The sequence below is a fragment of the Alsobacter ponti genome (assembly GCF_024294805.1).
GTDB classification, from domain to species: Bacteria; Pseudomonadota; Alphaproteobacteria; order Rhizobiales; family Beijerinckiaceae; genus Alsobacter; species Alsobacter ponti.
In genome coordinates this window covers 110,351-223,224 of sequence record NZ_JANCLU010000002.1, presented here as the reverse complement: position 1 = coordinate 223,224, position 112,874 = coordinate 110,351, and the positions used below count along the sequence as shown (strand labels likewise).

107 protein-coding genes and 1 pseudogene (2 of these 108 running past the window's edge) are annotated in these 112,874 nt (G+C 69.8%); 70 read left to right on the top strand and 38 right to left on the bottom strand.

What is annotated here, in order from left to right; all coding sequences use genetic code 11:
- Positions 1–381: the 5' end (the start) of an SGNH/GDSL hydrolase family protein gene (locus tag NK718_RS03385; protein ID WP_254738638.1), read on the bottom strand. 399 nt of this gene lie to the left of the window's left edge; the window shows 381 of its 780 coding nt (coding positions 1–381); its start codon is at positions 379–381; its stop codon lies beyond the left edge, outside the window.
- 168 nt (positions 382–549) lie between these two features.
- Here NK718_RS03385 and NK718_RS03380 point away from each other — a divergent pair, with 168 nt between their 5' ends.
- From NK718_RS03380 to NK718_RS03355, 6 genes are all read left to right on the top strand, one after another.
- Complete coding sequence (locus NK718_RS03380; protein ID WP_254738636.1) at positions 550–1,677, top strand: OpgC family protein; 1,128 nt, start codon at positions 550–552, stop codon at positions 1,675–1,677.
- Positions 1,617–2,369 carry an SGNH/GDSL hydrolase family protein gene (locus tag NK718_RS03375; RefSeq protein ID WP_254738634.1) on the top strand — a complete coding sequence of 251 codons (753 nt, stop codon included), beginning with the start codon at positions 1,617–1,619 and terminating at the stop codon, positions 2,367–2,369. Before NK718_RS03380 ends, NK718_RS03375 begins: the two co-directional genes overlap by 61 nt.
- 191 nt (positions 2,370–2,560) lie before the next feature.
- Positions 2,561–2,920, top strand: a complete 360-nt coding sequence (locus NK718_RS03370; RefSeq protein ID WP_254738632.1) for a type II toxin-antitoxin system RelE/ParE family toxin — start codon at positions 2,561–2,563, stop codon at positions 2,918–2,920.
- Positions 2,917–3,252 (top strand): helix-turn-helix domain-containing protein, encoded by a 336-nt coding sequence (locus NK718_RS03365; protein ID WP_254738630.1) that lies wholly within the window; start codon positions 2,917–2,919, stop codon positions 3,250–3,252. The genes NK718_RS03370 and NK718_RS03365 overlap by 4 nt, the downstream gene beginning before the upstream one ends.
- Before the next feature lie 163 nt (positions 3,253–3,415).
- Entirely contained in the window at positions 3,416–4,498 is a 1,083-nt protein-coding gene (locus tag NK718_RS03360; protein ID WP_254738628.1) for a WD40/YVTN/BNR-like repeat-containing protein, read from the top strand.
- A gap of 13 nt (positions 4,499–4,511) precedes the next feature.
- Positions 4,512–4,784, top strand: coding sequence for a ubiquitin family protein (locus NK718_RS03355; protein ID WP_254738626.1), 273 nt, complete (start codon positions 4,512–4,514; stop codon positions 4,782–4,784).
- 358 nt (positions 4,785–5,142) lie between these two features.
- Here the strand turns inward: NK718_RS03355 and NK718_RS03350 are convergent, their stop codons facing one another.
- Positions 5,143–5,607 (bottom strand): Lrp/AsnC family transcriptional regulator, encoded by a 465-nt coding sequence (locus NK718_RS03350; RefSeq protein ID WP_254738624.1) that lies wholly within the window; start codon positions 5,605–5,607, stop codon positions 5,143–5,145.
- A gap of 119 nt (positions 5,608–5,726) precedes the next feature.
- On the opposite strand from NK718_RS03350, the gene NK718_RS03345 reads away from it, so the two are divergent.
- A complete protein-coding gene (locus tag NK718_RS03345) occupies positions 5,727–6,926 on the top strand; it encodes a diaminopropionate ammonia-lyase (protein ID WP_254738622.1) in 1,200 nt (399 codons plus the stop codon).
- Positions 6,923–8,071, top strand: coding sequence for an ArgE/DapE family deacylase (locus NK718_RS03340; RefSeq protein WP_254738620.1), 1,149 nt, complete (start codon positions 6,923–6,925; stop codon positions 8,069–8,071). Before NK718_RS03345 ends, NK718_RS03340 begins: the two co-directional genes overlap by 4 nt.
- Positions 8,072–8,075: 4 nt before the next feature.
- On the opposite strand, the gene NK718_RS03335 is transcribed toward NK718_RS03340, so the two are convergent.
- On the bottom strand, positions 8,076–11,501 hold the full coding sequence (locus NK718_RS03335; RefSeq protein ID WP_254738618.1) for an acyl-[ACP]--phospholipid O-acyltransferase: 3,426 nt from the start codon (positions 11,499–11,501) through the stop codon (positions 8,076–8,078).
- 193 nt (positions 11,502–11,694) lie between these two features.
- On the opposite strand from NK718_RS03335, the gene NK718_RS21870 reads away from it, so the two are divergent.
- Entirely contained in the window at positions 11,695–11,817 is a 123-nt protein-coding gene (locus NK718_RS21870; RefSeq protein WP_256515290.1) for a hypothetical protein, read from the top strand.
- 15 nt (positions 11,818–11,832) lie between these two features.
- On the opposite strand, the gene NK718_RS03330 is transcribed toward NK718_RS21870, so the two are convergent.
- The 4 genes from NK718_RS03330 to NK718_RS03315 all read right to left on the bottom strand — a co-directional run bounded on the left by NK718_RS03330 (position 11,833) and on the right by NK718_RS03315 (position 17,383).
- Entirely contained in the window at positions 11,833–12,846 is a 1,014-nt protein-coding gene (locus NK718_RS03330; RefSeq protein WP_254738616.1) for an aldo/keto reductase, read from the bottom strand.
- 86 nt (positions 12,847–12,932) lie between these two features.
- Positions 12,933–13,115, bottom strand: a complete 183-nt coding sequence (locus NK718_RS03325; RefSeq protein ID WP_254738614.1) for a DUF3008 family protein — start codon at positions 13,113–13,115, stop codon at positions 12,933–12,935.
- A gap of 65 nt (positions 13,116–13,180) precedes the next feature.
- Positions 13,181–16,711: a family 16 glycosylhydrolase gene (locus NK718_RS03320; protein WP_254738611.1), complete on the bottom strand. Its 3,531-nt coding sequence runs from the start codon at positions 16,709–16,711 to the stop codon at positions 13,181–13,183.
- 261 nt (positions 16,712–16,972) lie between these two features.
- Positions 16,973–17,383 (bottom strand): response regulator, encoded by a 411-nt coding sequence (locus NK718_RS03315; protein ID WP_254738609.1) that lies wholly within the window; start codon positions 17,381–17,383, stop codon positions 16,973–16,975.
- 152 nt (positions 17,384–17,535) lie between these two features.
- Here NK718_RS03315 and NK718_RS03310 point away from each other — a divergent pair, with 152 nt between their 5' ends.
- Complete coding sequence (locus NK718_RS03310; protein ID WP_254738607.1) at positions 17,536–18,132, top strand: sensor histidine kinase; 597 nt, start codon at positions 17,536–17,538, stop codon at positions 18,130–18,132.
- Positions 18,133–18,160: 28 nt separating this feature from the next.
- Here NK718_RS03310 and NK718_RS03305 read toward each other — a convergent pair whose 3' ends face one another.
- A complete protein-coding gene (locus NK718_RS03305; protein WP_254738605.1) occupies positions 18,161–18,922 on the bottom strand; it encodes a Crp/Fnr family transcriptional regulator in 762 nt (253 codons plus the stop codon).
- A 283-nt stretch (positions 18,923–19,205) separates the two neighbouring features.
- Here NK718_RS03305 and NK718_RS03300 point away from each other — a divergent pair, with 283 nt between their 5' ends.
- Genes NK718_RS03300 through NK718_RS03275 form a run of 6 tightly spaced genes read left to right on the top strand, consistent with a single transcriptional unit; the run spans position 19,206 to position 25,202 of the window.
- On the top strand, positions 19,206–20,063 hold the full coding sequence (locus tag NK718_RS03300) for an STAS domain-containing protein (RefSeq protein ID WP_254738603.1): 858 nt from the start codon (positions 19,206–19,208) through the stop codon (positions 20,061–20,063).
- Between the two features lie 7 nt (positions 20,064–20,070).
- Positions 20,071–20,457, top strand: a complete 387-nt coding sequence (locus NK718_RS03295) for an STAS domain-containing protein (protein WP_254738601.1) — start codon at positions 20,071–20,073, stop codon at positions 20,455–20,457.
- Positions 20,435–20,845 (top strand): anti-sigma regulatory factor, encoded by a 411-nt coding sequence (locus NK718_RS03290; protein ID WP_254738599.1) that lies wholly within the window; start codon positions 20,435–20,437, stop codon positions 20,843–20,845. The genes NK718_RS03295 and NK718_RS03290 overlap by 23 nt, the downstream gene beginning before the upstream one ends.
- Before the next feature lie 10 nt (positions 20,846–20,855).
- Entirely contained in the window at positions 20,856–21,872 is a 1,017-nt protein-coding gene (locus NK718_RS03285; protein ID WP_254738597.1) for a SpoIIE family protein phosphatase, read from the top strand.
- Complete coding sequence (locus tag NK718_RS03280) at positions 21,869–23,596, top strand: ATP-binding protein (RefSeq protein ID WP_254738595.1); 1,728 nt, start codon at positions 21,869–21,871, stop codon at positions 23,594–23,596. Before NK718_RS03285 ends, NK718_RS03280 begins: the two co-directional genes overlap by 4 nt.
- 1 nt (position 23,597) lies before the next feature.
- Positions 23,598–25,202, top strand: a complete 1,605-nt coding sequence (locus NK718_RS03275; RefSeq protein ID WP_254738593.1) for a response regulator — start codon at positions 23,598–23,600, stop codon at positions 25,200–25,202.
- A gap of 16 nt (positions 25,203–25,218) precedes the next feature.
- On the opposite strand, the gene NK718_RS03270 is transcribed toward NK718_RS03275, so the two are convergent.
- The 6 genes from NK718_RS03270 to NK718_RS03245 all read right to left on the bottom strand — a co-directional run bounded on the left by NK718_RS03270 (position 25,219) and on the right by NK718_RS03245 (position 32,620).
- Positions 25,219–26,634, bottom strand: a complete 1,416-nt coding sequence (locus NK718_RS03270; protein WP_254738591.1) for a c-type cytochrome — start codon at positions 26,632–26,634, stop codon at positions 25,219–25,221.
- A 66-nt stretch (positions 26,635–26,700) separates the two neighbouring features.
- Positions 26,701–28,032: a PQQ-dependent sugar dehydrogenase gene (locus NK718_RS03265; RefSeq protein WP_254738589.1), complete on the bottom strand. Its 1,332-nt coding sequence runs from the start codon at positions 28,030–28,032 to the stop codon at positions 26,701–26,703.
- Positions 28,029–28,508 (bottom strand): DUF2231 domain-containing protein, encoded by a 480-nt coding sequence (locus tag NK718_RS03260; protein WP_254738587.1) that lies wholly within the window; start codon positions 28,506–28,508, stop codon positions 28,029–28,031. The genes NK718_RS03265 and NK718_RS03260 overlap by 4 nt, the downstream gene beginning before the upstream one ends.
- A gap of 131 nt (positions 28,509–28,639) precedes the next feature.
- The gene (locus tag NK718_RS03255; RefSeq protein WP_254738585.1) at positions 28,640–29,653 is read right to left on the bottom strand and encodes an HlyD family secretion protein; all 1,014 of its coding nucleotides are present in this window, start codon (positions 29,651–29,653) and stop codon (positions 28,640–28,642) included.
- Positions 29,654–29,657: 4 nt separating this feature from the next.
- Complete coding sequence (locus NK718_RS03250) at positions 29,658–30,932, bottom strand: glycosyltransferase family 2 protein (RefSeq protein WP_254738583.1); 1,275 nt, start codon at positions 30,930–30,932, stop codon at positions 29,658–29,660.
- Between the two features lie 2 nt (positions 30,933–30,934).
- A complete protein-coding gene (locus NK718_RS03245; protein WP_254738581.1) occupies positions 30,935–32,620 on the bottom strand; it encodes a TackOD1 domain-containing metal-binding protein in 1,686 nt (561 codons plus the stop codon).
- A gap of 229 nt (positions 32,621–32,849) precedes the next feature.
- Here NK718_RS03245 and NK718_RS03240 point away from each other — a divergent pair, with 229 nt between their 5' ends.
- The gene (locus NK718_RS03240) at positions 32,850–33,404 is read left to right on the top strand and encodes a hypothetical protein (protein ID WP_254738579.1); all 555 of its coding nucleotides are present in this window, start codon (positions 32,850–32,852) and stop codon (positions 33,402–33,404) included.
- A gap of 32 nt (positions 33,405–33,436) precedes the next feature.
- Here NK718_RS03240 and NK718_RS03235 read toward each other — a convergent pair.
- Positions 33,437–33,910: pseudogene (locus tag NK718_RS03235) on the bottom strand (VOC family protein); the annotation flags it as partial.
- Positions 33,911–34,142: 232 nt separating this feature from the next.
- Here NK718_RS03235 and NK718_RS03230 point away from each other — a divergent pair.
- Both NK718_RS03230 and NK718_RS03225 read left to right on the top strand, forming a co-directional pair.
- Positions 34,143–35,954: an MBL fold metallo-hydrolase gene (locus NK718_RS03230; RefSeq protein ID WP_254738812.1), complete on the top strand. Its 1,812-nt coding sequence runs from the start codon at positions 34,143–34,145 to the stop codon at positions 35,952–35,954.
- A 244-nt stretch (positions 35,955–36,198) separates the two neighbouring features.
- The gene (locus NK718_RS03225) at positions 36,199–36,783 is read left to right on the top strand and encodes a hypothetical protein (RefSeq protein ID WP_254738577.1); all 585 of its coding nucleotides are present in this window, start codon (positions 36,199–36,201) and stop codon (positions 36,781–36,783) included.
- On the opposite strand, the gene NK718_RS03220 is transcribed toward NK718_RS03225, so the two are convergent.
- Positions 36,780–37,040, bottom strand: a complete 261-nt coding sequence (locus NK718_RS03220; RefSeq protein WP_254738575.1) for a hypothetical protein — start codon at positions 37,038–37,040, stop codon at positions 36,780–36,782. The two genes, NK718_RS03225 and NK718_RS03220, sit on opposite strands and share 4 nt — an antisense overlap.
- A 281-nt stretch (positions 37,041–37,321) precedes the next feature.
- Here NK718_RS03220 and NK718_RS03215 point away from each other — a divergent pair, with 281 nt between their 5' ends.
- The 10 genes from NK718_RS03215 to NK718_RS03170 all read left to right on the top strand — a co-directional run bounded on the left by NK718_RS03215 (position 37,322) and on the right by NK718_RS03170 (position 47,564).
- The gene (locus NK718_RS03215; protein WP_254738573.1) at positions 37,322–37,723 is read left to right on the top strand and encodes a hypothetical protein; all 402 of its coding nucleotides are present in this window, start codon (positions 37,322–37,324) and stop codon (positions 37,721–37,723) included.
- Positions 37,724–38,156: 433 nt separating this feature from the next.
- Positions 38,157–39,680, top strand: a complete 1,524-nt coding sequence (locus NK718_RS03210) for an ABC transporter substrate-binding protein (protein ID WP_254738571.1) — start codon at positions 38,157–38,159, stop codon at positions 39,678–39,680.
- Positions 39,681–39,696: 16 nt separating this feature from the next.
- On the top strand, positions 39,697–40,704 hold the full coding sequence (locus NK718_RS03205) for an ABC transporter permease (RefSeq protein WP_254738569.1): 1,008 nt from the start codon (positions 39,697–39,699) through the stop codon (positions 40,702–40,704).
- Positions 40,701–41,603: an ABC transporter permease gene (locus NK718_RS03200; protein WP_254738567.1), complete on the top strand. Its 903-nt coding sequence runs from the start codon at positions 40,701–40,703 to the stop codon at positions 41,601–41,603. Before NK718_RS03205 ends, NK718_RS03200 begins: the two co-directional genes overlap by 4 nt.
- The gene (locus NK718_RS03195) at positions 41,596–42,597 is read left to right on the top strand and encodes an ABC transporter ATP-binding protein (protein ID WP_254738565.1); all 1,002 of its coding nucleotides are present in this window, start codon (positions 41,596–41,598) and stop codon (positions 42,595–42,597) included. Before NK718_RS03200 ends, NK718_RS03195 begins: the two co-directional genes overlap by 8 nt.
- The gene (locus NK718_RS03190) at positions 42,594–43,601 is read left to right on the top strand and encodes an ABC transporter ATP-binding protein (protein WP_254738563.1); all 1,008 of its coding nucleotides are present in this window, start codon (positions 42,594–42,596) and stop codon (positions 43,599–43,601) included. Before NK718_RS03195 ends, NK718_RS03190 begins: the two co-directional genes overlap by 4 nt.
- Entirely contained in the window at positions 43,601–44,668 is a 1,068-nt protein-coding gene (locus NK718_RS03185; RefSeq protein WP_254738561.1) for a C45 family autoproteolytic acyltransferase/hydrolase, read from the top strand. The genes NK718_RS03190 and NK718_RS03185 overlap by 1 nt, the downstream gene beginning before the upstream one ends.
- A 75-nt stretch (positions 44,669–44,743) precedes the next feature.
- Entirely contained in the window at positions 44,744–45,712 is a 969-nt protein-coding gene (locus NK718_RS03180) for a sigma-54 interaction domain-containing protein (protein ID WP_254738559.1), read from the top strand.
- A gap of 152 nt (positions 45,713–45,864) precedes the next feature.
- Positions 45,865–47,223 (top strand): acyclic terpene utilization AtuA family protein, encoded by a 1,359-nt coding sequence (locus NK718_RS03175; protein WP_254738557.1) that lies wholly within the window; start codon positions 45,865–45,867, stop codon positions 47,221–47,223.
- 11 nt (positions 47,224–47,234) lie between these two features.
- Complete coding sequence (locus tag NK718_RS03170; RefSeq protein ID WP_254738555.1) at positions 47,235–47,564, top strand: DUF4387 domain-containing protein; 330 nt, start codon at positions 47,235–47,237, stop codon at positions 47,562–47,564.
- 38 nt (positions 47,565–47,602) lie between these two features.
- Here the strand turns inward: NK718_RS03170 and NK718_RS03165 are convergent, their stop codons facing one another.
- Together NK718_RS03165 and NK718_RS03160 are read right to left on the bottom strand one after the other, a co-directional pair.
- Positions 47,603–48,388 (bottom strand): ABC transporter permease, encoded by a 786-nt coding sequence (locus tag NK718_RS03165; protein WP_254738553.1) that lies wholly within the window; start codon positions 48,386–48,388, stop codon positions 47,603–47,605.
- Positions 48,381–49,169: an ABC transporter ATP-binding protein gene (locus NK718_RS03160; protein WP_254738551.1), complete on the bottom strand. Its 789-nt coding sequence runs from the start codon at positions 49,167–49,169 to the stop codon at positions 48,381–48,383. Before NK718_RS03160 ends, NK718_RS03165 begins: the two co-directional genes overlap by 8 nt.
- 264 nt (positions 49,170–49,433) lie before the next feature.
- On the opposite strand from NK718_RS03160, the gene NK718_RS03155 reads away from it, so the two are divergent.
- Genes NK718_RS03155 through NK718_RS03145 form a run of 3 tightly spaced genes read left to right on the top strand, consistent with a single transcriptional unit; the run spans position 49,434 to position 50,545 of the window.
- Positions 49,434–49,685 (top strand): DUF2249 domain-containing protein, encoded by a 252-nt coding sequence (locus NK718_RS03155; RefSeq protein ID WP_254738549.1) that lies wholly within the window; start codon positions 49,434–49,436, stop codon positions 49,683–49,685.
- Between the two features lie 19 nt (positions 49,686–49,704).
- Positions 49,705–50,286, top strand: a complete 582-nt coding sequence (locus NK718_RS03150; RefSeq protein WP_254738547.1) for a cytochrome c oxidase subunit 3 — start codon at positions 49,705–49,707, stop codon at positions 50,284–50,286.
- 4 nt (positions 50,287–50,290) lie between these two features.
- Positions 50,291–50,545, top strand: coding sequence for a cytochrome C oxidase subunit IV family protein (locus tag NK718_RS03145; protein WP_254738545.1), 255 nt, complete (start codon positions 50,291–50,293; stop codon positions 50,543–50,545).
- A 59-nt stretch (positions 50,546–50,604) separates the two neighbouring features.
- Here NK718_RS03145 and NK718_RS03140 read toward each other — a convergent pair whose 3' ends face one another.
- The 3 genes from NK718_RS03140 to NK718_RS03130 form a co-directional block, all read right to left on the bottom strand.
- On the bottom strand, positions 50,605–51,183 hold the full coding sequence (locus NK718_RS03140; protein WP_254738543.1) for a GNAT family N-acetyltransferase: 579 nt from the start codon (positions 51,181–51,183) through the stop codon (positions 50,605–50,607).
- A 126-nt stretch (positions 51,184–51,309) separates the two neighbouring features.
- Positions 51,310–52,479: a hypothetical protein gene (locus tag NK718_RS03135; RefSeq protein ID WP_254738541.1), complete on the bottom strand. Its 1,170-nt coding sequence runs from the start codon at positions 52,477–52,479 to the stop codon at positions 51,310–51,312.
- 137 nt (positions 52,480–52,616) lie between these two features.
- Entirely contained in the window at positions 52,617–52,826 is a 210-nt protein-coding gene (locus NK718_RS03130) for a TOBE domain-containing protein (RefSeq protein ID WP_254738539.1), read from the bottom strand.
- 88 nt (positions 52,827–52,914) lie between these two features.
- Between NK718_RS03130 and NK718_RS03125 the strand changes: the two genes are divergently transcribed.
- The 4 genes from NK718_RS03125 to modC are packed head-to-tail and all read left to right on the top strand — an operon-like array spanning position 52,915 to position 56,275.
- Positions 52,915–53,703 carry a TOBE domain-containing protein gene (locus NK718_RS03125; protein ID WP_254738537.1) on the top strand — a complete coding sequence of 263 codons (789 nt, stop codon included), beginning with the start codon at positions 52,915–52,917 and terminating at the stop codon, positions 53,701–53,703.
- A 17-nt stretch (positions 53,704–53,720) separates the two neighbouring features.
- Complete coding sequence (gene modA / locus NK718_RS03120; protein WP_254738535.1) at positions 53,721–54,479, top strand: molybdate ABC transporter substrate-binding protein; 759 nt, start codon at positions 53,721–53,723, stop codon at positions 54,477–54,479.
- 3 nt (positions 54,480–54,482) lie between these two features.
- Positions 54,483–55,169, top strand: a complete 687-nt coding sequence (gene modB, locus NK718_RS03115) for a molybdate ABC transporter permease subunit (RefSeq protein ID WP_254738533.1) — start codon at positions 54,483–54,485, stop codon at positions 55,167–55,169.
- Positions 55,166–56,275 carry a molybdenum ABC transporter ATP-binding protein gene (gene modC / locus NK718_RS03110; protein WP_254738531.1) on the top strand — a complete coding sequence of 370 codons (1,110 nt, stop codon included), beginning with the start codon at positions 55,166–55,168 and terminating at the stop codon, positions 56,273–56,275. The genes modB and modC overlap by 4 nt, the downstream gene beginning before the upstream one ends.
- Before the next feature lie 3 nt (positions 56,276–56,278).
- Here the strand turns inward: modC and NK718_RS03105 are convergent, their stop codons facing one another.
- A complete protein-coding gene (locus NK718_RS03105; RefSeq protein ID WP_254738529.1) occupies positions 56,279–56,686 on the bottom strand; it encodes a hypothetical protein in 408 nt (135 codons plus the stop codon).
- A gap of 119 nt (positions 56,687–56,805) precedes the next feature.
- The gene (locus NK718_RS03100) at positions 56,806–57,198 is read right to left on the bottom strand and encodes a hypothetical protein (RefSeq protein WP_254738527.1); all 393 of its coding nucleotides are present in this window, start codon (positions 57,196–57,198) and stop codon (positions 56,806–56,808) included.
- Between the two features lie 131 nt (positions 57,199–57,329).
- Here NK718_RS03100 and kce point away from each other — a divergent pair, with 131 nt between their 5' ends.
- The 8 genes from kce (at position 57,330) to NK718_RS03060 (ending at position 65,955) form a co-directional block, all read left to right on the top strand.
- Entirely contained in the window at positions 57,330–58,262 is a 933-nt protein-coding gene (kce, locus tag NK718_RS03095; RefSeq protein WP_254738525.1) for a 3,5-dioxohexanoate:acetyl-CoA acetone transferase, read from the top strand.
- A gap of 105 nt (positions 58,263–58,367) precedes the next feature.
- The gene (locus tag NK718_RS03090) at positions 58,368–59,117 is read left to right on the top strand and encodes an SDR family NAD(P)-dependent oxidoreductase (protein ID WP_254738523.1); all 750 of its coding nucleotides are present in this window, start codon (positions 58,368–58,370) and stop codon (positions 59,115–59,117) included.
- A gap of 16 nt (positions 59,118–59,133) precedes the next feature.
- A complete protein-coding gene (locus tag NK718_RS03085; RefSeq protein WP_254738521.1) occupies positions 59,134–59,985 on the top strand; it encodes a transketolase in 852 nt (283 codons plus the stop codon).
- The gene (locus NK718_RS03080) at positions 59,982–60,989 is read left to right on the top strand and encodes a transketolase family protein (protein ID WP_254738518.1); all 1,008 of its coding nucleotides are present in this window, start codon (positions 59,982–59,984) and stop codon (positions 60,987–60,989) included. The genes NK718_RS03085 and NK718_RS03080 overlap by 4 nt, the downstream gene beginning before the upstream one ends.
- A 144-nt stretch (positions 60,990–61,133) precedes the next feature.
- Positions 61,134–62,561 carry an arylsulfatase B gene (locus NK718_RS03075; RefSeq protein WP_254738516.1) on the top strand — a complete coding sequence of 476 codons (1,428 nt, stop codon included), beginning with the start codon at positions 61,134–61,136 and terminating at the stop codon, positions 62,559–62,561.
- Between the two features lie 94 nt (positions 62,562–62,655).
- Complete coding sequence (locus tag NK718_RS03070) at positions 62,656–63,690, top strand: AraC family transcriptional regulator (RefSeq protein ID WP_254738514.1); 1,035 nt, start codon at positions 62,656–62,658, stop codon at positions 63,688–63,690.
- Positions 63,691–63,858: 168 nt separating this feature from the next.
- A complete protein-coding gene (locus NK718_RS03065) occupies positions 63,859–64,551 on the top strand; it encodes a L,D-transpeptidase (RefSeq protein WP_254738811.1) in 693 nt (230 codons plus the stop codon).
- 204 nt (positions 64,552–64,755) lie between these two features.
- Positions 64,756–65,955: a mandelate racemase/muconate lactonizing enzyme family protein gene (locus NK718_RS03060; protein ID WP_254738512.1), complete on the top strand. Its 1,200-nt coding sequence runs from the start codon at positions 64,756–64,758 to the stop codon at positions 65,953–65,955.
- 22 nt (positions 65,956–65,977) lie between these two features.
- Here the strand turns inward: NK718_RS03060 and NK718_RS03055 are convergent, their stop codons facing one another.
- Complete coding sequence (locus tag NK718_RS03055; protein WP_254738510.1) at positions 65,978–67,147, bottom strand: amidohydrolase/deacetylase family metallohydrolase; 1,170 nt, start codon at positions 67,145–67,147, stop codon at positions 65,978–65,980.
- A gap of 80 nt (positions 67,148–67,227) precedes the next feature.
- On the opposite strand from NK718_RS03055, the gene NK718_RS03050 reads away from it, so the two are divergent.
- Complete coding sequence (locus NK718_RS03050; RefSeq protein ID WP_254738508.1) at positions 67,228–68,223, top strand: succinylglutamate desuccinylase/aspartoacylase family protein; 996 nt, start codon at positions 67,228–67,230, stop codon at positions 68,221–68,223.
- A gap of 426 nt (positions 68,224–68,649) precedes the next feature.
- Here the strand turns inward: NK718_RS03050 and NK718_RS03045 are convergent, their stop codons facing one another.
- From NK718_RS03045 to NK718_RS03010, 8 genes are all read right to left on the bottom strand, one after another.
- Complete coding sequence (locus NK718_RS03045) at positions 68,650–69,981, bottom strand: ABC transporter substrate-binding protein (protein ID WP_254738506.1); 1,332 nt, start codon at positions 69,979–69,981, stop codon at positions 68,650–68,652.
- 43 nt (positions 69,982–70,024) lie between these two features.
- Positions 70,025–70,870 carry a carbohydrate ABC transporter permease gene (locus NK718_RS03040; RefSeq protein WP_254738504.1) on the bottom strand — a complete coding sequence of 282 codons (846 nt, stop codon included), beginning with the start codon at positions 70,868–70,870 and terminating at the stop codon, positions 70,025–70,027.
- 3 nt (positions 70,871–70,873) lie between these two features.
- Positions 70,874–71,812, bottom strand: a complete 939-nt coding sequence (locus NK718_RS03035; protein WP_254738502.1) for a carbohydrate ABC transporter permease — start codon at positions 71,810–71,812, stop codon at positions 70,874–70,876.
- Positions 71,809–73,044: an aminotransferase class V-fold PLP-dependent enzyme gene (locus NK718_RS03030; RefSeq protein ID WP_254738500.1), complete on the bottom strand. Its 1,236-nt coding sequence runs from the start codon at positions 73,042–73,044 to the stop codon at positions 71,809–71,811. The genes NK718_RS03035 and NK718_RS03030 overlap by 4 nt, the downstream gene beginning before the upstream one ends.
- 106 nt (positions 73,045–73,150) lie before the next feature.
- Entirely contained in the window at positions 73,151–74,191 is a 1,041-nt protein-coding gene (locus NK718_RS03025) for a pyridoxal-phosphate dependent enzyme (RefSeq protein ID WP_254738498.1), read from the bottom strand.
- A 37-nt stretch (positions 74,192–74,228) separates the two neighbouring features.
- Positions 74,229–75,740 carry a M81 family metallopeptidase gene (locus tag NK718_RS03020; RefSeq protein WP_254738496.1) on the bottom strand — a complete coding sequence of 504 codons (1,512 nt, stop codon included), beginning with the start codon at positions 75,738–75,740 and terminating at the stop codon, positions 74,229–74,231.
- A gap of 44 nt (positions 75,741–75,784) precedes the next feature.
- Positions 75,785–76,825, bottom strand: a complete 1,041-nt coding sequence (locus tag NK718_RS03015) for a M14 family metallopeptidase (protein WP_254738494.1) — start codon at positions 76,823–76,825, stop codon at positions 75,785–75,787.
- Positions 76,826–76,881: 56 nt separating this feature from the next.
- Positions 76,882–77,982: an ABC transporter ATP-binding protein gene (locus NK718_RS03010; RefSeq protein WP_254738492.1), complete on the bottom strand. Its 1,101-nt coding sequence runs from the start codon at positions 77,980–77,982 to the stop codon at positions 76,882–76,884.
- 506 nt (positions 77,983–78,488) lie between these two features.
- On the opposite strand from NK718_RS03010, the gene NK718_RS03005 reads away from it, so the two are divergent.
- A complete protein-coding gene (locus NK718_RS03005; RefSeq protein WP_254738490.1) occupies positions 78,489–79,223 on the top strand; it encodes a FadR/GntR family transcriptional regulator in 735 nt (244 codons plus the stop codon).
- Between the two features lie 11 nt (positions 79,224–79,234).
- On the opposite strand, the gene NK718_RS03000 is transcribed toward NK718_RS03005, so the two are convergent.
- Positions 79,235–80,809 (bottom strand): N-acyl-D-amino-acid deacylase family protein, encoded by a 1,575-nt coding sequence (locus NK718_RS03000; RefSeq protein ID WP_254738488.1) that lies wholly within the window; start codon positions 80,807–80,809, stop codon positions 79,235–79,237.
- Between the two features lie 592 nt (positions 80,810–81,401).
- Between NK718_RS03000 and NK718_RS02995 the strand changes: the two genes are divergently transcribed.
- The 10 genes from NK718_RS02995 to NK718_RS02950 all read left to right on the top strand — a co-directional run bounded on the left by NK718_RS02995 (position 81,402) and on the right by NK718_RS02950 (position 91,145).
- Positions 81,402–82,019 carry a Crp/Fnr family transcriptional regulator gene (locus tag NK718_RS02995; RefSeq protein ID WP_254738486.1) on the top strand — a complete coding sequence of 206 codons (618 nt, stop codon included), beginning with the start codon at positions 81,402–81,404 and terminating at the stop codon, positions 82,017–82,019.
- A gap of 277 nt (positions 82,020–82,296) precedes the next feature.
- Positions 82,297–82,998 carry a helix-turn-helix transcriptional regulator gene (locus tag NK718_RS02990; protein ID WP_254738484.1) on the top strand — a complete coding sequence of 234 codons (702 nt, stop codon included), beginning with the start codon at positions 82,297–82,299 and terminating at the stop codon, positions 82,996–82,998.
- Positions 82,995–84,302 carry an ABC transporter substrate-binding protein gene (locus tag NK718_RS02985; protein ID WP_254738482.1) on the top strand — a complete coding sequence of 436 codons (1,308 nt, stop codon included), beginning with the start codon at positions 82,995–82,997 and terminating at the stop codon, positions 84,300–84,302. The genes NK718_RS02990 and NK718_RS02985 overlap by 4 nt, the downstream gene beginning before the upstream one ends.
- A 1-nt stretch (position 84,303) precedes the next feature.
- On the top strand, positions 84,304–85,272 hold the full coding sequence (locus NK718_RS02980) for a carbohydrate ABC transporter permease (protein ID WP_254738480.1): 969 nt from the start codon (positions 84,304–84,306) through the stop codon (positions 85,270–85,272).
- Entirely contained in the window at positions 85,269–86,129 is an 861-nt protein-coding gene (locus NK718_RS02975) for a carbohydrate ABC transporter permease (RefSeq protein ID WP_254738478.1), read from the top strand. The genes NK718_RS02980 and NK718_RS02975 overlap by 4 nt, the downstream gene beginning before the upstream one ends.
- A gap of 2 nt (positions 86,130–86,131) precedes the next feature.
- A complete protein-coding gene (locus tag NK718_RS02970; RefSeq protein WP_254738476.1) occupies positions 86,132–87,226 on the top strand; it encodes a serine hydrolase domain-containing protein in 1,095 nt (364 codons plus the stop codon).
- A 14-nt stretch (positions 87,227–87,240) separates the two neighbouring features.
- The gene (locus NK718_RS02965; RefSeq protein ID WP_254738474.1) at positions 87,241–88,338 is read left to right on the top strand and encodes an ABC transporter ATP-binding protein; all 1,098 of its coding nucleotides are present in this window, start codon (positions 87,241–87,243) and stop codon (positions 88,336–88,338) included.
- A 13-nt stretch (positions 88,339–88,351) separates the two neighbouring features.
- Positions 88,352–89,482 (top strand): mandelate racemase/muconate lactonizing enzyme family protein, encoded by a 1,131-nt coding sequence (locus NK718_RS02960; RefSeq protein WP_254738472.1) that lies wholly within the window; start codon positions 88,352–88,354, stop codon positions 89,480–89,482.
- 23 nt (positions 89,483–89,505) lie between these two features.
- Entirely contained in the window at positions 89,506–90,333 is an 828-nt protein-coding gene (locus tag NK718_RS02955) for an alpha/beta fold hydrolase (RefSeq protein WP_254738470.1), read from the top strand.
- Entirely contained in the window at positions 90,330–91,145 is an 816-nt protein-coding gene (locus tag NK718_RS02950; protein ID WP_254738468.1) for an aspartate dehydrogenase, read from the top strand. The genes NK718_RS02955 and NK718_RS02950 overlap by 4 nt, the downstream gene beginning before the upstream one ends.
- Positions 91,146–91,171: 26 nt before the next feature.
- Here NK718_RS02950 and cueR read toward each other — a convergent pair whose 3' ends face one another.
- On the bottom strand, positions 91,172–91,606 hold the full coding sequence (gene cueR / locus NK718_RS02945; protein ID WP_254738810.1) for a Cu(I)-responsive transcriptional regulator: 435 nt from the start codon (positions 91,604–91,606) through the stop codon (positions 91,172–91,174).
- A gap of 158 nt (positions 91,607–91,764) precedes the next feature.
- On the opposite strand from cueR, the gene NK718_RS02940 reads away from it, so the two are divergent.
- The 3 genes from NK718_RS02940 (at position 91,765) to NK718_RS02930 (ending at position 95,944) form a co-directional block, all read left to right on the top strand.
- Complete coding sequence (locus NK718_RS02940) at positions 91,765–94,248, top strand: heavy metal translocating P-type ATPase (protein WP_256515276.1); 2,484 nt, start codon at positions 91,765–91,767, stop codon at positions 94,246–94,248.
- Between the two features lie 159 nt (positions 94,249–94,407).
- On the top strand, positions 94,408–95,004 hold the full coding sequence (locus NK718_RS02935) for a pyridoxamine 5'-phosphate oxidase family protein (RefSeq protein ID WP_254738466.1): 597 nt from the start codon (positions 94,408–94,410) through the stop codon (positions 95,002–95,004).
- A 271-nt stretch (positions 95,005–95,275) separates the two neighbouring features.
- Positions 95,276–95,944 carry a hypothetical protein gene (locus NK718_RS02930; RefSeq protein WP_254738464.1) on the top strand — a complete coding sequence of 223 codons (669 nt, stop codon included), beginning with the start codon at positions 95,276–95,278 and terminating at the stop codon, positions 95,942–95,944.
- 15 nt (positions 95,945–95,959) lie between these two features.
- On the opposite strand, the gene NK718_RS02925 is transcribed toward NK718_RS02930, so the two are convergent.
- Together NK718_RS02925 and NK718_RS02920 are read right to left on the bottom strand one after the other, a co-directional pair.
- Positions 95,960–96,790 (bottom strand): LssY C-terminal domain-containing protein, encoded by an 831-nt coding sequence (locus NK718_RS02925; RefSeq protein WP_254738462.1) that lies wholly within the window; start codon positions 96,788–96,790, stop codon positions 95,960–95,962.
- A gap of 181 nt (positions 96,791–96,971) precedes the next feature.
- On the bottom strand, positions 96,972–97,775 hold the full coding sequence (locus tag NK718_RS02920) for a helix-turn-helix domain-containing protein (RefSeq protein WP_254738460.1): 804 nt from the start codon (positions 97,773–97,775) through the stop codon (positions 96,972–96,974).
- Positions 97,776–97,902: 127 nt separating this feature from the next.
- Here NK718_RS02920 and NK718_RS02915 point away from each other — a divergent pair, with 127 nt between their 5' ends.
- Both NK718_RS02915 and NK718_RS02910 read left to right on the top strand, forming a co-directional pair.
- A complete protein-coding gene (locus NK718_RS02915) occupies positions 97,903–98,307 on the top strand; it encodes a hypothetical protein (RefSeq protein WP_254738458.1) in 405 nt (134 codons plus the stop codon).
- Between the two features lie 355 nt (positions 98,308–98,662).
- A complete protein-coding gene (locus NK718_RS02910) occupies positions 98,663–101,944 on the top strand; it encodes a PAS domain S-box protein (RefSeq protein WP_254738456.1) in 3,282 nt (1,093 codons plus the stop codon).
- A gap of 89 nt (positions 101,945–102,033) precedes the next feature.
- Here NK718_RS02910 and NK718_RS02905 read toward each other — a convergent pair whose 3' ends face one another.
- Positions 102,034–102,504: a cupin domain-containing protein gene (locus NK718_RS02905; protein ID WP_254738454.1), complete on the bottom strand. Its 471-nt coding sequence runs from the start codon at positions 102,502–102,504 to the stop codon at positions 102,034–102,036.
- The gene (locus NK718_RS02900) at positions 102,501–103,169 is read right to left on the bottom strand and encodes a TetR/AcrR family transcriptional regulator (protein ID WP_254738452.1); all 669 of its coding nucleotides are present in this window, start codon (positions 103,167–103,169) and stop codon (positions 102,501–102,503) included. Before NK718_RS02900 ends, NK718_RS02905 begins: the two co-directional genes overlap by 4 nt.
- 138 nt (positions 103,170–103,307) lie before the next feature.
- Here NK718_RS02900 and NK718_RS02895 point away from each other — a divergent pair, with 138 nt between their 5' ends.
- The 9 genes from NK718_RS02895 to NK718_RS02855 form a co-directional block, all read left to right on the top strand.
- The gene (locus tag NK718_RS02895; protein WP_254738450.1) at positions 103,308–104,288 is read left to right on the top strand and encodes a cation diffusion facilitator family transporter; all 981 of its coding nucleotides are present in this window, start codon (positions 103,308–103,310) and stop codon (positions 104,286–104,288) included.
- 190 nt (positions 104,289–104,478) lie between these two features.
- Positions 104,479–105,261: a Crp/Fnr family transcriptional regulator gene (locus tag NK718_RS02890; protein ID WP_254738448.1), complete on the top strand. Its 783-nt coding sequence runs from the start codon at positions 104,479–104,481 to the stop codon at positions 105,259–105,261.
- Positions 105,262–105,375: 114 nt separating this feature from the next.
- A complete protein-coding gene (locus NK718_RS02885; protein WP_371877203.1) occupies positions 105,376–107,244 on the top strand; it encodes a methanol/ethanol family PQQ-dependent dehydrogenase in 1,869 nt (622 codons plus the stop codon).
- 17 nt (positions 107,245–107,261) lie between these two features.
- Entirely contained in the window at positions 107,262–107,957 is a 696-nt protein-coding gene (locus NK718_RS02880) for a c-type cytochrome (RefSeq protein ID WP_254738446.1), read from the top strand.
- A gap of 18 nt (positions 107,958–107,975) precedes the next feature.
- Complete coding sequence (gene coxB / locus NK718_RS02875) at positions 107,976–109,034, top strand: cytochrome c oxidase subunit II (RefSeq protein ID WP_254738444.1); 1,059 nt, start codon at positions 107,976–107,978, stop codon at positions 109,032–109,034.
- 90 nt (positions 109,035–109,124) lie between these two features.
- Positions 109,125–110,996: a cytochrome c oxidase subunit I gene (gene ctaD / locus NK718_RS02870; RefSeq protein WP_254738807.1), complete on the top strand. Its 1,872-nt coding sequence runs from the start codon at positions 109,125–109,127 to the stop codon at positions 110,994–110,996.
- Complete coding sequence (locus NK718_RS02865; protein ID WP_254738442.1) at positions 110,993–111,592, top strand: cytochrome c oxidase subunit 3; 600 nt, start codon at positions 110,993–110,995, stop codon at positions 111,590–111,592. The genes ctaD and NK718_RS02865 overlap by 4 nt, the downstream gene beginning before the upstream one ends.
- 5 nt (positions 111,593–111,597) lie before the next feature.
- On the top strand, positions 111,598–112,044 hold the full coding sequence (locus NK718_RS02860; RefSeq protein ID WP_254738440.1) for a hypothetical protein: 447 nt from the start codon (positions 111,598–111,600) through the stop codon (positions 112,042–112,044).
- A protein-coding gene (locus tag NK718_RS02855) for a cytochrome c oxidase assembly protein (protein WP_254738438.1) crosses the window boundary here: on the top strand, positions 112,032–112,874 show its 5' portion. 402 nt of this gene lie beyond the right edge of the window; only the first 843 of its 1,245 coding nucleotides appear in the window; its start codon is at positions 112,032–112,034; its stop codon lies beyond the right edge, outside the window. The genes NK718_RS02860 and NK718_RS02855 overlap by 13 nt, the downstream gene beginning before the upstream one ends.

The following is a 112,874-nucleotide window of genomic DNA, read 5'->3' as shown; positions in this document are numbered from 1 at the left end:
GGACTGCTCGGCGGTCAGCTTGCGCAGCCGGCGCAGCGTCTCGTCGGCCGTCTCGCCGCCCTTGCCCTCGTTGACGACGCGCACGGCCGCTCCGGGAAACAAAGCGCGCGCCTCGCGCTGAAGGCGGGCGGGATAGGCCAACTGCGGCGACGACGCGCCTACGCCCTCGGTGGAGGACGAGCCGATGGCGAGGATGGCGACGGGCTCGCCGCGCTCGATCTTGCGGCCGATCTCGGCCATGCCGGCCGGAAAGCTCAGCGTCGGACCGACATGGCACTGGAACCCGGTGTCGGGGGCGGGCCCGAAGCCGGACACGGCGAACATGACGCCGAGTGCGAGAGCGGGGACCACCCAGCGTTCGCCGATGCCGAGAAAAGCCATGAGATCGTTCCGAACCTGCAGCCGCGCCATTAAGCCGCGCCCGGCTGAACGGGGGATGAACGGCGCGCTCCCGCGCTTGTGATCGGGACCGGCCGGAAATATGGCCACGCCGCCTTGTTGTCGCCACGCGTCGGGGGCATCGGGTGTGTTCATTAGGGAATCACGACCATGGTGGCAGGCAACCGGCAGAACCGGATCGCCAGCGTCGATTTCTGGCGCGGGGTGGCGCTCGCCACGATCTTCATCAACCACGTCCCGGGCAATCCGCTCGAATCGCTGACTCACAAGAATTTCGGCTTCTCGGATGCCGCCGAGGCGTTCGTGTTCCTGGCCGGCATCGGCGTCGCGTTCGCCTACGCCGCGCGGGTGCAAGTCGACGGCTTCGCCCGCCCGGTCGGCTCCATCCTCCTGCGCATCTGGCAGCTCTACATGGCGCACCTCACGGTGCTGATCGCCTGCGCGGCCGTCGTCAGCTTCGCCGTGCTGTCCACCAACGACATCCGCCTGCTGGAAGCCACGCAGTTCGACCAGATCGTCGAGTCGCCGATGGAGGCGCTGATCGGCATCGCCACGCTGGGGCTGCAACCGGCCTACCTGAACATCCTGCCGCTCTACATCGCCATGATGCTGCTGGCCCCGGCGCTGATCAGCCTGGCGCTGGTCGACGGGCGGCTGGCGCTGTTCGGCGCGGGCCTGCTCTACGTCGCGACGCAGCTGCTGCACCTGAAGCTGCCGAGCTATCCCGGCGCGGACGCCTGGTACTTCAACCCGCTCGCCTGGCAATTGCTGTTCACCATCGGCCTCGTGTGCGGACTGCGGACGCGGCGCGGCCCCGCCCGGACCTCGCGGGTGCTGTTGTGGGGCGCGGCGGCGCTGCTGCTGGGCTCGCTGGTGTGGGTGCGTACCGGCTACAATTTCGACGGCGACCTGTCGCCGCTGCCGCGCTTCATGTGGGACTTCGACAAGGCCCAGCTCACCCTGCCCCGGCTGCTCCACGCGCTGGCGCTCTTCTACGTGGTCTCGCGGCTGTCGATCGAGGGCTGGCTGTCGCGCAGCGCGCTGGCCGCGCCGCTCTTGCTGATGGGCCGCCACTCGCTGCCGGTGTTCTGCGTCGGCACCGTGCTCAGCATCGGCGCGCAGGTGTTCCGCATGGGCGCGGAGCGCGGCGCGGCGGTTGATTTTCTTTTGGTCGCGCTTGGCCTTATGCTCCAGATCGGCTTGGCGACCGGACTCGAATGGCATCGCAACGGACTTGGCACCAGGAAGGCGCGCGAAGAGTCCAGGCAGTCTGCCTGATCCTCGCGTGCGCCCTCGCGCCGGCGGCGTCGCCCGCCCGCGCCGGCGTACCGCCTAACTGCCAGGTTCCCGACAAGCTCCTCTCCCTGCCCGCCGACCTGCCGCGCGTGCGCGCCGCCATCCGCGAGACGCGGCCGGTGAAGATCGCCGTGGTGGGGCCAGGCATCGCCGGCCCCGTGCTCTCGGAACGGCGGCGGGCGCGCCTGCTGCGCGGGCTCGAGGCGCGCCTGCCGAACATCTCCTTCGAGGTGCTGGACGAGGGCCGCAGCGCGGCGCTGGTCGGCGACGCCTTCGCCCGCATCCGCGAGGATGTGGTCCACGAAAGCCCGGACCTGCTGATCTGGCAGGTCGGGACGCCCGACGCCGTGGCCGGCACCGAGCCGGCCGTCTTCGGCGAGACGCTGGCCCGCGCGCTCGACTGGCTGAAGGGCCAGCCCGTCGACGTCATCGTCATGGACCCGCTCTACGTCGCCGGCGTCGACCACGAGAAGGCCTACTGGGACATCGTCGCGGCGATCGGCGACGTCTCCGGCCGCTCGGGCGTCAACTTGTTTCCGCGCTACGCCATCACCCAGGCGCTCGACGGGCGCAAGGCCCCGGACGACCCGGCCGACCCGCTCGCCGCCAAGCGCGGCTGCACGCCCGAACTGCTGGCCGAGGCGATCAGTCGCACGCTGACCCCCGGCCGCTGAGCCGGCGCAGTCTCACTTGAAATATAACACTGTGTGTTATACATAATAGCTATCCATGGAAGAGGCGCGCGGGAAGCGCGATCCTTGAACTCGAAGATGCGGCGACCTTCGATATGGTGGAGATGCCTTTGAGGCATGGGAAGTAAATTTACTGATGACGATTCTTTCACGCACTTATAGTCGGAGTTTTGATGCCGACATTTGCCACGAAACATTGTTTTCGTCTCATTAGGAAGGCGGGCATCAACCCTGAAGACTTGCTCGACGCCGCGCGCCGGGCGAGAGAAGGCAACATCGATGCGAGGCTCGGGGCATTCCTGGTCAAGCAGCGCGTCGCTCGACAGGGACAAGGGAAGGCGACCGGCGCGCGCGCCATCATGTATTTTCGCGACGGCGACGATATCGTCTTCTTGCACGTGTTCCCGAAGAACGAACAGGCGACCATCACGCGCCACGAACGCGACGCCTACAACGACTTCACGAAGCTCCTGGCCGGGCTTTCACCCCGCAAGAAAGAGGCGGCCAGGACAGAATGGATCAAGATCGAATGACTAAGCCCCCTCGTCAGAAGAAGACGTTCCGGAGCGACGCGCTCCGGTCGCTGCATTCCGCCGTCGCGGACCTGCACGCGGCGGGCGTCGTCGACAAGGCCACCATGCGGCATTTCGATGCGGCCTGCCTCACTCCGGTCGCGCCGCTTGCGCCCGATGAGATCAAGCACATCCGCGAAGACGCCAAGATGAGCCAGGCGACCTTCGCCATGGTGCTGAACGTGACCCCGACTCTCATCAGCCAGTGGGAGCGCGGGGAAAAACGGCCGAGCGGCCCCTCGCTGAAGCTGCTCTCGCTCGTCTCCCACAAGGGCATCGACGCCGTGATGTAGGCGTCGCCCCCGGCCGCTGAGCCGGCCTCGCTCGCGGTTGCGACGCCCGCCCCCGCGTGCTGGGATGCGCCCGCGCGCCGGCCGGCCCGCCCACCGGAGTCAACCCCGGTGATGCGACAGGCCGGCGCGTGCGCGGGGGCGCGGCGCGGACGGGAGGACGCGAATGGCGAACACGGTGCTCATCCTGGTGGGGACGCGCAAGGGCGCGTTCGTGCTGGAAAGCGACGCGGCCCGCAAGGAGTGGAGCCTGCGCGGCCCGTTCTGCGAGACATGGCCGATGAACCATGTGGTCGGCGACCCGGCGACGGGCACGATCTACGCCGGCGGGGGCAACGAGTGGTTCGGCCCGGCCGTCTGGCGCTCCGACGACGCCGGCCGTAGCTGGAGCCATTCCAGCCAGGGCCTCGCCTATCCCGAGGGCGAGACGCCGGTGCGCGCCGTGTGGAGCCTCGGCCTGCGCAACGGCTCGCTCTATGCCGGCGTCGAGCCGGCGGGCCTGTTCGAGAGCCGCGACGGCGGCAAGAGCTTCAGCCACGTGGCGGGCCTGCGCGAACACCCCTCGCGGCCGGAGTGGCAGGCCGGCGCGGGCGGGCTGATCCTGCACTCGATGGTGCTGGACCCCGACGACCACGACCGCATCTGGGTGGCGATCTCGGCCGCCGGCGTGTTCCACAGCGCCGACGGCGGGCGAAGCTGGGAGCCGCGCAACAGCGGCACGCGCTGCGACTTCCTGCCCGAGGACCAGCGCTACCCGGAGTTCGGCCAGTGCGTCCACTGCCTGGTGCGGGCGGCGGGCTCCTCCGGCCGGCTCTACCAGCAGAACCATTGCGGCATGTACCGCAGCGACGACGCGGCGCGGAACTGGCGCAGCATCGAGGCGGGCCTGCCCTCCACGTTCGGCTTCCCGGCGGCGGCCCATCCGCGCGACGAGAACACGCTGTTCCTCGCCCCGCTCAACGGCGACACCGCCGGCCGCTTCATGCCGGAGGGCAAGGCCGCCGTGTGGCGCACGCGCGACGGCGGCGAGACGTGGCAGGATTTGCGCGCCGGACTGCCGCAGCACAACGCCTATCTCTCGGTGCTGCGCCAGGCGCTGGCCACCGACACGCTGGAGCCGGCCGGCGTCTACATGGGCACGACTTCCGGCGAGCTTTACGCCAGCGCCGACGAGGGCGAGAGCTGGACGCAGGTGGCGAGCCACCTGCCCGGCATCCTCTCCGTCGAGACGCTGGCGCGCCCCGGCTGACCGGGGGCGCGCCATGACCGGAAGCGTGCAGGTGCGGCTGCCGGCGCTCGTCGCCACCATGTTCCCCGACGCGCCGCGCCTTCTCGCCGTGGAGGCCTCCACTGTGGCGGAGATGATGGACCGGCTCGACGCGCAATGGCCGGGGCTGAAGGACTGCTTCTGCGACTCCCGCCCGGCCATCCGCCGCCACATCAACGTCTTCGTCGCCGGCCGCCGCGTCGGCCTCGACGCCACGCTGCCGCCGGGCGCGGACGTCTACGTCCTGACCGCCATCAGCGGGGGTTAGGTTTCGGGCGACGGTGGCCCAGGTCACGGCCCCGTCCGAGACAGGGCTTCGGAGCGGGCGGACCTGGGTGTGTCGTTTGCAGCGCGTCGCCGGGCAATCCCAGAGCGCGGGCCAACGGCCCGCCCGTCCCCGGCCCGGTGCAGCGCCAGCGGAACCGGAGCCGGGGCCCAGCGCAATATGTCGCGCGCAGCGCGTCCTTATGGCCTTTTCAATGGAGCGCCGCTGCGCGGCAGCATCCATGCGCTGGATCCCGGATGCCCCTCCGCAAACGCTGCGGGGCTCCGGGAACGGGGGCGTGCGAAGCCCGCCCTTTGGGGTGCACGGGCGGACCGAGGTCCGCCCTTTGGGCCGCGCGGCGTCACTCCTCGAGCGGGACGTCGAGGCTGACCTTGGCGCGGTCCATGACGACGAGGGTGCGGAACCGCTTGACGTTGCCCTCGGCGAAGAACAGCTCGCGCGTCAGCGCTTCGTATTCGCCCATGTCGCGGGCGGTCAGGATGACGACGAAGTCGACCTCGCCCGTGACGTAGTAGACCTGGTTGACCGCCGGGCAGGCGACGAGCCGGTCGCGCACGGCGTCGAGATGGTCGAGGCGCTCGCTCTCCACCGTCACCTCGACGATGACGGTGATCGGCCGGCCGACCTTGGCGGGATCGACGATCACGGTCTGCCGGCGCGCCACGCCGGCCTCGAACAAAGCCGCGATGCGGCGGTTCACCGCCGACGAGGACAGGTTCACCTTCTCGGAGATGACGCGCTGCGGCGTCGCCGCGTCGTCCTGCAGGAGGGCGAGGATGCGGCGGTCGAAGCTGTCGAGGGTCATGGGCCGAGGTCCGGATTTCGGCGGGCCCGGCGCAATTTCGGCCCGCGCAGCGCCCCTATATAGCGTCCTTTTCCCGCGGGCGGCGCATTATCGTTGCGCGGTCGATCCGGAGGCCCGTCATGATCCTCGTCCACGATCCCCACGCCGCCCCGCCGCCGCGCGAGCGGCTGCGCGAGGCGCTCGGCCCGGCCGGCCGGGCGCGGGTGCAAGACTATCTCGCCGCCTGCCCGCGCCATCGCCCGACGCCGCTCGTCGCCCTGCCCGGCCTCGCGGCGCGGCTCGGGCTGGGCGCGCTCTTCGTCAAGGACGAGGGCCAGCGGCTCGGGCTCGGCAGCTTCAAGGCGCTGGGCGGCGCCTACGCCGTGATGCGGCTCGTCATCGCCGCCGCCGAGGCGGCCTTGGGCCGCACCCTGCGGCCGGAGGAGCTTCAATCGGAGGCCGTGCGCCTTGTCGCCGCCGGCATGACCATGGCCTGCGCCACTGACGGCAATCACGGCCGCTCGGTGGCGGCCGGCGCAAGGCTCGCCGGGTGCCGCTCGGTGGTGTTCGTCCACCAGGGCGTCAGCCAGGCGCGCGCCGACGCCATCGCCGGCTTCGGCGCGGAGATCCGGCGGGTCGCGGGCTCCTACGACGACTCCGTGGTCGAGGCGGCGCGGCAGGCGGCGGCGCAGGGCTGGACCGTGGTGTCCGACACGTCGTGGGAGGGCTACGAGGACATCCCGCTCGACGTCATGCAGGGCTACACGGTGCTCGCCGGCGAGGCGTTCGACGCGCTGCCGGACGCGCCGACCCACATTGTCCTGCAGGCCGGCGTCGGCGGCCTCGCCGCCGCCGTGGCGATGCACGCGTCCGAAGTGTACGGGCCGCGCGCCCCGCGCATCGTGGTGGTGGAGCCGGCCCGCGCCGCCTGCCTGCTGGCGAGCGCCAGGGCCGGGCGGCCGACCGTCGTGCCGCACGACGAGCCCACCGTGATGGCGATGCTGGAATGCTACGAGCCGTCGCGCCTCGCCTTCGAGATCCTGGCGGCGCGCGCCCACGCCTTCGTCGCCGCGCCGGAGGAGCGCGCCGTCGAGGCGATGCGCGCGCTGGCGCTGCCCCAGGACGGCGACCCCGCCATCGTCGCCGGCGAAAGCGGCGGCGCGGGCCTCGCCGGCCTGCTCGAATGCCTCGCTGACGAGAAGGCCAGCGCGGCGCTCGGGCTGGGCCCGGACGCGCGCGTACTGCTGGTCGTCAGCGAAGGCGCGACCGACCCCGCCCTCTATGCCCGGCTCACCGGGCTCGATCCCCGTTCCGTCGCCACTCCGAAGGTTTCGCCATGACCGATGATCCCGTCGACCTCCTGCGCCAGCTCGTCGCCATCGACAGCGTCAACCCCGACCTCGTGCCGGGCGGCGCGGGCGAGGCCGCCATCGCCGATTTCTGCTCGGGCTGGCTGGCGGCGCGCGGCTTCGAGGTTTTCCGGCTGGAGGCGCGGCCCGGCCGTCCCTCCGTCGTCGGCGTGTCGCGCGGCGCGGGCGGCGGCCGCTCGCTGATGTTCAACGGCCACTACGACACCGTGACCTTGGCCGGCTATGACGGCGACCCGCTCGCCGCCGAGCTGCGCGAAGGCAAGGTCTTCGGGCGCGGCGCGTTCGACATGAAGAGCGGCGTCGCGGCGATGATGGTCGCCGCCGCGCGCGCCCGCGCCGCCGGCGCGGCGGGCGACATCCTGGTCGCCTGCGTCGCCGACGAGGAATACGCCTCGGCCGGGACGGAAGAGGTCGCCGCCCGCTTCACGGCGGACGCCGCCATCGTCACCGAGCCGAGCCATCTCGAGCTGACGGTGGCGCACAAGGGCTTCATCTGGTTCGACGTGACGGTGAAGGGCAAGGCCGCGCACGGCTCGCGGCCGGAGCTGGGCGTCGACGCCATCGTCAAGGCCGGCAAGTTCCTCGCCGCGCTTGAAGGCTACGACCTCTCGCTGCGGGCGCGGCCGACCCATCCGATCCTCGGCTCGGGCTCGGTGCACGCCTCGCTGATCCGGGGCGGCGAGGAGCTGTCGAGCTATCCGGCCGAGTGCGTTGTGTCGATCGAACGGCGCACCGTGCCGGGCGAGACGACCGCCTCCGTGCTCGCCGAATTGCGCGCGCTGCTGGACGGAATCGCCGCCGAGGATGCGCAATTCGTCGCGGAGATCGCGCCCGGGCTGGAGCGCACGCCGTTCGAGGTCGCCGAGAGCGAGCCGATCGTGCGCGCCCTCGACCGCGCGGCGACGCGCGCGCTGGGCGGCCCGCCGAAGCGGCGCGGCGAGCCGTTCTGGACCGATTGCGCCATCCTGCAGGCGGCCGGCATCCCGTGCGTGATGTTCGGGGCGGACGGCGGCGGCGCGCACGCCGCGACCGAGTGGGCCACCGCCGCCTCGGTGCGCCGGCTCGCCGACATCCTGACGGAGACCGCCCTCGCCTTCGGACGGGGCGACGCCTGAGGGCTCAGGCGGTGGCCTGTCGCGACGCCGCCGCCGCGGCGTTCGCGGCCTCGCGCTCGCGCACCAGCCGAGCGACGGCGGCGTAGTCGATCTTGCCGGAGCCGAGCAGCGGCACCTTCGGCACGGGCGCGACCTCCGCCGGCACCATCAGGTCCGCCGCGCCGCGCGCCCTGGCGAACGCCACGAAGGCGGCGCGGTCGGCTCCCGGCATGTCGGTGACGAGCACCAGCCGCTCGCCCTTGCGCGGGTCGGGCGTTGCCGCCACCGCCGACAGCGCGCTCGGCCACAGCTCGGAGGCCAGCGCCTCTACCGCGGCCAGCGACACCATCTCGCCCCCGATCTTGGCGAAGCGCTTGGCGCGGCCCTTGATGGTGACGAAGCCGTCGCGGTCCACCGACACGATGTCGCCGGTGTCGTGCCAGCCGTCCGGCGGCGGCTCCAGCACGCCGGGGTTCTCCGCGCGCACATAGCCGAGCATGACGTTGGGGCCGCGCACGAACAGCCGGCCCGCGTCCGGCACGCCCGGCGTCGGCTCCAGCCGGATCTCCATGCCGGGCAGAAAGCGCCCGACCGTGCCGAAGCGGTTGAACATCGGCGTGTTGAGCGCCAGCGCCGGCGCGGTTTCGGTGATGCCGTAGCCTTCCAGCACGCGCAGCCCGAACTTCTCCATCCAGGCGCGCCGCGTCGGCTCCTTCACCGGCTCGGCCCCGGCCAGCACGTAGCGCAGCGAGCGGAAGTCGTAGGGGTGGGCCGAGCGCGCGTAGCCGGCGAGGAAGGTGTCGGTGCCGAACAGGATGGTGGCGTTGACGCCGTAGGCCAGCTCCGGAACGATGCGGTAGTGCAGCGGGGACGGATAGAGATAGACCCGCACGCCCGACACCAGCGGCAGCACGAGGCCGATGGTCAGCCCGAACGAGTGGAACACCGGCAGCACGTTGAACACGGTGTCGGTGCGGCCGAAATCGATGCGGGCCGCCGCCTGCGCGGCGTTGGCGAGCAGGTTGCGGTTGGACAGCACGACGCCCTTCGGCGAGCCCTCGGTGCCGGAGGTGAACAGCACCACCGCCCGGTCGTCCGCCTTGCGCCGGGCCAGCGGGCGCTTCCAGGCCAGCAGCGCCCTTAGCCGCGCGCCGCGGCCGATCTTGGCGCGCACGTCCTCCAGCCACACCAGACGCACCTGCTCGCCGAGCGCCGCCGCGAGCGGCTCCAGCCGGCCCTTCTCGACGAAGGCGCGCGAGGTGACCACGCTCGTCACCTGCGCCGCCTTGCAGGCCGCCAGCAGGTTGGCGGCGCCGGCGGTGAAGTTGAGCATGGCGGGCACGCGCCCCGCCGACATCAGGCCGAGCAGCGTCACCGCCGCGCCGTTGGAGGTGGGCAGCAGCACGCCGACCGTCTCGCCCTCCCTGGCCAGCCCCGACAGCTCCGCCCCCAGCGCCCGCGCGCCCGCGAGCAGCCGGCGGTAGCTCAGCGGCCCGCTCACCGGGTCGTCGATGGCGACGCGCCCCGGCCCGTGGATGCACGCCGCCTCGACCACCGCCTCGAAGACGCTGCGGTCGGTCGAGGTAGTGCGGAACACGAGATCGGACATCACGCCGTAGAGCGCCGCGCCCGCCGCCTGGCGGCGCGCCCTGCCCTTCAGCTCGGGATCGACGCCGAGCTTCACCGGCTCCAGCACGGTGACGCGGACCTTGGGGAACCAGCGCCGGCGCACCTGCTTGGCCGACAGGCGCGAGAACGGCGTCGCCTCCAGCCCGTCGATGCGCACCGGCACCACCATCGCGCCAGACTTGTCGGCGATCAGCCCCGCCCCGTCATAGACCTTCATCAGGCTGCCGGTGACGGTGATGCGCCCCTCCGGGAAGATGACCAGCGGCTCGCCCGCCTCGACGGTGTGGATCAGCGTGCGCACCGCCATCGGCTTGGTGGGGTCGAGCGGCATGGCGCGCGTCAGCTTGAGGAACGGCTTGACCCACCAGTATTGCGAGGTCGTGTGGTCGATGGCGAACACCGGGTCGCGGTCGGTCAGCGACAAAGCGAGCCCGGCGTCGAGGAAGCTGACGTGGTTGAGCGCGATGATCGGGTTGCGCCCGCCCTTGGCGAAGTTCTCGAGCCCCGTGACCTCCATCCGGTACACGGCGCGGAAGAGGATCGACAGGAAGTCGCGGAACACGCGCACCGGCAGCAGGGTCAGCGTCGCCGCCGCCACCGCGAAGTTGAGAACGCCAAGGCCGAGGATGATGTGCGCCTCGGTCGCGCCGGCCGACTGGAGCGCCGCCACGGCGAGCGCGCCGCAGGTCATCAGCAGCGCCTGGATGACGTTGCCGGCGGCGATCACGCGGGCGCGATGGTCCTCTCCCGCCCAGGACTGCACCGCCGCGAAGGTGGGCACGACGAACAGGCCGCCGGCCAGCGCTAGGCCGGCGACGTCGATGCCGATCCGCACGCCGTTGCCGGTGGCGAAGAAGGCGAACGCGCCGACAAGCTCGGGGCCCGGCCTTGCCGCCCAGGTCGCGAGGCCCAGGTCGACGGCGAAGACGCCCATCAGCACCGCGCCGATCACCGTGGGCAGCAGGATGATGCGGCCGTGCGACATCCACGCGGCGAGCCCGGAGCCGAGCGCGATCGACACCGAGAAGATGGCCATGAAGGCGATGTAGAGGTTCTCGTCGCCGCCCAGCCTGTTGCGCACCAGCGTGCTGATGAGGGGCAGGACGATGGCCCCGACGATCCAGAACCAGCTCACCGCCAGCGTGCCGCGCCACAGGCGCGTGTCATGCCAGACGTCGCGGATCAGCCCGACGGTAGAGGCCATGATGTTGGGATTGACGCGCAGGTTCGGCGCCTTCTCCCCGGCCAGCGGGATCTGCCGCGCCGAGCCCCAGCTGGCCAGCGCGAACACCATCAACAGACCGGCGATCCACAACGGGTCCTCGGCCACCCGGGCCGCCTTGATGCCGGCGATGGTGCCGAGAAGGATGGCGATGAAGGTGGCGCTCTCGACGAGCGCGTTGCCGGCCGGCAGCTCCTCCGTCTTCAGGTGGTCGGGAAGGATGCCGTACTTGATCGGCCCGAACAGCGCCGCGATGATTCCGAACAGGCCCAGCGTCGCCATCAGGATCGGCACCGAGTGCAGCACGAAGCCGGTCGCGCCGACCAGCGCCGCGAAGATCTCCGCGAACTTCAGCCGCCGCGCCATGAGCGCCTTGTCGTAGCGGTCGGCCATCTCGCCGCCGATGCCCGACAGGAAGAAGTACGGCGCGATGAAGATCGCGGTGGCGATCTGGACCAGCTGCTCTCCCTGCTCGAGCACCAGCACGAACACGATCAGCGTGACGAGCGCGTTCTTGAGGAAGTTGTCGTTGAAGGCGGAGAAGAACTGGCACCAGAACAGGGGCGCGAAACGACGCGTGCGCAGAAGACTGTCAGACATGTCCACTCCCGTGCCGGAGCCCTTCGGTCGGCTGGCGACCGTTCCTTACCACCGATACGGGAGAGCGAAAATGTCCGCATCCGGGCGTAAGCGCGACGGAGCGGAGGATCAGCGAATCGCTTAAGCGTTTGTAAATTGACCGAGCGGGGGCCCCGGCTACGCTGAAGCCATCCCCCGGCGAAGGAATCGGACTTTGACAGGACTGGGTTTCTTCACGTTTTTGGATCTGCTGGCGGCGGCGGCCGTCGTCGCCCTGCTGCTCTCCGGCCTCGCCTTTATCCAGTTCCGCGAGCGCCCCGGCCCCAGGCTGCGCTGACCGTCCGGCCTACCCTCACGCCACGCTCGCCCGGCTCGCCGCGATGGCCCGCGCCAGCGGGCTCTCGCCGTCGCGTTCGAGGCCGCCCACCTGCCCAGTCGGCCCCTCGGAGCGCGCCAGCACCGCGTCGAGGCGCGCGCGGTCCGCGTCGTCGAGGCGCAGCGCGAAGATGTCCGCCCATTCCCGCGCCCGCGCCGGGTCGCTGGACCCGACCAGCGCCGCCGCGACGTTCGGCTGGTCCAGCGCCCAGCGGGTCGCGACCGTCGCCACCCGCGCGCCGTGGCGGGCAGCGACGGATGCGAGCGCGGCCAGCAGCTCCTGGTAGAGTCCCCAGCCGCCGAACGCCTCGATGACGGCGCGGTATTCCGCGTGGAAGGGCGTGGCCGCCGTGGGCCGCGCGCCGGGATCGGGCCGGCCCAGCCATCTCTCATGGAGGAAGCCGCCGGCGAGCGTGCCGTAGGCGAGCAGCGACACGCCTTCCGCCCGTGCCGCCTCCGCGAGCCGGGGCAACGCCCGGCGGTCGAGCAGCGAGAGCTGCGCCTGCAGAGTCAGCGGCCGGACGCCGCGCCGCAGCAGGCGCTCCAGCGTGTCCTCGCCGATGTTCATCAGCCCGAAATGACGCAGGCGGCCCGCCGCCGCCTCCTCCCTCAGGCGCAGCGCCGCGCCGGCGAGCGCGTCCTCGTCGAGCGCCCAGCTCTGCAGCTGCACGAGGTCGAGCGTCGGCAGGCCCAGCCGCGCGGCGATGGCCGCTCGCCCGACCGATACGTCGCACGGCAGCGTCAGCCTTGCGTGAACGCGCGGCAAGGGCAGCCCGGCGGCGCGGCGACGGTCCAGCGCCAGCGCCAGCGCCGCGTCGACATGGCGGTAGGTGTCGGAGGTCTCGAAGGCGGTGACGCCGGCCTCAACGAAGCGCAGCGCCTTGGCGGCCTCCGCCTCGATGTCCGGCGTCGCGGCGGCGTGAAGCTGCCAGCCGCCCCGCACGATGCGCGACACGCGGTAGTCGGGGGCAAGCTCGACGGTCTCGATCATCCGGGGCGGCGCTCCTGTGCGCGCCCATTCGACCCGGCGACCGGCGGCCGCGTCAACGCCCGCGGGGGGGAGCGGCGACTTGCCTCCTAGTCTTTCTTGCGCGGCAGGCCCTTGCGGCTTGTGTGGGCGAACTTCTCCAGTTCGCTCTCGCTCATCGACTCGGCCATGCTCTTCGACGCGCCCTTGAGGCTCGACTTCGGCTTCTCGCCGCGCTTGGCCGCCAGCGCGATTCCGGCGGCCATCTGCTGGTTCTTCGACTTGGCGGGCATCCTCGCCTCCCATCTCGTCGGACCGGTACCAACGGGCGCGTGACGCGCCCGTTCCGGCGGGGCCGTCAGAGGATGAAGTCGGACGCCTGGAGCGCCTTGAGGCCGGTCAGCTCCAGGCGGAACTCCACCGTCTGGGCCTTCCCGTCGGTGTCGCCCTGGATGATGGTGACGCCGCCCGACTGGTACCAGGTGATCTTGTTGGCCAGCACCGAGCTGGTCTGCCCGCCGTAGAGCAGATGCTGGAAGCCGCCCGCCGACGAGCCGTCGATGGCGGAGAAGTCGATGTGGTCGAGGCCCCTCTCGAAGTCGACGATCACGTCGCGCGACGACTGGGCCGAGCCGATCTGCGCCGCCGAGGCGAACACGAAGGTGTCCGCGTCCGCGCCGCCGGAGAGGCGGTCCGCGCCGGCGCCGCCGTCCAGCCGGTCGGCGCCCGCCTGCCCGGACAGCGAGTCGTTGCCGCCCATGCCGGCCAAACTATTGGCCCCCGCCGTTCCCGTCAGCGCGTTGGCGAGGTCGTTGCCGGTCGCCCGCCCCGCCCCGCCCGTCAGGGTCAGGTTCTCGACATTGGCCCCGAGCGTGTAGTCGATGGCGCTGAGCACCGTGTCGGTGCCGCCCTTGGCGGCTTCCGACACCTTGTCGCCGGCGGAGTCCACGACATAGCGGTCGTCGCCCGCGCCGCCGATCATGCTGTCGCCGCCGCCGCCGCCGTCGATCGTGTCGTTGCCCCCCAGGCCCGAGATGGTGTCCGCACCGTAGCTCGGCAGGCGCTGGCCGGCGACCGTCGACGTCGGCGTGATGGCGTCGTTTCCGCTCGTGCCGGTGATGCTGACCCCGCTGTAGACGACCGAGATGGCGAAGCTCGCCTGCGTGGTCAGCCCGCCGGAATCCGTGGCGAGCGCCGTGACCGTGTAGGAGGTCTGGTCGAGGGGGGCGGTGGTGACGAGCGACCCGTCGACCACCGCGAACTTTCCGCCGGCGGAGTCGACGAGCGAGTAGGCCAGCACGTCGCCGGCGTCGGGATCGAGCGCCGAGAGCGCGCCGACCACCGCGCCGGCCGGCGCGCCGCCAGCGACGGTGGAGGACGACAGCTTCAGCGCCGAGGGGGCCTCGTTGACGTCGGTGACGCCGACGGCGAGCGTCCATGCGGGCGATACCAGCCCGGAGCCGTCGACCGCTTCCAGCGCCACCGTAAAGCTCTTCTTGGCGGCGGCGTTCTCGAAATCGACGGCCGGCCCGACATAGCTCAACGTGCCATTGGAAACGCTGAACAGCGCGTTGTCGGCCGCGCCTGCCACGAGGCGCAGCGTCGCCGCGTCGCCGGCGTCCGGGTCGGTCGTCGTGAACGTCGCGACGGCGACGCCGGTCGCGTTCTCGGCGAAGCTTCCCGTCGTCGGCCCCTGCACCGCGGGGGCCTCGTTGACGTCGGCCAGCGTCAGCGTCACGCGCTGCGTGCCCGACATCGCGCCCGCCCCGTCGATCGCCTGCACATCCACCACGAAGCTGCGCTGCGCGGCCGGATCCTCGAAGTCCAGCGCCGGGCCGCGATACACCAGCGCGTTGCCGGAGATCGCGAAGAGCGCGTTGTCGTTGGTGCCCGAGACGAACTGGAACGCGCCGTCGAACACGCCCCCCGTGTTGTCTGCGGCGTCCTGGTCCGTGGCGGCGAGGCGCAGCACGGTCTGGCCGGTGGCGTTCTCGGCGAGGCCGCCGGACGCGGCGGCGGTCATGGCGGGCGCGTCATTGGCGTCGAGGATGTTGACGCGCACCGTGCTGAGGCGCGTCGCGCCGCTTTCGTCGGTGACGCGGACGACGACGTCGCGCGTCGCGCCGGCCTCGTAGTCGAGCGGGCCCGTGGCCACGAGCGTGCGCCCGACGACGGCGAAGTTTCCGCCGGCGTCGTCCTCCAGCGTGTAGCTGAGCGCCGCGCCGTGCGAGTTCGCGTCGCCGAGCAGCACGCCGACCAGCGTGCCGCCCGCCTGGTTCTCGGCGAAGTCCGGGTTGCTCACCCGCACGTTGCCGAGCGTCACCGAGTCCGGCGCGCCGAGCACGAAGTCGGCCTCGGTCCACGACTGCAGCGTGATCCAGCGGACCGTGACCGTCTCGTTCATGGCGGAGAAGATGGTGTGGCTGCCGTCGGCGCTGGCCTGCGCGATCGCCATGGCCTGCGCGAAGGTGGTGACGCCCAGCCCCCGCAGGTCGAGACGGTCCGCGCCGCGCGTGAACTCGTTGATGAGGGCGGTGGAGGCCGTCGCTTGGGCGAACACCGCGAAGGTGTCGTTGCCCGAGTAGCCGGTGAGGCTGTCGGCGCCCGCGCCCGCCACCAGCAAGTCGTCGCCGACGTCGCCGTAGAGCGAGTCGTTGCCCGCCCCGCCGTGGATCGTGTCGTTGCCGCCGCCGCCGGTGAGCGTGTCGTTGCCGATGCCGCCCACCATGTTGTTGGAGAGCTGGCTGCCGATGCCGCGGAACGCGCCGACCCCCGTGTAGACGAGCGCGTCGAAATTGGCGGTCAGCGTGTACGCCGCGAGGCCGGTCTGGATGGTGTCGAAACCGGCGTTGGCGAGTTCGGTCGGCGCGTCGCCGGTGTCGATGATGAAGACGTCGTCGCCCATGTTGCCGAACAGGCTGTCGGCCCCCGCCCCGCCTTCCAGCGTGTCCGCGCCGATGCCGCCGAGCATGCGGTCCGCCCCGTCGCCGCCCAGCATGAAGTCGTCGCCGCGATTGCCGTAGAGGCTGTCCGCGCCGCCGAGCCCGCGCACCTCGTCGTTGCCGTCGCCGCCCGACAGCGTCTCGCCGCCTTCCGTGCCGCGCACCGACAGCGGCGCGAGGGCGGAGGCGTCCTGGTAGACGTGGATGTAGTCGATCTTGTACTCGGCCGGCCAGTGCGTGGTGGAGTCCGGCAGGCCCGGCCAGCCGCCCACGGCGAGGTTGGCGACGACATACATGTCGGTCGACATCACCGCCGGGGTCTTCATCTGCCCCATCTGGACGCCGTCGAGGTAGAAGGTGATGGTGTCCGGCGTCCAGTTCATGCCGTAGGTGTGGAACCCGGCCGACAGGTCGGCGACGGTGGCGCGCACCGTCTTGTCCATCTGGTCGCCCGTGCCGTCGTTCCAGTGGACGGTCTGGTAGAGGTAGTTCGGCGTCTGGCCGAGCGCCTCGAAGATGTCGATCTCGGTCGAGCGGCCGCCATCCGCCCAGCGCAGCCAGAAGGCCGGCCACAGCCCCTTGCCGGCCGGGATCTCGGCGCGGATCTCCGCGTAGCCGTAGCGGAACTCGAACTGCGTCGCGGTGTTCACGACGCCCGACGTGTAGGGAAAGTTGCCCGTCGCCGCCAGCAGGTCCGTCGGCGTCGGGTTGGCGGTGATGGTCATCACGTCGCCGTCGAAGGTGAACGGATCGATCGGGATGATCGCGCCGGAATTCAGCGTGGTGCTGTTGTCGTCGAGATAGATCTGCTTCTCGCCGGTGCTGCCGATATTGCGCAGACCGCCGGGCATCGTGGTGTTCCACGACACCGTGCCGCCCGCCAGCTGCAGTCGGTCGAACTCGTCGCCGAGCACGAGGCGGTAGGAATCGGGCAGCACAAATGTCATCGCGAACCTCCGCGCCTGGACGAATTGGGTCGTTTTGTTTCGCGACAATTCTGTCAGGGGAGGACGTCGACGATGCAAGTCGTGGGAATACGGATGCAGCGTAAGATTTGATTTTTGCTTCTTCTTCTACTTACCTTACGGCAAGATGGTTTGAAGCTTGTTCAAAGACGCTCCGCGATAAGGTAGCGCGCACGCCGGAATCGCGGCGCGCGGCATCGGTTGCGCCCGGGGCGCGGGCTGCGAAAGCGGCCGGCGTGTCGATCAGATTGTGCGGGGGCTCGGCCGCAGGCCGGTGGGGAACGGGATGTCGGCGCGGCCGGAGGCGAGGCCGTCGGCATAGGCCAGCGCCTCGCGCAGCCGTGGGGCCTCGATGGGCTTCGCCAGCACGCCCACCACATTGGCCAAGCCCACGGGAATCAACGAGAAATCGCCGGTCACGAACAGCAGCCGGAGCCCGAGATCGCTGGACAGGACGCGCGCGATCTCCGGGCCCGTCAGCCCGTCCTTGAGGCGAAGGTCGAGCAGGACGAGGTCCGGCCGCCGCTCGGTCGCCAGCGCGATGGCGCTCGCGGCGTCCCACGCCCAACCGGCCGACTCATGGCCGGCCTCCTCGACCAGCGCGTCGAGCTCGAAGGCCAGGATGGGCTCGTCCTCGACGATCATCACGCGCATTCAGGCGCCCCTTCCGGCCACCAAGTCTCTGAAAACAATTCACTAACGCGAAGTCAGACGCGAAAGCGACGCGGGTGTAAAGTTGTTTACAGACATGTCGTCGCGCATGCGACAAGTTGTCCAAAGACAGGCCAAGCCGGCCACGGGGGCACATGAGCATCGACGAGTCTGAACAACAGCTGGCCCTGGACGAACTTCGGCATCGATTCGCGAACTCATTTCAGCTGATCACCGCCTTGATCCGGCATCGCCTGGGGTCGACGACGTCCGAGGAGGCGCGGCATCATCTCGAGTGGGTCGCCGACGTCGTCAATTCCCTGGCCCTCCTCCAGCAGAGGCTGGCGGCGGCCGGGACGACGGCGTTCGCCGACTACCTCGCCGAGACCGTCGCGTTCTGGAACCGGCTCGGCGCGACGCGCGGGATCAATGTGTCCCTTTCGGCGGACCCGCATGTCGAGGTGCCCGAGCGGCTGACGGCCATCCTGGCCTTGAGCGTCCACGAGCTGGTCTCCAACGCCATCGAGCACGCCTTCCCCGACGGCAAGGGCGAGGTCACCGTCGGGCTGCTGCGGGTCGGCGGCGAACTGGTGCTGCTGGTGCAGGACGACGGCGACGGCTTCAAGCCTGCCGCCGCGCCGGGGCACGGGTTCGGGCTCGACCTCGTGCGTCGCCTCGTGGCGCAGGTCGGCGGCTCCCTCGAAATCCATGTGGCGAACGGTACCTCCGTGAGAATTCGCGTGGCGGACTGACGCGCCGGCGGGCTAGGGGTTCGAGCCCCTAGGCCTCGGCGGTCTGCCCTTTCCCGGCGGCGCCGATGGGGCCGTGGCCGTTCGCGTTGAGGATGCGGAAGAGGCGGCGTTCGTACTGGGCGCGGATGATCGAGTAGCACTCGCACGAGGACGCCTCGAGGGCCGGCCGGTCGACGATCCGCACGACGCCCCGGTTGTACTGGATGAGCCCGTCCTTCTGGAGCGACCGCGCCACCATGCTGACGGCCGGCCGGCTCACCCCCAGCATCTCGGCGAGGAATTCCTGGGTGAGCACGAACGTGTCCTGCCCGGCGCGGTCGTGCGTCATCAGGAGCCAGCGCGACGCCCTCTCCTCCACCGAATGGACGGCGTTGCACGCCACGGTCTGCAGCGTCTGGGCCAGGAATGCCTGCGTATAGATCAGCAGCGTCTCGCGGAACGAGGGAAACTCCTTCTCCGCCCGCCTGAACTCGGCGTAGTCGATGGCCAGCGCGCAGCCGGGCACCTGGACGAGGCTGCGGTTGATGGCGGTGTCGCTGCTCAGCGCCGCCGCCACGCTCACCATGCCCTCGTTGCCGGTGGTGGCCATCTCCACCTCCGCGCCGTTCTCGAACGTGGCGACCGTGGAGATGACGCCCTTCAGCGGGAAGAGAAGCTGCTCGATCCGCTGGTTGGCCTCGAACAGAACCTTGCCGAGCGTGAGGTCGACGATCCGGAACCGATCCTGAAGGCGCGCCCAGTCGCGCTCGGGAAGGGCCGCCAGCAATCTGTTCGCGACATCGTTCGGCATGTCGACACAACGACGATCCGCAAAATCCGTTGCATGCGCGCCATCGCCGCCGCCTGCCGGAGCGGCGCGGCGGCAATGCGGGTTCCCGAGCCGCGGCGGCTCGCCAGACGGCCCGCGCCGACGCGATAAAATTTTCGAACGGGCGAAACCTTCGCCGTTCCGCCGCATTGTTATGCGGGCCAATCACGAGCCGGACACGCTTTCCCCTTCATCGACATCTGAGCGGATCGCGTCGGCGCGCTCCCCTTGGCGGTTCGTGGAGCCGAAGCGCCAGGAGCGGGCAATGACGAACGAGAAGGACCTGTCACGCATCGTGACGGACAATCTGGGCGAGGTCACGCGCGAGTGGGTGGTCAAGCTCAAGGCGGACGGAACGCTGCAGACCGGGCGGATCAAGGAATCCGAGCTCGAGACCGAGTGCCGCCGCTTCCTCGAGCTGGCCGCCTCGGAGATGTTCAAGCCCGGGGACTCCGCCCAGCTGGGGCCGATCCACGACATGCTCGGCAGTCTGTCGCGCTCGCGCGCGCTGCAGGGGTTCACCCCGAGCGAGACGTCGAACTTCGTGCTCGCGGTGAAGCTGCCGCTGTTCGAGCTGATCGGCCGGCAGCTCGGCCCGGCCGAGCAGGCGCAGACCATGATGGCGCTGACCGCCTTCATCGACCGGCTGGCGCTGTTCACCATCGAGACGTTCCAGCGCAGCCGCGAGGAAGTCATCATCCGCCAGCAGCGCGAGATCGCCGAGCTGTCGACACCGGTGGTGCGGCTGTGGGGCGGCATCCTCGCCCTCCCCCTCATCGGCACGCTCGACAGCGAGCGGACGCAGGTGGTGATGGAGAATTTGCTGCAATCCATCGTCGAGTACTCGGCGGAGATCGCCATCATCGACATCACCGGCGTGCCCACCGTCGACACGCTGGTCGCCCAGCACCTTCTCAAGACCGTGGCGGCGGCCCGCCTGATGGGCGCCGACTGCCTGATCAGCGGCATCCGCCCGCAGATCGCCCAGACGATGGTGCATCTCGGCGTCGAGCTGAACGTCGTCTCGAAGGCGAGCCTCGCCGACGCGCTCGCGCTGGCGTTCCAGCGGGTCGGGCTGCGCGTCATCTCGACCGCGCCCGAACCGCGGGCCGGTCTCGCCTGAGGCTCCCATGGACCGCATTCCGATCCTCAAGATGGGCGACGCGCTGCTCATCACCATCCAGGTCGATATCCACGACCAGATCGCCATCGCCCTCGAAAACGACCTCACCCAGAAGATCGCCACGACCGGCGCGCGCGGCGTGCTCATCGACATCTCGTCGCTCGAGATCGTCGACAGCTTCATCGGGCGCATGCTCGACAACATCGCCGCCGTGTCGCGCATGCTCGACGCCGAGACCGTGGTGGTCGGCATGCAGCCGGCCGTCGCCATCACGCTGGTCGAGCTCGGGCTGGGGCTCACCGGCGTCAAGACCGCGCTCAACGTCGAACGGGGAATGCTCCTGATCCAGAACCGGCTTGGGGCGCTCGGTCGTGACCGTGCCCACCGGCCGTGACGACGTGATGTCGATCCGCACCGCCGACGACGTCGTGCGGGTGCGTCAGGAGGTCAGATCCCGCGCGCTCGAAATCGGACTCGGGCTTGTGGACCAGACCAAGATCGTCACCGCGGCCAGCGAGCTGGCGCGCAACACGCTCGACTATGGCGGCGGAGGCGAGGTGAGGATCGAGATCGTCCAGAATGGCGGCCGGCGCGGCGTCCGGCTGACCTTCGAGGACAACGGCCCCGGCATCGCCGACATCGAGCTGGCCATGAAGGACGGCTACAGCTCCGGCAAGGGCCTGGGGCTCGGGCTCAGCGGCGCGCGCCGGTTGTCCAACGAATTTTCCATCGAATCCACGCCCGGAGTCGGCACTCGCATCGTCATCGCGCGTTGGACCTGAAAGTGAGTGCATGAGCACGACAGTCATTTCCGTCGAGGACGCCAGCCAGGTCGCGGAGGCCCGGCGGAAGGTGGTCGCGCTCGCCGACCGCATCGGCTTCGACGAGACCGCGCGAGGGCACGCCGCCATCGTCGCCACCGAACTCGCCTCGAACCTCGTCAAGCACGGCTCCGGCGGCAGCATCCTGGCGAGCCTCGCCACCCACGGCGACGAGGAGGAGATCGAGCTTCTGGCCGTCGACGCCGGGCGCGGCCTGGCCGATGTCGAAGCCTGCCTGCGCGACGGCTTCTCCACGGCCGGCAGCGCCGGACAGGGCCTCGGCGCGATCCGCCGCCAGTCCCGCGCCATGGACATCGCCTCGTGGCCGGACAAGGGAGCGGTGGTGCTGTCGCGGCTGTCGCGGCAGCCGCCGGGCCCGCCGCCGGCGATCTCCCGCGAGCCGGTGTGGGCGGCGGTGTCGACGCCCAAGCCCGGCGAGGACGTGTGCGGCGACGCCTACGCCGTCGCGGAGGGCCCAGGCGGCGTCACGCGCCTGCTCGTCGCCGACGGCCTCGGCCACGGGCCCGCCGCCGCCGAAGCCTCGACCGCCGCCGTGCGCGTATTCATGGCCCAGGCGGCGCGGGAGACCGACCCGACGGCGCTGGTGGAGCGCCTGCACGCCGGCCTGCGCTCGACGCGCGGCGCGGCCGTCGCAGTGGCGGAGATCGACCGGGCCGGGGGCCGGGTCCGGTATTGCGGCGTGGGCAACATCGCCGGCGCCATCGTCAACGGCGCGTCCGCGCGCCGCCTGCTGTCGCACAACGGCACCGCCGGCGTCGTGGCGCGTCGCATCCAGACCGTCGACTACCCCTATGCGCCGGGCGACTGCGTGATCATGCATTCGGATGGCGTGTCGGCCAGCTGGTCGTTCGACCGCTATCCGGGCCTCGCCTCGGGCCACCCGGCCCTGGTCGCGGGCGTGCTGTGGCGCGACTTCGCCCGCGAACGCGACGACGCCACCGTCCTCGTGTGGCGGGACCCGACATGAGCCGGCTGCTTCTCTCCCGAAACATCCGCCAGGAGGGCGACGTGGTGGCGGTGCGCCAGCTCGCCCGCACGCTGGCCGGGCAGCTCGGCTTCGAGTCGCGCGACCAGACCCGCATCGCCACCGCCGTCTCCGAGATCGCCCGCAACGCCTTCTGCTACGCCGGTTCGGGCGTCGCCGAATTCGCTCTCGACGAGCGCGACCTCCGCCAGGACCTCGTCGTGCGCGTCGTCGACCACGGCCCCGGCATCCGCGACCTCGCCGACGTGCTCGACGGCGGCCGCGGCTTCGGGCTCACCGGCGCGCGCCGCCTGATGGACAAGGTCGACGTCCAGACCTCGGACGGCGGCGGCACGACGGTGGTCATGCGCAAGGCGCGCCCGGCGCGCTCCGGGCCCCTCGCGCCGGCGGACGCCAGGCGGCTGGCCGCCGAGATCGCCCGCAGCGATCCCCACCCCGACGCGATGGGCGTGCTCGCCGACCAGAACCGCGACCTCATGGCGAGCCTCGCGGAACTGCGCGAGCGCAACGAGGAGCTGGTGCAGCTCGGCCGCGAGTTGCAGGACACCAACCGGGGCGTCGTCGCGCTCTACGCCGAGCTGGACGAGAAGGCCGAGCAGCTGCGCCAGGCCAGCGAGCTGAAGACGCGCTTCCTCTCCAACATGAGCCACGAGTTCCGCACGCCGCTGAACTCCATCCTCGCCATCTCGCGGCTGCTGCTCGACCGCCTCGACGGCGACCTCTCGGCCGAGCAGGCGCGGCAGGTGGGCTACATCCGGCAGTCGGCGGAAACGCTGAGCGAGCTGGTCAACGACCTGCTGGACCTCGCCAAGGTGGAGGCCGGCAAGCTCGACGTGCATGTCGGCCGCTTCGGCGTCGAGGCGCTGATCGGCGGCCTGCGCGGGGCGATGCGGCCGTTGCAGACCTCGGAGGCCGTGCCGCTGATCTTCGAGGACGCGTCCGGCCTGCCCGACCTCGTCAGCGACGAGGGCAAGCTGGCGCAGATCCTGCGCAACCTGATCTCCAACGCCCTGAAATACACCGAGGCCGGCAGCGTGCGCGTGAGCGTGCGCCACGCCGCCGCGACCGACGAGATGGTGTTCACGGTCGCCGACACCGGCATCGGCATCGCCCCGGAGAACCTGGACCGCATCTTCGACGAGTTCGTGCAGCTCGAGAACGGCATCCAGGGCCGCGCCAAGGGCACCGGCCTGGGGCTGCCGCTGTCGCGCCGGCTCGCGCAGCTCCTGCGCGGCCGCATCGATGTCGAGAGCGGCGTGGGGCGCGGCTCCGTTTTCACCCTCTCGATCCCTGTGAACTTCGTCGCGTCGCCCGCCGCCGGCCGCGACGCCGTGCGCGTGCTGGTCGTCGACGACGACGCCTCGTTCCGCTACGTCGTGCGCCAGATCCTGGGCTCCGCGCCAGGGTTCGAACTGGCCGAGGCCGTCAACGGCGCGGAGGCGCTGGAACGCGCGCGCGCCTGGACGCCGGACGTGATCGTGCTCGACGTCCACATGCCGGTGCTCGACGGCGTCGGCGTGATGCGCGCCCTGCGCGCAGAACCGGAGACAGCCGCCATTCCGGTGGTCGTGCTGACCTCCCACACCATCGACGCAGGCCTGCGCGCCGCGTTCGAGGGATCGCGCGCCCTTCTCTCGAAGGACGCGCTCTCCCGCGACGCGCTGCTGCCGCTGCTCGCGCCGGCTGCGACGAAAGGACGGCCATGACATGCCGCACTCACGCCTTGTCCTGAACGTCGACGACACCGAGGCCGCCCGCTACGCCAAGACGCGCACCCTGCAGCGCGCCGGCTACGAGGTGATCGAGGCGGAGACGGGGGCCGCCGCGCTGAAATTGGTCGCCGAGCGCCAGCCCGGCGTCGTCGTGCTCGACGTGAAGCTGCCCGACATCAGCGGCATCGAGGTGTGCAAGCGCATCAAGCACGACTTCCCCGGCGTGCTCGTGCTGCAGATCTCGGCGGCGTTCGTGGCGAGCAAGGACCGCGTGCAGGGCCTGGAGAGCGGCGCCGACGTCTACATGACGCAGCCCTCCGACTCGGCGGAGCTGACCGCCACCGTACATGCGCTCTACCGGCTGCGCGAAGCGGAGCTGGAGCTACGCCGCGTCAACGAGAGCCTGGAGCAGCGCGTCGCCGAGCGCACGGCGGAGCTGGCGCGCATGAACGAGGCCCTGCGCCGGGAGATGCAGGAGCGCATGCGGGCCGAGGCCGCGCTGGTGCAGTCGCAGAAGATGGAGGCGGTGGGCCAGCTCACCGGCGGCATCGCGCACGACTTCAACAACCTGCTCGCCGCCATCGTCGGCGGCCTCAACCTCATCGAGCGCCGCACGCGCGAGCCGCAGGTAATCGAGATCACCACGCACGCGCTCAACGCCGCCAAGCGCGGCGTCAAGCTGATCTCGCAGCTGCTGGCGTTCTCCCGCACGCAGGACCTCGACGCCCACGCCGTCGACGCCAACGAGCTGATCGAGGGCATGCAGTCGCTGCTGCGCCAGTCCATCGGGCCCTCGGTGTCGATCGCCACGGACCTGATGCCCGGCGCGGCGGTGGTGATGGTCGACCCCACCCAGCTCGAGCTGGCCATCGTCAATCTCGTCATCAACGCCCGCGACGCGCTGGGCGGCAGCGGCCACATCACGCTGCGCACGCAGCCCGACCCGCACCACGCCGGCGGCTTCATCGACGTCAGCGTGATCGACGACGGCCCGGGCATGAGCGAGGCCGTGAAGGCCAAGGCGTTCGATCCCTTCTTCACCACCAAGCCGCCCGGCCAGGGCACCGGGCTCGGCCTCTCCCAGGTCTACGGGATGGCGCGCCAGCTCGGCGGCGAGGCGACCATCGAGAGCGCGGTCGGCCAGGGCACCACGGTGCGCATCATGCTGCCCGTCGCCCACACGCCCGCCGACCGGCCCGCGCCGGACGTGCAGGTGGAGCAGCGCGGCCGCAACGAGACCGTCCTGCTCGTCGAGGACGACGTCGACCTGCGCTCCATCCTCACCGACATGCTGCGCGAGCTCGGCTACGGCGTGCTCGTGGCCTCGGACGGCGCGGAGGCGCTGACGCTGGCGGGCCGGCACGCCTTCGACCTGGCGCTGCTGGACTTCGCCATGCCCGGGATGACCGGGGCGGAGACGGCGCGCGAGCTGAAGCGCCTGCACCCGCGCCTGCCGATCCTGTTCGCCAGCGGCCACGCCAACACGCAGGAGCTGGCCGGCATCGGCAGCGCCAGCAAGCTGCTGCGCAAGCCGTTCGAGACGGCCGAGCTGGCCCGCCGCCTGCGCGAGGAGCTGGGCCGCCCGCTGCCGGCGTCCTGACCGGTCGCAAGGCGCGTCATTTCAGGCCCGCGAGATAGGTCGCCAGCGTCGTCAACTCGGCGCCCTCGAGGTTCTCGAAGGACGGCATCTTGTTGCCCGGCTTGAGATGCTGCGAGGCCACGATCCACGCGGCCAGCGTGCCGGCGTTGGTCGGCAACAGCCCGCCCGCGATGGTCTGCCGGCTTCCCACATGGGTCAGGTCCGGGCCGACTTCGCCGCGCGCGTCGAGGCCCCTGATCCGATGGCACGCGCCGCAGCCGTTGCGGATGAAAAGCTCCGGGCCGGTGAGCGCCGCCGCGTCTTCAGGCCGGGACGCGGGCTCGGCCTCGTAATGGGGTCGCGGCTTCAGGCCCGCGTAGTAGCGCGACACGGCGCCGACCTGCTCGGGCGTCAGCAGCCGGGCGATGGCGGTCATGACGATGCCGTCGCCCTTGGCCCGCGCGCCGGAGCGGAACACCTCGATCTGCTCGGCGATGTAGGCGGCGTGCTGGCCGTCCAGCGCCGGCCGCGCCTCGCCCGGAGCGCCGGAATCGTGGCAGACGGCACAGCCCGGCACGCCCTGCGGCGTGCCCTCGCGAGCGAGGGTCGCGCCGTCGGAGGAGCCGTCCGGCTGGGCGGCGTTTCCGTCCATGGTGGCCGGAGCCGTCGCTCGCAGGCCGGCGTAGTAGCGCGCCACGGCGCGCATCTCGTCGGGGGTCAGCAGCGCGGCGACGGGCTGCATGATGCCGCTCGCGCGCTCGCCCTCGCGATAGGCCATGAGCGCCTTGTACAGCACCGCCTCGTGCTGCACGTCGAGCCGGGGGAATGCCGGGTCGGCCGGCACTTCGCCCGTGCCGTGGCAGCGCGCGCAGGAGGCGGTCGCGGCGGGCGCGCCGCGTTGCGCGAGCGCCTCGCCCTCCCTGGCCGCGCCGTCAGAGCCGTCGCGCGCCGGGGCGGCGCCGAAGGCGAGCCTGTGGTAGTCCGACCCGGTTAGTCCGGGGAGCCGGCGCAGGAACGCCACGACGGCCCAGACCTCGTCGTCCCGGTTCTGCGCGGCCCAGGCCGGCATGCCCGTGTACTTGATGCCGTTCTTGACGATCCAGAACAGCTGCGCGTCGCTCCACCGCTCGGTGCTGGCGAGGTGGGGCGGCTCCGGCATCATCTGGTGGCTGAACGGGTTGCGCCACGCCTCCGGCGCGCCGTGGCAGGGCGCGCAATTGCCCTCGTAATGCGCCGCGCCCTTGCGGACGAGGCGGGCGTCGTCGAGGTTCGGCGCGACGATGCCGGCCGCGTGGAACTGCACCGAGCGGGCGAGCGCCATGTCGAAGAACCATCGCACCGGCGGCCAGTGCTCGCGCGTCGCAGCCACGCTGTAGAAGCCCGACATCGCGAACAGCAGGCCGCCCGCTCCCAGGAGCGCGGCGGCGATGGCGAGGTCACGGATCCGGGGCATCCTCGCCGGCTCACCTTCCTCGGGGCGACGCGAAGCGGCGACGCGGCCGCCGCTTCTCGGGCCCCGTCAAGAGCCGGCCGTGACGCGCCAGACGACGTCGCCGACGTCGTCGGCGATGAGCAGCGCGCCGGTCTTGTCGATGGCGACGCCGACCGGCCGTCCGTACACCTGGTCCTTGTCGTTGACGAAGCCGGTGACCACGTCCTTGACCGGGCCGCTGGGCTTGCCGTCCTTGAACGGCACGAAGATGACCTTGTAGCCGTTGAAATGGTCGCGGTCCCAGCTGCCGTGCTCGCCCACGAACGCGCCCTGGCCGAACATCGCGGCGAGCGGCCCGTCGGTGACGAACGCCATGCCGAGCGGCGCGACGTGCGAGCTCAGCGCGAAGTCCGGCGGGATGGCCTTGGCCACGAGCTCGGGGTTGGGCGGCATGACGCGCGGGTCGACGTGCTGCCCATAATAGCTGTACGGCCAGCCGTAGAACGCGCCCTCGCGCACCGAGGTCATGTAGTCCGGCACGAGGTTGGGCCCGAGCTCGTCGCGCTCGTTGATGACGGCCCACAGCGCGTGCGTGGTCGGCTCGATGGACAGGCCGTTCGGGTTGCGCAGGCCGCTGGCGAAGACGCGCGCGCGTCCGCTCTCCCTGTCGATCTCCCAGACCGCCGCCCGCCCCTTCTCGGCCTCCATGCCGTTCTCGGCGACGTTGCTGTTGGAGCCGACGCCGGCATAGAGCAGCTTGCCGTCGGCGCTGGCCGTGAGGCTCTTGGTCCAGTGATGGTTGATCGGCCCGCCCGGCAGGTCGAGGAGCTTCGTGCCGGCGGCGTCGATCTTCGTCTGGCCCTCGGTGTAGGGGAAGCGCATCACGGCGTCGGTGTTGGCGACGTAGAGGTCGCCGCCGACCAGCGCCATGCCGAACGGCGAGTTCTGGTGGTCGAGGAACACCGTGCGCTGCTCGGTCGCGCCGTCTCCGTTGGCGTCGCGCAGAAGCGTGATCCGGTTGGCGCCCGACGACTTGCCGTGCGCGGCGGAGAGGAACCAGCTCAGCACGATGCTCTTGGGCCTTGTGACCGGCTCGGGCGGCGGGCCGCTCGGCTCGGCCACCAGCACGTCGCCGTTGGGCAGCACGAGGAGCGAGCGCGGGTGGCGCAGATCGGTCGCCAGGGCCTTGATCTGGAGGCCCTTGGCGACCGTCGGCGCCTGGCCCTGGCTCCAGCCGACCGGCGTGCCGATCTTCATCGGCGGAAACAGGTATTGGTGCGGCTCCGGCAGGGTCGGGTTGGGCCCGATCTGGGTGGAGCGGTCGAAATTGTCGTTCTCCTGGCACGCGGCCAGGCCGAGCAGCGACGCCGCCGCCGCCGACGCGGCGAGGACGCGGGCGAAGGTCTTGGCGGGCTTCATGGCTGGACTCCCACGCGGTGACGGTAAACCAGCGCGCCGCCGAGCCAGCCGGTCACCAGCAGGATCAGCACCACCGCGGCGGACAGCGCGAGCCCCCACGGCACGACGCCGGTCCAGCCGTCGCGGCCGTGGACGAAGGCGTTCACCAGCGCCAGCAGCATCGCGACGATGTTGCCGAGCGCGTGCGGCCAGGCCGGCCGCTGGGCGCGGATGCGGCTGTTGGCGATGAAGTCGGTCAGCCCGGCGAGCGCCGCCAGCGCGCCCATCACCAGGCCGCCGGCGATGAGCCACGACGAGAAGTTGCTGTACTGCAGGTCGGCGGTGCGCCAGTAGGCGATGTCGGTGACGAGCGCCGCGGCGAAGAACGCGATGGGGAACGGCACGAGCATCGGGTGGATGGGGTGTCCTGCGATGCTGGCGGTGGAGGACGGGGGCTGGGGCGGCTCGGAGTAGGCCGCTCGGCGTTCGACTTGCATGGGCTTGGGTCCTGGCCTGCGCCGCCGCGCGCCCGGACAGCGGTTCGCGGGGGCGGCGCTTCGTCCCCCTCAAGCCAATTGAATGCGTTGCGGTTCCCCAATGTCCGGGACCGTTCGCGGCGGCGGGCGGGTCAGCGCAGCCAGCACCAGCCCAGCGCGCAGCCGCCGACGCGGACCTTCTGCGAGATCGCGAAATCGTGTCCCGGCGGGATCGAGATGCGCACCAGCCGGCTGCGGTCGCGCGGGCGAAACATGTTCTGGAACTCCGCCGGCAGCGCGTCGGCGACCGAGAGGATGGCGTCGATCTCGCCCACGGTTCCGCTTGCCCCGGCGCTGACGGTGACGCGGTCGCCGGCCTTGAGCCCGAACAGGTACAGCTCCGGCAAATAGGCCAGCACGTAGGCGCGCTCGCCGTTGACCTGCAGCAGCTCGTCGCCGAAGCGCACGACCTGGCCGGGCGACGGCACCCTCGCCCCCACCACGCCCGCCGTGGCGGCGCGCACCTGGCCCTTGTTGTAGAAGGCCTCGAGCTGGACGAGCGCGGTGACGGCGCGCTCGTGCGCCTGCGCCACCAGCGCCAGCTCGCCGGACATCGCGTCGGACTGGCCGCTCAGCTCGGCCAGCTTCTCCGCCGTCACCATGCGCGAGGCCAGCGCCTGGTCGATGCGGGTGGAGGGAACGAGGCCGCCTTCGGACATGGAGTCGAGCCGGCGCACCTGCTTGTTGGTCTCCTGCGCGTGGCGCCGCGCGATGGGCAGCACGGATTCGATGGTCGCCTGGCGCACCCGCAATTGCGCCTCGCGGATCGCCAGCTCCGAATTGCGGGCGGCGAGGTCGGCGATGTCCTTGAGCATGTCCGCCGATTCCAGCTCGACGAGCACCTGCCCCTGCGTCACCTTCTCGCCCTCGCGCACGCGCACGGCGGCGACCTTGGCCGGATAGGTGGCGGCGACGATGGTGCGGTCGACGACGACGGTGCCGTCGGCGCGCAGCAGCACGGCGTCGCCCACCGCGTAGTTGGCGATGGCGAGCCCCAGCGCCGCCAGCAGCCCGAGATAGACGCGCTTGCCCCACGCGACGGGGGAGCCGGCGCGGTGCTGGTTGACGAGGGTGTCGAGGCGGGGCCGCTTTCGGATGCGCTGCATGGGCCTACCACTTCCGGACGTGGCGGACGCGGGCGGGCACGTAGTTGTCGCGGGTGGAGCCGAACAGCATCCACTCCTCGACATAGGCCCACAGCCGCACCATGCGCATGAAATAGCTGGTGAACAGCGAGAAGCCCGGCGTGTAGGCGAGGTTGCGCCAGAAGGCGGGGCGGCCGGTGACGACGGCCGCGAGCGCGAGCGACGCGGCGTCGAGCGCCAGCAGGCCGAGCTGGGCCGCCGCGAGAATGGCCGGCGCGAACGCCCCGTAGGTCGTAAACAGCCAGACGACATAGAACGGGAACGCCACCGCGCCGAGCACGCCGAACAGCAGGAAGTCCCACTGGTGCAGCGCCTCGGCCACCGCGAAGCGCGCGCCGCCCGGCAGCATGAGGTCGCGCATCTTGCGGTAGCGCAGCCGCACGGAGTCGCGCTCCCAGCGCAGGCGCTGGCGCACCAGCGTCCACAGCGCCTCGGGCACGTCGGTATGGCAGATCGCCGCCGGGGCGAAGCCGATGATCCAGCCGCGGGCGCGCAGCCGCAGCGTCACGTCGAGGTCCTCGCCGCCGCCGACGTCGAAGCCGCCGACGCCGTCGAGCGCGTCGCGCCGGAACGCGCTGAACGCGCCCGACATGCACACGACCTGGCCGAACTGCGCGCCGATGCGCTTGCCGACCGAGATCGCGAACAGGTACTCGATCTCCTGGAAGCGGCTGAGCAGGCCGGCGTCGCCGTTGCGCGGCACGACGTCGCCGCAGACCGCCCCGACGCGCGGGTCGGCGAAGGGACGCAGGATCTCCTCGATGGCGAAGCGGTCGTAGGAGCAGTCGCAGTCTACGGTGATGACGATGTCGCCGGAGCTCGCGCCGATGGCGAGGTTCAGCCCGGCCGACTTGCCGCCGCGCAGGTCGGTGGCCAGCGCCACGTCGGCCAGCCGCTCGCGCACGAGCCGGCCGGCGACGCGCCCCATGCCGTCGTCGGACCCGTCGCTGACGATGACGATCTCGAAGCCGCCGAAGGACTGTTCGCGCAGCGAGCGGACGCAGCGGTCGAGCACGTCGGCCTCGTTGTGGCCGACCACGACGACGCTCACGCGCGGCGGCCTGCCCGGCAGGCCCGCCGGCGCGGCCGGCCCGCGCGCCACCAGCGGCCCGAACGCCGAGCCGAGCAGCGGGAAGCCGTAGCGCGGCAGCTCGAACACCAGCGTGTACCAGAACATCGCCGCGAGCCCGGGGCCGCTTTGCCCGATGAGCATGGCGAGGGCCTGGTCGAGGTCGTCCATGGTCAGGCCGCCTCGCGGAAGGGGCCGACGACGCGGAACTCGGCCGCGAGCTTGGGGGCCAGCAGGGCCTCGCATTCGCTCAGCAGCGCGGAGCCCGAGCGCTCAAGCTCCTCGGGGCCGACGTCGCGCAGCAGCAGATAGTCGACCTCCGCGCCGGGCACGACCCGGCCGATGTCGCCGATGAGGTTGCCCAGGTTCTCCAGGAACAGCCGTCGCAGCCTGGCGAAGATCGGCGCGCCCCGGCTGGCGACGATGGTCTGCGTCGCCGCGTAGTGGATCTCCGTGACGATCACCGTTTCCGGCGGCTCGGGTTCGCGGGCGCGCAGCTCGCGCAGGGCGCGCAGCACATCGGGCGGAAGCGAGGGCTGCGGCTCCTCCCCCTTCGCCAGCAGGTCGCGGGCGCGCGCCGTCAGCACGTAGGCGTGGACGTCGCGGGTCGGGGCGGCCTCCCCGTCCGTGTGCGCGGCGCAGTCCATGCACACGAAGCCGACGGCGGGCTCGCTGTTGATGGCGCGGCAGGCGCCGCATTCCAGCGCCGTGCCGGCGCGCTCGTAGTCCGCCCCATAATGGCGCAGCTCGACGCGGCACTTCGGGCACACGAGCTTTCGCCCGGCGCGGAACGCGTCCTCGGGGCCGAGATGGGCGCACTGGAAGTGATGCAGCAGCGCCGTCTCGGCCAGTTCAGGCGAGCGGCAGGCCGGGCATTCCTCGCGCACGTTCAGCCTGTGCGAGCCGCAATCCTTGCAGGCGTGGAAACGGTCGACGAAGCGGCGCTCCAGATAGCCCTCGCGCGCCAGCCTCTCGGCCGCCAGCTCGGCGTCGGCCTCGTGGAACAGGCCGCGATAGCGGAAATAGACCTTCGAGCGCGGGTCGCGCACCGGCTCCAGCGGGCGGCCGGAGAGGTGGGTATAGACCATCAGCCGCGTCGCGAGGTCGGCGGCGTCGCGCGCCGAGGGCGCCAGGGCCTCGCGCTGGCGGGCGAAGCGGAGCACCGCGCCGGCGAGCTCGGCCCAGGTGTCGGGATCGCCGACCTTGAACGACGCGTCGCAGATCGCCGTCAGCTCGCCCGTCATGTCGACCACGGGCAGGAGATGCGCGCCGGGCTCGATGGCGCGGGCGCGGGCGGCCTCGTCGAGCCCGCTGGCGGATTGCAGCAGGATCAGCTCGGCGTCGCCGGGCCGCGCGGCGAGGTCGAAGCAGAGTTCCAGGGCCAGGCGCTGCTCGCGGGTCGGAGCCGGCGCGACGAAGGCCCGCGGCCGGTCCGCCAGCCCGCGCTCGCGCCAGAACCCGCGCGAGGCCTGCCGCAGCCGCTCGCGCTCGGGGTCGCGCATCAGGCGCTCGACGAGGGCGAACAGCGCCTTCTGGTCCACCGGCTTGGGCAGCACGGCCTCGAACAGCGTGTCCGAGCCGCTGCGCGACATGACGCCGGCGGGGTCGCCGGTGATCGCCACGAGCAGGGGCCGGTCGTTGAGCGAGGTGCAGGCGGTGAGCATCCGCGCCGCCGCGTAGCCGTCGAGTTCCGGGAGGTGATAGTCGAGAAGGGCGATGTCGTAGTGGCGGCGCGCCAGGAACTCGGCCGCGTCGAACCCATCGCGGGCCGCGTCGACCACATGGCCGCGGCTTTCCAGCACCCGCCGGAAGAACTCCAGCGTGAGCGGATCGTCCTCGATGAGCAGGATATTCGCCACCCGACCTCTCTTCTTTCTTATGTTCCTTATTCGTTTAATTTGTTGATGAAGCGTGAAACTAATATTGATGTTCATCAATCATTTGGAGGGCGGCTTTAAAGGTTGTCTGGACGGTTAACCGAGCGTTCCGCCGACGCCCCGTCCTGCCCGCCCGCCGTCCCCGCCCGGAACTCCCGAAAGCCCGGCCCGATTATCGAGGCACGCGGTCCACGCGCCGAGGGAGACGACCATGAGCGACGACCCCAAACCGCCGACCACGCCCAGCGAGGAAGCCGGGCGGATCGGGCTGGCGCTCGCGCGCGCCGAGGGCGCGGCCTATGGGCTGGCGCTCAAGCACATGACCGGCATGGTCGCCGAGTTCGGCGAGGAGCAGCGGCACGGCGACTACTCCGTGGCGCTGGCGCTGGAGAAGGCCGAAGGCCTCTATATGTGGTCGGGCGACGGCCTGGAATGGCGCGAGCCGACGACGGAGAACCTGCATGTCGAGGTGGCGGTGCGCGACGCCGCCGACGGACGATTCCTCCCGGCGCTCGACATCGACGTGTCGATCGCCGACGCCTCCGGCCGGGAGGTCGCACAACTGCGCGTCCCGTTCCTGTGGCATCCCACGCTCTACCATTACGGGCAGAACGTCGCCGTGCCGGTGCTGCGCGACGCGACGGTGACGGTGCGCTTCCCGCCGCCGACCTTCCCGCGTCACGACGAGGTGAACGGCCGGCGCTTCCTCGAGCCGGCCGAGGTGCGGTTCGGCCCGGTGGACCTCTCGTTCCTGGAGGAGAAGTGACGCGCGCCTTCGCCGGGACCGCCCCGTCCGGCCCCGGCGGCGGCTTTCTCCAGCGCCGCGACGTCGAGCTTCACCATGTCGAACATCGCCTCCATCACCCGGCGCGCCTTGGCGCGGTCCGGGTCCGAGATCAGGCGCGGCAGCATCTCGGGCACGACCTGCCAGGCGAAGCCGTAGCGGTCGCGCAGCCAGCCGCACTGGATCGGCTGGCCGCCGCCGGCCAGCAATCCGTCCCACAGCCGGTCGACCTCGGCCTGGTCGCGGCACTCGACCGACAGCGAAACCGCGAAGTTGGCGGGCTGGCCCCCTCCCCCGTTGAGCGCGAGGAAGCGACGCCCGCCCACCGTGAACGTCACCATGACGACGTCGCCCGCCTTGCCGGCCGGCCAGTCGGCCGGCGAGCGCTGGATCTCGTCGATGCGGCTGTCGGGCAGCAGCGACGTGTAGAAACGGGCGGCTTCCTCGGCCTCGCGGTCGAACCAGAGGCAGGGCGTGACGTCCGGCATGCTCTCACTCCTTCAGCGTTTCCCGCCGGCCGCGCGGCGCGATCTCTCCCGCGCTTCGCGGCCAACCGGCACGACCTAGCGCGGCGATGGGGCGTTCGCGTGGCGAGGGCCGCCGTGCCCGCGCGATGCGGCCCGCGCGCGAGGATGACGCCACGGACACGCGACGGTGGTATAAGCAACCATCGGACGCCACGACGCCAGCCGCCGCCATGCCGCCGGAAGGGGGTGCGTGATGCAGGTCACGTTCTACGGGACCCGAGGCTCCCTGGCGGTGCCGGGTCCGCGCACCGTGCGCTACGGCGGCAACACCTCCTGCTGCGTCGTGCGCAGCGCGCGGGACACGCTGGTGGTGCTCGACATGGGGACCGGGGCCTACGCGCTGGGGCAGGAACTGGTCGCAACCGGCCGGAAACTGCGCGGGCACGTGCTCATCACCCACACGCACTGGGACCACATCCAGGGCCTGCCCTTCTTCGCGCCGTTCTTCCGGCCGGGCAACGAGTGGGACATCTACGCGCCGCGCGGCCTCGGCCCGTCGCTGCGCGAGACGCTCGCCGGGCAGATGCAGCACGTCTATTTCCCGCTGGAGCTGGAGCAGCTCGGCGCGACGATCCGCTACCACGACCTCGTCGAGGGGACGCTGGCCATCGACGACGTGGCGGTGGAGGCGCACTACCTCAACCACACGGCGCTGACGCTGGGCTACCGGCTGACCGCCGACGGGTGCAGCGTCGTCTACGCGCTCGACCACGAGCCCTTCGCGCCCTCGCTCGCCTCCGGCGAAGGGCCGATCGAGGGATCGGACCGCCGCCACGTCGAGTTCCTGCGCGGCGCCGACCTGGTGATCCACGACGCCCAGTACACGGCGGCCGAGTACGCCACCAAGATCGGCTGGGGCCACAGCACGGTCGAGTACGCGCTGCTCGTGGCGCGCGAGGCCGGGACACCCCGGCTGTGCATCGCCCACCACGACCCGCAGCGCAGCGACGACGACCTCGACGCGCTGCTGGAGCATTACCGCCCCGGCGCGGAGGCCGACGACATCGAGCTGTTCGCGGCCACCGAAGGCCACGTCCTCACGCTTGTGCCCGACCAGCCGGCGCGGCGCGCGCGGGCCAAGCCGGAGCCGCCGACGGCGGCGGCGCAGCCCGCATTGGCCGACCAGGCGGTGCTGGTGGCGGGAGACGACGCCGAGCGCGTCGCGAGCCTCGTCGCCGTGCTGGAGGAAGACCAGGTTCCGGTGCGCGGCGTCGCGCCGGACGACGCCGCCGACGTGGTGACGCGCTGGCGGCCCACCCTGCTCGTGCTCGTCGACGACGACCCCGACTCCGCCGCCGCGCGCATCCGCGACGTGCGGCGCGCCGGCGAGGCCGGACGCGACGTCGCCATCGCGCTCGTCAGCCGCGACGAGTCCGGCCCGTCGAACGAGGTGCTGGGCATCATCGACCGGCTGGCCGGGCCGTTCACGCCCACCTACGCCCGCGCGCGGCTTCGCGCCTGGCTGATGCGCCGGGCCTGCCTGTGGGCGCTGCCGCCGTCGCCCCCGGCGGAGAAGGATCGGCTGGCCGCGCTGAAGCGGCTCGAAGCGCTCGATGCCCCGCCGAACGAGCGGCTGGAGCACCTGGCGCTGCTCGCCCGCGACCTGTTCGAGGCGCCCATCGCCGCCGTCACGCTGATCGACGAGGACCGCCAGTGGTTCGCCGCCTCGTGCGGGCTCGGCGAGCGGCAGACGCCGCGCGACGAGTCGTTCTGCGCGCACGTCGTCGCCTCGCCCGGCCCGCTGGAAGTGCCCGACGCGGCGGGCGATCCGCGCTTCGCCGACCACCCCGCCGTCGCCGGTCCCGCGCGCCTGCGCTACTACGCCGGCCACCCGCTGATCCTGAGCAGCGGCCATTGCGTCGGCGCGTTCTGCATCGCCGACGTCAAGCCCCGGCGGATCGGCGATGGCGGCATGGCCAACCTGTCGCGGCTGGCCGAACTGGCGCGCGACATCCTGGAATCCGCGAGGGAGACGGAGGACGAGGCCGCGCCCGGCGGGGACTGATCCCTCTCACGATGATGCGATGCAGCACACCGGAGCCCTCGCGGGGTCCGCGAAGCTGAGCTATGTTGCCGCTCGTGATTGTCGCCTCGCCAGGCGAGGCCAAGAAACAGCGCTCCCCCGCCTCGCGCCCCACCCTGCACCGGGCGCATCGATCTCCGATCCGACACGCCGGCCGACGGCCTCGCACCCGCGCGCGGACCGCCCGCGCCGGCGCGCCCCCCATTGGCGAACAGGAGGACTCGACATGAGACGCTCTCTCCAGACCGCTTTGCTGCTGGCTCCCGCGGCGTTCATCCTTGCAGGCTCGGCGACCGCCCTCGCCCAGAACAAGGCCATGCCCGACAAGTCCATGAGTCACAAGACCATCAGCGACAAGGCGCTGATGGCCAAGCTGCAGAAGGCCGCGCCGCCCAACGTGTTCAAGGGCGCGACGATCCTCAACATGGCCCCCGACGGCTCCATGAAGGTGGTGCGCAAGGGCGACAACGGCTGGACCTGCATGGACCCGTCCGGCACCGACCCGATGTGCGCCGACCAGGGCGGCATGGAATGGGGCCAGGCCTACATGAGCCACGGCGCCGCGCCGCAGAAGCTCGGCTTCATCTACATGCTCCGGGGCGACAACGGGGCGAGCAACACCGACCCGTTCGCCACCGGCCCGACCAAGGACAACAACTGGGTGAAGACCGGCGCGCACGTCATGATCGTCGGCGCCGAGGCCAAGGGCATGGCGGCGAACTACCCGCGCTCGCCCAAGGCCGACCCCACCATGCCCTACGTGATGTGGGCCGGGACGCCCTACGAGCACCTGATGCTGCCGATCCGCTAGGACGCCAAAGCGGGCGCGGCGAGCAGGGTTTCCAGGAGGGCGAGCGTCTCGGCCGCGCTGACCTCGACCTGCGCGTCCAGCCCGCCGGCGGCCTCCACCTCGTCGTCGGCGCGCATCGTGAACACCACCGCGCCGGCGAACGGGTGAACGCCGAGATCGCGCAGGCGCAGCGCCTCGCGCAGTCCGATCTTGCCGCGCCCGCGGATCGCCTCGGCGAGGCGGCGGGGACAGGGCGTGTGGCGGGGGTGATGTCGCATCGCGATGGGCTCCAGCGCCCGCCCGCTCCGGCCGGGACGCCGGGCGCGCGGTTCTGAAAAACGAACGAAGTTCGATTTGAACTTCCATTTGTTCTATATTACGGACGCATCACCGAGGCAATAGCGATCTCGCCCCGCGCCGGGCGCGTTCCCACTCCATGGCCTTGATCCAGCGCAATCTTCGCCGCGCGCGACGCGCCTAGACTGACGGCGTCGGGTCGACCCGGGGCGGCCAGCGCCCCTCCAGCCACGGCCCGACGAAGCCAGAAGGAGCGTCGCTCATGGCCTTTCCGTCGGACGGCCGCCAGGGCCCCAGCATTTTCGCGCGCTTCCGCGACAGGCTCGCGGCGATGTTCGAGCGCAACGAGCTCGACGGCCTCAGCCGCGAGCAGATCGAGCAGATCGCCGCCGACCTCGACGTGCAGACCTCCGAGCTCTACGACGCGGTGGTTCTGCACACGCAGGACGCGCCGGAGTCGGCTGAGATGATGGCCCGCTTCGGCATCACGCCGGAGATGCTGGGTGGGCTGTGCAGCCCCGTCCTGCGCGACGTGCGCAAGGTCTGCCACTATTGCGAGGACAAGGACCGCTGCCACCGCGAGCTCGCCGAAGGCACCGCCCGCGAGCACGCCGCCGAGTTCTGCCCCAACGAGCCCATCTTCGCCTCCTACACCCGCACCTGAGCCGCGGGCGGCGGGCCGCAGGCCCGCCCGTCCCCGGAACGGTGGAGCGAAAGCGGAACCGTGTCCGGGGTCCAGCGTGATATGTCGCGCGCAGCGCGTCCATATGAAAAGGCCCATGCAGCGCCGCTGCGCGGCATCATCCATACGCTAGGCCCCGGACACCCGTCCGCTATCGCTCCCGGGCTCCGGGAACGGGCGGACTGGCGTCCGCCCCGTGCGCTGACGCTCCCGTGCTCCGGAGGACTGGCGTCCACCCCACGCCCCGCGCGTGGATTCCACGCAGGCGCGCGCGCTCTCGCTTTGCGGCGGGCGCGGTTTTGCGGGACAATTCCGGCAAACGCTGGCGTTTTTCCATTGCCGAGCCCCAATCCGGCCATGGCACGGCGCTTGCTGAAAGCGGCTCACCAGACTCATTCGATGGAGGGATCGAAGAATGTCCAGGCTCAAGACCGCATTGCTGCTCGCCGCGCTGACGCTGCCGACGATGGCGCACGCCAAGGATCTCACGGTCGGCTTCACGCTCGACGCGCTCAACCTCGACCCGGCGAACCACCGCGTCCGCCAGACCGAGACCATCCTGCGCAACATGTATGACGGCGTGCTGACGCGCGACTCGCAGATGAAGGTCGTGCCGGAGCTCGCCGAGTCGTGGACGCAGGTCGACCCGACCACGTGGGAGTTCAAGATCCGCAAGGACGTGCTCTTCCACGACGGCACCAAGATGACCGGCGAGGACATCAAGTTCACCTTCGACCGGCTGACCCGCGACGGCGCCATGGACGGCCAGACGAGCCCGCGCAAGGATCTCGTCGGCCCGGTCAAGGAGATCGTGCTGGTCGATCCCTACACGGTGCGCTTCGTGCTCAAGGAGCCCTGGCCCATCCTGCCGGCCATGCTCCCCTTCCAGGAGGTCGTCAGCAAGGCCTTCGTCGAGAAGGTCGGCACCGCCGGGCTCGCCACGCAGGTCAACGGCACCGGGCCGTTCAAGCTGGTCGAGTGGCGCAAGGGCGACTCGATCATCATGGAGCGCTTCGACAAGTATTACGGCGGCTCGCCCGCCATCCCGCCGGTCGGCAAGGCCTGCGTCGACCGGGTGATCTTCAAGATGATCCCGGAGAATGCCTCCCGCACCGCCGCGCTGCTCGCCGGCGAGGTCGACATCGCCGCCGAGCTTCCCGCCTCGGACATGAAGCGCATCGAGGCGAGCCAGAACGCCAAGGTCATGAAGGTCAACGGCACGCGCACCTTCTTCGTCGCGCTCAACACCACCAAGAAGCCGTTCGACGATCCGCGCGTGCGCAAGGCCGCCAACCACGCGCTCGACAAGAAGCTGGTGATCGACCGCGTGCTGCTCGGCACCGCCGTGCCGCTCAACGGCGTCATGAGCCCCGACGCCTTCGGCTACAACCCGGACCTGCCGGAGTACAAGTACGATCCCGCCCAGGCCAAAAAGCTGCTCGCCGACGCCGGCTACCCGAACGGCATCGACGTGACGCTCGACGTCGAGGGCCCGTTCAAGGAGATCGCCGAGGCGGTGGGCTCGCTGCTCACCAAGGCCAACATCCGCACCACGGTGACGGTGGGCGAAGGCTCGACCATCCGCGCCAAGTGGGCGCCGAAGGGCGAGAAGAAGGGCGACATGTACTTCACCTCGTGGGGCAACGGCTCGCTCGACCCGGCCGACATCTTCGTGCCGACGCTGCGCACCGGCGACCGCGGTAACTCGGCCTTCTACAGCAACCCCGAGGTCGACAAGCTGCTCGACGCCGCCAACACGGAGCTGGACCAGGCCAAGCGCGCCGCAATGTACAAGTCTGCGCAGGCGATGGTGAACGCCGACGCCCCGTGGATCTTCCTGTGGCTGCCGCAGGACATCTACGGCGTGTCCAAGCGGCTCTCGGGCTGGCAGCCCAGCGCCGACAGCAAGATCAACCTGCACGACGCGTGCGTGAACTGAGCGGAGCGCGCGCGCCATGAAGGCCTCCGCGGTCGCCTATCGGCTGCTGCAGCTCGTCCCGGTGCTGCTCGGCGTCAGCGTCATCGTGTTCCTGATGATGTGGCTGACGCCGGGCGACCCGGTCGAGGTGATGCTGGCCGGCCAGCAGGCCACCGCGGAGCAGGCCGCCTCGCTACGCCACGACATGGGGCTCGACCAGCCGCCGCTGCAACGCTTCGCCGTGTTCCTCGGCAACGCGCTCACCGGCAATTTCGGCCTCAGCTTCTTCCACCGCCGGCCGGTGGCCGACGTCATCGCCGAGCGCCTGCCCGCCACCATCGAACTCACGCTGGCGGCGCTCGTCATCGCGCTGCTCATCGCCATCCCGCTCGGCGTCGTCGCCGCCGTGAAGCGCGGCTCGCTGTTCGACAGGCTGGCGACGGTCGGCTCGCTGTTCGGCGTGTCGCTGCCGGGCTTCTGGTTCGGCATCCTGCTGCTCATCCCGTTCTCGGTGAACCTCAAGCTGCTCCCCGTCTCCGGCCGCTCCAGCCTGTCCTGCGAGGTCGCGCCGATCACCCATCTGCTCGTGCTCGACTCGCTGCTGCGCGGGCAGCTCGCCTGCGCCGGCGAGGCGCTGCGCTTTTTGACTCTGCCCGCCATCACCCTCGCACTGCCGACGGCGGCGGTGCTGATGCGCGTGATGCGCGCCTCGATGCTGGAGGTGCTGCGCTCGGACTACGTCGCCTTCGCGGAGGCCAAGGGCCTGTCGCCCCGCCGCGTGCTGCTGCGCCACGCGCTGAAGAACGCGCTCGCCCCCACCGTCACGGTCGCCGCCATCGAGACCGGCTCGCTGCTCGGCGGCAACATGGTGGTGGAGACGGTGTTCGGCTGGCCGGGCCTCGGCCGGCTGGTCGTCGAGAGCATCTTCGTGCGCAACTACCCGCTCGTGCAGGCGGCCGTGCTGCTCTACGCCGTCACCTACGTGCTGCTGAACTTCGCGGCGGACATCCTCTACACGCGGCTCAACCCGAAGGTGGAGCTGTGAGCGCCATCCCGGCCTCCCCCGCCCTGCGCGCCGCCGGGCCCGCCTCGCCCGGCCGGCTCGGGCTGCAAACCTTCCTCGCCAACCGCATGTCGCTCGCCTCGGCCGTGATCGTGCTGCTGATCCTGGCCGCCGCCGTCGCCGCGCCGCTCGTCGCCCCGCACGACCCCAACGAGACGGACCTGCTGCGCCGCCTGCAGCCGCCGGCCTGGCTCGAGGGCGGCGAGTGGTCCTACCTGTTCGGCTGCGACGCGCTGGGGCGCGACATCCTCTCGCGCATCGTGTTCGGCGCGCGGGTGTCGATCTTCATCGGCGTCGCTGTGGTGGCGCTGGCGACCGCGATCGGCATCGCGCTCGGCCTCGCCGCCGGCTATCTGCGCGGCTGGACCGACATCGCCATCTCGCGCGTCGTCGACGTGCTGCTCGGCTTCCCCTACCTCATCTTCGCCATCGCGCTGATGGCGATGATGGGCCCCGGCCTGCAGAACATCGTGCTGGCGCTCGTCTACAAGGAATGGGTGATCCCCTGCCGCGTCGTGCGCGGCGAGACGCTCGCCATGCGCCAGACCGAATTCGTCGAGGCGGCGCGCGCGGTCGGCGCGACGCGCGGGCGCATCATGTTCGGCGAGATCCTGCCCAACATCCTGTCGCCGGTGATCGTCGTGGCGACGATCCGCATGGCGCACGTCATCATCCTGGAGGCCAGCCTGTCCTTCCTCGGGCTCGGCGTGCAGCCGCCCACGGCCTCGTGGGGCTCGATGGTCGCCGACGGGCGCGCCTTCATCCTCGACGCCTGGTGGGTGTCGACCTTCCCCGGCCTCGCCATCCTCGTGCTCGTGCTCGCCATCAACGTGGCGAGCCAGGGCCTGCGCGACGCGTTCGACCCGAAGATCAATGATTGAGACCGCCCCCGAGACCCTGCTCTCCATCAAGGAGCTGCGCACCTGCTTCCCCACCCGCGCCGGGCTGGTGACGGCGGTGGACGGCGTGTCGCTCGACGTGCGCGCCGGCGAGTGCCTGGGCGTGGTGGGCGAGTCCGGCTCCGGCAAGAGCGTCACCTTCTCCAGCGTCATCGGGCTGGTGCGCCGGCCCGGCTACATCGCCGGCGGCTCCGTCACGTTCCGCGGCCGGGAGCTGACCGCCCTGTCGCCGGCCGAGCTGCGCGCCGTGCGCGGGCGCGAGATCGCCATGACCATGCAGGACGCGCTGACCGCGCTGAACCCGGCGCTGACGATCGAGGAGCAGATCGTCGAAGTGCTGCTGGCCCACGCCGTGGACCTGCCGCGCGCCGGCCGCAAGGCCGAGGCGCGGCGGCGCGCCGTCGACATGCTGCGCCTCGTCGGCATCGCCTCGCCGGAGACGCGCATCGGCGACTATCCGCACCAGTTCTCCGGCGGCATGCGCCAGCGCATCATGATCGCCATCGCGCTGGCCTGCCGGCCGATGCTGCTGATCGCCGACGAGCCGACCACGGCGCTCGACGTCACCATCCAGGCGCAGGTGCTGGAGCTGATCGCCGATCTGCGCCGGCAGCTCGGCATGAGCGTCGTGCTCATCACCCACGACCTCGGCGTCGTCGCCGAATACGCCGACCGGCTGGCCGTGATGTATGCCGGCCAGGTGGTCGAGACCGGCCCGACGCGCGCCGTGCTCGACAGCCCGCGCCACCCCTACACGCGCGGCCTGCTCGGCTCGATCCCGCGCCTGTCCGACCTCGACGCGCCGATCCGGCCCATCGAGGGGCAGGCGCCGGAGCTCGTCTCCGCCGGCGAAGGCTGCCGCTTCGCGAGCCGCTGCCCGATGGCGGTGGGCGCGTGCTACGCGCGCATCGACCTCGTGGATGTCGGACCGGGCCGCGCCGCGCGCTGCATCCGCGCCTTGGAGACCGCCGCATGACGCCGGCCGCGACCGCCCCCTCCGCCGCGCCGCTGCTCGACGTGCGCGGCCTCGGCATGCGCTTCTCCGTCAAGGGCGGACCGTTCGACCGTCTGCTCGGCCGGCCGCGCCGCGAGGTCGCCGCCGTCGACGGCGTCGACCTCTCCGTCGCGGCGGGCGAGACGCTGGGGCTGATCGGCGAATCCGGCTGCGGCAAGTCCACGCTGGCGCGCGCCATCCTGCGCCTGCACGAGCCGACCGTCGGCAAGGTGACGTTCGACGGGACCGACGTGACGGCGCTGGGTCGCGACGAGCTGACGGCGTTGCGCCGGCGCATGCAGATCGTCTTCCAGGACCCCTACGCCTCGCTGAACCCGCGCAAGAGCGTCGAGCAGATCATCGCCCTGCCGCTGCGCGTCCACGGCCTCGCCAAGGGCCGCGCGGCGCGCGACCGCGTGGTCGAGACGATGGAGGCGGTGGGCCTGCGCAGCGCCTGGCTCAGCCGCTACCCGCACCAGTTCTCGGGCGGCCAGCGCCAGCGCATCGGCATCGCGCGGGCACTGGTGCTCAACCCCGATTTCGTCGTCTGCGACGAGCCGGTGTCGGCGCTCGACGTCTCGGTGCAGGCGCAGATCATCGACCTGCTCGCCAAGCTGAAGCGCGAGCTGGGCCTGACCTACCTGTTCATCTCGCACGACCTCGCCGTCATCGGCCACGTCAGCGACCGGCTGGCGGTGATGTATCTCGGCTCCGTCGTGGAGACGGGGCCGACGCGCGCCGTGCTGGCGCGCCCGCGCCATCCCTACACGCAGGCGCTGCTCTCCGCCGTGCCGCGCGTCGAGGGCGGCGGCGCGGCGCGCATCCGCCTCGCCGGCGACCTGCCCTCGCCGCTCGACCCCCCGAGCGGCTGCCGCTTCCACACGCGCTGCCCGCTGGCCATGCCGCGCTGCAAGACCGAGCGGCCGGTTCTGCGCCCCCTCGGCGACGGGACGTCCGCCGCCTGCCACTTGACGGAGACCGCCTGATGTTCGCGCCGGAGCCCGCCCGCCCCGTCCTCCTGCTCGGCGACGCAAGGGCGCGAGGGCTCGCCCAGGCCGCCGCGCCGGGCACCGACGCGGAGGCGGTGCGCGCCGCCGTGCGCCTTCGCCTCGACCTCGCCGCCGCGCTGCTCGACCGCGTCGACGTGCGCGCCTTTCTGGCGGCGCAGGAAGACATGCTCGACGCGGTGGACCCGGAGGGCGCCGACGAGATGGACGGCATCGCCGAGGGCTTCGCCATCGACCGGCAAACCCTGCTCGCCTATCTCCACCTCGGCGTGCTCGGCGACTTCACCGACGGCTGCTCGGCCTTCGCCCACTCCGGCGGCGGCGTCGCGCCGCTGCTCGTCAAGAACCGCGACTATCGCGGCGAGCACGCCGCCCTGCAGCGCGTGTTCCTGCATCGCGACCCGGCCCGGCCGGGCGCCGACATGCTGCTCGTCGGCAGCCTCGGCAGCCCGGGCGCCTTCTCCAGCGGCATGAACGCGCGCGGGCTGGCGCTGGTCGACACCCATGTCGGCAGCTCCGACCACGGCCTGGGCCTGCTGCGCTACTTCCTGATGACGCGCCTGCTGCGCCGCTGCGCAGATGTCGGCGAGGCGCTGGACGAGATCGCCGCCCTGCCCCAGGCCGGCGGCGGCACGATGGTGCTCTGCGACCGGGCCGGCCGCCACGCCGCCGTCGAGCTCGGCCACCGCGCCACCGGCGTCGAGGCCGACGCCAGGCCCTGGCGAGCGCGCACCAACCACTTCCTGCTCGATCCCACCCGCGCCTCCTTCCGCGCCCACCGCTCCGACCCGATGGCGACCAGCACCACCGGCCGGCTCGCCCGCATCGAGGCGGCGCTGGCCGGCTTCGACCGGCCGCCGGTCCCCGCCGACGCGGCGCGCCTGATGGCGGGCCACGCCGACGGCGGCGAGGCGCTGTGCCGGCATGGCCAGGACGGCGACAGCCTGACCATCTCGACCTCCGTGTTTGCTCCGGCGGAGGCGAAGCTGTACTTCTCGCCGCAAAGGCCCTGCGCCGGGCGCTGGCTCGCCTACGATTTCGACTAGAAGATCCGGTTTCGGGTTTTCCGTTGGAGCAAGCCGGCCGTTCAGGCGACATTCGGGCCCGAGACGGGACCCGAAATGGCGTATGAAGGCGGTTTGATCGGAGAACATTCCACGCTGCACGAGGTGCGGCGGCTGATCTCGCGCGTCGCGGCGAGCTCGGCGCGGGCCGTGCTGATCTACGGCGAGACGGGCACCGGAAAAGGCGTGGTGGCGCGGCTCATCCACCAGCAGTCGTCCCGCGCGCGGCAGGAATTCGTCGACGTCAACTGCGCCGCCATTCCCGACAACCTGTTGGAATCAGAGCTTTTTGGGCACGAGAAAGGCGCGTTCACCGGGGCGCTGGCGAAGAAGTCCGGGCTGATCGAGGTCGCCGACAGGGGCAGCATCTTCCTCGACGAAATCCGCGACATGAACTCCGTGATGCAGGCGAAGCTGCTGACGCTGATGGACACCCAGCGCTTCCGCCGGGTCGGCGCGGTGAAGCCCATCGAAGTCGACGTCCGCTTCATCGCTGCAACCAACAGGATACTTCTCTCCGAGGTGAAAGAGGGCCGCTTCCGCGAGGACCTCTATTACCGGTTGCAGGTCGTGGCCATCAACATTCCCCCACTGCGCGAGCGCGGAGACGACGTCTTCGTCCTGACCGACCACTTCCTGCGCAAGTTCTCCGCCCGCTACGGCCGCCGCATCCTCGGCATGGAGCCCGCCGTCCGCGACACCTTCCGCCGCTACCCCTGGCCCGGCAATGTGCGCGAGTTGGAGAACCTGCTGGAGCGCATCTTCATCCTCGAGGACGACGAGATCATCCTGATGCGCCACCTCCCCGCGCGCATCCCGCGCGAGGCCGAGCGCGCCCAGGGCGCGGAGGCGGCGCAGGGGGTCGGGGCGGTCGACTACCACGCGGCGACCACCGCCTTCCAGGCCAACCTGATCCGCAAGGCGCTCTCCGCCTGCGACGACAATATCGGCCTGGCGGCGGAGCTCCTGGGCCTCTCGCGCCACGCCCTGCGCCACCAGATGCTCAAGCTGGGCATGCGCCAATAGCGCGCACGCGCGTGGCTTTCGCGCAGCGCATCGGCGGAAGACCGCTCCGAACGGGCGAGTTCGCCTCTGTTCGCGCCATTTCGAGCATCGCGGCGGCGTGGCACGGCTTCTGCAATTCGCGGATGACGCAATCGCACTGGAGCTTGGCAGGCATGGCCTCCGTCCGCATCATCTGTCCCAACGGTCACCTCGGCTTCGCGCCGCTGAAGCCGGAGAGCTTCGAGATCGGGGTCGCGGCGCGCCCGGATTTCATCGCGGCGGACTCCGGCAGCGACGACATCGGCCCCGTGCCGCTCGGCTCCGACACCTGCGCCAGCCCCCAAGCCTGGCAGCGCCACGACCTCGAGGCGATGCTGCTCGCCGCCCGGCGCATCGGCGTGCCGATGATCATCGGCTCGGCCGGCGACACCGGCACCAACAGCCGCGTGGACCTCTATGTCGGGATGATCAAGGACATCGCCGCCCAGCACGGGCTGGCGCCGTTCCGCCTCGGCTATTTCTACTCCGAGGTCGACAAGGAACGCGTCCGGCGCGCCATCCGCGGCGGCGACGCTGTGGAGGGCCTCGACGGCCGGCCGGCGCTGTCGGAATCCGAGCTCGACGCCACCGACCGGATCGTCGCCATGGCGGGCGTCCATCCCTTCATGAAGCTGCTCGACATGGGAGCGGACGTCATCATCGGGGGACGCTCCAGCGACTGCGCCATCTTCGCCGCCGCCGCGCTGCACAAGGGCTGCAAGGAGGCCGACGCCTACTATCTCGGCAAGGTGCTGGAGTGCGCCTCGTTCTGCGCCGAGCCCTACGGCGCGAAGGAAACGGTGCTGGGCGCCATTGACGGCGAGGGCGTCACCGTCACCGCCATGCACCCCGGCCAGCGCTGCACCATCGCGTCGGTGGCCGGCCACGCCATGTACGAGCGGTCGAGCCCGTTCTTCGAGCACTTCGTCGGCGGCCATCTCGACATGACGCACTGCCACTACGAGCAGGTGGACCCGCGCACCACCCGCGTCACGGGCCAGGTCTACGCGCCGGCGCCGCGCGTGCGGGTGAAGCTCGAAGGCTCCGGCAAGGTCGGCGAGCGCTATGTCGGCCTCGCCGCCATCCGCGACCCCTACACCATCGCCCATGTCGACGAGGTGATCGCCTGGGCGAAGGCGCAGGCCGCCGAGCGCTTCGGCGACAAGCCCTACGAGCTTCACTATTCCGTCTACGGCCGCAACGGCGTGATGGGCGACATGGAGCCGGTGAAGACGCCGGCCCACGAACTGCTGATCATGGTGCAGGGCGTCGCCCCGACCGCCGAGATGGCGGAGGAGGTCTGCATCACCGGCACGCGGCAGCTGTTCTACGCCCGGCTCCCCGAGGTGAAGGGCACGGCGGGCGGCGTCGCCTTCCCGCTCGACGAGGTGCTGCACGCCTCCGCCGGCTATCGCTGGACCCTCAACCACACGCTCGCCGTCGACGACCCGATGGAGCTGTTCCCCGTCCACATGGTCCAGGTCGCCGGCTGAGGAGACGCCCCATGAACCGCTATCGCCCCCTCTCCGAGCTGGCCAAGACCATCCGCAGCAAGAACGCCGGCGTCGACAAGATCACCTTCGACGTGATCTTCACCGACCGCGCCGCCTACGACCTCGTGCGCCGCAGCCGGGCCCTGACGCGCGAGTCCGTGGCGCGGCTCTACAACATCCCGGAAAGCCGGATTTCGGATTTCGTCGAGTACGACCCCGGCTGCGCCATCAAGTTCACCATCCTGCGCGTCAGGCCCAGCGGCAGCCCCGGCGATTCCGACATCTTCGGCTCGCAGCAATACGCGCCGCTGCTGGACGTTCCGGTGGACCTCTCGGCCTGAGCCGGCCCTCCCCGCGCGTCCCCGAGGGGCCGCGCGGGCTAGGTCGTCATCCGTGGGTAGAGGCGCGCCGCCAGCGCCGTGAGCACGAGCCACGCGCCGAGAAGGACGGCGCAGTCGGTGAGCAGGCCGAAGCGGCTCACCCCTCCCTCCAGCATGAAGGCCCGCAAGCCGTCGACCTCGTAGGTCAGGGGGTTCGCCCGCGAGACGGCCTGCAGCCATGGCGGCATGATGTCGATGGGGTAGATCGCGTTGCTCGCGAAGAAGATCGGCATGGTGAGGACTTGCCCGATGCCCATGAAGCGCTCGCGGGTTTTCACAATGCAGGCGACGATCAGGGAAAAGGTGGAGAACAGTCCGGAGCCCAAGGCGATGAGGGCGGCCGCCGCCAGCAGCGAGAGCGGATGGAAGTTCACCCCGATGCCGAGCGCCGCAGCGAGAATGTAGACCACCACCGCCTGCGACAGCCCGCGAACGGCCGACGACACCGCCTTTCCGATCACCAGCGCGCTGCGCGGCGCCGGGCTCACCATGTAGCGGTGCAGCACGCCCAGATCCCGCTCCCAGATGGCGGAGATCCCGAAGAAGATCGCGGCGAACAGGACGCTCTGCGCCAGGATGCCCGGGGCGAGGAAGTCGAGATAGGGAACGCCGCCGGGAGCAAGGCCGCGGACCTGCGCCATGACCTCGCCGAACAGGATGAGCCAGATGGCCGGCTGGATGGCGCGCGTCAGCAACTCGGTCGGGTCGTGCCGCAGCTTGCGCACCTCGGCGTCCGCCACCGCGTAAACCTGCGTCAGGTAGCCGGCCAGCGAGCGATCACCCATGCTCGATCGCGCTCCGGCGCGTGGCGCGCGTATCGGCGTAGCGGCCGATCGTCTCGATGTCGCCCCCGGCCACACGCGCGAAGACGTCGTCCAGCGTGGCTTCCGGACCGATTTCCGCCTTCAACTCCTCGGGCGTCCCCACTTCTTCCAGGCGGCCGCGATGCAGCACCCCCAGCCGGTCGCACAGCGCGTCGACTTCCTCCATCAGGTGCGTGGTGAGGAGAATGGTCGTCCCGAAGCTTTCGCGCAGCTTGCGCACGTGCTCCCAGACGCCGGTTCGCGCGACCGGGTCGAGCCCGACGGTGGGCTCGTCCATGATGAGGAGTTCGGGACGGTGCAATGTGCTCTGCGCTATTTCGAGGCGTCGCAACATGCCGCCTGAATAGGTCTGCGCGAGCCGGTGCGCGGCCTCGGTCAGCCCCGTGCGCTCCAGCGCTTCGGCGATATGGCTCTCCCGCTCCGCCCGGGGGATCAGGTAGAGCCGCGCTGACAAAAGCAGGTTCTCGTAGCCCGTCAGGGCCCCGTCGGCCGAAAGCAGCTGGGGCACGTAGCCGATGTGCCGCCTCACCAGACTGGCCTGGCGCACGACGTCGAAGCCGGCGACACGGGCGACCCCGGCCGTCGGCGGCAGCAGCGTCGTCAGCATCTTGATCAGCGTCGATTTACCGGCCCCATTGGGACCGATCAGCCCGAAGATCTCGCCGGAGCGAACGACAAGCGACACGTCGTCGACAGCGAGATGCTCGCCGAAGCGTCTGCTCAGGCCCTCGGTTTCGATCATGCCTTGCCCGGCTCGGGCAGCCTTGTCTCGCGCAGGGTCCAATCGCAGGCTCCGAGGAACGGGGCGCTCGCGACCACGCTAGCGCCGGGTTTCGGCCGAGTCGACAGGAGCGCGCGGCCGAGCGCCGCGGAGCGAGCCGGGCCGAGGTCCCGCCGATCGCGGACTGTTTGTCCGGGTGCAAAGACGACACCCGCCTGGCTGGCGCAGATTGCGGCTTCGCCGGGCGCGGGACGCGCTTGCGCCAGAACGAGGGACCACCGGCTCATGTGCAGCTGCGGCAATGTTTCCGAAACCGTCATCGACGTCCGCCAGATCGCGCCGAGGATGCGCCATCCCATCGTGTTCGGCACGTTCGACATGCTGCAGCCGGGCGAGGCCTTCCAGCTCGTGAGCGACCACGACCCGCGCCCCCTGCACTACCAGTTCGGCGAGCATCTCGGCGGCGCGTTCGCCTGGGACTACGTGGAGCAGGGCCCCCAGGTCTGGCGCGTGCGCATTTCCCGCACCGCCGCCTGACCTGCCGAGGGCAGCCGACATGAGCGACGCCGCGCTCCCGGGCGAGACGGACGAAGGCGCATGGCCGCTGTTCCGCGGCCTGCAAGGGCATCCCATGATGTGGGTGCTGATCGTCAGCGAATTCGCCGTGTTCGCGGCGATGCTCTGCGCGTTCGCCATCGCCCGTCGCCTGAACCCGGACGTCTTCGCGGCCGGGCAAGCGCAGCTGCATGCCGGGCTCGGGGCGCTCAACACGGCCGTTCTCGCGACGAGCGGCTGGTGCGCGGCCCGCGCCAGCCTCGCGGCCGCCTCGGGCCGATCTGGCGTAGCCCATTCCTGGCTGTTCGCGGCCGTCGTGGTGGGGCTCTGTTTCCTCGTTGTGAAGGGCGTGGAATATGCCGGCCTCGTCGGCGCGGGGCATGGGCTGGAGGGCGATCTCTTTTTCACCCTCTACTTCCTGCTGACCGGATTTCACGCGCTGCACGTTGTGCTGGGCATCGTCATCCTGGCCGTCGTCGCCTGGGCGGCGGACCGCGAGGCGATCGAAACAGGCGTCGCCTTCTGGCACGCGGTGGACCTGATCTGGATCGTCATGTTCCCCGTCGTCTACCTGCTCGGGTGACGATGTGACGACGCAAAGAAGCCGAACCGACATCGCGTGGCTGACGCTGCTGCTGCTCGTCGGAGCGACCGCGCTGTCGATGTGGCTGCGCCTTCCCAAGGCGCTGCTGGACGTCGTCGTGGTGGCGGCGCTGCTGGGAAAGGCCCGGATCGTCGGGCTCGACTTCCTCGGCCTGCGAAGCGCGCCAGCAGGCTGGCGTCTGTCCATCGGCTCCGGGATCGCCGTGGTGGCCGGTCTCGCCCTGGCGCTTTCGGTCTGAAGCGAGGCCGCGCGCTTGGCGAGCTGAATGCGGCCGTCCGGCCGGGCTGACGCGGGCCCCTAGAACGGCTTCGTCATGTGGATCAGCGGGCCGGCGTAGACGCCGGGCACGTCGACGTCGACCCTGCGCGCCTCCCGGTAGCCGACGTCCTCGTAGAGCTTCCGCGCCCGTGCGTTCACGCCGAACACGTTGAGGGCCATGAGGCGGCAACCGGCTTCGGCGGCCCGCGTTTCGGCGGCGGCCAGCAGCGACCGGCCGACGCCGCCGCTCCTGTGGTCGGGATCGACGTAGATGCCGAACACGTGGAAACTTCCGGGCGTTCGCAGGCCGGCGAACGGCGCGAAATGCCGCTTGCGTTCCTCGGCGACGAGCGCATCCGGCGGACCGTTCATGAGATCGTTCGCCGCGGCGACGTGCATGTAGCCGACGACCCGGTCACTGACCTCCGCGACGACGCACCGGTCGAAGCTCATCGCCGTGCCGAAGCGGGTGAACACGTGCTCGACGATCACGTTGGCCGCGCGGCCCGGGATGGCCCCGCGATAGAGCCACTCGATCAACCCGGCGGACGCCTCGTTCGCGAAGACCGCGAGGTCGGGAATGTCGGCGACTCTTGCTGGCCTGAGCCTGACCTCCATCGTTTCCCCCGTGGCCGAACTCCACTCGACTGGCAGGGGAAGCGTGATCCCGCCACGCAAGCTTGGCTATGCGCGAGCGCACGTCCTCTTCGGCAACGGTGAACAGGATCGCGGACGGTCCGCCGGTCACTTGGCCGGGCAGATGATCCGCAGCGAGGTCTCCTGTTTTCCGGTGACCGTCATCATTCCCTTCATCATGGTCGCGACCTTGCTCTTCGAGAGGTCGCTGGTGACCGTCGAGGACAGCTTCAGCGGCATGTCGACGCTTTCGCCGCTGGGGTCCGTGCCGGCGCTGCCCATCCCGCGACCGCCTTTGCACGAGATGGTGATCTTGGGCGTCGGGCCGAACGAGGTGAAGGTGATCTTCGCCTCCTTGCCGGACGCCGCGACCGCCATGTCGACGCTGCGGGTGAACGCATTCATCGTGCAGGTGGAACCCGCGACGCGGAAGTTGGTGGGTGTGGTCCGGTGGACGCCCTTGAGGTTCAGGCTCCAGCTCTTGCCGTCATTGTCGGGGATGGCTCCACGCGTCTTCTCGACGGCGAACTTGTACTGGAAGAGCGCCATCTGGCCGGAATAGGTGATGTTCGTCACATCCTCGAATTCCACTTCCGCGCCCTTGAGCGCCTTGCCCAGCGCGTCCTGCAGCGCGGCGATCTGGCCGTCATAGGCCGTCACCTCGTCGCGGGCGAGCTGGGCGGCGTCGCGCAGGTAGAAGGCGATGAAACCCATCTTGCGGCAGGTGGCGCGGTGGCTCTCCTCGTGAGCCATAGTGATGTCGCTGACGCCCTTGCAGAAGCTGCTGTCGTCGGCGGACTTGCGGACCGCCTCGGGGTTGGAGAACTCGCAGAGGTCGACGCCCTTCGCCTTGTAGCTGGCCTCGATGGCGTGGGCCTTGGCGGCGTCGTAGACGTCCTTCGTGTAGCCGTCCGAGGTCACCGGCGACGACCAGCCGGTGATCGCGCCGCTGGAAATCAGCGCGACGCCTTTCGGCACGTAGGAGATCGAGGCGCTTCCGTTGCCCTCGGCCGTCGCCTGGATCCCCGCGCCGGCTCCCTTCTCGACGTCGGTTTCCCAGGCCGCGTATTCGCCGCCGAGCTTGTCCCACGATTCGCCGCCGGCGTGCCTGCGCTCGAGTTCCTCCGCCTTCGCCTTGTGGCGATCGCGCAGCGTGGTGGCGTTGTCGAGCTCCTGCTGCAGCTTGTCGAAGTCCGAGCAGGAGCATTTGGGCAGCTCCGCGCGGGCGGGGAACGCGCCGCCCAGGAGAAGAACGAAAACCGCAACCCGCATCCGCATCGACCGGCCCCCTCGGCAACAGAGTTCACGCGGAGGGGTAGTATCGACGCAGCCGCGCGGACGCTCAAGCTTGCGGTTAAGTGATGGTTGCTAAATCAAGCGCGCTCCCGGCCGTGACGCCAGCCCTCATCGGGCGGTCATTCCTCGACGGCGATGAGGACGTCGGACGCCTTGATGACGGCGGTCGCCACCCGTCCCTTGGCGAGCTTGAGATCGGCCACCGCCTCGTTCGTGACGGACGCCGTGACGACCGTCCCGCCGACGTCGATGCGGACATGCGAGGTGGTCGCGCCTTTCACCACATCCACGACGACGCCCTTCAGCTGGTTGCGCGCGCTGAGCCTCATGGACCGTCCCCGATTGCCCGTTATGAATTTCAGCTATACGATATGGTTGTATGGTAAATTATACAATGCGTCGGAGAGGAAGCAAGCGATGCTCAGGGCCAGCGTTTCGCTGAGCGACGGGAACGGCCCCGCCGTGGGGCGCGAGCGCATCCGCCTGCTCGAAGCGGTGGCGCGAGAGGGCTCGATCAGCGCAGGGGCGCGCCTCGCCGGCGTGAGCTACAAGGGCGCGTGGGACGCCCTCGCCGCCATGGCGAACCTGTTCGGCGCGCCCTTGCTCGACACCCAGACCGGCGGCAAGGCGGGCGGCGGCGCGCGGCTCACGCCCGCCGGCCACGCCGTCATCGCTGCTTTCAACCGGCTGGAAGGCGAACTCGCCCGCGCGCTGAAGCACGCGCAGGGGGGATTCACCGGCGCCGGAATGGACGCGACGGCTCCGCCGAGCGGCTTCATGATGCGCACCAGCGCCCGCAACGTGCTGCGCGGGACCATCTCCGAGCTGCATCACGACACACTCAGCGCCGAGGTGTCGGTGACGATCGCGCCGGAGACCACCGTTCACGCGCTGATCACGCGCGACAGCCTCGAGGAACTCGGCCTCGTGGTGGGCCGCGACGCCCTCGTGCTGGTGAAGGCCAACTTCATCATGCTGGCCGCGCCGGACGCCGGAATGCGGATCTCCGCGCGCAATCGCCTTCCCGGAGTCGTCCGGCGCTTCGACACCGAGGACGTCAACGCGCACGTCGTCGTCGACATCGGAGGCGACCGGACGCTCACCGCATCGGTGACGGCCGACGCGGTGCGCTCGCTCGCCCTGTTCGACGGGGTGCGCGTGGACGCGCTGTTCGACCCCAGCCACGTCATTCTCGCCGTCGACTGACGCCTCAGGGAGACGCCATGAAGCCCCTCGCCTACCTGTCAGCCGTCATCGCGGCCGTCGCGGCCCTCGCCGCCGGCCCTCAGGCGCGCGCCGCTCAAGCGAATATCGCCGTCGCCGCCAACTTCACCGACGCCGCCAAGGAGATCGCGACGGCGTTCAAGGCGAAGACGGGGCACGAGGCCGTGCTGAGCTTCGGCTCGTCCGCCCAGCTCCTGACCCAGATTTCCCAGCACGCGCCCTTCGACGTGTTTCTCTCGGCCGACGAAGAGCGGCCCGCCAGGGCCGTCGCCGACGGGCTGGCGATCCCGGAGAGCCGGTTCACCTACGCGGTGGGCAAGCTCGTGCTGTGGAGCCGGGATCCCGGCCTCGTGAAAGGCGAGGCGACGCTGCGCGACGGCGCTTTCGCCAGGCTCTCGATCGCCAACCCGGCGGCCGCGCCCTACGGAACCGCGGCGATCCAGGTGATGAAGACGCTCGGCGTCGAACAGGTGCTGCGGCCGAAGATCGTCCAGGGCGGCAGCATCGCCCAGGCCTTCCAGTTCATCGACACCGCGAACGCGGAGCTCGGTTTCGTCGCACTCTCGCAGCTGACCGGCCGCAAGGACGGCTCGCGCTGGCTCGTGCCGCAAGCCCTCTACGCGCCCATCCGGCAGGACGCGGTGCTGACCGGCAAGGGCAAGGACAACGAGGCGGCGCGCGCCTTCCTCGCCTTCCTGAAGGGTCCGGAAGCCCGCGCGATCATCGAGAGCTACGGCTACGAGATCGCGGGTCCCTGACGCATGGAGTCGTTGTCCTCGGAAATCTGGCAGCCCGTCCTGCTCACCATCGAGCTCGCGGGCCTGACCACGCTGCTGCTGCTGCTTCTCGGCACGCCGCTGGCGTGGTGGCTGGCGCGCTCGACGGCGTGGTGGAAGGAGGGCGTGGCGGCTGTCGTCGCGATGCCGCTCGTGCTGCCGCCCACCGTGCTCGGCTTCTATCTGCTGCTGGCGCTGGGGCCGAACGGGCCTGGGGGCTGGATTGCGTCGCTGTGGGGCGGGAGGACGCTCGCCTTCACCTTCGGCGGGCTCGTGATCGGCTCGGTGTTCTACTCCATGCCCTTCGTGGTCCAGCCCATCCGGAACGCGTTCGAGGCGTTCGGCGAACGCCCGCTCGAAGTGGCGGCGACGCTGCGCGCCTCCCCGCTCGACACGTTCCGGACGGTCGCCCTGCCCCTCGCCCGGCCGGGGCTTCTCACGGCGGCGGTGCTGGGCTTCGCGCATACGGTGGGCGAGTTCGGCGTGGTGCTGATGATCGGCGGCAATCTGCCCGGAAGCACCAAGGTGATCTCCATCGCCATCTACGACTACGTCGAGACCCTGCAGTGGGCGAAGGCGCACGCGATCTCCTTCGGCATGGTGGTGTTCGCCTTCGCCGTCATTCTCGCCATGACTCTCATCGAGCGGAAAGCGCGAGGGGCGCGCGCATGAGCGCCGAAGGCGGGATTCATTGCCGGCTCGAAGGGCGCGTCGGCTCATTCGCCTTCGACGTCGACTTCTCGGCGCCGGGCTCGGGCGTTACCGCGCTGTTCGGCCCGTCCGGATGCGGCAAGACCACCGTTCTGCGCGCCATCGCCGGCCTGCACCGGTTCGAGCGCGGCCGGATCGTCGTCGGCCCCCACGCCTGGCAGGACGCTCCGCGCTTCACGCCGCCCCACCGCCGCCCGGTGGGCTACGTGTTCCAGGAGGCGAGCCTGTTCCCCCACCTGACGGTGCGGGGGAACCTGTCGTTCGGTTTCGAGCGCGCGCGCAAGGCCGGGGCCGCCACGGCGATCGCCTTCGACGACGTCGTGGACCTGCTCGGCCTCCAGGCCCTGCTGGAACGCTCGCCCGCCGCGCTCTCCGGCGGCGAGCGCCAGCGCGTCGCCATCGGCCGCGCCCTCCTGTCGCAGCCGGCCCTGCTGCTGATGGACGAGCCGCTGTCCGCGCTCGACCGCCTCGCCAAGGACGAGATCCTGCCGTTTCTGGAGCGGCTGCACGCCACCATGGCCCTGCCGATCCTCTACGTGACCCACGATCTCGCGGAGGTGGAGCGGCTGGCCGATCACCTGGTGCTGATGGAGCAGGGACGCGCCGTCGCCTCCGGGCCGCTGGCCGCGATCCAGAGCGACCCCGCCCTTCCCCTCGTCGCCCGGCGCGACGCCGCCGTGAGCCTCGAGGCGATGACGGCGGGCTACGACGAGCAATACGGCCTGTTGTGGCTGGACGTGAAGGGCGGGCGGTTCAGCGTGCCCTCCACGCCGGCCCCGCCGGGTCAGGCGCAGCGCATCACCGTGCATGCCGCCGATGTGAGCCTGGCGCTGCGCCGGCCCGATGCGAGCACGATCAGCAACGTGCTGCCGTCGCGCATCGTCGAGGCGAGGCCGCTGAACAGGCAGGAACTCGTGGTCCTGCTGGGCCTCGGCGAGGATGGCGAGGGCGACCGCCTGCTCGCGCGCGTTACGCGACGCTCCTGGGACCTGCTCGCCCTCGCGACGGGTCAGCAAGTGTTCGCGCAGGTCAAGAGCGTGGCGCTCGCGCCGACGCGCTTCGAGTGAAACTCAGGCCGCGGCCTTTGCCGCAGGGTGCAAAAGGCGGGTCGCCGCGACGAGGGTGATGGCCAGCCAGGCCACGGTCCGGAAGGTCATGGCGAGCACCGTGCGCGTTTCGAAGTCGCCGCCGCCGAGGGCATGGACTGCGAACGCTCCGAACACCGCCAAGGTCAGGACCAAAATGCCGGCCGAGAGCGCGAGAACCCAACGCCGCCCGGCCAGCAGACCGCCTCCCGCCACGATATAGGCGAAGCCGGCGAGGAAGTTGAACCAGAGCACGAACGGCACGACCTTGCCCGCGTCCGCGAGCGCCTCGGGACCGCCGAACAGCACGCGTCCGCCGGAGGCGATGGTCAGCAGCCCGAAAACCACCGCGAAGGCGCCGGCGACCTTTGCGAGTAAAGCTCGACCCGCCATGAGCTTCCCCTTTCCCGGAGAGAGTGGACCCAGTCTTCATTATGAACGGCCGGCGGGCCGTGTATTTGGTCCACGTCAACGATCCGGCGCATTTCCGCGTGGCGCGCCGGAGCCCGGCGCTACTTCCGTGCCGTGGCGTTCGCCGGGCCGGCCAGCGGAGCCCCGGGATGAACGATGCGCCCGTGGTGGAAGCGATCCATCCTGGCCGCCTCCGCGCGGTGGCTCCAGGCCCTCATCACCGCGATGCGATGCGCCGTGTCCACCAGAAGCGCGGACGCGGGACATCCCTCCAGAAGCAGCGACGCTTCGTCCAGGTCCTCCCCGATCCGCACCCACTCCGCCGCGGCCTCGTGGTAGGCGCGCAATTCGATCCAGAGATAGAAATAGTCCCGCAGCTCCTCGCCGCGGACGACCTTCCGCTCCGCGGTGGGCAGGTCACAGCCCCAGGCCGGCGCCGTGAACGCGGACGCCAGGATCGCCGTGACAACGAAAGCCCGGATGCGGGGGAGCATGCAGGAACATAGCTGAACTTTGCTCTCCGGGGGACTCCCTCGCGCCGAGAGCGTCGGCCGGCAAGATTCGCTCGACGCGGGCGTCCGGATCGGGGCACGCTTGCGCACCGCCTTGCACGAGGAACAAGCCCATGAAGCGCGCCGAGAAAGTCATCATCAGCTGTGCGGTCACCGGGTCGATTCACACGCCCAGCATGTCGCCGCATTTGCCGGTGACGCCGCAGCAGATCGCCGACGACGCCATCGCCGCCGCGAAGGCCGGCGCCGCGATCCTGCACCTGCACGCGCGCGACCCGCAGACCGGCAGGCCGACGCAGAGCCCGGACGTCTACAAGCTCTTCCTGCCCATCATCAAGCAGGGCTGCGACGGCATCGTGAACATCACGACCGGCGGCGGACTCGGGATGACCCTGGACGAGCGGCTGGCGGCGGCGAAATGGGCCCGTCCCGAGATCGCCTCGATGAACATGGGCTCGTTCAACTTCAACATCTCCGGCGCGGGCGCGCGGGTGCCGTCGTTCAGGCACGACTGGGAGAAGCCCTATCTGGAGATGACGAAGGACTTCATCCTCTCCAATACGTTCAGCCAGATCGAGCGGGGGATGACGGAACTCGGCGATCTGGGCACCCGCTTCGAGTTCGAGTGCTACGACGTCGGCCATCTCTACAACCTGGCCCACTTCGCCGAGCGCGGCCTGGTCAAGCCGCCCTTCTTCGTGCAGGCCATTTTCGGGATCCTCGGTGGCATCGGTCCGGAACCCGAAAATCTCATGCACATGAAGGCCACCGCGGACCGGCTTTTCGGGCAGGACTATTATCTCTCCATTCTCGCCGCCGGACGCCACCAGTTCCCGTTCGTGACCATGGGCGCGATCCTCGGCGGCAATGTCCGCGTCGGGCTGGAGGACAATCTCTATCTGGGCCGGGGCCAGCTGGCGCCCTCGAACGCCGACCAGGTGGCCAAGATCCGGCGCATTCTCGAGGAGCTCTCGCTCGACATCGCCACGCCGGACGACGCGCGGCGGATGCTCGGGACCAAGGGGGGCGACAACGTGGGCTTCTGATCGTCGCCCGCGCCGCCCCTCACCTCCCCCGGCGGGGTGTCGGCGCGCGCGGCGCGATGCTACCTGTTTCCCACGATCCCGAACGGGACATGCCAGGAGGAAACCATGCTGCTCAGGGACAAGACCGCCGTGATATCCGGCGCCGCGAGCGAGAGGGGCATCGGCCGCGCCACCGCGCGGCTCTTCGCCGAGCACGGGGCGCGCGTCGCCATTCTCGACCTCGACGCGGACGGCGCGGCGCGGGCCGCCGCCGAGCTCGGGCCGGGCCATCTCGGCCTGCGCTGCGACGTCGCCGACGCGGCGAGTTGCCGCCACGCCGCCGAGCAGGTCCTCACGGCGTTCGGCAAGGTCGATGTCCTCGTCAACAACGCCGGCGTCACCCAGCCCCTGAAGGTCATGGACGTGCGGCCCGAGGACTGGGAGTTCGTCGTCGACGTCAACATGACGGGCGTGCTCTATCTCAGCCAGGCGTTCATCCCCCATATGCGGTCGCGCAAGCAGGGCTCGATCGCCTGCATGTCGTCCGTCTCGGCGCAGCGCGGCGGCGGCATCTTCGGCGGGCCCCACTACTCGGCGGCGAAAGCGGGAGTGCTCGGCCTCGCCAAGGCGATGGCGCGCGAACTCGGGCCCGACGGCATCCGGGTGAACAGCGTCACCCCCGGCCTCATCCAGACCGACATCACCGGCGACAAGCTGACGCCCGAAATGAAGGCCGAGATCGTCAAGGGCATCCCGCTGAGCCGGCTGGGCGAGGCGCGCGACGTCGCCAATATCTACCTGTTCCTCGCCTCGGATCTGTCCGCCTACGTCACCGGCGCCGTCATCGACGTGAACGGCGGCATGCTCATTCATTGACCCGCAGGAGCCACCCATGACGACGGCACCGCCGCGCGGCGCGAACGCGCCCAGCATCGCCGAGCGCGCCTACCGCATCCGCCGCCACGCGGTGCGCATGGGCGAGGTCCAGGGCCAGGGCTACATCGCCCAGGCGCTCGACATCGCCGACGTGCTGGCGACGGCGTATTTCCACGCCATGACGTACCGTCCCGACGACCCCAGCTGGGAGGGCCGGGACCGTTTCCTGCTCTCGAACGGCCACTACGCCATCGCGCTCTACGCGGCGCTGATCGAGGCCGGGATCATCCCCGAATCCGAGATCGAGACCTACGGCTTCGACGACAGCCGCCTGCCGATGTCCGGCATGGCGCAGTACACGCCGGGGATGGAGATGTCCGGCGGCTCGCTCGGGCTCGGGCTGTCCATCGCGGTGGGCATGGCGCTGGGGCTGAAGCGCAAGAACTCGACCGCTCGGGTCTACGTGTTGTTCTCCGACGGCGAGCTCGACGAAGGCTCGAAGTGGGAGGCCATGATGTCGGCGGCGCACTACAAGCTCGACAACATCGTCGCCATCGTCGACGTCAACAACCAGCAGGCGGACGGGCCTTCGTCGCAGGTCATGGCCTTCGAGCCGCTGGCCGACAAGGTCCGCGCCTTCGGCTGGCACGTCCAGCGCATCGACGGCAACGACGTCGACGCCGTGGTCGCCGCCTTCGACGCCGCCAAGGCGGACCCGCAGCCGCGCCCGAAGATGATCGTCGCCGACACGCTGATGGGCAAGGGCGTGCCCTTCCTGGAGGCGCGCGAGAAGAACCACTTCATCCGGGTCGACCCGCACGAATGGGCGCTCGCCCTTCAGGCTCTGGACGCCGGGAGGCCCGCATGACGTCCACCCCCACCCCTCCCCCCGGCAAGCCGCGCCTGACCACCTCGGCCATGATCGCCTCGATCGCGGCGGAGGGGCAGAAGACCCGGTCCGCCCCCTTCGGTCACGCCCTGGTCGAGGCGGCGAGGACGCGGCCGGACATCGTCGGCATGACCGCCGATCTCGGCAAGTACACCGACCTGCACATCTTCCGGGACGCCTTCCCGGACCGCACCTACCAGGTCGGCATGGCGGAGCAACTGCTGTTCGGCGCGGCGTCGGGCCTCGCGGCAGAAGGCTTTACGCCGTTCGCCACGACCTATGCCGTCTTCGCCTCGCGCCGGGCCTACGACTTCATCCACCAGACCATCGCGGAAGAGAACCGCAACGTGAAGATCGCCTGCGCCCTGCCCGGCCTCACCTCCGGCTACGGGCCGAGCCACCAGGCCGCGGAAGACCTGGCGCTGATGCGGGCCATTCCGAACATGACGGTCATCGACCCGTGCGACGCGCACGAGATCGAGCAGGTGGTTCCCGCCATCGCCGACCACAAGGGCCCCGTCTACATGCGCCTGCTGCGCGGGCAAGTGCCGCTCGTGCTCGACGAGTACGGCTACACGTTCGAACTCGGCAAGGCCAAGACGATCCGCGACGGCCGCGACGTGCTCATCGTCTCCTCCGGCCTGATGACCATGCGCGCCCTCGAGGCCGCGAAGCTGCTCGCCGGCGACCGGGTCGACGCCGCCGTCCTCCACGTCCCCACCATCAAGCCGCTCGACACGCGCACCATCCTGGCCGAAGCGGCCAAGGGCGGCCGCCTCGTCGTGGTGGCGGAGAACCACACCGTGGTCGGCGGGTTGGGCGAGGCCGTGGCTTCGGTGCTTTTGCAGGCCGGCGTGCATCCGAGGTTCCGCCACATCGGCCTGCCGGACGAGTTCCTGCACGCCGGCGCGCTGCCGACGCTGCACGACCGCTACGGCATCTCCGCCGCCGCCGTCACCAGCCGGATCAAGGCGTGGCTGTAGGCCGGACGCGCGGCGGGGGCCCGTCGCGCGATCCCGTCCTCGAAAGGGTCCGTCGCCCGCTACAAGTCGTTTGGCGCGAAATGGCAAGCGCGGATAGATTGCCGAGGTTAAGCCTGCAACCCCGCATCAATTTCCGAGGGCTCCGTGATCCGACCCTTCTCCCTCGTAACGGCGATCGCTCTCGCCTGCCTGTTCGCGATCCGGCCGGCCATGGCCCAGCAGAACGCCGCCCGGCCGCATATCCTCTACATCGTGGCGGACGATCTCGGCTGGGCCGATGTCGGCTTCCACGGGGCCGAGATCAAGACGCCGACGCTCGACGAGCTCGCCCAAGGCGGCGCGACGCTCGACCAGTTCTACGTCCAGCCCATGTGCACCCCGACGCGCGCCGCGCTGATGACCGGCCGCTACCCGATGCGATACGGGCTCCAGAGCTTCGTCATCCTGCCCGAGCAGACGTTCGGCATTCCGCTGGACGAGAAGCTGCTGCCGCAGGTGCTCAAGGAAGCGGGCTACGACACGGCCATCATCGGCAAGTGGCACCTCGGCCATGCCGACCGCGCGCTCTGGCCGCGCCAGCGCGGCTTCGACTACCAGTACGGCGCGCTGATCGGCGAAATCGACTACTTCACCCATCAGGTCCACGGGGTGACGGACTGGTATCGCAACGACAAGCTGCTGAAGGAGCCGGGCTACGTGACCGAGCTGCTGGGCAAGGACGCCGTGCGCTACATCGAGGGACACGACCCCAAGCGCCCGATGTTCATGTACCTCGCGTTCACCGCGCCCCACACGCCGCTCCAGGCGCCGCAGGCCTATCTGGACCGCTACAAGACCATTTCCGACCCCAACCGCCGGACCTACGCGGCGATGGTCAGCGCCATGGACGACCAGATCGCGGCGGTGCTCGACGCGCTCAAGCGCAAGGGCATGCGCGACGACACGCTGGTCGTGTTCCACAGCGACAATGGCGGCGTGAAATCCGCGATGTTCGCGGGGCAGATCGCGACGAAAGGCGCGCCGCCGGCCAGCAACGGGCCGTTCCGCGACGGCAAGGGCTCGCTCTACGAAGGCGGCACGCGCGCGGTGGCGCTGGCCAACTGGCCGGGTCGGATCAAGCCGCGGAAAGTCGCCGAGCCCATCCACGTGGTCGACATGCTGCCCACGCTGGCCGGCCGCGCCGGCGCGAGCCTCAAGGGCGTCAAGCCCCTCGACGGCAGCGACGTCTGGCGCACGATCAGCGAGGGCGCGTCCTCGCCGCGCGACGAGATCGTCTACAACGTCGAGATGTTCCGCGCGTCCGTCCGCAAGGGCGACTGGAAGCTCGTGTGGCGGACCACGCTTCCGTCCAAGGTGGAGCTGTTCAACATCGCCCAGGACCCGGGCGAGGCGAAGAACCTTGCCGCCGAGCAGCCCGCGATCGTGGCCGACCTTCAGAAGCGGGTGAATGTCCTGGCGGGTGAGATGGCGCCGTCCTCGTTTTTCCAGGCGTCGTTCAAGGCCTATCTCGGCCGGCATGCGCCGGGCCCGGTCTTCCCCAACGACGACGCGTTCTTCAGCCAGTACGACTGACGGTTGAGGAACCGCCAGGCACGCGTTGCGAGTTCAACGCTGGAACCGTAGCATCGCGGCGATGTCCGGCCCGGCCATCGCCGCGAGACGCCCCATGTCCGTTCCGACGGTTCGCGCCGCCGTCCTGCACATGCTCCCCGCCCAGCTCGGCGCGGCGGGCCTCGACGCCGACGCCATCTTCGGCGCGGGCGGCATGCGCGCGGCGGCGACCGCGACGCCCGCCCTCGTCCATCGCGCCCAGGTCAGCGCCGTGCTGAACATGGCCGCGCGCGTTCTCGACCGGCCGGAGATCGGTCTCGCGCTGGGCGCGGCCGCCGATCCCGCGCGCCTCGGCAGCGCCGGTCTCGCCCTCGTCGGCGGAACGTCGATCGGCGAGTGCCTGCGCGCGCACGCCCGGTCGATGCCGGCGCTGCAGACGCATGTGCGGCTGGGGCTGCGGACGGAGGGCGAGCGGGCCGTGTGGTCGCACCGGCTCGAGGGGGAGCCCGAGGGCGCGTCGTCGATCCTGTACGAAGGCGCGGCCGCGTTTCACCTGCGCTTTCTGCGGGCCCTGCTCGGCGTCGAATGGTCGCCCACGTATGTCCTATTTCCGCACGCCCGCCGCGGGCGCGCCCTCGACTACGAGGAGCATTTCGGCGCGCCGGTCGTGTTCGGCGAGACGGCGGACACGCGCATCGTCTTCGACAAGGCGGTGCTTCGCCGCCGCGTCGCGCCACGGGCCGATTCATCGCGCGACGGCGGCGACGCGCGGAGCGTCCCTGCCCCGCAGGCCTACCAATTGCGCGACTCCGGGCTGCTCGACGTGCTGCGCACCATCGTGACGGCGCGCCTGCCCCACGGCCCCGTGACGCTCATCGACGCCGCCGGCGTGCTCGGCGTCGCCCCGCGCACGCTTCAGCGCCGGCTCGTCGAGGCCGGCACCTCGTTCGAGGCGCTGGTCGACGGGCTGAGACGCACTCTGGCGATGGCGCGGATCCACGAGGGGGCGCCCGTCACGCGCGTGGCGATGTCGCTCGGCTACTCCGACACCGCGCATTTCACCCGCGCCTTCCGGCGCTGGACCGGCCGCCCGCCGACGACGTTTCGCGGCGAAGCGCTCGCTTTGGAGCGGGGCGATTCGCAGGACTGAGGGGGAAAGGCCTGAGCGGGGGCCGCCGGGGGCTGCCGATGCACGCTTGTCAACCGGGCCGTGTGACGGCAATGTCTGCGCGGCTGAGACGATCAGAGGGCGCCGCGGGAGATTCTCCGGCCGGCGACGAGACAGGGAAACAGCGACGTGACGAACACCGACCGTGAAATGGCGAATTCCGGCGCAACGGACGAGGCGGCTTCGGCCGGAGCCCCGTTCAGCCGACTCAACCGTCGGTCGTTCCTGCTCGGCTCGGCCGCCGGCCTCGGCTCGCTGGGGCTCGCTGGCTGCGTCTCGACCGACGGCATGAGCCGCGCCGAGGCGGCGCTTCACTACGGGCCGGTGCCCGAGGAAAAGTTCCCGATCCCGGCGATCGACGTCAGCAAGGTCGACCCGAAATATTACCGCAAGACAGTGCGTTACGACAGCAAGGAAGCGCCGGGCACGATCATCGTCGACCCCAGCAACTACTACGTCTACCGCATCGAAGGCGACGGCAACGCCACGCGCTACGGCGCCAATGTCGGCCGCTCGGGCTTCCTGTGGAACGGCGAGGCCTATGTCGGGCGCAAAGCCGAATGGCCGGTGTGGACGCCGCCCAAGGAGATGATGGCGCGCCAGCCGGAGTCGCGGAAATACGCCGGCGGCATGCCGGGCGGCCTCGACAATCCGCTCGGCGCGCGCACGCTCTACCTCTACCAGGGCGGCCGCTACACGCTCTACACGATCTACAGCACCCTCGACCCCGAATCGATCGGGACCAACGTGACCAGCGGATGCACCGGGCTCCTGACGCAGGACATGCTCGACCTCTATTCCCGCACGCCGGTCAAGACGAAGGTGATCGTCCTCCCGGCGTAACTCTTCGCGGCTGAAAGCTCCGCCCCGCTCCGCTCCGCTCCCGTTGGGGGCGGGGCCGGACCGTCCTCGACGATGCGGACGGTCGCGACAACGCGTCGAATATCGGCCGCGCGCACCTAGGCGCGGCGGGCCGTCGTCTTCTATGGTTCCTTCCGAAGAACGTCGTGAGCGGCATGGCCGCCGGCGAAGAGGGAGGCCAGCGCCATGAAGATCACCGGCATCGAAACGCTTCGCGCCGAGGAGTTCGCCAACGTCCTGTGGGTCCGCGTCCATACCGACGCCGGAATCGTCGGGCTGGGCGAGACGTTCTACGGCGCGGGCGCGGTTGAGGCGCACATCCACGACACGCTCGCCCAGCGCCTGCTCGGCCGCAATCCGCTGCATGTCGAGGCGCTGAACCGGGAGATGGTGAGCCTCCCGATGGCGCAGTCCTCGACCGGCGTCGAATACCGGGCGGCGTCGGCGATCGACATCGCGCTGTGGGACGCGTTCGGCAAGGTCTGCGGCCAGCCGGTCCACCAGATGCTGGGCGGCCTGTGCCGGGAGAAGCAGCGCATCTACAACACCTGCGCCGGCTACCGCTACGTGCGGACCAACAATATCGTCCCGGTCTCCAACTGGTCGCTCGGCGAGGCCGCGGGCCCCTACGAGGACCTCGACGCCTTCATGAACCGCGCCGACGTGCTGGCCGAGGACCTCCTGTCGCAGGGCATCACGGCGATGAAGATCTGGCCGTTCGATCCGGCCGCCCAGGAGACCGCCGGCCTGCACATCTCCGCCGCCCAGATGAAGGCCGCCATCGCGCCGTTCGAGAAGATCCGAAAGGCGGTGGGCGACCGCATGGAGATCATGGTGGAGTTCCACTCGCTGTGGAACCTGCCCACCGCGCTGAAGATCGCCCGGGAGCTGGAGGCATTCGAGCCCACCTGGTACGAGGACCCGATCCGCATGAACTCGCCCCAGGCGCTGGCGGAGTACGCGCGCTCGACCGATGTCTGGGTCTGCGCCTCCGAGACGCTGGGCTCGCGCTGGGCCTTCAAGGATTATCTCGACCGCGACGCCGCCCACGTGGTGATGGTCGACCTGTGCTGGACCGGCGGCCTCACCGAGGGCCGCAAGATCGCGGCGATGGCGGAGACCTATCACCGCCCCTTCGCCCCGCACGACTGCATCGGGCCGGTGGGCTTCATCGCCGCCGTGCATACATCCTTCAGCCAGCCCAACACGCTGATCCAGGAGTCGGTGCGGGCGTTCTATCGCGGCTGGTACAACGAGCTCGTCACGGCGATGCCGCGCATCGAGAACGGCTATGTCTACCCGATGGAAGGCCCTGGCCTCGGCGTCGAGCTGCGGTCCGAGGTGTTCGAGCGCTCCGACCTGACCGTCCGCCGCAGCGTGCTCTGAGGGCGCGCCGGGCGGATACGGATCAGCGCGCCTCGCCCGCGAGGAAGCGCATGCGCCGGCCTCCCCCGCCCGGCAGGAGCTTGCCGCGCAGCACGGTGGCGGCGGCGACGAGGAGCGTGTCCCCGACGCGCTCCTCGCGATAGCTGTCGAAGAAGGCAAAGCGCCCCTCGATTTGCTCCAGCACGGTGATGTCGGCCGCCGTCCCGACCTTCAGCGTGCCGATCTGGTCCTGCAGGCCCAACGTCTTCGCCGGGTTCGTCGTGGACATCTCCACCACGCGCTCGATCGGCACGCCGAGCATCAGGAACTTGCTCATCGTCGTCGGCATGTCGAACACCGGGCCGTGCAGGTTCATGCCGTGCAGGTCGGTGCTGATCGTGTTGGGCTCGAAGCCCTGCTCCAGCGCCGCCTCGACCACGCTCCAGTTGAAGCTGCCATAGCCGTGGCCGACGTCGAACTCGACGCCCCGCTCCCGCGCGGCGCGGACGTCGTCGAAGATGCGCCCGTGGTCGTCCGTCACCCGCGTGGAGCCGCCCTTGAAGCAGTGCGTCAGCACGTCGCCCGGCGACAGCTCGTTGACCAATTCGGGGATCGACATCGGGCATTCGCCGATATGCACCATCAGCCAGGTCTTGGAGTCGCGCGCCGCCTGGATGGCCTCGCGCAGATTGTCCCAACCGTCCTTGCCGGCGCCGATGATGTGCGTCCCCGCGCGGATCTTCACGCCGACCGCGACGCCCCGGTTGCGTTCGATGGTCGCGACGACGCCCTTCGGGTCGGCGTAGCGCCGGTCCATCAGCTCGCCGAGTTCGGAGGCGACGAGGCCGGCCCGCGACAGGTTGACCAGGCCGAGCACCTGGCAATGCGCCTTGTCGATGAAGTCGCGGCGGAAAGCATCGAAGTTGTTGGACCCCGCGGACCCCGTGTCGAGCATCGTCGTGACGCCGCCGGAGATGCACAGCTGGTCCGCGTCGACCCCGAGCGGAACATGCGGATAGACGTGGACATGCAGGTCGATGAGCCCCGGCGTGACGAGATGGCCGGTGGCGTCGACGGTGACCTGCGCCTGCCCGCCCGAGCCCGGTTCGAGCAGCGCGGCGATCTTGCCGTCCTTCACCGCGACGTCGCGGTCGGCGGCGAGGCCCTGGGACGGATCGATGACCTTCCCGCCCCGGATCAGAATGTCGTGCATCGCCGCCTCGTATGATTTGACAAGTTGTCTGACAAAAATATCGTGACCCTCACCGGGGCGCAAACGGGAAATGGCGTTCGATGACCCAGATCACGACAACGGTCGACTATGCCGCGCCGGGCCGGCAGGTGGGCTGGCTCCGGGTGCCGCATTCCGTCACCCGCAGCGCCTATGGCGTCGTGCCGGTGCCCATCGCCGTGTTCAACAACGGCGACGGCCCGAGCATCCTCCTGACCGCCGGCAACCACGGCGACGAATACGAGGGCCAGATCGTCCTGACGCGGCTGATCCAGCGGCTGCCGCCCGAGGACATTCGCGGCCGCGTGATCGTGATCCCCTCGCTCAACACGCCCGCCGCCATCGCGGGAACGCGGGTGAGCCCGCTCGACCAGGGAAATCTCAACCGCGCCTTCCCCGGCGACCCGGACGGCGGCCCCACCTGGAAGATCGCCGACTACCTCCACAACCACCTCGTTCCGATGGTCGACGTGGTGGCGGACTTCCATTGCGGCGGCGGCAGCCTCGCCTACCGGCCGCACGCCAGCACGCATTTCTCTCCGGACGCCAGCCCCGAGCTGAAGGCGCGCAGCCTCGCCGCCGTGAAGTCGCTCGGCCTGCGCCACGTGATGATCTTCGAGACGGCCGCGCGCGCCGGCGGGATGTCGACCGCGACCCGCGAGCACCGCAAGATCTACATCAACGGCGAGTATGGCGGCACGGGCGCGCTGACGCCGGAGGGGCTGGCGCTGGTCGAGGGCGCGGTCGCACGCCTCCTCGCCTTCTTCGGCGCGACCGACGAGACGTTCGAGCCCGCGCCGCCGCCCGTGGCGCTCCATGTGTTCGGGCCGCGCGCCTATGTCTACGCCCCGGAAGCCGGCGTCTTCGTGCAGGCGACGCGGCTCGGCGACACCGTCGCCGAAGGCGATCTGTGCGGAGAACTGTTCTTCCCGGAGAACCCCGGCCGCGCCCCGATCCGCCTCCATTTCGAGGCGGCGGGCGACGTCGTCTGCCAGCGCCACCCGGCCCGCGTCGAACGCGGCGACTGCGTCGCCCATCTCGCCCGGCCGGTCGGTTGATCGGCGGGCTCATCAGCTCGGGTCGCCGGCCTGCCGCCGGCAATGGCCCCGCGCCGCGAAGGGCGGACGCCCGTCCGCCCGTCCCCACTGCCCACAGGGCGGACCTCGTCCGCCCGTCCCCGGACCCCCGGAGCGAAAGCGGAGGGGAATCCGGGGTCCAGTGCATGGATGATGCCGCGAAGCGGCGCTTTATCAGCCTTTTTACAAGGGCGCGCTGACGCGCGACATATCGCGCTGGGCCCCGGATACGGTTCCGCTGGCGCTGCACCGTTCCGGGGACGGGCGGGCTGAAGCCCGCTTCGCGAATTCCGTCAAAAGTCCAAAAAGCTATACTTGCCGACCTAGCCCACCGCCGAAAAAGAAAGCCCCCGCTGCCGGGGGCTTTCGCTGTCCTTCGACGATGCCCGCCTTGGGGCGAAGGCCGGTTCAGGTCGGCTCGCCGAGGCGCTTGTAGACCTCGACCATCGTCTTGTGCGCGTCGGCGACCGCGCGCGCCGGGTCCTTGCCCTTGACCAGCATGTTCTGGACTTCCTCGACCACCATGCTGCGGTTGACGATTTCGCTCAGCGCCGGGGTCAGCTTGCCGGGCGCGTAGTTGGAGCGAGCGGAGCGCGCCGCCTCGAGCAGGCCCGCGAAGGCCGGCTTGCTGGTCCAGAACGGGTCCTTGAGCTGGGCCGGATAGATCGGCAAATAGCGCCCGCCGGCCTCGACGATGAAGCGCGAATAGTTCTCGGGCTTCATGAAGTGCTGGATCAGCCCCATGGCGAGTTCGGGATTGGGCGACTTCTTGAACACGCTGTAGTAGTCGGTCGAGGCCGTGCTGAAGCGGCCGGCCGGACCGCCCGGCGGGCGCTCGAGGATCGTCGCGTCCAGGAACGGGCTCTTGTCGGCGATCAGGCTCGAATAGATGCTCGTCGGGTTGAGCGCGTAGGCCACCTGTCCGGACTGGAAGGCCTTGTTGTTCCCCGAATTGTCCCAGCTCAGCGCGCCGCGCGGGATGATCTTGGCGTCGTTGTACATCGTGTTGATGAGCTTGAACGCCGTCACCGTCGCGTCGCTCTGGAGCGCCGGCCGGTTCTTCTCGTCGATCAGATTGCCGCCATAGGCCGAGACCACCGACATCACGTCGCCGAGGCTGTCGGACGGGACCAGCCCGAGCGCCATGCCGTAGGCATAGAAGGGCGGCTTCGTGACCTTCTTGCTGGCCTCGATGAACTCCTCCCAGGTCTTCGGTAGGCCGTCATAGCCGGCCTCCTTGAACTTGTCGGCCCGCACATGGGCGGCGTTGGCGGCGATGCCCATCGGCGCGCCGAAGATCTGGCCGTTCATCATCGCGAGCGGCAGCGATGCTTCGTTGATGCCGCCCTCGCGCCCCTTCATCTCGTTGACGATCGGGGTCACGTCGAGCAGGTGTCCCGCGACGCCCCACTTGGTCAGGTCTTCCTCGTTGGCGCGCGTCACGTCCGGCGGAGCGCCCACCTCCAGCGCCGCGGCCATGCGCTTGGCGACTTCGCCGCCCGGCACCACCTCGATCTGGAGATCGTTGCCGCTGAGCCCCTTCAGGCGCGCATACTCCTTCGCCTGCTCCACGAGCAGGTCGTCGGCCACCTTGTTGAAGTTCGGCTGCAGCCAGAACACCAGCTTGGCGTCGCGGGCGTAGGCCGCGCGAATATTGAGGTAGGGGGCGGCTATTCCGGTGGCGGCCGCGACCAGGCCGAACTTGCCGATGTCGCGACGCGAATAGATCCTGCGAGTCATTTCCAATCCCCTCTCTGTTGTTGAGTGCGTTGCTACCCTTCCATCACCCCTTGACCGCGCCGAGGGTCAGACCCGTGATCAGGAAACGTTGAAACAGGAAGTACACGACGAGCGGAGGCACGGCGCTGATCAGGGTCGATGCCATCATCGGCCCCCAGAAAAAGACGTCTTCGACGATGAAATTCGGAATGCCCGTCGGGATCGTGCGCACGCTGAGGTCCGACACCAGGACCGAGGCGTAGATGAACTCGTTCCACGCCAGGGTGAACGAGAAGAAAGCGACGACCGCGAGGGCCGGAACGGTCAACGGGATGACGATCCGGAACAGCACGCCGAGGCGGCCGCAGCCGTCCACCATGGCGCTCTCTTCCAGCTCGATCGGGATGGACATGAAATAGCCCATCAGCAGCCAGGTGCAGAACGGCACGGTGAAGCCGAGATAGGAGAAGACCAGCCCTTCCAGCGTATTCTGCAGTCCGACCCCGCGAATGATGATGAGCAGCGGGATGAACAGCAGCGAACTCGGCATCAAATAGGTATAGACGAGGGCGCGCGCGAAGAACCTCCGGCCCGGGAAGTTGAGGCGCGTCAGCGCATAGGCGCCGAGCGCCGCGCACACCAGCGACAGCATCGTCGTGACGACCGCCACGATGACGCTGTTGCGGAAGTAGATGAGGAAGTTGGTCTCCTCGAACAGCACCCGGTAATTGTCGAGCGTCGGCTTCAACGGCCAGAGCGTCACCTGCTCGCCGTAGATCTCGGAATTGACCTTCAGGGAGGTCACCACCATCCAGTAGAGCGGCGCCACCGTCCAGACGATCAGGACGACCAGCGCCACCGCGCCAACGCCGCGCGTCAACCGTGTCGAGGTTTGCTGACTCATCGCCATGGGTCAGGTCCCGTCCTTGCGCAGCATGCGACGTGTCAGGAAGACGATGAACACCACCAGGAACGGGAACAGCGTCATGTTGATCGCCGAGCCCAGCCCCATGCGGCCGGCCTCGATGGCGACGCCGTAGCTCTCGTTCGGCAGGATCTGCGTGAGGTTCGCCGGCGCGCCGTTCGTCAGGATGTTGACGACCACGATGCTGGTCGAGGTGAACACCGTCGACAGCATCACCGTGATCGTGAACACCGCCTTCAGTGACGGAATGGTGACGTGCCAGAACTTGTGCAGCGTCGCGGCCCCGTCGATCTCGGCGGCCTCGTAGAGCTCCTTGGGGATCGACTGCAATCCGGCCAGGAAGTGCATGGTGTAGAAGGGCGTGCCGCTCCACACCACCACCGCGATCACCGACCACATCGCCCATTTCGGCTCGGCCAGCCAGGCGATCCCGTTGTCGAGGATCCCGGCGCGGAGCAGCACGATGTTCAAGAGCCCGTTGAACTCGTTGTAGACCCACAGCCAGATCAGCGAGGCGATGACGGTGGGGATCGCCCAGGGGATGAAGAGGATGGTGCGGTAGATATTGTTGAAGCGCCGCGGCTGGTTCAGCACGAGCGCCGACGCGAGGCCGATCAGGAATTTGATGCCGACGGCGACGACCGTGTACCAGACCGTGTTGTAGAAGATCTCGATGAACTCCCGGTCCGAAAGAAGCTCGATGTAGTTCTGGAGGCCGATAAACCGGCTCGGGACGCCCGCCGTCTTGTCCTCGAAGCTCAGCAGCAGGGCGTAGGTGAAGGGATAGAGGACGACGCAGGTCAGCACGACCGTCGTCGGCAGCAGGAACAGAAAGGCCAGCGTGCGGACGTCGTTCGAGACGAACTCCCAGAAGCTCGGCTGCCGGGGCGCCGCCGTCGGGACCAATGTCGTCGTCGCCTCGCTCAAGACGCCGCCTCGCTCTGCGTGTCCGGCCAGTGCCGGAGAGCGTTGGCGCGCTCGATCTTCCACGCCTGCACGCCCTCGCCGCGGTTCGTCCGCGCCTCGCCTATCGCCGCGCGAAGGCGCTCGGCCACGACATCGCGCTCGCCCTGCCCCAGCGAGCGCGGGTCCATGACGAAGGAGCCGTGTTCGAGCTGGTGCGTGCGCACGCGGATCGATGGCGATCCCTTTTCCAGCGCATGCACGACGTCGACGGCCTTGAAGCCCGCGTCGGGCAGCACGGTGACGCGCAGGCGGTCGAACGGGTTGTCGGTGGGATCGGGGTCGAGCTCCGCGCTGATGCCGGCGATGTCCGCCACCGCGTCGCGCCAGTAGAGCAGCGGCTTTTGCAGCTCGGCGCGAACCGCCGCGCGGTCCTCCGCCTTGAAGGCGCGCAGCGCGACGATGGCTGCGGCGATGCCCTCCTTGCCCACCTTCATCGGCCGGCCGATCCCGTAGTTCTGCAGGAAGGCGGCGCGGACGACGTCCTTGCGGCCGGAGACGATGCCTGCCGTCGCGCCGCCGACGAATTTGTGGGCGCTGTGGATGCAGATGTCCGCGCCCGCCTTGTGATAGCCGGTGAGGTCGTATTCGGCCGCCAGGTCGACGATGACGGGCACGCCGCGCTCGCGGCAGACGCGGGCGAAATCGGCGAAGGGAATCTGCCCGTCCGGCGCGCAGTGATGGCTGACGACGAAGAGCGCCGCCGCCGTGTCGGGGCCGATGGCCCCCGCAAGCTGCTCCTGAGACGTCGAGTTGACGGACCCGAAGGCGCGCACGCGCGCCCCCGCCAGCCTGATGTCCTGCGTGATCGGGTGGCCGTAGTTCACCAGATGGCCGACCTGAATCACGACCTCGTTCTTCATGCCGGTCGTGTCCGGAAGCTGCTCGATGGCGGTCATGCGGTCGCCCGTCATCGCTCCCGCCACCGCCATGCAGATGCCGGCGGAGCTGCAGGCCGCGACGAAGCCGGCCTCCGCACCGGTGACTTCGGCGATGGCGCGGCTGGCGCGCGCCTGCAGCTCGACGATGTCGACGCCCCTGCCCATGATCGCGGCGGCCGCCGCGATGGCCTCGGGCCGGGCGCTAATGCCGCCCAGGGTGGTGAGCGTCCCCGTCAGGTTGATCACCGGCGTGCAGCCGAGGCTGACGCGGATGTCGGGGTTGGCGTCGTGTTGCGTCTGTCCCTGGAACGTCATTGGACCTTCTCCGAGCAAAGCCCCGGATCGGCGGATTGGGAAACCGCCCACGCGCCGCGCCGCCGCCGCATTGCGTGAGTTGCGAAATCGAACGCCGCGCCCATCGTCAGCCAGCCGCCATGGATGCGCGGGCCGGCCGCCCGGGGGCGACGCCCCCGGCCAGCAGCGGCGCGTAATTGTAGGTGGCCGGGCTGCCGCCGGTGTTGACGAAGACGACCCTCGCCCCTTTCGGCACCCCGCCTGTCGCGACCTCATCGACCAGAGCCCGCGCGACCTTGGCGTTGTAGACCGGATCGAGAACGAGGCCGTGCAGCCGCGCGAAGAGGCGGATGACCTCGACGAGCGGAGGCGTCAACGTGCCGTACCCGATGGCGGCCTGATCGTCGATCAGCGTCAGGTCGCCCGCGCCGAGGCGGGTCGGGATTCCGAGCCTCTCGGCGGCGCGGGCGGCATGGCGCTCGATCTCCGGCGCGACCTCTTCGGCGGGGCTGGAAATGCAAACGCCCACCACGCGCGCCGGCGAGCCGAGGTGCTTCAGGCCGAGCGCCAGGCCGGCGGCGGTCATTCCCGCGCCGACCGCAATGAACACCGAATGCGGGGCCGGCCCGCCGGAGAGCTGGGCGTGCAGTTCCTCCGCCGCGTCGACATAGCCGATGGTGGCGTCGACGCCGTAGTCGAGCATGCGGTCGAGAACAGCAGCGCGGCGTCCGGCGCGGGCGCACTCATCGCGCACCTGCTCCTGGGCCGCCATGACGCCGGCGCGGTCGAGGCCGGGCGCGACCACGCGCACCTCCGCGCCGAGGATGTCGAACAGCAGCCGGTTGCCCTGCGGCGGCTCGCCGCCATGGCCGTCGCCCGGCACCAGCAGCACCGCCCGCATGCCGCAGCGCGCGGCGACGGCGGCGATGTCCCGCAGCTTGTTGGACTGGTCGGACGCGTAGGCGACGAGCGTGTCGACGCCCTTGCCGCGCAGCGACCCGATGGCGAATTCCAGCAGCCTCGCCTTGTTGCCGCCGACGCACAGCCCGGCGAGGTCTTCGCGCTTGATCAGCAGGTCGATGCCCAGCGCCTCCGACAGACGCGGCGCTGGTTCCAGCGGCGTCGGCAGGTGGACGAAGCGCTCGCGCGGCTGATCCTGGCAGATCATGTCCGCGCGCTCCGCGGGGGATGGAGCCCGGGCCGCCTCATGCCGCCGACCTCAGGCTGGCGGGATAGAGCTCGACCTTGGGCCGGAACTCGACATTGTCGTCGAGGGGGAACATCGGCCGGGGGCAGACGCGGTGCCCGAGGCTGTTGAGGTTCGCCGAGGTCGCGCCCGGAATGTCGAGCACGTAGTTTTTGCGGGCGAAGGTGAAATAGCGGATCGCCGCGCCGGGCGACTTCACGACGATGATGTCCGCCTCCTCCGGCTCGAGCCCGTGCGCGAGGAAGATCGCCCGGTCCATCATGAAGACCGCACGCGAGACGACGACGATGCGGATGTCGCCGTGGCGGAGCACCGCGGTCGGCCCGGCATGGGCCGGCATCCGCGAGACCTCATGCGTGTATTCGCCGTCGCCCAGCCGCTCGACCGTGACATCGAGCGCGAGCGGGGGAAAGCGCGCCGGATCGATCGTGCCGCCGAGCGAGACGCGGATGCGCGCGCCCACGCCCGCCTCATGCGCGCGCGCCGCGGCCGGGGCGTCGACGATGGGCATGATCGCGCGGCCGCGATAGCCGGCCGCGATCAGGCCGGCCAGGATCGTGTTGCTGTCGCCGGACGCGCCGCTGCTCGGCGCGTCGGCGGCGTCGGTGAAGGTGACGGGACCGCCCTGCCCGGCCGCGTCGGCGATGGCGTCGGCGAGCGGAACGAGCTCCGCCAGCATCTTCTCGTGGTCGGCCCAGAACGCGTCGGCGAGCTCCATGGCCAGCCGTCGGGCCTTGTCCGGGTCGTTGTCGGTGATGACGAGCGACTGCGAGCCGAGTTCGGGGGCGTCAGTGAAGGGGTTGCCGATCAGCACGGCGGCCGAGAGCGCTTCCCCGCTCTCCTCCATCGCCTTGGCGCGGTCGATGATCTTGCCGTAAAGGCCGGTCGCCGTGATCAGTTCGGGGCCGCGCACGAGCGCGGGAATGAAGATCCGCGCCATGACCGGCTTCGCGCCGCGGTCGAGGATCGCTTCCATCAGCCGCGCGGCGCGCCGGCCGGTGCTGGTGAAGTCGTTGTGCGGATAGGTGTGGAACACGGCGATGGCGTTGCAGTTCGACAGCATCCGGGCGGTCAGCAGCCCGTGCAGGTCGAGCGAAATGACGATGGGGATATGGGGCCCGACGCGCCGGCGCACGTGCTCCAGCAGGTAGCCTTCCGGGTCCAGCTCGCCGATCGCGCCCATGGCGCCGTGCAGCGACATGTAGATCGCGGCGACGTCGGGCGACATGGCGCGGTCGACCGCCTCCAGAAGCTCGCCCGAGAGCCGGGCGAAGCCCTCGCCCGACAACGGCCCGGCGCTGCAGGCCGAGGCTCCGTAGACGGGGACCAGCTCGATGTCCGCCCGCTGCCCGAGCACGTCTCGGAAACCGCGCACGCAGGTGTCCGCGTCGGCGTGCGCCTCGAACAAGGCCGCGCCGCGAAACACCGCGAAGTCTTCGTACTGGCTGGGCTGCGGATTGAACGAGGAAATCTCCTGCTCGCAATCCACGACGAGAATCTTGCGCCTCAAGATTGTCCTCCCTGGCAAGTTCTCGTGTTGTTTAACAACTTAACCTATGCCCCTGCCCCGGCACCGTCAATAGCGCGGCGCGGCTCGCCGGAGACGTCGGCGACGATCCAGTAGAGGACGTCGCCGGGCTGCACGCCGCTGCTCGCCCGCCGCGCGGCGATGAGGCCGGAGGCGGGAAAGCGCAGCGTTTCCGGCGTGGCGAAGGGGTCGTCGAGCGGCACGAACCTTCCCGCCGGCTCGCCGGCGACGACCTCGTCCCAGAGCCCGCGATAGGGCACGAACATGCCGGGCCGCTCGGTCGCCATCTCGGCCTGAAATCCCCATTTCCGCGTCAAGCGCGTCACCGCACGAGCCCTCAATGGAACCGGCGGCGGCAGCACCTCGAGGAACGCGAGCGTGTTGCGCACGCCGTCGTGGCAGACGCAGAGGCTCTCCGGCCGCGCGGGATGGCCGCCGCCGGACTCGCTTCCCACGACGAGGATGCCGCGATCGTGCGCCCGGCCCGAGGCCGTCGGCCGGTCCGGAGGCAGGCGCAGTTCCACGCTGAGGGGAGCGTTGTAGGCGAGCTGCGCCGCGCGGATGCGGTCGCGGAAGGCCAGGTCGTCGCTGTGGTGGCACATGGACATCGGCACGATGTCCATGGCGTTGCCGCCGGTGTGCAGGTCCATCAGCACGTCGGCGCGCGACAGCAGTTCCGTGTCCAGCCAGCTCACGATCCGCTCGGTGATCGTCCCCTCGGGATCGCCCGGCCAGACGCGGTTCATGTTCTTGCCGTCGATCGCCGACACACGCTGCCCGGCGAGCACCGCCGGCGGGTTGATCGAGGGCAGGATGATGAGCCGGCCTTCGACGGCTTCGGGGTCGAGTTCGCGCGCCATCTGCCCGAGCACGAGCGGACCCTCGTATTCGTCGCCGTGATTGCCGCCCCACAACGCGACCGTCGGTCCCTTCCCGTGGCCGATGACGCAGGCCGGCAGCACGATCTCGTGGCGGCCGTTCCAGGGCGCTTCCAGCGGGAACACCACCCGGCCGAAAGCCTTGCCGCCGGCGTCGAGGTCGATCTCAACCGAAGGGGCAAGCCGCATGAGAGGGCCTCCAGCAGTCTTCGAGGAACCCGCGCGCCGCGATCCGCGGCACGGGACTAGACGACCTTCTCCGTCCTCGGGTCGATCAGGTGCATCTTCGACATGTCGACCGTGAACTCCATGGCTTCGCCCACGGGCCGGACGGAGTGCGGCGCCGCGCGGGCGCAGATCTCCTCGCCGTTGAGGTCGAGGAAGACCATGGTGTCGACGCCCATCGGTTCGAGAACCTGCACTTGTTCGGAGAAGTCGCGCTGCGCCGCGTTGACGTGGGCGCGCTTCTCGGTGATGTGCTCCGGGCGCATGCCGAACAGCATCGATTGCCCGACATACTCGGCGTATCGCTGCGTCCGCTCGGGCGGGATGTCGAGGCTGTGGCGCTCGTTGATGCGGACCGCGAGGTGCGTGGCGCGCCGCTCGAGGGTGCAGGGTATCATGTTCATCGCGGGCGAGCCGATGAAGCCGGCGACGAACTTGGTCGCGGGATTGTCGTACATCTCCTGCGGGCTCGCGACCTGCTCGATCCGCCCCGCGTTCATCACCACGATGCGGTCGGCCAGCGTCATTGCCTCGATCTGGTCGTGCGTGACGTAGACCACCGTGGTCTTCATCCGCTGGTGCAGCTTCTTGATCTGCGTGCGCATCTGGACGCGGAGCTTGGCGTCGAGGTTCGACAGCGGCTCGTCGAACAGGAAGGCCTGCGGGTCGCGCACGATCGAGCGGCCCATCGCGACGCGCTGGCGCTGGCCGCCCGAGAGTTGTTTCGGGCGACGCTGGAGCAGATCGGTGATGTTGAGGATCGACGCGGCCTCCACCACCCGCCGATGGATCTCGTCCTTCGGCGTCCGCTTGAGCCGCAGCCCGAACGACATGTTCTGGTAGACGGTCATGTGCGGATAGAGAGCGTAGTTCTGGAACACCATGGCGATGTCCCGGTCCTTCGGCTGGTCGGAATTGACGATGCGGTCGCCGATGATGACGTCGCCCGAAGTGATCGACTCCAGTCCGGCGATCATCCGCAGCGTCGTGCTCTTGCCGCAGCCCGAGGGGCCGACGAGCGCAAGGAATTCGTTGTGCGGAATTTCCAGATTGATGCTGCGGACGGCTTCCGTCTGGTTGTCATACGTCTTCCGGAGATTTCTCAGCAGGATGCGCGCCATTCGTTGTCTTGCCCCTTCGCCTGCCGATCATCCCGCGGAATGCTGGCCAACCAGCCCCATGTTCATCCGTCTACTTGCGGCCCGCAAGATTGGTGACGTGTTTCCGCCGCGCTTTTCGTCGGTCCGCGCCCCGCCGTTCCGTGACACGAAAAATGCCAGTTGTCAGTCAAGCTTACATCTTTTAGGGTCGTTCGTGGAAAATGCCAAGGCGCGATCGTCGGAAATCCCAGGTCCCTCCCCCGGGCGGCGGCGGGGACGACGCGTCGAGGCCAGCCAGAAGGCTCTGACATCGAACTAGAAATCGTTCCAGGATCGATTTGCGCGCGAGTGTCCCGGCTTCATCCCCCACAAGGAGAGCGGAATGATCGGAACTCCCGAGGGACCGGCGGCGACGACGGGATTTGTCAGCGAGCCGCCCTGCGCCGGCGCGGCGCGCGCGCCCCGGCTCCGCCACAACGCCGCGTCTGTTCACTTCCGTCCGAACCCGCGATATAGGCCGGCCTGACATGCCCACGCCTCCGCCCGCGCCTGACAACCCGCTCGCCAAGCGCCCGCAGTCGAAGCTCAGCGACCAGATCTACGAGGTCGTGCTGACCGACATCGTCCAGGGCCGCTATCCCGAAGGCGCCAAGCTGCCGACGGAGATCGACCTGGCGCGCCTGTTCTCCGTCTCCCGCCCGATCGTGCGGGAGGCTCTGGCGCGGCTGCGCGACGACGGGCTGATCCAGCCGAGGCAGGGCGCGGGCAGCTTCGTCCTCAAGCGCCCGGCCACCGCGCTCCTGCGCTTCGCCCCCATCGGCAGCATCGCCGACATCCAGCGCTGCTTCGAATTCCGCATCGCCGTCGAGCCGATGGCGGCGCGCCTCGCGGCGGCCCGCCGCGACGACGCCGCTCTGGAGATGATCGAGGCGACCCTGCGCACGCTGCGCGAGGCGATCAGGATGGGCACCCTCAACATCGAGGCCGACTTCGCGTTCCACAAGGCGGTCGCGGAGGCCTCCGGCAACACCTATTTCTCGACCACCCTGCGCATGCTGGAGGAATCCGTCCGCACCGCCATGCTGCTGAACCGGCAATTGTCCCTGCACAACCCGGTGCAGCGGATCAACCTCGTCCAGGCCGAGCACAAGGTCATCTTCGACGCCATCGCCGCCGGCGACGAGGACGCCGCCTTCGAGGCCATGCACAAGCATATCCAGGACGCGCGCCGCCGGGTCTTCGACGGCGACGTCCGCAACTGAAGCCGGCCCGCCTAGGGAACCGCCTGCCCGGCATAGACGCCTGTGCAGCGCTCCTGGTCGACGGCGATCTCGCCGTTGACGATCACGTACGGGATGCCCACCGGGAAGGCGCGCGGCCGCGCGTAGGTGCCGGTGTCGTTCACCGTCGCGGCGTCGAAGACGACGATGTCGGCGAAATAGCCCGTCTCGATGCGCCCGCGCCCCGTGAGGCCGAAGCGCCGCGCCGGGCGGTCGGTCATCCGGTGCACCATGGCTTCGAGCGGCATCGTCCCGTAGTCGCGGCGGTAGCGGCCGAGGAGGCGCGGAAACGTGCCGTAGCAGCGCGGATGGGTGCAGCCGCCCGCCGGCGTGATGTCGCTGCACACCATGTAGTCCGGCCGCGCGAGAAGCTCCATGCAGTCGCGCGCGATCCGCTCGCGCACCGCCTCGCTCTCCGGGGGCGCGGTGACATGGCCCAGGCGCAGCCGCTGTTCGAGCAGCAGCTCGCACAGCGTCTCTCCCGGCGAGCGGCGGCGGGCGTCGGCCAGGTCGACGAGCCGCGCGCCTTCCAGCTCGGGCGCGTCCGGCGCGTAGGAAAAGGTCATCGGGGTGAGGTAGAGGCTCTGATGCGCGTCGAGCCACGCGCCGACGCGTCCGCGCACCGTCGGATCCGCGAGCCGTTGCAGGATCGCTTCCGGCCCGCCCTCCTGCACCTCGCCGGGCAGGAAGCTGACGGGGATCGAACTGCCCGACGGGTAAGGGTAGATGTCGAAGGTGACATCGTCCTCGTCGCGCCGCGCCGCGTCGATGGGGCCCATGATCGCCTCGATGCGGCCCGCCGAATCCGCGCCGGTCCGCCAGTGGGCCAGATGCAGCTTCACCCCGCTCTGGCGGACGATCTCCATGGCCTCGGCGGGACCGCCGCCGGCGAAGGCGCGCGGCGTCGCGCGCGGCTCGGACATGTAGACCTTGCCCGCCTCGCGCACCACCGAGCACAGCTCGACCAGCTCGCGCGTGTCGGCCCACGGCCCGGGATAGTATTTCGAGCCGGTGGTGAAGCCGACGGCGCCCTGCTCCAGCCCCTCGCGAACGAGCCGCTTCGCTCTCGCCAGGGGCTCGCCCACGAGCGGCCGGTCGTGGAAGCCCAGCACCTCCAGCCGCACCGTCGCGTGCGGGACGAGATAGGCGGTGTTGACGGCGACCTTGCGGTGATAGTGCGCGCGGAACGCGGCGACGCTGCTCATGTCGAGCTCTTCCGGCGGGTCGCCCAGCAGGCCGCTCAGCCACTGGCGGTAGAGCTTGTAGTTCTCGCGCGACAGCGGCGCGTAGGACATGCCGTCGATGCCGAGCAGCACGGTCGTAACGCCCTGCCGCAGCCCGTTGGCGTGCTGCGGGTCGACCAGCAGCGCCCCCTCGGCGTGGGTGTGCGTGTCGATGAAGCCGGGCGCGACAGTGAGGCCCGTCGCGTCGATCACGCGCCCGGCGTCCGCCTGCGCGAGATCGCCGATCGCCGCGATGCGCTCGCCGCGAATGCCGACATCGGCGCGGATGGCGGCGCGTCCCGTGCCGTCGACGACGGCGCCGCCGGCGAGGATCAGGTCGAACATGCGGCCCTCGGCTCGATTTCCGGCGAGATTACACCAAGACGCGGCCGAGGTCCGCGCCGCCGATCAGCGGCTCGCGGCCCTGGGTCCTCTCTCCCGCTTCAGGTCGGACTTGAGCTTTTCATGGGGGGTGGCTCGGCCTGGCATCCGCCGGCGCGCTCCATCTTCGGCCGCCTTCCCAAGAAAAAGGGCCGCCCGTCGAGGCGGCCCAAAGTCAGAAAGGGAGGAAAACACCATCTTCAGGGTACATCAGAGCGCCTCGATGCAATCGCTCAATGCGCGGCGGCGCGGTCAGTTTCCAAGAATAGGGAACGGTACGATACCGATCATCCGGGTCGAAAGCGGCGTCACGCCGACGCTTGCCAAGCCCGCGTCAATAGAAAAACAAATATCCCACGCGCCTTGAAATAACCTGCTTCATGGAACACACTATAACGGTCGTTCGGCATCTCTCCGGGCGCGAACGGCCGAGAGAGGTGTGTGCTCTTGCCCCGATGAGGCTCGAGCCATGCTCCCGACACGAGAAAACTCCCTCTTTTCCTGTTTTTCGGCGACCCAGCAGGCGTTGCTTCAGTCGCGCGGCGAGCGTGTCGACATGGCGTTGCGAGACGTCCTGAGCGAGCCGGGCGAGCCGATGAAGCACATCTACTTCCCGCAATCCGGCTACGTGTCGATGATCGCGCCGCTGCAGGGCGGCAAGGTCGAGGTCGGGATGGTCGGGAGCGAGGGCATGGTCGGGCTGGCCGTCGTCCTCGGCGCGGCATCGTGCCCGCTGCAGCTCGTGGTTCAGCTCCAGGGCCAGGCGCTGCGCATCGCCGCCGACGACATGACCCGTCTTCTCGCGGAGGATCCCTCCCTTCACCGGCCGCTCCTGCGCTATTCCCAGACCATCGCCATGCAGTCGGCCATGACGGCATTCGTGAACGCCGAGCATACGATCGAGATGCGGCTCGCCCGCTGGCTGCTCATGTGCAACGACCGCGCCCGCGCCGATGAATTCCCCATCACCCACGAGATGCTCTCGCACATGCTCGGGGTGCGGCGGGCCGGCGTCACCACCGCCATCCACATTCTCGAAGGCCACAGGGCGATCCGCGCCCGGCGCGGCCTCATCGCCGTGCTGGACCGCCCGTTCCTCATCGACATGACGGACGGCGCCTACGGCATCCCCGAGGCCGAATACCAGCGGCTTCTGCCGTCCCACGCGCACTGACGGGCAGGCTCCCGGCGGGAGCTGCTCTCAGCGACACGCCTCATCTCCGGCGGGCCCCGTCCAAGCCCGGACGCGACTCACCACGGCGTTAGACAATTCATCAAATCGTTTGACAGTTGGACCAGACGCTGGCTAGCCTTGCCGCATGGGGACGAAACGCAGCCTTCGGGCGGGCACGAACGGCAAGGCGGCAGGCGTCAAGGCGTCGCGCGCGCGGCCGTCGAGCGCCAAGACACCGGCCAAGACACCGGCCAAAACGGCTGCCAAAGCGCCTGCCGTGTCGGCGGACGATTGCCTGGCGGCTCTGCGGCTGGTGCTGGCGGCGCTCGACAGTTCGGTCGGGGATAGATTCGAGGTCGTGCTGCACGACTTTCGCCAGCCCGAGCAATCCATCGTGGCGATCGCCGGCAACGTCACGGGCCGCAAGCCGGGCGGCTCCGTCACCCAGATCGGGCTGTCGATCCTGCGCGAGGGCGACGCCGCCAAGGACCAGTACAGCTACATCACCAACACGCCGAGCGGCCGCATCCTGAAATCCGTGACGGTGCCGCTTCGGGACGGGCGGCGGCACGTGTTCGGGGCGCTGTGCGTCAACATCGACGTCACCGAGTTCTGGATGCTGGGCAAGAGCCTCGAAGGGCTTTTCGGGGCCGACGAGAAGCCGCCCCGGCCCGTCACCTTCGTCGACGACGTGGGCGCGGTGATCGGGGACGTCCTCAAGGAGGAGACGCGGATGCTCGGGCGGCCGCTCGCGGACCTGTCGCGCGAGGAGCGCCAGCATCTCCTCGGCGCGCTCGACGCGCGGGGCGTGTTCTCCCTGCAGCGCGCCATTCCGCAGGTGGCCGATCACCTCGGCTTGAGCCGCGCCACGCTCTACAACGACCTCAAGCGCATGCGCGCGCCCGGGAAGGCCGATGGCGCTCCGGGCGACGAAACCAAACGGCGCCAAGACGCCGGTCAACAGGGAGACCGCAGATGAGCAGCAGCAGGACGGGATGGGACCGACGCGCATTCCTGCGCCGGTCGGGAGCTCTGGTGGGAGCGGCGGCGGCCTTGCCGCTCGTCGGCCGGGGAGCCGCGTGGGCGGCGGACGACGTCTCGCTCAATTTCGAGGGCTGGAACTACGATCCCGCCTTCCAGAGCGAGATCGTCAAGGAGTTCGTCCAGGCCAATCCGAACATCAAGGCCGAGTTCGTCGCGCAGCCCGCCGGCCAGTACGTCCAGAAGATGATCGCCCGGTTCACCGCCGGCAATCCGCCGGACCTGCTCTATGTGCGCGACCAGTCGCTCGCCGGCTGGGCCGACGCCGGCTACATCCGGCCGATCAACGAGTTCCCCGGCTGGGAAAAGCACGTGGAGGGCCTGATCCCCTTCCATCTCGACGGGCTGCAATATGAGGGCAAGACCTGGGGCCTGCCCTATTACGGCGACCACATCGCCTACATCTACAACGCGGACATTCTGCAGAAGGCCGGCATCGCCGCGCCGCCCTCCACCTGGGCTGAGATCTCCGAACAGGCGCTGGCCATCAAGAAGGCCGGAATCCTCGATCGGCCCCTCGTGTTTCCGCTCAAGGCGGGCAGCGGCCTGCATTGGTGGTCGGCCGTCTACGCCAGCGGCGGCCACCTCTTCGACGCGGAGGGAAATCCGCTCTTCGCGGACAAGGACCCGGTGTCCCTCCAGCTGCTCGAATATCTGGTGCAGGCCAACGAAAAGCAGATCCTCGATCCCGCGTCCGTGCAGATGGGAACGGCGGAAGCGCGGCTGGCTTTCGCCGCCGGCAAGATCGCCTTCTCGTCCGCGGCGCGCTACGACCTCAAGCTCATCAACGATCCCAAGACGTCGAAGATCGCGGGCGCGGCGAAGCAGGTGCTGTTCCCCAGCCTGACGGCGAGCGGCCCGCACGCCACCGTGGGCTGGACGCAGATGTTCTCCATCTCAGCCGACACCAAGCACCCGCAGGAAGCGTGGAAACTGCTGCAGTTCATCAGCAGCCAGGAGGTCGCCAAGCGCTATTACCTCAAGAACGGCGTCGGCTACGCCTACAAGAGCCTCGACAACGATCCCGACATCGCCGCCGAGACGCAGAAATGGAGCGACCAGGCGATGTTCGCAAAGCAGGGCAGCCTCGCCAAGCCGCGCGAATACATGACTTTCCCGTGGGCGGCGGAGTGGGAAGACTTCCACATCCAGCAACTCCAGGAAGCCGTGCTCGGCCGCAAGAGCGCGCGCGACGCGCTGCAGGCCTCGGCCAGCAAGGCCATCCAGCTGAAGAAAGCCTGAAATGGCGCTGCTCCAGGCCGGTCCGGCCGCCGCGCCCGGGGGCGCGGCGGACCCAGCGCTCGCCCGCGGCGGCGGCTGGCGCCGTTGGTCGCGCTGGAAGTCGGCGCTGTTTCCCTACGCGCTGAACGCGCCGGCGGTGCTGGCGCTGCTGGCGCTCGTCGCCTATCCCGTCGGACTGTCGTTCTGGATCAGCCTGCACAAGATGAATTTGCGCAGGCCGAAGAGCTTTCCCTTCATCGGCCTCGACAACTACGCCAACGCGCTGGCCTCGCCTGAATTCCGGGCCGCCCTCTCCGTCACGCTGAAGTTCACCGGCCTGGCCGTCGCGCTGATCGTCGGGCTCGGACTGTGCCTGGCGCTCCTCCTGAACAGCGAGGTCAAGGGCAGAGGGATTCTGCGCGCCCTTGTTCTCGTGCCGTGGGCCATCCCGCCGATCGTCAACGCCACGCTGTGGCAACTGATCTTCGATTCCCACGTGGGCGCGTTCAACGGCCTCCTCCTGCAATTCGGACTGATCGAGAGCTACAAGGCCTGGCTAGTCGACCCCGCCATCGCGCTGGTGGTGATCGTGCTGGCGCATGCGTGGAACCACGTTCCCATGGCCACGATCATCCTGCTCGCCGCCCTGCAGGCGATCCCGCGCGACCTCTACGAGGCGGCGCTGATCGACCGCACCCCGCGCGCACGGGTGTTGTGGCGCATCACCCTGCCCTGGCTGTGGCGGCCGATCCTGGTCGTCGTCATCCTGCAGACCATGGGCGCGCTGCGCGCCTTCGATCTGTTCTACGTGCTCACCGGCGGCGGCCCCGGCAATTCCACCACCACGCTCGCCTGGCTCACCTACCAGACCTCGTTCGTGTACCTCGATCTCGGGATGGGCAGCGCCTATTCCTACGTGATCATGGGCCTGACGCTGTTCATGGCGCTGGTCTATTACCGCGGCCTCTACAAGCGGGGGGATGTCGCGTGAGACGCAAGATCCCCTGGATCACCTATGCCTTCATGGCCCTCGCGGCCGTCTATCTGCTGGCGCCGGTGCTCTGGCTGTTTCTGCTCAGCATCATGACCCAGGCGGAGGCGCTGTCGACGCCGCCGCACTGGATCCCCGAGCATCCCACGCTGGCCAACTACATGGCGTTCTTCAGCCCGAGCGAGCGGCAGTCGCTGATGGGCGCCGACGCCATCGCGGCGATGCCGCGCGCCATTCTCAACAGCGTCATCGTCGGCGTCGGGGTCGCGCTCGGCAACGTCGTGCTCGGGTCGCTCGCCGCCTACTCCTTCGCCCGGCTCGACTTTCGCGGCAGCCAGACGCTGATGTTCGCCTATCTCGTCTCGCGCATGGTGCCGGCCATCGGGATCATGATCCCGCTCTACGTGGTGATGCAGAGGCTCGGGCTGCTCAATTCGCTCGCCTCGCTGATCATCGCCGAGACCGCCGAGACCCTGCCGTTCAGCATCTGGCTGCTGGCCGGCTATTTCCGCACGATCCCGCGGGAACTGGAGGAGGCGGCGCGCATCGATCGCTGCACCTGGCTGCAGGCCATGCTCAAGGTGTTCCTGCCCGTCGCCCTGCCCTGCCTCGTGGCCACCGCCGTGTTCGGCTTCATGTCGTCGTGGGGGTCGTTCCTCTACCCGCTGCTGTTCACGGCGGGATCGAGCGCCACGACCATGCCGGTCGTCATCTCGAACTTCGCCACGGACATCCACACCGACTACGGCCTGCTGGCCACGTCGGGAATGTTCGCGATCCTGCCGCCCTTCGTCCTGGCGCTCTGGTTCCAGCGCTGGATCGTGAGCGGCGTCACGTCGGGAGCCGTGAAAGGCTGACCATGCTGCCCATCGTCGACAACGACTCCCACTTCGATCGCCATCGCCTCGGGCGCGTGAGCGCCCTGCTCGATCAGGCGGCCCGGGACGGCGTGTTCCCGGGCGCGGTGGCCGGCGTCGCCCACCGGGGCCGGATCGTCTATCTCCACGCCGCCGGTCGCCAGCAGGACGCGCCGGAGGCGAAGCCCGAAATGCCGGTCGATGCGGTGTTCGACCTCGCCTCGGTGACCAAGCCCGTCAGCGGCACGGCCCTGCTGCTGTGCCTCGAGGACGGCCTGCTCAGCCTCGACGACCACGTGGCGCGCTACATCCCCGAGTTCGCGGTGGGGGACAAGGCCGCCATCCGCATCCGCCATCTGGTGAGCCATACCTCGGGCATCCAGTCCAACCCGAAGCTCTATCACGAGCACACATCGTGGGAGACCTTGCTGCCGGCCTATCTCGCCCTGCCGCTCGCCGGGCCGCCGGGCAGCCTCTATCTCTATTCGAGCATTAACTTCATCGTCATCGCGCTCATCGTGGAGCGCGTCAGCGGGATGACGCTCGACAAGCTGCTGACGCAGCGCATCTTCGCGCCGCTCGGCATGCGCGACACGATGTTCAATCCGCCGCCCGCGCTGCGCCCGAGGATTCCGGCGACGGAGTTCGTCGAGTGGCGGGGCGAGTACGACTGGGGCGTCGTCAACGACAAGACCGCGCAGATGATGGGCGGCGTCAGCGCCCACGCCGGGTTGTTCGCGACCGCCGCGGACCTGCTGCTCTTCGGGACGATGCTGCTGGGCGGGGGAACGCACGCGGGCGTGCGCGTGCTCAGCCGGTTCTCGACCCGCCTGCTGCTGACGCCCTGGACGGACGAGCGCGGCGCGCGGCGCGGCGTGTGCTGGCTGCCCGGCGCGGCGAAGGTGTTCGGCGACCTCCTCGCCGGCCAATGCGTCGGCCATACCGGGACGACCGGCACCGCCATGTGCCTCGTGCCCTCCGAGGAGATGGCCATCGTGCTCCTCAGCAATCGCGTCCACCCGTCTCGCGACAACGACCGCATCGAGGCGTTGCGCCCGCGCGTCTTCAACGCCATCGCGGCCGCGCTCACCCCCTAACGCAGGAGCCGGAGTTGGCCCGCATCGACATCCACCGTCTCGTCAAGCGCTTCAAGGGCGCGGCCGCCGTCGACGGCATCGACCTCGAAATCCGCGACCGCGAATTCCTCGCCATCGTGGGCCCGTCCGGCTGCGGCAAGAGCACGACGCTGCGGCTGATCAGCGGGCTGGAGGCGCCGACCTCCGGCGCGATCCTGTTCGACGGCGTGGACGTGACCGACCTTCCCGCCGACCGGCGCGACGTCGCGATGGTGTTCCAGAGCTACGCGCTCTACCCCCACATGAGCGTGCGCGACAATCTCGCCTTTCCGCTCGAGAACATGCGCCTGCCCGCGGCGGAGATCGCCTCGCGGGTCGACCGCGCCGCGCAGATGCTGGCGATCACGCCGCTGCTGGAGCGGCGTCCGCGCGAGCTGTCCGGCGGCCAGCGCCAGCGCGTCGCGCTCGGCCGGGCCATGGTGCGCGACGCGGCCGTGTTCCTGTTCGACGAACCGCTCAGCAATCTCGACGCGCGCCTGCGCGTGACCATGCGCTCCGAACTGAAGCGGCTGCACAACGAGATCCGCCAGACCTTCGTCTACGTGACGCACGACCAGGTCGAGGCGATGACGATGGCGGACCGCATCGCCGTCATGTCCGACGGCCGGGTCCAGCAGCTCGGCACGCCCGAGGACATCTACTACCGCCCGGCCAATCGCTTCGTCGCCGAGTTCATGGGAACGCCGGCGATGAACTTCCTCGCCGGGCGCGCCGTGGTGCGAGACGGGCGGTCGGCCCTCGACCTCGGCGCGTCGCTCGGCCTCGTCGCCCTCGGGCCCGCGAACCCCGCCACCTCGGCGGACGGCGCGCTGACCCTAGGCGTGCGCCCGGAATCCCTCGTGCTCGTTTCCGCCGGAAGCGGCGTGCTGACGGGAAGCGTCGCGCTGATCGAGCCGCTGCATCCCGACGTCTTCGTCACCGTCGACGTCGGCGGGCAGAAGGTGCTGGTGCGCGCCTCCAGCGCGGATGCGCCGGCGCTCGGCGACACCGTCGGCCTGCGCTTCGAACCCGGGGCCATCCATCTGTTCGACGCGCAAGGCGAGCGGCTGCCCGCGCCGGCGCTGGCGGCGTAAGGAGACACACGACATGCGGATCGCCGAGCTCGACGTCTGGACCGTCAACGTCCCCTATACGAGCGCCTTCAAGACCTCGTTCGACAAGCGCGTGGGAACGACGCGGACGGTGCTTCGCCTGCGGACCGACACGGGCCTCGTGGGCTGGGGAGAGACCTTCCGCGGCAGGCCCACGGCGGCGATCGTCGAACGCTGCCGCGACCTCCTCGTCGGCTGGAATCCCTGCGACGTGGAGCGGCTGCGCGCCCGCCTCTACATGACGCCGTTCTTCTACGGCTATGTCGGCTACGCCGCCCTCGCCGGGATCGAGATGGCCTGCCACGACCTGATGGGCAAGGCCGCGGGAATGTCGCTGACCGACATGATCGGCGGCAGCGTCCGCGACACGGTGGCGGTGACGGGCGTGGTGACGCCGGGACTGCTGCCGCCGGGCGCGTCGGCCTCCGACCCCCGGGCCATGGCGGAGGCTTCGAGCGAGTTCCGCGCCCGCTACGGGTTCTCGGCGCTGAAGCTCAAGGGCTCCTCCGACATGCGCCGCGACGTCGCCACCGTCGCGGCCATGCGCGAGCGGATGCCCGACGTGCGCCTGCGGATCGATCCGAACGCGGTCTGGTCCGTCACCGACTCCATCGCCGGCGCGAAGGCGCTCGCGCCGTTCGACCTGGAATATCTCGAAGACCCCTGCGCGGGGCTGGAGGGCATGGCGCGCGTGCGGCAGACGACCGGCATGCCGCTGTGCACGAACATGTGCGTCGTGCGGCTGGAGGAGTTCGCTCCGGCGGTGCGCCTGGGCGCCATCGACGTGATCCACGGCGACGTTCACAAATGGGGCGGCATCAACGCGGTCCGACGGCTCGGCGCGCTGTGCGACGCGTTCGGCATCGGGATGAACCTGCACAGCGGCGGAGAGCTCGGGATCTCGACCGCCTGCCACCTGCATCTGGCGAGCGCGATGCCGGAGATCAGGCACGCCATCGACACCGTCTACTACCTGATGGAAGACGACATCGTCACAACGCCATTCGCCATCAAAGACGGCGCGATGCGCGCGCCCGCCGGGCCGGGCCTGGGCGTCGAGGTCGACGAGGACAAGCTCGCGCACTATGCCGCGCTCAACGGCAAGCAGGGCGACCTCGTCCAATAACGCCGAGAGGCACGGGTGCTGTCATGGGCTCATCCCACCAGGGCGAAGACGTCGAAACCGGGCACGTGAGCGTGCCCGACGGCTCCGTCGCCTACACGGTTCAAGGGGCGGGCCCCGTCGTCGTGTTCGCGCACGGGCTCGGCGGAAACCAACGGTCGTGGTGGCAGCAGGTCGGCGCCTTCAGCCGGCATTTCCGCTGCGTCGCGTTCAGCCATCGCGGCTTCGATCCGTCGTGGGACTCCTCGGGCGCGCCTCGGCCCCCCTGCTTCGCGAGCGACCTGCGCTGCCTTCTCGATCATCTGCGCGTGGAGACGGCATCGATCGTCGGCCAGTCCATGGGCGGGTGGACGGCGATGGAGTTCGCTCTCGCTTATCCGGGCCGCGTCGACGCGCTCGTCCTGTGCGGATCGACCGGCACGCTGCGGCACGCCGGATTGCGGTCCCTGGGCGACACCGCCGCCGACCCCCGCATCCAGGCCTGGCGGGCCGCCGGCATCCAGCCCGCCGCGGGCGCGCGGATGGCCGAGGAACAGCCCGAATTGCATCGCATGTTCGTGGACATCGACCGCGCCAGCGGAACCTTCGACCGCGCCGCGGTGCGCGCCGCGCTCGACGCCATGCGGGTCCGCTCCCCCGCCGACATCGCCGCCATCGACCGCCCGACATTGGCGATGGTCGGGGAAGAAGACCTCATCTGCCCGCCCGGGAACGTCTCCATCCTCGCCGGGGTCATGGCGAATTGCGAACGCCACGTCGTCCCCCGGGCGGGACACTCGGTCTATTTCGAGCGCGCGGAGACCTTCAACGCGATGACGCTCGACTTTCTGCACCGGCAGGAGCTTCCGTCATGACCGGGGTGGGCGTCCTCGGCCACGGCGCGCTCGGCCATGCCATCGCGCAGGCGCTCGGATCGGGCCAGGTTCCCGGCGCGCGGCTCGTCGGGATCGCCGGGCGGCGCCTGTCGGACGACCTGGAATGCCTGGCGCGCGCGTGCGACTGCGCGGCGCTCGATGCCCCGTCGGCCCTGCCCGCGCTGGGCGCCCGTCTCATCGTCGAGGCGGCGGGCGCATCGGCCGTGCGCGAGCACGCCCTGCCGCTGCTCGAAGCCGGCTGCGACGTCATCCTGATGAGCACCGGCGCGCTGGGGGACGCCGCGCTGCTCGCCCGCCTGAAGGATGCCGCGACGGCGCATGGGCGCAAGATCTACCTCCCCTCCGGAGCCATCGCCGGGCTCGACGGCATTCGCGCCGCCATGGAAGCCGGCGTCGAGACGGTCCGCATCACGACCCGCAAGCATCCCCGCGCGCTGGCGGGCTCGCCCTACCTCGACGAGCATCCGCTCGATCTGGCCGGCCTCGCCGAGGCGCGCGTGATCTTTGAGGGCAGCGCGCGGGACGCCATCGCGGGGTTTCCCTCCAACGTGAACGTCTCGCTGACGCTCGCGACCCTCGTGGGCTCTCCCGACCGCGTGCAGGTGCGCATTATCGCCGACCCGCACGCGGAGATGACTCAGCATCGCATCGAGGTCACGGCGGCGTCCGGCACGATGGCCATCGACGTCGCGAACCAGCCCTCGCCGCTCAACCCGCGCTCGAGCTGGCTGGCCGCGCTGAGCGCCATCGCCATGGTCCGCCAGCTCGTCGCGCCAATCTGGATCGGCTGAGGCGGGCCGAAGGACGATGGCCCGCGCTACGTCCGGCGCCGGCGCGGGGCCGTGACCGGAGCCGGCGGCGCGGCGTTGGCGGAGAGGTCGCGCAGGATCGGGCAGCCCGGCCGGTGGTCGCCGTGGCAGTGGCTCGCCAGATGCTGGAGCGTGTCGGCCATGCCGCGCAGTTCGGCGATCTTGCGCTCGAGCTCCGCGACGTGTTCCAGCGCCACCGCCTTCACGTCGGCGCTCGACCGGTCCCTGTCGCGCCAGAGCTGGAGAAGCTCGCCGGTCTTCTCCATCGAGAACCCGAGCGACCTCGCGCGCTTGATGAAACGGAGCGTGTGGATATCGTCGCTGCCGTAGACGCGGTAGCCGGCCTCCGTCCGCAGGGCCGGCGCGACCAGGCCGATCGCCTCGTAGTAACGCACCATCTTGGCCGACAGCCCCGAGGCCGCCGCTGCGTCGCCGATGTTCATGGAAGGCCCCTCGATGGGTGGAATGCCCATCATAAGGGTTCCCAACGTGGGAAGGTCAAGGCGCGGCTCGCTCGGCCGCGGAGAGCGCACAAAATGGGGTGTTGACCTTACCACGATGGGAAGGTGCAGGGTTTGCCGAAGCGTTAGGAGGATCGACGATGAGCGACGCTCACAACCACCGGCATCACGACCACGGCCATAACGGCCACGGGCATCAGGGTCACGACCATTCCGGCCACGATCACGCCGACCACGATCACGCCTGCGATCACGCGGGCCACCAGCACGGCGGGAGCTGCTGTCACGGCTCGGGCCATGCCAAGCAGGGCCACGGCGCGGCCGAGGCGAAGCCGGGTGTCGTGAAGGACCCTGTGTGCGGGATGGATGTCGACCCGCATACGGCGAAGCACCGGGCCTCGCATGAGGGCCACCCCTATTATTTCTGCTCGGCCGGCTGCAAGACGAAGTTCGAGGCCGACCCGGCCAGGTACCTCTCGCCGCAATCCGCGCCGGCCGAGCCGGTTCCGGAGGGCACGGTCTATACCTGCCCCATGCACCCGGAAATCCGGCAGATCGGGCCGGGCAGCTGCCCCATCTGCGGGATGGCGCTCGAACCGGTGATCGCCACGGCGGATACGGGACCGAACCCCGAGCTCGCGGACATGACGCGGCGGTTCTGGATCGGGCTCGCCCTGGCCCTGCCCGTCTTCGCCGTCGAGATGGGGGGCCATCTTTTCGATCTCGAACACACCTTGTCGCGGCAGTGGTCGAACTGGATCCAGCTCGCGCTCGCCACGCCCGTGGTGCTGTGGGCCGGGTGGCCGTTCTTCGAGCGGGGCTGGCGTTCGCTGGTGAACCGCAGCCTCAACATGTTCACGCTCATCGCCATGGGCACGGGCATCGCGTGGCTGTACTCCGTGATCGCGACGCTCGCGCCCGATCTCTTCCCGCCCGCGTTCCGCGGCCATGACGGCGCGGTGGCGGTCTATTTCGAGGCGGCCGCCGTCATCACCGTCCTCGTGCTGCTCGGCCAGGTGCTGGAGCTGAGGGCGCGCGAGAGCACCAGCGGCGCGATCCGCGCGCTGCTCGACCTCGCGCCCAAGACCGCCCGGCGCTTGCGGCCGGACGGCACGGACGAGGAGGTCGCGCTCGACCTGATCGGCGTCGGCGACCGCCTGCGCGTGCGCCCCGGCGACAAGGTGCCGGTCGACGGAACGGTCGTCGAAGGCCGCAGCGCGGTGGACGAGTCGATGGTCACCGGCGAGTCCATGCCCGTCACCAAGACGGCGGGCGACAAGGCCATCGGCGGCACGGTGAACCAGAGCGGCATGCTGGTGGTCGCCGCCGAGAAGGTCGGCCGCGACACCATGCTGTCGCAGATCGTCCAGCTCGTCGCCGACGCCCAGCGCAGCCGCGCGCCGATCCAGCGCCTCGCCGACCAGGTGTCCGGGTGGTTCGTGCCGACGGTCATCGCCGTCGCCCTGGTCGCCTTCGCGGCCTGGGCGGTGTGGGGTCCCGAGCCGCGCCTGGCCTTCGGCCTCGTGGCGGCCGTCAGCGTCCTCATCATCGCCTGTCCGTGCGCGCTGGGCCTCGCCACGCCGATGTCGATCATGGTCGGCGTCGGGCGCGGCGCGCAGGCCGGGGCGCTCATCAAGAACGCCGAGGCGCTGGAGCGCATGGAGAAGGTCGACACCATCGTCGTCGACAAGACTGGCACGCTGACCGAAGGCAAGCCGGCGGTGACCGCCATCGTGCCCGCGCCGGGCTTCGCGGAAACGGAGTTGCTGAGGCTGGCGGCGTGCGTCGAGCGCGCCAGCGAGCATCCGCTGGCCCAGGCCATCGTGCGCGCGGCGGACGAGCGCGGCATCGCGACCGCCTCCGTCGTGGACTTCGCCTCTCCGGTCGGGCGCGGCGCGCTCGGCAAGGTCGACGGCCGCGCGGTGGCGCTCGGCAACGCCGCCTTCCTCGCCGAGAACGGCGTCGACATCGCCCCGCTCGCCCGGCAGGCCGAGGAGCTTCGCGGCGAAGGCGCGACCGCGATTTTCGTCGGCGTCGACGGGCGGCTCGCCGGCGCGCTCGCCATCGCCGACCCGGTGAAGGCGTCGACGCCGGAGGCGCTCGCCGCGCTGCGCGAGGCCGGCGTGCGCATCGTGATGCTGACCGGCGACAACCGGACCACCGCGACGGCCGTGGCGAAGCGGCTCGGCATCGCCGACGTCGAGGCGGAGGTGCTGCCCGAGCAGAAGAGCGCGGTGGTGAAGCGCTACCGCGACCAGGGCCGGGTGGTGGCGATGGCGGGCGACGGCGTCAACGACGCGCCGGCGCTGGCGGCGGCCGACGTCGGCATCGCCATGGGGACGGGCACGGACGTCGCCATGGAGAGCGCTGCCGTGACGCTGCTGAAGGGCGACCTCACCGGCATCGTGCGGGCGCGCAGGCTGTCCCATGCGGTGATGAAGAACATCCGCCAGAACCTGTTCTTCGCCTTCGTCTACAACGCGGCCGGCGTGCCGATCGCCGCCGGGGTGCTCTACCCGAGCTTCGGCATCCTGCTGTCGCCCGTCATCGCGGCCGCCGCGATGGCGCTGTCCTCGGTCAGCGTCATCGGCAACGCCGCCCGCCTGCGGGGCGTCAAGCTGTGAGATCGGCCTCCGCCGGGCGGCATCGCGTCGCCCGGCGGAGGCCCCGTCCGGCGCGGCTCGGGCCGCGATTTTGGGTTGGGTCGGACTGCTGTACATTTCGCCTGTGCGGGAGAGATCGCCGCGTCCTGCGTCGCTCTTTCGCCGAGGGGGGACGCTGCCGTGGACGATTTCCTCACCGACGAAATGCGGGTGCTGCAGGAGCGGTTTCAGACGCGTCGACTGGCCGACAAGGTGCGCGAGCGGGCCTTCCGCAATAAATTCACGGAAGCCGACCGCGCCTTCATCGACAATGCCCAGTTCTTCTTCCTCGCGACCGTCGACAGGAACGGACGCCCGCAGTGCTCGTACAAGGGCGGCCCGCGTGGGTTCGTCCGGGTGACCGGAGAGGCGGAAATCACCTTCCCGCTGTTCGAGGGCAACGGCCTCTACCTCTCCGCCGGCAATATCGCCGGCACGGGCCGGGTGGACCTCCTCTTCATCGACTTCGAGAAGCAGTCGCGGTTGCGCGTCAACGGCACCGCGCGTATCGACGAGCGCCATCCCTTGCTCGGGCGCGTGAAGGCGGCGCAGGCTTTCGTGCGCGTCGAGGCGAGCGACATCCATCCGAACTGTTCCCGGCACGTCCACAAGATGGCGATGCTGGAGCCTTCCCACTCCACCCCGCTGTTCGACGACCAGGATGTCGGCAAGGCCGACTGGGGCCAGGCGTATCTCGATGTGCTGCCCGACTATATGAAGCCCGACCCGAAGACTTGACCGACAATTTCCGGCTTTCCTGTCCGACAACATCCGGCTGCGCCGCCAAACATCGTCGGACGAAACTGCTGTAAAGCCTTCGCACGGTGTAATTCATCACGGCGCTGTCACGGCAACTTGATCCCGCCACACACGATTTGACGACGAATTCCGCGCCCGGGACTCGATCGACCGGTTGCGCGCTATCTCTCCCGCCATCATCGTCGTCGGGTGACGCGCGACGACGCGACAATAGTGTCGGATCACGTCGCCACACGGGGGAGGGATCGGAATGCGGACTACCGTTCAATTGGCCATTGTCGCCTGCGTCGTCGGCCTTGGGGGCTCCGCGTCCGCGCAGCAGCCTCCGCCGCCGCAGTTTCCCAACATGACGTTCTTCATCACCAGCAAGGGCGGCCCCGACGGGGCCAATCTGGGCGGGCTCGAAGGCGCCGACAAATTGTGCCAGGACCTCGCGACGACCGCGGGAGCCGGCGCGAAAACATGGCGCGCCTATCTCAGCCAGCAGGCGATCGGCGGCAAGCCCGCCGTCAACGCGCGCGACCGCATCGGCAAGGGCCCGTGGGTGAACGCCGTCGGCATGCAGATCGCCGCCAATGTCGACGACCTGCACAATCCCGAGCGCAACAACATCACCGTCGAGTCGGGCCTGACGGAACTGGCGCGCAAGATCCCCTCGCGCCCCATGGTGGTGAACTACCACGACATCATGACGGGAAGCCTCGCCAACGGCACCGCTCCGCCGCCGGACAAGGACCTCACCTGCGGCAACTGGACCAAGAACGGCGAGGGCTCCGCCATGCTGGGCCATTTCGACCGCATGGGCACGGGCGGCGAGTCGTCGTCGTGGAACGCCTCGCATCCCTCCGCCGGATGCAGCCCGCCGGCTCTCCTGCGCACCGGCGGAAACGGCCTGCTCTACTGCTTCGCGGCGAACTGATCTTCGCCCGGGCGCTCAGGCGTCCGGGCGCAGAATGTCGGCCACCGCGATCACCCCGTCGGTGACGTAGCGGTTGACCTTGCCGATGGCGACGCGCTCGCCGGGCTTGTAGGAGCGCGCGGGGCCGATCGCGCCGGCCTCGGCGAGCCTGTCCATCAGGAAGTCGCGCTCGGCGTTGGTGTCGCCGTCGGTGGCGTGGGTGATCTGGAAGCTCAGCCGCGTGAGTGCGAGGCCGGTGTCCTTGGTCACCGCGCCGAGCCACAGCGCCGGCTCCCCGTCGCCGGGACGCCGCGAGCCGCGCCAGAACTCCGGCGTGTTCAGCGTGTGCTCCGCCTCGTTCGCCGGGATGCCCCAGAAGCGCACGTGATGGCGCTTGCGCGGGCTGTCGTCGATGGAGCGCTGGAAGCCGACGTCCTGCCCCCGGTCCAGCAGGAAGAGCGTGCTGAACGGCGCGTCCGGATAGGGGCGATCCAGCACGAAGGCCTGCGCCATCTTCCACGACGACGCCAGCCCCAGAGGGGCCGCCCGCACCCAGCCGGCGCGCCGGAAGGCCTCCTGCAGCTCGCCGAAGGTGCCGATGAGGGCGACGTTGACCGGATCGCCGGGCAGCCCGTCCCCGGTCAGCGTGTAGGAGGGCACACGCCCGCGTTGCAGGATGCGTGCGCCGAGGCGGATCACGCGCGGCAGCACCAGGTAGGCGGCGACGCCATAGGTGGCGGCGAGCGCCAGGACGAGGGGCAGCTTGCGGTCGGCGACGTCGAAGAAGACGACCAGGATCAGCCAGACCGTCGCGACGCCCAGCAGCGCGACCAGCAGGCGCTGGAAGAGGCGCTTCAGCAGCCGCATGGGCTGATCGCCGGTTCGGCGGCCTGTCCGGGCGAATGGGGCGGCACGGCTGACATTGGAATGTCACCTTCGTTGCGTTGTTCCGGAATATAGCCTTGAACTCGGCCGTGTTCACGCGAAACTCGCGCGGAAACGGGCCGGTAGATCCGGTTTCCGCTCGACGAACGTTGGAAGACAAAGATCAGCGGGCGGCCGAGAGCGCGTTCGCCGTGGCCTCGTCGGCCGGCAGGAAGGCCTCGATGGCGATCTCCGAAACGGTCACGTCCCGGGGCGTCCCGAACACCATCGACGTCCCCAGGAAGCTCAGGACGCCGCCCGGCGTCGCGATCTGGAGCGGGATGGCGATCTCCGCCACCTCCTCCGCCATGGAAGGCGACCGGTCGGAATGCGGCACCGGATAGGACAGCAGCTCGTCCTGAAGGGCCGCCAGGACGGGATCGCCGCTCTCCGCCACCTGCCGCCGCAGCCGCGACAGGAGGTGGTGACGCCACTCGGGCAGGTTGGCGATCCGGGGGGCCAGCCCCTCGGGATGCAGGCTCAAACGCAGCACGTTGACCGGCGGCGCGAGCAGCGTCTCGCTCGCCCCGGCGAGCAGCGGGGCGACGGCGGCGTTGGCCGCCACGAGCGTCCAGTGCCGGTCGATGGCGACGGCGGGAAAGGGCTCGTGGCCCTTGAGCACGCGCCCGATCATGTCCCGGACCGGCTTCAGCACGGGGTCGTCGAGCCGGCGCTCGGGGTAGACCGGGGCGAAGCCCGCGGCCAGCAGCAGGGCGTTGCGCTCCCGCAGCGGAACGTCGAGCTGCTCGGCGAGCCGCAGCACCATCTCGCGGCTCGGCCGGGCGCGGCCCGTCTCGATAAAGCTCAGATGGCGCGAGGAAATTTCCGCCTCGAGCGCCAGGTCGAGCTGGCTGATGCGCCGGCGCTGACGCCAGTCGCGGAGCAGCAGGCCGAAATTGGCGGGGGATGGTGAGGCAGCGATGGACATGAGCGCATCCTACCGCCCTCCCGGCGCAGGCTCCATGACCTGCGAGGTAATCGACTGGCGGACGGCGCCGCGCTGATCTGAGGTCATTCCCGGCCCACACCGAGCCGGACAACCACGGAGATCAACGATGCGCACGCAGCTGTCCGCCCTGCCCCTCGAAACCGTGCTGGTCATCGACGCCGCCACCTGCGCCGCGATGGGCGTCGTCCTCGTGGGCTTCGCGCCCTCACTGGCCTCCCTCCTCGGTATCCCCGGCGTCGTCCTGACCGCAGCGGGAGCCATCCTGTTTCCCTGCGCCTTCCTGATGCTGGCCGCCGCCCGCCTCCCCTCCTTGACGTCGCCGCTCGGCTGGCTCGTGGTGCTCGGGAATTTGGGATGGGCCGCCGCCAGCGTCGGACTGCTTCTGGCGGTCCCCGTCACCCCGGTCGGCGAGGCGGTCGTCCTGCTGCAGGCCGCGGCGGTGCTGATCCTCGCCCAGCTGGAGTGGAAGAGCCTGCGTCGGCTCCCGCGGCCGAACCCGGCCCACGGCTGACGGCCTGCCGGACCGTCCGCCGCTGGCCTGCGCCAGCCATTCTCGTCGGGGTCGGGGCGCATTCCGCCTCGGCCCCGGCGAGCTTGAGCAGAGCATTTTCTCGTGACATTGCAATGAGATATTCCCACCGCCCGGGTGGCTTCGGGTAGATTGAAGCCGCGGTTCGTGCCAGACATCTCAACTTGGACGAACGTGCCAACCACCCGGTCATGGAGCATCCCCTGCCGCCACCGCCCGATCCGACCTTCCGCGTCGATGGCTCAGTCCGTCCGGCGGAGCGGCCGCGCGCCGGTCATAAAAGCCAGCATCGAAGCGCGGGGTCCGGCGGGTCTGGCCAGGGCCGCGAGGGAACGACATGACCCCCGCCGAGCGGCCCCAATCCCTGTTGTTCCTCGCCGGCGGCGGGGCGATGGGCGCCCTCATGCGCGAGCATGACTGGTCGGAGTCTCCGCTCGGGCCGCCGGAGACCTGGCCACAGTCGCTGCGGTCGGTCGTCGGCCTGCTCCTCGGCTCGAAGTTCCCGATGTTCGTCGCCTGGGGGCCGGATCTCGGCTTCCTGTACAACGACCCCTACGCGGAGATCCTGGGGGCCAAGCACCCATTGGCGCTGGGCCGCCGGTTCTACGACATCTGGTCCGAGATCTGGCCCGACATCTCGCCCCTGATCGACGCCGCCATGGCGGGCGAGGCGAGCTACCGCGAAAATCTCCCGCTCCTGATGAACCGCAAGGGCTTCGACGAGCAGACCTGGTTCACCTTCTCCTACTCCCCCGTCCGTGACGAAAGCGGCAGCGTCGCGGGCATGTTCTGCGCCTGCACGGAAACGACGGCGCAGATCCTGGCGGACCGGCGGCGGTCCTTCCTCCTCGACGTGGAGGAACGGCTGCGCGAGGCTTCGCACGCTCGCGCGGCGATGGACGTGGCGGTCGAGGCGCTGGGCCGCCACCTGGGGGCGGTGCGGGTCGGATACAGCGAGGTGAACGCGGACGGGCAGACGATCATCTGCGAGACGTGCTACGCCGATGGGGTCGCCCCCATCCTGGGCACGTTCCGTCTCGACGATTTCGGCGCGGAAAGCATCGCGCGCCAAAGGGCGGGCGCCACGGAAGCAGTTTCCGACATCCTTGCCGATTCCGCCCAGAGGCACGACACCTGGGTTGCGATCGACACGCGCGCGTTCGTCTCCGTGCCGCTGGTTCGCGAAGGGCGGCTGCAGGCCTCTCTCTACGTCAACCACCGAAACCCGCACGCCTGGACGTCGCACGAGGTCGCGCTGATCGAGGAGGTCGCCGCCCGGACCTGGGCCGCGGTCGAGCGCGCCCGGGCCGAGGCGCGCCTGCGGGAGAGCGAGGCGCGGTTCCGGCTCATGGCGGACGCCGTGCCCCAGATCGTGTGGATCACGGACGCGGACGGCCGCAGCGAGTTCTTCAACGCGCAATGGTACGCCTATACCGGCGCGTCGCCGGACCCGATCACCAACAGCGAGGTGATCGCCAGATACGTCCATCCCGAGGACGGCCCCGTCACGGCGCAAGCGTTCGAGGAGGCGCGCCGCACCGGGAGAACCTTCGTCGTCGAGCATCGCATCCGGTCGGCGGCGGGGGCGTATCGCTGGTTCCTCGTCCGCGGCGAGCCCTATCGCGATCCGGAGACCGGCGAGGTGTTGCGCTGGTTCGGCGCGTCGGTCGACATTCACGACCGAAAGGTGGCCGAACAGGCGCTGCTGGCGCTCAATGCCGATCTCGAGCGTGAAGTCGTCGAGCGCACGCGCGAGCGCGGCCTGATCTGGCGGCACCGCCTCGATCTTCTCTCCGTCATCGACGTGGCGACCGGGCGCTTCGACGCGGTCAATCCAGCCTGGACTGTCGCGCTGGGCTGGACGGCGGAGCATCTCCAGAGCAGGCCTTTCGCGGAGTTCTTGCATCCCGAAGACCTGGAGCGGAGCCTTGCGGAGTTCGAGCGCGTGCGGGCCGGCGGGCCGGTCCTGCATTTCGAGAACCGCTACCGCACGCGTGACGGTGGATGGCGGTGGCTCTCCTGGGTCGCCGCGCCGGACAGCGGGAAACTCTATGCGGTGACGCGGGACGTCACGCGCGAGAAGGAGCGGCAAGCCGAGCTCGAGGCGGCGGAGGCCGCCCGGCGCGACGCGGACGCTCTGTACCGGACCTATTTCGAGAACACGCCCGAGGCGCTGTTCGTCATCCGGGTGGAGCCTCACGACCGCTTCTTGGTCGAGGAGCTCAACCCATCCCATGTGGCGAGCGTGGGCCTGAAAATCGAGGAGGTCCGTGGCAAGCGCGTCGAGGACATTCTCCCGCACGATCTCGCCCGCGAGGTGCTCGCCATGTATCGGCGCGTGGTGCGGACCGGAGAGGTCCACCAGTACCGCGAGGTGTTCGACCTGAACGGCGATGCGCAGCACTGGGACACGGCGCTGATGCCCATGCGCGACGCCAGCGGCCGGGTCGTGCGGCTGATCGGCTCCAGCCGGAACGTGACGCGACAGATCCTGGCCGAGGAGGCACTTCGCCAGAGCCAGAAGATGGAGGCGATGGGCCAGCTCACCGGCGGGGTGGCGCACGACTTCAACAACCTGCTGACGCCAATCGTCGGCGCGCTCGACCTGCTCCACCGCAAGGGCCTGGGCGGCGCGCGGGAGCAGCGCCTGATCGCGGGCGCGGCGCAATCGGCCGAGCGCGCGAAAATCCTCGTGCAGCGCCTGCTGGCCTTCGCCCGCCGCCAGCCGCTCCAGACGGTCCCCGTCGATGTGGCGAAGCTCGTGACTGAAATGGGTGAACTCGTGGCGAGCACCACCGGCCCGCAGATCAGGGTCGTGGTGGAGGCCTCGGAAGACTTGCCGCCCGCGCTGGCCGACCCCAACCAGATCGAGATGGCGCTTCTCAACCTCAGCGTGAACGCGCGTGACGCCATGCCAGACGGCGGCACGCTGCGCATCTCGGCCACATCCGAACGTGTCGGCCTCGGGCATCGCGCCAAGCTTCACCCAGGCGAATATGTCTGCCTGTCCGTGGCGGACACCGGCTCCGGGATGGACGACGCGACGCTGGCGCGCGCCGTCGAGCCATTCTTCTCCACGAAGGGCGTCGGCAAGGGCACGGGACTTGGCCTGTCCATGGTGCATGGCCTGGCGTCCCAGCTTGGCGGAGCGCTGACGATCCGGAGCCGGCCGGGCTTCGGAACCAATGTCGAGCTCTGGCTGCCGCAAAGCGCCGCCGCGCCCGGTACGGACGAGCGTCGCCCCGAGCCCGCGCAGACGGCGGCCAGGATGGGAACGGCGCTCCTCGTCGACGATGAGGAGCTCGTGCGCCTGAGCACGGCCGAAATGCTGCAGGAGCTCGGCTACACGGTCCTGGAGGCCTCATCCGCCGAGGAGGCGCTTCGACTGGTCGAGCGTGGAGACGGCTTCGACCTGCTCGTCACCGACCACCTGATGCCCGGGATGAACGGCGCCGAACTTCGTCGCGCCATCCGGTCGGCGCGCCCCAGCGTCCCCGTGCTGCTCGTGTCGGGCTATGCCGAGTTCGAGGGAGTCGACCCGGATCACCCGAGGCTGACGAAGCCCTTCCGCAAGGACGAACTCGCCGCCGCTCTGGCGCAGCTCTCGCCGGGACAATAGGCCGCCGCGCGCGTGAGCGCCGACGTCCTGGCGAGGTCACGAGCCAGTCCGCCCGAAAGCGAGCCGACCCGTCTTTTGCGTCTTGCACGTCAGTCGGTGGCAGAGGCGAGGATCTCGATCCCATGTCGTGCGCAAGCGGCCGCAACCCGCGAAAGCGTGTCGGGCGACGGCCTCCCTTCGAGACGCTGGGGCGAACCGATGTCGCGAAAGAACGCGACCATCTGGGCCTCGACGATCACCGTCATGACGGCAGGAGCGCTGCCCTGGTTGGAGTAGCTATGCTCGACCCGGCCCGGCAATGTCACGATGGACCCCGGCCCTGCCACGACCGTCGACGCGCGTCCCTTGTCATGGAAGCCGAACGTGATTTCGCCTTCGGACACGCGAAAGACCTCCGGCGAAGCGTGCCGGTGCAATGGCGTCCCTGAACCGGGCGGCACGGTCACATCGAGCACGTGGAGGTTCTTGTCCTCCAGTTCTCCCATGAACCGGACCAGGTCTCCCAGGACCCAGAGAGACGGCGCGGTTTCAGGGCGTTCGATAGCCACCTGGGTCGTCACGGCTTCTGACCTCCTGTTTCGTTCGTGTCGCTCGGGACAGACTGTCGAAGACCCTTCATGATCAGTTCGATCGCCCACGCCACGGTCTCGCCGGCTTGCTTGCCGTCGAGGTCGCAATAGTCCTTCAGAGTCTCCCACGTGGCCGCGCTGTAGAGGGCGTGGACGATGGCTTCGCAGCGAGCCCGATCGCGGGGACTTACGCCGGCCAGCGCGTCATCGACCGCCACGGAGAAGGCCTGTTTGCGCTCAGGCAGCGCTGCGAGGCGCATCTGGCGACCCGACACGGTGTGAAGGCTCGCTCTCACGATGCCTTCGTTCGCGTCGAAACCCTGGAACGCCGCAATGGGCATGCTGATCAGGTCGGCGCCCGATCGGGGCAAGACGGTGGGCGCAATGCGGGCGTTGATCCAATGCCAGAATGCCTGGAAAAGCGCCTCTTTCGAGGGGAAGTGGCGGAACATGGTTCGCCTTTCCACGCCCGCGGCCTTCGCCACGTCATCAAGGATAAAGGCGCCGTCCCCCGACGAGGCGAGGACTTCCGCGAGGGCCGCCAGCAGCCGGTTGCGCGTGTCTTCGGCGTGCGCCCGGCGAAGCGGGCTTTCGTATTTTCGCTCTGGACGTGAATTCATGTCACTTGCAATGACATCAATTTCGACGTTCGTCAACCTTGTGCCTTGAGAGCGAGAAACGCGGATCCGCCCAGCGGGACGCGGCTGGAAAATGGCTCCCCATCCGCACCGCCACGACACCCGAAACCGGGAACAAGGGATCGGCTGGGCCGTTCCCAGCCGAAGGATTCAGCCATGGCAGGCAGCTTCGGCGCTTCGCAAACGCGTGCTGCCCCGGGCAAGCACCCCAATATCGCCGTCTACGCGGCTCTCGTCGGCAATCTGCTCGTGGCCGCGACCAAATTCGCCGCGGCGGCATGGACCGGCAGTTCGTCCACGCTCAGCGAGGCGTTTCACTCGCTGGTCGACACCGTGAACGAAGTCCTTCTGCTCTATGGAATACACCGGTCCCGCCGGCCTCCGGACCCGAAGCATACGTGGGGGCACGGACGCGAGATCTATTTCTGGAGCTTCGTCGTCGCGATCCTCGTGTTCGCCGCGGGAGCCGGTGTCTCGGCGTACGAGGGGGTGCAGCATCTCCGTGCGCCGGAGCTCGTCGAGGACCCGTTCGTCGTCTACGCGGTGCTGGCCCTGTCGCTCGCGTTCGAGTCCGCGTCGTGGGTCTTCGCCTGGCGACAGTTTCGGTCGAGCAATCGGGTTGAAGGGCTCCTCGCCGCGATCCGAAGAAGCAAGGATCCCGCGACCTTCACGGTGCTACTGGAAGACAGCGCCGCCGTGATCGGGCTTCTGATCGCCCTCGCCTCGACCGCGGTCTCGCAGCTGCTGGAAAAGCCCGAGATCGACGCCTACGGCTCGCTGGCGATCTCCGTTCTGCTCGCCGCGGTGGCGGCTCTTCTGGCGCGCGAGACCAAGGGATTGCTGATCGGCGAGCCCGCCGACAGGACCACGACCGATCTCATCCTGCGGATCGCCAACGAAGAGCCCGGAGTCGTCGCGGCAAACGGCGTCCTCACCACGCATCTCGGCCCCGATCAGGTCACGGCCTCGCTCAGCATCGAATTCGAGGACGGCCTGCGCACTCCCGACATCGAGCGGGCGGTCAGTTCCATCGAAAGCAAGGTTCGCCAGGAAGCCCCGTCCGTCGTGCTGCTCTTCGTGAAGCCTCAAACGCCCGGCGCCTTCGACCGGGCGCGCGCCGCCTGGTTTGTCGCCTGACGTCGAGATAGCGGCCGACCTTCGATGCGAGTTCGGCCGCTATTCGCATTGGAGAATGCTCGGAAATCGTCCGGAATCGCCCGATCGAGGAGAACGACGCAACTCGCGGCTGCTCGGCTGCATTGAGCTTAGAGCCAGCCCAAATCCGATTTGCAGGGAGCCTCAGAGCTTGAGAGACGGCGACGGGTCCTTGCCTTCTCCAGGCAGCTTCAGGGCGCCGGGGGCCGGGCCCGCATCGATCGGGCCTTCGGCGTCGCCCTCGTTCGGCAACAGGCTGCTCGACGCCATTCCCCCCGGGGACCGCACCGGCATCGCCGGGCTTTTCACCAGGGTTGAGCTTCGCGCCCGGCAGATCCTGCACCACGCCGGGACGCCGATGGCCGACGTCTATTTCCCGATCTCCGGGCTCGTCTCCGTATCGGGGCGCGCCGGGCCGTCCCGGTGGGTCGAGGTCTGGCTGATCGGCTCGGAAGGGATGGTCGGCATTCCCGCCGTGCTGGGGACAAAGGAAGCGCCGGGGCTGAGGCGCGTCATGCAGATTGGCGGCGCGGCCTGGCGCATCGCGCCGGACATGCTCTCGCGCGCCATGGACATCTCCCCGGCCCTGCGCCGCCGCCTGCTGCGATATATCGACGTGGTGCTGCTCCAGACCGCCCAGTCGAGCATCTGCAACGCGACCCACGAACTGCGCGAACGCCTCTCGCGCTGGCTGCTGGTGGCGCATGACGCCCTCTGCACGGACGAGATCGCGCTGACGCATCAGCTCCTGGCTCGCCTGCTCGGCGTCACCCGACCGAGCGTGACGCAGTGCCTGCACGTGCTCGAAGAGCACGGGGCCATCGAGACCCGGCGCGGGCGGATCGTCATCAGCGACAAGCAGCGGCTCGAGGCGCTCTCATGCCACTGCCATCGGATCATCCGCTCCCATGCGCAGGCCGCGCTTCAGCCGGGCGACGGGACCGGTCCTTCCTGACCGGCAAATTCGGTCTTCCAGCGAACCAACTGCGTCCCGAGCCTGCTCCGCGCCCCGAAACCGTCGACGCCTTCCGGCATTGCGGCACAGGAGCATTCCTCCAGGGAGGTCCGGATGCCTTGCCCCAAGGCCTGCATTGCGTTGCTCGCCGCGGCGATTTCGCTTTCTGCTCCCATGATGGCCCGGGCCGAGGACCTCGCCGGGCGCTCGTCCAATCCCGCCGAATGGGTGATGCCGGGCCGCGACTACGCCGGGACGCGGTTCAGCCCGCTGGACCAGATCAAGCCGGAGAATGTCGGCGGCCTCCAGGCAGCCTGGACTTTCTCCGTCGGCAAGGAGCGCGGGCAGGAATCCGCGCTGCTGGTGGTCGACGGTACGATGTACGTCGTCTCGCCCTTTCCCAACCGCGTCTTCGCGCTCGATGCGACGACGGGCGATCTGAAATGGAGCTATGTGCCGAACCAGGACCTCGCCGCGCAGGGCGTGGCCTGCTGCGACGTCGTCAATCGCGGCCCGGCCTACGACAACGGACGCCTGTTCGTCGCCACGCTGGACGACCACGTCGTCGCGCTCGACGCGAAGACGGGCCAGGAAATCTGGAACGCCAAGGTCGGCGACATCAACCTGGGCGAGACCATCACCATGGCGCCGCTCGCGGTGAAGGGGAAGATTCTCGTCGGCGACAGCGGCGGGGAGCTCGGCGTGCGCGGCAAGCTCACCGCGCTCGACCAGGCCACCGGCAAGGTGGCGTGGACTGCATGGTCCACCGGTCCGGACAAGGACGTGCTGATCGGGCCGGACTTCAAGCCCTTCTACGATGCCGCGAAGGGCAAGGACCTCGGCGTCGCGAGCTGGCCGCCGGACGCGTGGAAGACGGGCGGCGGCACGATCTGGGGCTGGCTGACCTACGACCCCGAGCTCAACCTCGTCTATTACGGGACCGGCAATCCCGGGCCCTGGAACTCCAACCAGCGCCCAGGCGACAATTTGTGGACGTCCACGATCTTCGCGCGCGACGCCGACACCGGCCAGGCTCGCTGGGCCTACCAGCTGAACCCACACGATCTCTGGGACCATGACGAGATCAACGAAGGCATCCTGCTCGACCTCACCATCGACGGGAAGGCGCGCAAGGTTCTCGTCCACCCCGGCCGCAACGGCTACATGTACGTCATCGACCGGCAGACGGGCGAGGCGATCTCCGCCGACCCCTACGACACCGTCAACGCCTACCTGGGCGTCGACCTGAAGACCGGCCGGCCGAAGCCCAACGAAGCGCTCCACCCTGCATTGGGCAAGACGATCGAGAACGTCTGCCCCGCCTCCCCGGGCGCCAAGGACTGGCAACCCGCGGCCTGGTCGCCGCGCACGCAGCTGCTCTACGTGCCGCACCAGCATCTGTGCATGAACTTCAAGACGGGCGAGGTGGGCTACATCGCTGGCACCCCCTATGTCGGAGCCTCGGTCGACATGTATGCCGGACCCGGCGGCTATCGCGGCGAATTCATGGCCTGGGACCCGGTCAAGAAGTCCAAGGTCTGGGCCATCAAGGAAAACCTGCCGGTCTGGTCCGGCGCACTCGTCACCGCCGGCGACGTCGCCTTCTATGGGACCATGGATCGCCTCTTCAAGGCGGTGGACGCCCGCACCGGCGAACCGCTCTGGCAGTTCCGGACCTCGTCGGGAGTCATCGGCCAGCCGATGAGCTACAAGGGCGCGGACGGGCGGCAATATGTGGCCGTGATGTCGGGCATCGGCGGCTGGCCGGGCGTCGTGGCCAATGCGGAAGTCGATCCGCGCGTGCGGAACGCGGCCCTGGGCTTCGCGGGAGCCACGCAGGACCTCCCCACCTACACTGTGGGCGGCAGCACGCTGTTCGTCTTCGCCCTGCCCGCGCAGAGCGGACCCGCCGGCCAGACGCCCGGGCCCCGACCGACCTCGGCGCCTGCCGCGCCCGCGCCGGGCCCGGCCGGGCCGCAGTAACAAGAGGAGGGCTCGACATGCCTCGCCTCGCCGCCCCGGCCGTCCTCGCCGCCATGCTTGCCGCCACGCCTGTCCTGGCCCAGCAACAGGCCGCCCCACCGTCACCGACGCAGGCTCAGCCGGCCTCGCCGCTCGCCGCTCCCGAGGAGGTCCAGCCGGCGGCCGGGCTCAAGCTCCCCGCCCTCCCCGGCGGAAAGGGCGTGACGACCGGCATGCAGGCCTTTTCCGGATCCGGACCGGCTCTCCTGCAGGTGCCCGTGGTGTCGCTCGCGCCGGGCAATTCCCTGAAACGACCGGACATTCGCAATCCGGACACCAGCGATGCGGCGGCCCAGCGCGGCATGCAGTACTTCACGGGATTCAACTGCATCGGCTGCCATGCGGACAATGGCGGAGGCGGCATGGGCCCCTCGCTCAGCAACTGGCGCTACATCTATGGCGAGCAGCCGGCCAACATCTTCCTGACGATCAAGCAGGGCCGCCCGAACGGCATGCCGGCCTGGGGCTCCGCCCTCCCGGACGAGGTGATCTGGGACCTGGTGAGCTATGTGCTCAAGCTGCGCTCGCCGCCGCCGAAGGGCTTCGGCCATACGATCTCGCGCACGCCGCCTTCTCCCGACATCGAACAGGTTCCGACCGAATATGTGAGCGGCACGGCCCCATGGAAGCACACCCAGTCCTTCAGCGCCGGCCAGAAACCGAACGCGCATTGAAGGCGTGAGGAGTCCGACATGCCCCTCAGGCCCCGGACCCGATGGACGATGGACAGGATCGCGCTGGCCGCGCCGGCCGTGGTCCTGCCGCGCCACGCCTTGGCCGCCGGGCTGGCCGATGCGCCAATGAACTACGTCGTGACGCACGGCCTGCAGGGCCGCGCCGTGACGCCGCTGCTTTGGGGCCTCGGCGCGATCTCGGTCGCGGTGGTCGTCATCATCAGCCTCCTCGTGGTGGTCGGGACACTGCGCCGCCGCGCGCCCCGGATGCACTTGCCGAGCGACGGCCAGATGCCCGTCGAGCGCCCGGAGGGCGGCCTGTCGTGGATCGCCATCGGCGTCGGCGTGTCGACCGTCGTCCTGCTCGGGATGATGGGCTGGACCGCCACGACGATGGCGCGCATCGCGCGCCCGCCGACCCAGCCCGCGCTCACCATCGACATCCGCGCGCAGCAATGGTGGTGGGCCGTCCGTTACGAGAGCGGCGATCCGACCCGCATTCTCGACACGGCCAACGAGATTCACATCCCCGTCGGGAAGCCCGTCGAATTCAAGCTGGAGAGCCGTGACGTCATCCACTCCTTCTGGGTTCCCGCGCTGGGCGGCAAGACGGACGTCATCCCCGGCCAGACCAACATGGCATGGCTGCAGGCCGAGCGGCCCGGCGTCTATCGCGGCCAGTGCGCCGAATATTGCGGGCAGCAGCACGGGCACATGGGCCTCGTCATCGTGGCCGAACCGCCCGACCAGTTCGAGGCCTGGATGGCGAACCAGCTCGCCTCGGCCAAGACCGCGGACAACGGCCCCGTTCGCGCCGGGCAGGACGACTTCGTCCAGCGCTGCGGGATCTGCCACGCGGTGCGCGGCACCCTGGCGCATGGCGTCCTCGGACCGGACCTCACCCACCTCATGAGCCGCGGCTCCATTGCCGCCGCCACCCTGCCCAACCGCGTCGCCTATCTCTCCGGCTGGATCGCCAATCCGCAGACGATCAAGCCCGGCGCGCGCATGCCGACGCTCGACATTTCCGGCCCGGAACTGGCGCGGATCCGCGGCTTTCTCGAAACGCTGAAATAGGAGCACGCCTTGGCCGTCACCGGATATGAGCGCGTTCTGCATGTCGAGGAGCAGGGCTATTCCACTGAGCACGCGAGGCGGCTCGAGGAGATGTGGGAGTCGAAGCCTGGACTGCGCGGGTTCCTGTCCAGCGTCGACCACAAGGAGATCGGCATCCGCTATCTCGTGACGGCGTTCGGCTTCCTGATTGTGGGCGGGGTCGAGGCGCTCATCATGCGCGTGCAGCTCGCAAGGCCCAACCAGGCCCTGCTGACGCCGGAGCAATACGACCAGCTCTTCTCGATGCACGGCATCACGATGATCTTCCTCTACGCGCTGCCGGTGCTGTCGGGGTTCAGCAACTACCTGTTCCCGCTGGTGCTGGGCGCGCGCGACATGGCCTTCCCCCGCCTCAACGCCTACTCCTATTGGATCTATTTGGCGTCGGGCATCTTCATGTACGCGAGCCTCGTCATGGGCCTCGCGCCCAACGATGGCTGGTTCAGCTACGTCCCCTACGCGCTGAAGGCCTACAACCCCGGCCCGAACCTCGATTTCTATGCGCTGGGCATGGTGTTCTACGGCATCTCGACCACGGTCGGGTCCGTGAACTTCGTGGTCACCTTCCTGCGCATGCGCGCGCCCGGCATGTCGATCAACCGCGTGCCGATCCTCACCTGGGGCACGCTGACCGCCTCCGTCGGCAACCTCTTCGCGGTACCCTCGGTGAGCCTGGCCTTCCTGATGATGTGGACGGACCGGCAGTTCGGCACCCATTTCTTCACCCAGGACAGCGGCGGCCAGCCGCTGCTTTGGCAGCACCTGTTCTGGATGTTCGCGCACCCCTGGGTCTATGTCGTCGTGCTGCCGGCGATGGGGCTCGTCTCCGACGCGCTGCCCTTCTTCTGCCGCCGCCCCCTGGTGGGCTACACCGTCGTGGTGCTCGCTACCGTCACGACGATGGTGCTGGGGTTCGGCGTGTGGCTGCACCACATGTTCGCCACGGGCCTGCCCTTCATCGCGCTGTCCTTCTTCTCGGCCGCCTCCTTCGTCATCACCATTCCCAGCGCCGTGGCGGTCTTCGCCTGGATCGCGACGATCTGGACGGGACGGCCGGTCATCACCACCGCCTTCCTGTTTTTCGCCGGCTTCATCGCGATGTTCGTGGTCGGCGGCGTGTCCGGCGTCATGACGGCGGCGGTGCCGGTCGATCGCCAGCTGACCGACACCTATTTCGTCGTCGCCCACATCCACTACGTGCTCATCGGCATCAATCTCTTCGCGGTCATGGGCGCGCTCTATGTGTGGCTGCCGAAGATGACGGGACGCCTGCTCAGCGAGCGCCTCGGCCGTTGGAATTTCTGGACGGTGCTCATTGGGTTCAACCTCGGTTTCTTCCCCATGCACATCCTCGGACTGATGGGCATGCCGCGGCGCGTCTACACCTACGAGGCCGATCTCGGCTGGGGGACGCTGAACCTCGTCACCAGCGCCGGCTCCTTCCTGCTCGCCATCGGCATCCTGCTGCTGCTCGTCAACATCGCCATGAGCCTGTCGAACGGCGTGCCGGCCGGCGACAATCCGTGGGACGCGCCGACGCTGGAATGGGCGACGCCCTCCCCGCCCCCGCCCTACAACTTCCCCGTCGTTCCCATGGTGGCGAGCCGTCATCCCCTGTGGGAAGAGCGGCTTGGCGAAACGGAGGCCGGGCATTCCGAGTTGCTGCGCGGGCCGTTGCTGGCCGACGGCAAGGAGGCGCTCGCGACCTCGGGCCTCGATGCGCAGCCCGAGGCCATCCTCAAGATGCCGGAGGATTCCTACGCGCCGTTCGTCGTCACGCTCGCCATGTCGGTCGGCTTCACCGGCCTCCTGTTGCATGAATGGTGGGTGGCCGGCGCGGGCGGGCTCGGCGTGCTCGCGGGGGCGCTCGTCTGGCTGTGGCCGGAGGCGTCGCTGGGCCAGAAAGCGGAGCGCGAGGCATGAGCGACACCGTTCACCTTCAGGCGCCCCTGCCCACCGGAAGCGTCGGCAAACTCGCCAATGGCTGGTTCGGCATGATCGCCCTCGTCGCCACCGAAGGCGCGCTCTTCGCGTATCTGCTGTTCAGCTACTTCTATTTCGACGTGCAGTATGGCCGCTCGTGGCTGCCCGACCCATTGCCTGCCTTCCGCCTCTCGGGACCGAACACGGCGATCCTCGTGGTGAGCAGCCTCACCATGGTCTGGGCCGAGCGCGCGGCCCGGCGGGGCGCGAACGGGCGAGCGGCTCTCGGCATCGCGCTCTCATTCGTGCTCGGCCTCGTCTTCGTCGGCATCCAGCTGATGGAGTGGAAGGACAAGACGTTCAACTACGCGTCGAGCTCCTATGGTTCGCTCTACTTCCTCATCACCGGGTTCCACATGGCGCACGTCGTCGCGGGTCTTCTCGTGCTGGCGGCCCTGCTCGCATGGACGCTGCTCGGCTATTTCGATGCGCGCCGCCACGCGCCGGTCAGCATCGGCGCGCTGTACTGGCATTTCGTCGACGTCGTGTGGCTGTGCGTCTTCTTCAGTCTCTACGTCACCCCGCATTTGAGGTGAGCGCCATGGCCGGACCGCAAGCCCCCCGCGTCCGCCACCCCTCGCCGCATCGCGGAGAGGTGAGCGGGCTCGCCATCGCCTTCGCCATTTTGGCCGCGCCGGCCGTCTGGGCGCTGCAGGTGCTGCTGAACTACGGGCTCAGCAGCATGGCGTGCTTCCCGCGAGACTATCCGCGAACCGTCCTGCCCGCGGGATGGAGCTGGTTGCCCACGCTGCTGGCGGCCAGCACCGCGGTCGCGCTGGTCATCGCCGTGGCGGCCGCGTGGGCCGGCTATCGCAGCTGGCGGCGTACGCGTGAGGAGGCGGACGGCGAGCACAGGCGTCTGCTGGAGGTCGGCGAGGGACGCAGCCGCTTCCTGGCGGCCTGGGGCCTGTGGATCGGCGTTCTGTTCGCGGTGGCCATCCTGTTCGACGCGGTCGGCCTGGCTCTGGTGACGTCATGCGGCGGCTGACCACGCTCTGGCTGCTGGCGACGGCCAGCCTGCTTCCCGCCGCTCCGGCCCTGGCGCATGACTCCGGGGCCACGCCCGAAACCATCGGTGCATTTCCGGCGCTCGTCGGGCTTAGCTTCATGATCGCGGGCCTGTACGCCACCGGATGGGCGCGTCGCCGCCGGGCGGCGGGAACCGCGCCGGGCCACCGTACCCAGGCGGCTGCCTTTGCGTCCGGCCTCGCCGTGCTGCTGGCCGCGCTCGCCCCGGCTGCGGACGAGATGGCGGACACGCTGTTCAGCGCTCACATGGCGCAGCACCTTGCGCTCGTCCTGATCGCGGCCCCGCTGCTCGCCTTCGGCCGCGCCGGACTGCTCGCCGGCATGGGCCTCGGCCGCGCACCGCGCCGTATCGCCGGCCGGCTGGGGTTCGAGCGCGTGAGGCGAACGTGCCACGGCATGCCCGGCGCGCTGCTGGCCTGGTTCGCCTTCTGCGGCGTCTTCGCGTTCTGGCACCTGCCCGGCCCCTATGGCTGGAGCCTGCGCAGCTTCCCGCTGCACGTGCTGGAGCACGCCAGCCTGCTGGCGAGCGCCTATGCGTTCTGGGCCGTCGCGCTGGCGCGGCCCTCGGCAGCGCTGGGGCACGGCGCGCGCCTCGCTTACGTGGGAACGGCGGCGGTCGTGAGCAGCTTTCCTGGCGCGCTGATGATCCTGGCCCCGCGGCCCTTCTATGCCGCGCATGCGCAGGGCGGCTGGGGGCTGACCGGCGCGGAAGACCAGCAGCTCGCAGGGCTGGTCATGTGGATTCCCGGCGGCCTCGTCTATCTCGGCGCGATGTGCTGGATCCTGCTC

Coding starts and splice junctions, on each gene's coding strand:
- NK718_RS03380 (WP_254738636.1), top strand. CDS start 550: ATGGTGGCAGGCAACCGGCAGAACCGGATCGCCAGCGTCGATTTCTGG.
- NK718_RS03375 (WP_254738634.1), top strand. CDS start 1,617: ATGGCATCGCAACGGACTTGGCACCAGGAAGGCGCGCGAAGAGTCCAG.
- NK718_RS03370 (WP_254738632.1), top strand. CDS start 2,561: ATGCCGACATTTGCCACGAAACATTGTTTTCGTCTCATTAGGAAGGCG.
- NK718_RS03365 (WP_254738630.1), top strand. CDS start 2,917: ATGACTAAGCCCCCTCGTCAGAAGAAGACGTTCCGGAGCGACGCGCTC.
- NK718_RS03360 (WP_254738628.1), top strand. CDS start 3,416: ATGGCGAACACGGTGCTCATCCTGGTGGGGACGCGCAAGGGCGCGTTC.
- NK718_RS03355 (WP_254738626.1), top strand. CDS start 4,512: ATGACCGGAAGCGTGCAGGTGCGGCTGCCGGCGCTCGTCGCCACCATG.
- NK718_RS03350 (WP_254738624.1), bottom strand. CDS start 5,607: ATGACCCTCGACAGCTTCGACCGCCGCATCCTCGCCCTCCTGCAGGAC.
- NK718_RS03345 (WP_254738622.1), top strand. CDS start 5,727: ATGATCCTCGTCCACGATCCCCACGCCGCCCCGCCGCCGCGCGAGCGG.
- NK718_RS03340 (WP_254738620.1), top strand. CDS start 6,923: ATGACCGATGATCCCGTCGACCTCCTGCGCCAGCTCGTCGCCATCGAC.
- NK718_RS03335 (WP_254738618.1), bottom strand. CDS start 11,501: ATGTCTGACAGTCTTCTGCGCACGCGTCGTTTCGCGCCCCTGTTCTGG.
- NK718_RS03330 (WP_254738616.1), bottom strand. CDS start 12,846: ATGATCGAGACCGTCGAGCTTGCCCCCGACTACCGCGTGTCGCGCATC.
- NK718_RS03325 (WP_254738614.1), bottom strand. CDS start 13,115: ATGCCCGCCAAGTCGAAGAACCAGCAGATGGCCGCCGGAATCGCGCTG.
- NK718_RS03320 (WP_254738611.1), bottom strand. CDS start 16,711: ATGACATTTGTGCTGCCCGATTCCTACCGCCTCGTGCTCGGCGACGAG.
- NK718_RS03315 (WP_254738609.1), bottom strand. CDS start 17,383: ATGCGCGTGATGATCGTCGAGGACGAGCCCATCCTGGCCTTCGAGCTC.
- NK718_RS03310 (WP_254738607.1), top strand. CDS start 17,536: ATGAGCATCGACGAGTCTGAACAACAGCTGGCCCTGGACGAACTTCGG.
- NK718_RS03305 (WP_254738605.1), bottom strand. CDS start 18,922: ATGCCGAACGATGTCGCGAACAGATTGCTGGCGGCCCTTCCCGAGCGC.
- NK718_RS03300 (WP_254738603.1), top strand. CDS start 19,206: ATGACGAACGAGAAGGACCTGTCACGCATCGTGACGGACAATCTGGGC.
- NK718_RS03295 (WP_254738601.1), top strand. CDS start 20,071: ATGGACCGCATTCCGATCCTCAAGATGGGCGACGCGCTGCTCATCACC.
- NK718_RS03285 (WP_254738597.1), top strand. CDS start 20,856: ATGAGCACGACAGTCATTTCCGTCGAGGACGCCAGCCAGGTCGCGGAG.
- NK718_RS03280 (WP_254738595.1), top strand. CDS start 21,869: ATGAGCCGGCTGCTTCTCTCCCGAAACATCCGCCAGGAGGGCGACGTG.
- NK718_RS03275 (WP_254738593.1), top strand. CDS start 23,598: ATGCCGCACTCACGCCTTGTCCTGAACGTCGACGACACCGAGGCCGCC.
- NK718_RS03270 (WP_254738591.1), bottom strand. CDS start 26,634: ATGCCCCGGATCCGTGACCTCGCCATCGCCGCCGCGCTCCTGGGAGCG.
- NK718_RS03265 (WP_254738589.1), bottom strand. CDS start 28,032: ATGAAGCCCGCCAAGACCTTCGCCCGCGTCCTCGCCGCGTCGGCGGCG.
- NK718_RS03260 (WP_254738587.1), bottom strand. CDS start 28,508: ATGCAAGTCGAACGCCGAGCGGCCTACTCCGAGCCGCCCCAGCCCCCG.
- NK718_RS03255 (WP_254738585.1), bottom strand. CDS start 29,653: ATGCAGCGCATCCGAAAGCGGCCCCGCCTCGACACCCTCGTCAACCAG.
- NK718_RS03250 (WP_254738583.1), bottom strand. CDS start 30,932: ATGGACGACCTCGACCAGGCCCTCGCCATGCTCATCGGGCAAAGCGGC.
- NK718_RS03240 (WP_254738579.1), top strand. CDS start 32,850: ATGAGCGACGACCCCAAACCGCCGACCACGCCCAGCGAGGAAGCCGGG.
- NK718_RS03230 (WP_254738812.1), top strand. CDS start 34,143: ATGCAGGTCACGTTCTACGGGACCCGAGGCTCCCTGGCGGTGCCGGGT.
- NK718_RS03225 (WP_254738577.1), top strand. CDS start 36,199: ATGAGACGCTCTCTCCAGACCGCTTTGCTGCTGGCTCCCGCGGCGTTC.
- NK718_RS03220 (WP_254738575.1), bottom strand. CDS start 37,040: ATGCGACATCACCCCCGCCACACGCCCTGTCCCCGCCGCCTCGCCGAG.
- NK718_RS03215 (WP_254738573.1), top strand. CDS start 37,322: ATGGCCTTTCCGTCGGACGGCCGCCAGGGCCCCAGCATTTTCGCGCGC.
- NK718_RS03210 (WP_254738571.1), top strand. CDS start 38,157: ATGTCCAGGCTCAAGACCGCATTGCTGCTCGCCGCGCTGACGCTGCCG.
- NK718_RS03205 (WP_254738569.1), top strand. CDS start 39,697: ATGAAGGCCTCCGCGGTCGCCTATCGGCTGCTGCAGCTCGTCCCGGTG.
- NK718_RS03195 (WP_254738565.1), top strand. CDS start 41,596: ATGATTGAGACCGCCCCCGAGACCCTGCTCTCCATCAAGGAGCTGCGC.
- NK718_RS03190 (WP_254738563.1), top strand. CDS start 42,594: ATGACGCCGGCCGCGACCGCCCCCTCCGCCGCGCCGCTGCTCGACGTG.
- NK718_RS03185 (WP_254738561.1), top strand. CDS start 43,601: ATGTTCGCGCCGGAGCCCGCCCGCCCCGTCCTCCTGCTCGGCGACGCA.
- NK718_RS03180 (WP_254738559.1), top strand. CDS start 44,744: ATGGCGTATGAAGGCGGTTTGATCGGAGAACATTCCACGCTGCACGAG.
- NK718_RS03175 (WP_254738557.1), top strand. CDS start 45,865: ATGGCCTCCGTCCGCATCATCTGTCCCAACGGTCACCTCGGCTTCGCG.
- NK718_RS03170 (WP_254738555.1), top strand. CDS start 47,235: ATGAACCGCTATCGCCCCCTCTCCGAGCTGGCCAAGACCATCCGCAGC.
- NK718_RS03165 (WP_254738553.1), bottom strand. CDS start 48,388: ATGGGTGATCGCTCGCTGGCCGGCTACCTGACGCAGGTTTACGCGGTG.
- NK718_RS03160 (WP_254738551.1), bottom strand. CDS start 49,169: ATGATCGAAACCGAGGGCCTGAGCAGACGCTTCGGCGAGCATCTCGCT.
- NK718_RS03155 (WP_254738549.1), top strand. CDS start 49,434: ATGTGCAGCTGCGGCAATGTTTCCGAAACCGTCATCGACGTCCGCCAG.
- NK718_RS03150 (WP_254738547.1), top strand. CDS start 49,705: ATGAGCGACGCCGCGCTCCCGGGCGAGACGGACGAAGGCGCATGGCCG.
- NK718_RS03140 (WP_254738543.1), bottom strand. CDS start 51,183: ATGGAGGTCAGGCTCAGGCCAGCAAGAGTCGCCGACATTCCCGACCTC.
- NK718_RS03135 (WP_254738541.1), bottom strand. CDS start 52,479: ATGCGGATGCGGGTTGCGGTTTTCGTTCTTCTCCTGGGCGGCGCGTTC.
- NK718_RS03130 (WP_254738539.1), bottom strand. CDS start 52,826: ATGAGGCTCAGCGCGCGCAACCAGCTGAAGGGCGTCGTCGTGGATGTG.
- NK718_RS03125 (WP_254738537.1), top strand. CDS start 52,915: ATGCTCAGGGCCAGCGTTTCGCTGAGCGACGGGAACGGCCCCGCCGTG.
- modA (WP_254738535.1), top strand. CDS start 53,721: ATGAAGCCCCTCGCCTACCTGTCAGCCGTCATCGCGGCCGTCGCGGCC.
- modB (WP_254738533.1), top strand. CDS start 54,483: ATGGAGTCGTTGTCCTCGGAAATCTGGCAGCCCGTCCTGCTCACCATC.
- modC (WP_254738531.1), top strand. CDS start 55,166: ATGAGCGCCGAAGGCGGGATTCATTGCCGGCTCGAAGGGCGCGTCGGC.
- NK718_RS03105 (WP_254738529.1), bottom strand. CDS start 56,686: ATGGCGGGTCGAGCTTTACTCGCAAAGGTCGCCGGCGCCTTCGCGGTG.
- NK718_RS03100 (WP_254738527.1), bottom strand. CDS start 57,198: ATGCTCCCCCGCATCCGGGCTTTCGTTGTCACGGCGATCCTGGCGTCC.
- kce (WP_254738525.1), top strand. CDS start 57,330: ATGAAGCGCGCCGAGAAAGTCATCATCAGCTGTGCGGTCACCGGGTCG.
- NK718_RS03090 (WP_254738523.1), top strand. CDS start 58,368: ATGCTGCTCAGGGACAAGACCGCCGTGATATCCGGCGCCGCGAGCGAG.
- NK718_RS03085 (WP_254738521.1), top strand. CDS start 59,134: ATGACGACGGCACCGCCGCGCGGCGCGAACGCGCCCAGCATCGCCGAG.
- NK718_RS03080 (WP_254738518.1), top strand. CDS start 59,982: ATGACGTCCACCCCCACCCCTCCCCCCGGCAAGCCGCGCCTGACCACC.
- NK718_RS03070 (WP_254738514.1), top strand. CDS start 62,656: ATGTCCGTTCCGACGGTTCGCGCCGCCGTCCTGCACATGCTCCCCGCC.
- NK718_RS03065 (WP_254738811.1), top strand. CDS start 63,859: ATGGCGAATTCCGGCGCAACGGACGAGGCGGCTTCGGCCGGAGCCCCG.
- NK718_RS03060 (WP_254738512.1), top strand. CDS start 64,756: ATGAAGATCACCGGCATCGAAACGCTTCGCGCCGAGGAGTTCGCCAAC.
- NK718_RS03055 (WP_254738510.1), bottom strand. CDS start 67,147: ATGCACGACATTCTGATCCGGGGCGGGAAGGTCATCGATCCGTCCCAG.
- NK718_RS03050 (WP_254738508.1), top strand. CDS start 67,228: ATGACCCAGATCACGACAACGGTCGACTATGCCGCGCCGGGCCGGCAG.
- NK718_RS03045 (WP_254738506.1), bottom strand. CDS start 69,981: ATGACTCGCAGGATCTATTCGCGTCGCGACATCGGCAAGTTCGGCCTG.
- NK718_RS03040 (WP_254738504.1), bottom strand. CDS start 70,870: ATGGCGATGAGTCAGCAAACCTCGACACGGTTGACGCGCGGCGTTGGC.
- NK718_RS03030 (WP_254738500.1), bottom strand. CDS start 73,044: ATGACGTTCCAGGGACAGACGCAACACGACGCCAACCCCGACATCCGC.
- NK718_RS03025 (WP_254738498.1), bottom strand. CDS start 74,191: ATGATCTGCCAGGATCAGCCGCGCGAGCGCTTCGTCCACCTGCCGACG.
- NK718_RS03015 (WP_254738494.1), bottom strand. CDS start 76,825: ATGCGGCTTGCCCCTTCGGTTGAGATCGACCTCGACGCCGGCGGCAAG.
- NK718_RS03010 (WP_254738492.1), bottom strand. CDS start 77,982: ATGGCGCGCATCCTGCTGAGAAATCTCCGGAAGACGTATGACAACCAG.
- NK718_RS03005 (WP_254738490.1), top strand. CDS start 78,489: ATGCCCACGCCTCCGCCCGCGCCTGACAACCCGCTCGCCAAGCGCCCG.
- NK718_RS03000 (WP_254738488.1), bottom strand. CDS start 80,809: ATGTTCGACCTGATCCTCGCCGGCGGCGCCGTCGTCGACGGCACGGGA.
- NK718_RS02995 (WP_254738486.1), top strand. CDS start 81,402: ATGGCGTTGCGAGACGTCCTGAGCGAGCCGGGCGAGCCGATGAAGCAC.
- NK718_RS02985 (WP_254738482.1), top strand. CDS start 82,995: ATGAGCAGCAGCAGGACGGGATGGGACCGACGCGCATTCCTGCGCCGG.
- NK718_RS02980 (WP_254738480.1), top strand. CDS start 84,304: ATGGCGCTGCTCCAGGCCGGTCCGGCCGCCGCGCCCGGGGGCGCGGCG.
- NK718_RS02970 (WP_254738476.1), top strand. CDS start 86,132: ATGCTGCCCATCGTCGACAACGACTCCCACTTCGATCGCCATCGCCTC.
- NK718_RS02960 (WP_254738472.1), top strand. CDS start 88,352: ATGCGGATCGCCGAGCTCGACGTCTGGACCGTCAACGTCCCCTATACG.
- NK718_RS02955 (WP_254738470.1), top strand. CDS start 89,506: ATGGGCTCATCCCACCAGGGCGAAGACGTCGAAACCGGGCACGTGAGC.
- NK718_RS02950 (WP_254738468.1), top strand. CDS start 90,330: ATGACCGGGGTGGGCGTCCTCGGCCACGGCGCGCTCGGCCATGCCATC.
- cueR (WP_254738810.1), bottom strand. CDS start 91,606: ATGAACATCGGCGACGCAGCGGCGGCCTCGGGGCTGTCGGCCAAGATG.
- NK718_RS02940 (WP_256515276.1), top strand. CDS start 91,765: ATGAGCGACGCTCACAACCACCGGCATCACGACCACGGCCATAACGGC.
- NK718_RS02930 (WP_254738464.1), top strand. CDS start 95,276: ATGCGGACTACCGTTCAATTGGCCATTGTCGCCTGCGTCGTCGGCCTT.
- NK718_RS02925 (WP_254738462.1), bottom strand. CDS start 96,790: ATGCGGCTGCTGAAGCGCCTCTTCCAGCGCCTGCTGGTCGCGCTGCTG.
- NK718_RS02920 (WP_254738460.1), bottom strand. CDS start 97,775: ATGTCCATCGCTGCCTCACCATCCCCCGCCAATTTCGGCCTGCTGCTC.
- NK718_RS02915 (WP_254738458.1), top strand. CDS start 97,903: ATGCGCACGCAGCTGTCCGCCCTGCCCCTCGAAACCGTGCTGGTCATC.
- NK718_RS02910 (WP_254738456.1), top strand. CDS start 98,663: ATGACCCCCGCCGAGCGGCCCCAATCCCTGTTGTTCCTCGCCGGCGGC.
- NK718_RS02895 (WP_254738450.1), top strand. CDS start 103,308: ATGGCAGGCAGCTTCGGCGCTTCGCAAACGCGTGCTGCCCCGGGCAAG.
- NK718_RS02885 (WP_371877203.1), top strand. CDS start 105,376: ATGCCTTGCCCCAAGGCCTGCATTGCGTTGCTCGCCGCGGCGATTTCG.
- NK718_RS02880 (WP_254738446.1), top strand. CDS start 107,262: ATGCCTCGCCTCGCCGCCCCGGCCGTCCTCGCCGCCATGCTTGCCGCC.
- coxB (WP_254738444.1), top strand. CDS start 107,976: ATGCCCCTCAGGCCCCGGACCCGATGGACGATGGACAGGATCGCGCTG.
- ctaD (WP_254738807.1), top strand. CDS start 109,125: ATGTGGGAGTCGAAGCCTGGACTGCGCGGGTTCCTGTCCAGCGTCGAC.
- NK718_RS02865 (WP_254738442.1), top strand. CDS start 110,993: ATGAGCGACACCGTTCACCTTCAGGCGCCCCTGCCCACCGGAAGCGTC.
- NK718_RS02860 (WP_254738440.1), top strand. CDS start 111,598: ATGGCCGGACCGCAAGCCCCCCGCGTCCGCCACCCCTCGCCGCATCGC.